Annotated in this window: 80 protein-coding genes, 3 tRNA genes and 1 pseudogene; 36 read left to right on the top strand and 48 right to left on the bottom strand. The window is 70.2% G+C overall.

Annotated elements, in window-relative coordinates; all coding sequences use genetic code 11:
• Nucleotides 1–139: 139 nt before the first annotated feature.
• Entirely contained in the window at nucleotides 140–937 is a 798-nt protein-coding gene (locus ABZ172_RS21240) for a carbon-nitrogen family hydrolase (protein WP_356885301.1), read from the bottom strand.
• Between the two features lie 199 nt (nucleotides 938–1,136).
• Between ABZ172_RS21240 and ABZ172_RS21235 the strand changes: the two genes are divergently transcribed.
• Nucleotides 1,137–1,961: a maleylpyruvate isomerase family mycothiol-dependent enzyme gene (locus tag ABZ172_RS21235; RefSeq protein ID WP_356885300.1), complete on the top strand. Its 825-nt coding sequence runs from the start codon at nucleotides 1,137–1,139 to the stop codon at nucleotides 1,959–1,961.
• Between the two features lie 112 nt (nucleotides 1,962–2,073).
• Here the strand turns inward: ABZ172_RS21235 and ABZ172_RS21230 are convergent, their stop codons facing one another.
• Together ABZ172_RS21230 and ABZ172_RS21225 are read right to left on the bottom strand one after the other, a co-directional pair.
• Nucleotides 2,074–3,381, bottom strand: coding sequence for an MFS transporter (locus tag ABZ172_RS21230; RefSeq protein ID WP_356885299.1), 1,308 nt, complete (start codon nucleotides 3,379–3,381; stop codon nucleotides 2,074–2,076).
• Nucleotides 3,378–4,061: a GntR family transcriptional regulator gene (locus tag ABZ172_RS21225; RefSeq protein WP_356885298.1), complete on the bottom strand. Its 684-nt coding sequence runs from the start codon at nucleotides 4,059–4,061 to the stop codon at nucleotides 3,378–3,380. Before ABZ172_RS21225 ends, ABZ172_RS21230 begins: the two co-directional genes overlap by 4 nt.
• A gap of 201 nt (nucleotides 4,062–4,262) precedes the next feature.
• Here ABZ172_RS21225 and ABZ172_RS21220 point away from each other — a divergent pair, with 201 nt between their 5' ends.
• A complete protein-coding gene (locus ABZ172_RS21220) occupies nucleotides 4,263–5,162 on the top strand; it encodes a D-alanyl-D-alanine carboxypeptidase (RefSeq protein WP_356885297.1) in 900 nt (299 codons plus the stop codon).
• A gap of 83 nt (nucleotides 5,163–5,245) precedes the next feature.
• On the opposite strand, the gene ABZ172_RS21215 is transcribed toward ABZ172_RS21220, so the two are convergent.
• Genes ABZ172_RS21215 through pdhA (ABZ172_RS21205) form a run of 3 tightly spaced genes read right to left on the bottom strand, consistent with a single transcriptional unit; the run spans nucleotide 5,246 to nucleotide 8,791 of the window.
• On the bottom strand, nucleotides 5,246–6,649 hold the full coding sequence (locus ABZ172_RS21215) for a dihydrolipoamide acetyltransferase family protein (protein WP_356885296.1): 1,404 nt from the start codon (nucleotides 6,647–6,649) through the stop codon (nucleotides 5,246–5,248).
• A 10-nt stretch (nucleotides 6,650–6,659) separates the two neighbouring features.
• Nucleotides 6,660–7,640, bottom strand: coding sequence for an alpha-ketoacid dehydrogenase subunit beta (locus tag ABZ172_RS21210; protein ID WP_356885295.1), 981 nt, complete (start codon nucleotides 7,638–7,640; stop codon nucleotides 6,660–6,662).
• A gap of 2 nt (nucleotides 7,641–7,642) precedes the next feature.
• The gene (gene pdhA / locus ABZ172_RS21205; RefSeq protein ID WP_356885294.1) at nucleotides 7,643–8,791 is read right to left on the bottom strand and encodes a pyruvate dehydrogenase (acetyl-transferring) E1 component subunit alpha; all 1,149 of its coding nucleotides are present in this window, start codon (nucleotides 8,789–8,791) and stop codon (nucleotides 7,643–7,645) included.
• 347 nt (nucleotides 8,792–9,138) lie between these two features.
• Between pdhA (ABZ172_RS21205) and ABZ172_RS21200 the strand changes: the two genes are divergently transcribed.
• The 3 genes and pseudogenes from ABZ172_RS21200 to ABZ172_RS21190 all read left to right on the top strand — a co-directional run bounded on the left by ABZ172_RS21200 (nucleotide 9,139) and on the right by ABZ172_RS21190 (nucleotide 11,685).
• The gene (locus tag ABZ172_RS21200) at nucleotides 9,139–9,798 is read left to right on the top strand and encodes a response regulator transcription factor (RefSeq protein ID WP_356885293.1); all 660 of its coding nucleotides are present in this window, start codon (nucleotides 9,139–9,141) and stop codon (nucleotides 9,796–9,798) included.
• A 404-nt stretch (nucleotides 9,799–10,202) separates the two neighbouring features.
• Nucleotides 10,203–10,628: pseudogene (locus ABZ172_RS21195) on the top strand (pyridoxamine 5'-phosphate oxidase family protein); the annotation flags it as partial.
• A 58-nt stretch (nucleotides 10,629–10,686) separates the two neighbouring features.
• The gene (locus ABZ172_RS21190; RefSeq protein ID WP_356885305.1) at nucleotides 10,687–11,685 is read left to right on the top strand and encodes a phosphotransferase; all 999 of its coding nucleotides are present in this window, start codon (nucleotides 10,687–10,689) and stop codon (nucleotides 11,683–11,685) included.
• Nucleotides 11,686–11,813: 128 nt separating this feature from the next.
• On the opposite strand, the gene ABZ172_RS21185 is transcribed toward ABZ172_RS21190, so the two are convergent.
• Nucleotides 11,814–13,421, bottom strand: coding sequence for a protein kinase (locus ABZ172_RS21185; protein WP_356885292.1), 1,608 nt, complete (start codon nucleotides 13,419–13,421; stop codon nucleotides 11,814–11,816).
• Nucleotides 13,422–13,715: 294 nt separating this feature from the next.
• Between ABZ172_RS21185 and ABZ172_RS21180 the strand changes: the two genes are divergently transcribed.
• The 3 genes from ABZ172_RS21180 (at nucleotide 13,716) to ABZ172_RS21170 (ending at nucleotide 17,284) form a co-directional block, all read left to right on the top strand.
• Nucleotides 13,716–15,335 (top strand): protein kinase, encoded by a 1,620-nt coding sequence (locus ABZ172_RS21180; RefSeq protein WP_356885291.1) that lies wholly within the window; start codon nucleotides 13,716–13,718, stop codon nucleotides 15,333–15,335.
• A gap of 1,082 nt (nucleotides 15,336–16,417) precedes the next feature.
• Nucleotides 16,418–16,597 carry a hypothetical protein gene (locus ABZ172_RS21175; protein WP_356885290.1) on the top strand — a complete coding sequence of 60 codons (180 nt, stop codon included), beginning with the start codon at nucleotides 16,418–16,420 and terminating at the stop codon, nucleotides 16,595–16,597.
• 138 nt (nucleotides 16,598–16,735) lie between these two features.
• Nucleotides 16,736–17,284, top strand: coding sequence for a bacterial proteasome activator family protein (locus tag ABZ172_RS21170; RefSeq protein ID WP_356885289.1), 549 nt, complete (start codon nucleotides 16,736–16,738; stop codon nucleotides 17,282–17,284).
• Between the two features lie 910 nt (nucleotides 17,285–18,194).
• On the opposite strand, the gene ABZ172_RS21165 is transcribed toward ABZ172_RS21170, so the two are convergent.
• The 7 genes from ABZ172_RS21165 to pdhA (ABZ172_RS21135) all read right to left on the bottom strand — a co-directional run bounded on the left by ABZ172_RS21165 (nucleotide 18,195) and on the right by pdhA (ABZ172_RS21135) (nucleotide 27,023).
• The gene (locus ABZ172_RS21165; RefSeq protein ID WP_356885288.1) at nucleotides 18,195–19,181 is read right to left on the bottom strand and encodes an NAD(P)H-quinone oxidoreductase; all 987 of its coding nucleotides are present in this window, start codon (nucleotides 19,179–19,181) and stop codon (nucleotides 18,195–18,197) included.
• 72 nt (nucleotides 19,182–19,253) lie between these two features.
• Complete coding sequence (locus tag ABZ172_RS21160; protein ID WP_356885287.1) at nucleotides 19,254–20,396, bottom strand: potassium channel family protein; 1,143 nt, start codon at nucleotides 20,394–20,396, stop codon at nucleotides 19,254–19,256.
• Nucleotides 20,354–21,880, bottom strand: coding sequence for a molybdopterin-binding protein (locus ABZ172_RS21155; RefSeq protein ID WP_356885286.1), 1,527 nt, complete (start codon nucleotides 21,878–21,880; stop codon nucleotides 20,354–20,356). Before ABZ172_RS21155 ends, ABZ172_RS21160 begins: the two co-directional genes overlap by 43 nt.
• Before the next feature lie 449 nt (nucleotides 21,881–22,329).
• Nucleotides 22,330–23,205: an NTP transferase domain-containing protein gene (locus ABZ172_RS21150; protein WP_356885285.1), complete on the bottom strand. Its 876-nt coding sequence runs from the start codon at nucleotides 23,203–23,205 to the stop codon at nucleotides 22,330–22,332.
• 103 nt (nucleotides 23,206–23,308) lie between these two features.
• Nucleotides 23,309–24,832 (bottom strand): dihydrolipoamide acetyltransferase family protein, encoded by a 1,524-nt coding sequence (locus ABZ172_RS21145; protein WP_356885284.1) that lies wholly within the window; start codon nucleotides 24,830–24,832, stop codon nucleotides 23,309–23,311.
• Nucleotides 24,832–25,863: an alpha-ketoacid dehydrogenase subunit beta gene (locus ABZ172_RS21140; RefSeq protein WP_356885283.1), complete on the bottom strand. Its 1,032-nt coding sequence runs from the start codon at nucleotides 25,861–25,863 to the stop codon at nucleotides 24,832–24,834. Before ABZ172_RS21140 ends, ABZ172_RS21145 begins: the two co-directional genes overlap by 1 nt.
• Nucleotides 25,860–27,023, bottom strand: a complete 1,164-nt coding sequence (pdhA, locus tag ABZ172_RS21135) for a pyruvate dehydrogenase (acetyl-transferring) E1 component subunit alpha (protein ID WP_356885282.1) — start codon at nucleotides 27,021–27,023, stop codon at nucleotides 25,860–25,862. The genes ABZ172_RS21140 and pdhA (ABZ172_RS21135) overlap by 4 nt, the downstream gene beginning before the upstream one ends.
• A gap of 225 nt (nucleotides 27,024–27,248) precedes the next feature.
• Here pdhA (ABZ172_RS21135) and ABZ172_RS21130 point away from each other — a divergent pair, with 225 nt between their 5' ends.
• A complete protein-coding gene (locus ABZ172_RS21130; RefSeq protein WP_356885304.1) occupies nucleotides 27,249–27,755 on the top strand; it encodes an Lrp/AsnC family transcriptional regulator in 507 nt (168 codons plus the stop codon).
• 213 nt (nucleotides 27,756–27,968) lie between these two features.
• Here the strand turns inward: ABZ172_RS21130 and ABZ172_RS21125 are convergent, their stop codons facing one another.
• Nucleotides 27,969–28,559: a TetR/AcrR family transcriptional regulator gene (locus tag ABZ172_RS21125; protein WP_356885281.1), complete on the bottom strand. Its 591-nt coding sequence runs from the start codon at nucleotides 28,557–28,559 to the stop codon at nucleotides 27,969–27,971.
• A 123-nt stretch (nucleotides 28,560–28,682) separates the two neighbouring features.
• Here ABZ172_RS21125 and paaN point away from each other — a divergent pair, with 123 nt between their 5' ends.
• Nucleotides 28,683–30,383: a phenylacetic acid degradation protein PaaN gene (paaN, locus tag ABZ172_RS21120; RefSeq protein WP_356885280.1), complete on the top strand. Its 1,701-nt coding sequence runs from the start codon at nucleotides 28,683–28,685 to the stop codon at nucleotides 30,381–30,383.
• 55 nt (nucleotides 30,384–30,438) lie between these two features.
• Here paaN and ABZ172_RS21115 read toward each other — a convergent pair whose 3' ends face one another.
• Genes ABZ172_RS21115 through ABZ172_RS21105 form a run of 3 tightly spaced genes read right to left on the bottom strand, consistent with a single transcriptional unit; the run spans nucleotide 30,439 to nucleotide 33,313 of the window.
• Complete coding sequence (locus tag ABZ172_RS21115; protein WP_356885279.1) at nucleotides 30,439–31,149, bottom strand: TrmH family RNA methyltransferase; 711 nt, start codon at nucleotides 31,147–31,149, stop codon at nucleotides 30,439–30,441.
• The gene (locus ABZ172_RS21110) at nucleotides 31,146–32,417 is read right to left on the bottom strand and encodes an HTTM domain-containing protein (protein WP_356885278.1); all 1,272 of its coding nucleotides are present in this window, start codon (nucleotides 32,415–32,417) and stop codon (nucleotides 31,146–31,148) included. The genes ABZ172_RS21115 and ABZ172_RS21110 overlap by 4 nt, the downstream gene beginning before the upstream one ends.
• The gene (locus ABZ172_RS21105) at nucleotides 32,414–33,313 is read right to left on the bottom strand and encodes a DUF5819 family protein (RefSeq protein WP_356885277.1); all 900 of its coding nucleotides are present in this window, start codon (nucleotides 33,311–33,313) and stop codon (nucleotides 32,414–32,416) included. The genes ABZ172_RS21110 and ABZ172_RS21105 overlap by 4 nt, the downstream gene beginning before the upstream one ends.
• Nucleotides 33,314–33,428: 115 nt before the next feature.
• On the opposite strand from ABZ172_RS21105, the gene paaA reads away from it, so the two are divergent.
• From paaA to ABZ172_RS21080, 5 genes are read left to right on the top strand one after another with little or no spacing between them, the layout of a single operon-like run.
• A complete protein-coding gene (paaA, locus tag ABZ172_RS21100) occupies nucleotides 33,429–34,457 on the top strand; it encodes a 1,2-phenylacetyl-CoA epoxidase subunit PaaA (RefSeq protein WP_356885276.1) in 1,029 nt (342 codons plus the stop codon).
• Nucleotides 34,454–34,744, top strand: a complete 291-nt coding sequence (gene paaB / locus ABZ172_RS21095) for a 1,2-phenylacetyl-CoA epoxidase subunit PaaB (RefSeq protein ID WP_356885275.1) — start codon at nucleotides 34,454–34,456, stop codon at nucleotides 34,742–34,744. Before paaA ends, paaB begins: the two co-directional genes overlap by 4 nt.
• Complete coding sequence (paaC, locus tag ABZ172_RS21090; RefSeq protein ID WP_356885274.1) at nucleotides 34,741–35,442, top strand: 1,2-phenylacetyl-CoA epoxidase subunit PaaC; 702 nt, start codon at nucleotides 34,741–34,743, stop codon at nucleotides 35,440–35,442. The genes paaB and paaC overlap by 4 nt, the downstream gene beginning before the upstream one ends.
• Nucleotides 35,439–35,936: a 1,2-phenylacetyl-CoA epoxidase subunit PaaD gene (paaD, locus tag ABZ172_RS21085; protein ID WP_356885303.1), complete on the top strand. Its 498-nt coding sequence runs from the start codon at nucleotides 35,439–35,441 to the stop codon at nucleotides 35,934–35,936. The genes paaC and paaD overlap by 4 nt, the downstream gene beginning before the upstream one ends.
• Nucleotides 35,937–36,998: a 2Fe-2S iron-sulfur cluster-binding protein gene (locus ABZ172_RS21080; protein ID WP_356885273.1), complete on the top strand. Its 1,062-nt coding sequence runs from the start codon at nucleotides 35,937–35,939 to the stop codon at nucleotides 36,996–36,998.
• Nucleotides 36,999–37,419: 421 nt separating this feature from the next.
• On the opposite strand, the gene ABZ172_RS21075 is transcribed toward ABZ172_RS21080, so the two are convergent.
• From ABZ172_RS21075 to ABZ172_RS21060, 4 genes are all read right to left on the bottom strand, one after another.
• Complete coding sequence (locus tag ABZ172_RS21075; RefSeq protein WP_356885272.1) at nucleotides 37,420–37,764, bottom strand: rhodanese-like domain-containing protein; 345 nt, start codon at nucleotides 37,762–37,764, stop codon at nucleotides 37,420–37,422.
• 56 nt (nucleotides 37,765–37,820) lie between these two features.
• Nucleotides 37,821–38,846 carry a J domain-containing protein gene (locus tag ABZ172_RS21070; protein ID WP_356885271.1) on the bottom strand — a complete coding sequence of 342 codons (1,026 nt, stop codon included), beginning with the start codon at nucleotides 38,844–38,846 and terminating at the stop codon, nucleotides 37,821–37,823.
• A 59-nt stretch (nucleotides 38,847–38,905) separates the two neighbouring features.
• Entirely contained in the window at nucleotides 38,906–40,363 is a 1,458-nt protein-coding gene (locus ABZ172_RS21065; protein WP_356885270.1) for a DUF2252 domain-containing protein, read from the bottom strand.
• Between the two features lie 911 nt (nucleotides 40,364–41,274).
• Nucleotides 41,275–41,357: transfer RNA gene (locus ABZ172_RS21060), tRNA-Leu, on the bottom strand.
• Nucleotides 41,358–41,672: 315 nt separating this feature from the next.
• On the opposite strand from ABZ172_RS21060, the gene ABZ172_RS21055 reads away from it, so the two are divergent.
• The 6 genes from ABZ172_RS21055 (at nucleotide 41,673) to pknB (ending at nucleotide 49,731) form a co-directional block, all read left to right on the top strand.
• Nucleotides 41,673–42,527, top strand: coding sequence for a DUF3662 and FHA domain-containing protein (locus ABZ172_RS21055; protein WP_356885269.1), 855 nt, complete (start codon nucleotides 41,673–41,675; stop codon nucleotides 42,525–42,527).
• 10 nt (nucleotides 42,528–42,537) lie between these two features.
• The gene (locus tag ABZ172_RS21050; RefSeq protein WP_356885268.1) at nucleotides 42,538–43,053 is read left to right on the top strand and encodes an FHA domain-containing protein; all 516 of its coding nucleotides are present in this window, start codon (nucleotides 42,538–42,540) and stop codon (nucleotides 43,051–43,053) included.
• A gap of 129 nt (nucleotides 43,054–43,182) precedes the next feature.
• Nucleotides 43,183–44,670, top strand: a complete 1,488-nt coding sequence (locus ABZ172_RS21045) for a Stp1/IreP family PP2C-type Ser/Thr phosphatase (RefSeq protein WP_356885267.1) — start codon at nucleotides 43,183–43,185, stop codon at nucleotides 44,668–44,670.
• Between the two features lie 21 nt (nucleotides 44,671–44,691).
• Nucleotides 44,692–46,092, top strand: coding sequence for an FtsW/RodA/SpoVE family cell cycle protein (locus tag ABZ172_RS21040; protein ID WP_356885266.1), 1,401 nt, complete (start codon nucleotides 44,692–44,694; stop codon nucleotides 46,090–46,092).
• Nucleotides 46,089–47,546: a penicillin-binding transpeptidase domain-containing protein gene (locus ABZ172_RS21035; RefSeq protein WP_356885265.1), complete on the top strand. Its 1,458-nt coding sequence runs from the start codon at nucleotides 46,089–46,091 to the stop codon at nucleotides 47,544–47,546. The genes ABZ172_RS21040 and ABZ172_RS21035 overlap by 4 nt, the downstream gene beginning before the upstream one ends.
• Before the next feature lie 169 nt (nucleotides 47,547–47,715).
• Nucleotides 47,716–49,731, top strand: a complete 2,016-nt coding sequence (gene pknB / locus ABZ172_RS21030; protein WP_356885264.1) for a Stk1 family PASTA domain-containing Ser/Thr kinase — start codon at nucleotides 47,716–47,718, stop codon at nucleotides 49,729–49,731.
• A gap of 79 nt (nucleotides 49,732–49,810) precedes the next feature.
• Here pknB and ABZ172_RS21025 read toward each other — a convergent pair whose 3' ends face one another.
• From ABZ172_RS21025 to ABZ172_RS21005, 5 genes are all read right to left on the bottom strand, one after another.
• The gene (locus ABZ172_RS21025; protein ID WP_356885263.1) at nucleotides 49,811–50,539 is read right to left on the bottom strand and encodes a class E sortase; all 729 of its coding nucleotides are present in this window, start codon (nucleotides 50,537–50,539) and stop codon (nucleotides 49,811–49,813) included.
• 36 nt (nucleotides 50,540–50,575) lie between these two features.
• Entirely contained in the window at nucleotides 50,576–52,000 is a 1,425-nt protein-coding gene (locus ABZ172_RS21020; protein WP_356885262.1) for a class E sortase, read from the bottom strand.
• Nucleotides 51,997–52,635: an aminodeoxychorismate/anthranilate synthase component II gene (locus ABZ172_RS21015; RefSeq protein WP_356885261.1), complete on the bottom strand. Its 639-nt coding sequence runs from the start codon at nucleotides 52,633–52,635 to the stop codon at nucleotides 51,997–51,999. The genes ABZ172_RS21020 and ABZ172_RS21015 overlap by 4 nt, the downstream gene beginning before the upstream one ends.
• Nucleotides 52,632–52,820, bottom strand: a complete 189-nt coding sequence (locus ABZ172_RS21010) for a hypothetical protein (protein WP_356885260.1) — start codon at nucleotides 52,818–52,820, stop codon at nucleotides 52,632–52,634. The genes ABZ172_RS21015 and ABZ172_RS21010 overlap by 4 nt, the downstream gene beginning before the upstream one ends.
• 141 nt (nucleotides 52,821–52,961) lie before the next feature.
• Nucleotides 52,962–53,687, bottom strand: a complete 726-nt coding sequence (locus ABZ172_RS21005) for a DUF881 domain-containing protein (protein ID WP_356885259.1) — start codon at nucleotides 53,685–53,687, stop codon at nucleotides 52,962–52,964.
• A gap of 178 nt (nucleotides 53,688–53,865) precedes the next feature.
• Here ABZ172_RS21005 and crgA point away from each other — a divergent pair, with 178 nt between their 5' ends.
• The gene (gene crgA, locus ABZ172_RS21000) at nucleotides 53,866–54,120 is read left to right on the top strand and encodes a cell division protein CrgA (RefSeq protein WP_031090433.1); all 255 of its coding nucleotides are present in this window, start codon (nucleotides 53,866–53,868) and stop codon (nucleotides 54,118–54,120) included.
• 243 nt (nucleotides 54,121–54,363) lie between these two features.
• On the opposite strand, the gene ABZ172_RS20995 is transcribed toward crgA, so the two are convergent.
• On the bottom strand, nucleotides 54,364–55,266 hold the full coding sequence (locus ABZ172_RS20995) for a rhomboid family intramembrane serine protease (protein ID WP_356885258.1): 903 nt from the start codon (nucleotides 55,264–55,266) through the stop codon (nucleotides 54,364–54,366).
• Between the two features lie 157 nt (nucleotides 55,267–55,423).
• Complete coding sequence (locus tag ABZ172_RS20990; protein ID WP_356885257.1) at nucleotides 55,424–55,951, bottom strand: peptidylprolyl isomerase; 528 nt, start codon at nucleotides 55,949–55,951, stop codon at nucleotides 55,424–55,426.
• A gap of 355 nt (nucleotides 55,952–56,306) precedes the next feature.
• Here ABZ172_RS20990 and ABZ172_RS20985 point away from each other — a divergent pair, with 355 nt between their 5' ends.
• A complete protein-coding gene (locus ABZ172_RS20985; protein WP_356885256.1) occupies nucleotides 56,307–57,023 on the top strand; it encodes a DUF5324 family protein in 717 nt (238 codons plus the stop codon).
• A gap of 295 nt (nucleotides 57,024–57,318) precedes the next feature.
• On the opposite strand, the gene ABZ172_RS20980 is transcribed toward ABZ172_RS20985, so the two are convergent.
• Nucleotides 57,319–57,391, bottom strand: a tRNA-Ala gene (locus ABZ172_RS20980).
• 172 nt (nucleotides 57,392–57,563) lie between these two features.
• Between ABZ172_RS20980 and ABZ172_RS20975 the strand changes: the two genes are divergently transcribed.
• Both ABZ172_RS20975 and ABZ172_RS20970 read left to right on the top strand, forming a co-directional pair.
• The gene (locus ABZ172_RS20975) at nucleotides 57,564–58,112 is read left to right on the top strand and encodes a DNA-binding protein (RefSeq protein WP_356885255.1); all 549 of its coding nucleotides are present in this window, start codon (nucleotides 57,564–57,566) and stop codon (nucleotides 58,110–58,112) included.
• A 207-nt stretch (nucleotides 58,113–58,319) separates the two neighbouring features.
• Nucleotides 58,320–59,723, top strand: coding sequence for a protein kinase (locus tag ABZ172_RS20970; protein WP_356885254.1), 1,404 nt, complete (start codon nucleotides 58,320–58,322; stop codon nucleotides 59,721–59,723).
• 203 nt (nucleotides 59,724–59,926) lie between these two features.
• On the opposite strand, the gene ABZ172_RS20965 is transcribed toward ABZ172_RS20970, so the two are convergent.
• Both ABZ172_RS20965 and ABZ172_RS20960 read right to left on the bottom strand, forming a co-directional pair.
• On the bottom strand, nucleotides 59,927–61,264 hold the full coding sequence (locus ABZ172_RS20965) for a hypothetical protein (RefSeq protein WP_356885253.1): 1,338 nt from the start codon (nucleotides 61,262–61,264) through the stop codon (nucleotides 59,927–59,929).
• 409 nt (nucleotides 61,265–61,673) lie between these two features.
• Nucleotides 61,674–61,808, bottom strand: coding sequence for a DLW-39 family protein (locus tag ABZ172_RS20960; protein WP_003958712.1), 135 nt, complete (start codon nucleotides 61,806–61,808; stop codon nucleotides 61,674–61,676).
• Between the two features lie 281 nt (nucleotides 61,809–62,089).
• Here ABZ172_RS20960 and ABZ172_RS20955 point away from each other — a divergent pair, with 281 nt between their 5' ends.
• A complete protein-coding gene (locus tag ABZ172_RS20955) occupies nucleotides 62,090–62,449 on the top strand; it encodes a DUF6344 domain-containing protein (RefSeq protein WP_356885252.1) in 360 nt (119 codons plus the stop codon).
• A 328-nt stretch (nucleotides 62,450–62,777) separates the two neighbouring features.
• Here the strand turns inward: ABZ172_RS20955 and ABZ172_RS20950 are convergent.
• The 9 genes from ABZ172_RS20950 to dnaA all read right to left on the bottom strand — a co-directional run bounded on the left by ABZ172_RS20950 (nucleotide 62,778) and on the right by dnaA (nucleotide 75,616).
• Nucleotides 62,778–62,854: transfer RNA gene (locus ABZ172_RS20950), tRNA-Ile, on the bottom strand.
• 76 nt (nucleotides 62,855–62,930) lie between these two features.
• Nucleotides 62,931–63,506, bottom strand: a complete 576-nt coding sequence (locus ABZ172_RS20945; RefSeq protein WP_356885251.1) for a DUF3566 domain-containing protein — start codon at nucleotides 63,504–63,506, stop codon at nucleotides 62,931–62,933.
• 93 nt (nucleotides 63,507–63,599) lie between these two features.
• Nucleotides 63,600–66,227 carry a DNA gyrase subunit A gene (gene gyrA / locus ABZ172_RS20940; protein WP_356885250.1) on the bottom strand — a complete coding sequence of 876 codons (2,628 nt, stop codon included), beginning with the start codon at nucleotides 66,225–66,227 and terminating at the stop codon, nucleotides 63,600–63,602.
• A gap of 46 nt (nucleotides 66,228–66,273) precedes the next feature.
• Nucleotides 66,274–68,343 carry a DNA topoisomerase (ATP-hydrolyzing) subunit B gene (gene gyrB / locus ABZ172_RS20935; RefSeq protein ID WP_356885249.1) on the bottom strand — a complete coding sequence of 690 codons (2,070 nt, stop codon included), beginning with the start codon at nucleotides 68,341–68,343 and terminating at the stop codon, nucleotides 66,274–66,276.
• Nucleotides 68,344–68,746: 403 nt separating this feature from the next.
• Nucleotides 68,747–69,307: a DciA family protein gene (locus ABZ172_RS20930; protein ID WP_356885248.1), complete on the bottom strand. Its 561-nt coding sequence runs from the start codon at nucleotides 69,305–69,307 to the stop codon at nucleotides 68,747–68,749.
• A complete protein-coding gene (gene recF / locus ABZ172_RS20925) occupies nucleotides 69,304–70,434 on the bottom strand; it encodes a DNA replication/repair protein RecF (RefSeq protein ID WP_356885247.1) in 1,131 nt (376 codons plus the stop codon). The genes ABZ172_RS20930 and recF overlap by 4 nt, the downstream gene beginning before the upstream one ends.
• Nucleotides 70,435–70,519: 85 nt before the next feature.
• Entirely contained in the window at nucleotides 70,520–71,398 is an 879-nt protein-coding gene (gnd, locus tag ABZ172_RS20920; protein WP_356885246.1) for a phosphogluconate dehydrogenase (NAD(+)-dependent, decarboxylating), read from the bottom strand.
• Between the two features lie 144 nt (nucleotides 71,399–71,542).
• On the bottom strand, nucleotides 71,543–72,673 hold the full coding sequence (gene dnaN, locus ABZ172_RS20915; RefSeq protein WP_014155224.1) for a DNA polymerase III subunit beta: 1,131 nt from the start codon (nucleotides 72,671–72,673) through the stop codon (nucleotides 71,543–71,545).
• A 1,158-nt stretch (nucleotides 72,674–73,831) separates the two neighbouring features.
• Nucleotides 73,832–75,616: a chromosomal replication initiator protein DnaA gene (dnaA, locus tag ABZ172_RS20910; protein WP_356885245.1), complete on the bottom strand. Its 1,785-nt coding sequence runs from the start codon at nucleotides 75,614–75,616 to the stop codon at nucleotides 73,832–73,834.
• A 381-nt stretch (nucleotides 75,617–75,997) separates the two neighbouring features.
• On the opposite strand from dnaA, the gene rpmH reads away from it, so the two are divergent.
• The 9 genes from rpmH to ABZ172_RS20865 all read left to right on the top strand — a co-directional run bounded on the left by rpmH (nucleotide 75,998) and on the right by ABZ172_RS20865 (nucleotide 82,908).
• The gene (gene rpmH / locus ABZ172_RS20905) at nucleotides 75,998–76,135 is read left to right on the top strand and encodes a 50S ribosomal protein L34 (RefSeq protein ID WP_014047156.1); all 138 of its coding nucleotides are present in this window, start codon (nucleotides 75,998–76,000) and stop codon (nucleotides 76,133–76,135) included.
• Between the two features lie 18 nt (nucleotides 76,136–76,153).
• Nucleotides 76,154–76,525, top strand: coding sequence for a ribonuclease P protein component (rnpA, locus tag ABZ172_RS20900; RefSeq protein ID WP_356885244.1), 372 nt, complete (start codon nucleotides 76,154–76,156; stop codon nucleotides 76,523–76,525).
• Nucleotides 76,522–76,881: a membrane protein insertion efficiency factor YidD gene (gene yidD, locus ABZ172_RS20895; RefSeq protein ID WP_356885243.1), complete on the top strand. Its 360-nt coding sequence runs from the start codon at nucleotides 76,522–76,524 to the stop codon at nucleotides 76,879–76,881. The genes rnpA and yidD overlap by 4 nt, the downstream gene beginning before the upstream one ends.
• A 3-nt stretch (nucleotides 76,882–76,884) precedes the next feature.
• On the top strand, nucleotides 76,885–78,153 hold the full coding sequence (yidC, locus tag ABZ172_RS20890) for a membrane protein insertase YidC (RefSeq protein WP_356885242.1): 1,269 nt from the start codon (nucleotides 76,885–76,887) through the stop codon (nucleotides 78,151–78,153).
• Between the two features lie 14 nt (nucleotides 78,154–78,167).
• Nucleotides 78,168–78,677 carry a R3H domain-containing nucleic acid-binding protein gene (locus ABZ172_RS20885; protein WP_356885241.1) on the top strand — a complete coding sequence of 170 codons (510 nt, stop codon included), beginning with the start codon at nucleotides 78,168–78,170 and terminating at the stop codon, nucleotides 78,675–78,677.
• Between the two features lie 99 nt (nucleotides 78,678–78,776).
• On the top strand, nucleotides 78,777–79,493 hold the full coding sequence (rsmG, locus tag ABZ172_RS20880) for a 16S rRNA (guanine(527)-N(7))-methyltransferase RsmG (protein WP_356885240.1): 717 nt from the start codon (nucleotides 78,777–78,779) through the stop codon (nucleotides 79,491–79,493).
• 303 nt (nucleotides 79,494–79,796) lie between these two features.
• Nucleotides 79,797–80,891, top strand: coding sequence for a ParA family protein (locus ABZ172_RS20875; protein WP_356885302.1), 1,095 nt, complete (start codon nucleotides 79,797–79,799; stop codon nucleotides 80,889–80,891).
• Nucleotides 80,888–81,988 carry a ParB/RepB/Spo0J family partition protein gene (locus ABZ172_RS20870; RefSeq protein WP_356885239.1) on the top strand — a complete coding sequence of 367 codons (1,101 nt, stop codon included), beginning with the start codon at nucleotides 80,888–80,890 and terminating at the stop codon, nucleotides 81,986–81,988. Before ABZ172_RS20875 ends, ABZ172_RS20870 begins: the two co-directional genes overlap by 4 nt.
• 302 nt (nucleotides 81,989–82,290) lie before the next feature.
• A complete protein-coding gene (locus ABZ172_RS20865; protein ID WP_356885238.1) occupies nucleotides 82,291–82,908 on the top strand; it encodes a GNAT family N-acetyltransferase in 618 nt (205 codons plus the stop codon).
• An 88-nt stretch (nucleotides 82,909–82,996) separates the two neighbouring features.
• Here ABZ172_RS20865 and trxA read toward each other — a convergent pair whose 3' ends face one another.
• The 7 genes from trxA to ABZ172_RS20830 all read right to left on the bottom strand — a co-directional run bounded on the left by trxA (nucleotide 82,997) and on the right by ABZ172_RS20830 (nucleotide 92,461).
• Nucleotides 82,997–83,332: a thioredoxin gene (trxA, locus tag ABZ172_RS20860; RefSeq protein ID WP_356885237.1), complete on the bottom strand. Its 336-nt coding sequence runs from the start codon at nucleotides 83,330–83,332 to the stop codon at nucleotides 82,997–82,999.
• A gap of 45 nt (nucleotides 83,333–83,377) precedes the next feature.
• Nucleotides 83,378–84,349 (bottom strand): thioredoxin-disulfide reductase, encoded by a 972-nt coding sequence (gene trxB, locus ABZ172_RS20855; protein ID WP_356885236.1) that lies wholly within the window; start codon nucleotides 84,347–84,349, stop codon nucleotides 83,378–83,380.
• A 125-nt stretch (nucleotides 84,350–84,474) separates the two neighbouring features.
• Nucleotides 84,475–85,401: a zf-HC2 domain-containing protein gene (locus ABZ172_RS20850; RefSeq protein ID WP_356885235.1), complete on the bottom strand. Its 927-nt coding sequence runs from the start codon at nucleotides 85,399–85,401 to the stop codon at nucleotides 84,475–84,477.
• A complete protein-coding gene (gene sigM / locus ABZ172_RS20845; RefSeq protein ID WP_356885234.1) occupies nucleotides 85,398–86,102 on the bottom strand; it encodes an RNA polymerase sigma factor SigM in 705 nt (234 codons plus the stop codon). The genes ABZ172_RS20850 and sigM overlap by 4 nt, the downstream gene beginning before the upstream one ends.
• Nucleotides 86,103–86,129: 27 nt before the next feature.
• Nucleotides 86,130–87,824 (bottom strand): serine/threonine protein kinase, encoded by a 1,695-nt coding sequence (locus ABZ172_RS20840; RefSeq protein WP_356885233.1) that lies wholly within the window; start codon nucleotides 87,822–87,824, stop codon nucleotides 86,130–86,132.
• A 130-nt stretch (nucleotides 87,825–87,954) separates the two neighbouring features.
• A complete protein-coding gene (murJ, locus tag ABZ172_RS20835; protein WP_356885232.1) occupies nucleotides 87,955–90,114 on the bottom strand; it encodes a murein biosynthesis integral membrane protein MurJ in 2,160 nt (719 codons plus the stop codon).
• 49 nt (nucleotides 90,115–90,163) lie between these two features.
• A complete protein-coding gene (locus tag ABZ172_RS20830) occupies nucleotides 90,164–92,461 on the bottom strand; it encodes a DUF6049 family protein (RefSeq protein ID WP_356885231.1) in 2,298 nt (765 codons plus the stop codon).
• Between the two features lie 180 nt (nucleotides 92,462–92,641).
• Between ABZ172_RS20830 and ABZ172_RS20825 the strand changes: the two genes are divergently transcribed.
• Complete coding sequence (locus ABZ172_RS20825; protein WP_356885230.1) at nucleotides 92,642–94,087, top strand: CCA tRNA nucleotidyltransferase; 1,446 nt, start codon at nucleotides 92,642–92,644, stop codon at nucleotides 94,085–94,087.
• Nucleotides 94,088–94,226 lie beyond the last annotated feature (139 nt).

The following is a 94,226-nucleotide window of genomic DNA, read 5'->3' as shown; positions in this document are numbered from 1 at the left end:
ACGCGCTGCGCCCCCGCCGAGCCCCCCCCCACAACCCAACCGTCGGCCCCCCCCCCCGGGGCCGGGCCCCCCCCCCCCCCGGGGGCCCCCCCCCCCCCCCCGCCCCCCCCCCCCCCCCCCCCCACCGCCGGCACACGGCTCAGACGTGGCGTCGCGGGGCGAGGCCCAGACGGCGGTCCTTGAGGGCCGGGAACTGCTCCCGGGTGGTGACGGTCCTGGCCGGGTCGAACTCCACGGTCAGCACCTCCTCGGCCGGCCCGGCCTCGGCGAGCACCTCGCCCCAGGGGTCGACGACGATGCTGTGCCCCGCCTGCTCGACCCCGGCGTGGGTGCCCGACGAGCCGACCGCGAGGACGTACGCCTGGTTCTCGACGGCACGGGCCTGCGCCAGCAGGGTCCAGTGCGCACGCCGGCGCTCGGGCCAGCCCGCGGCGACGACCAGGGTTTCGGCCCCCGCGTCGACGAGCCCCCGGAACTGCTCGGGGAAGCGCAGGTCGTAGCAGGTGGCCAGGCCGAGGATGGTCTCCGGCAGGGCGACGGTGACGAGTTCCTCACCGGCCCCCATCAGCACCGCCTCGCCCTTGTCGAAGCCGAAGCGATGGATCTTCCGGTAGGCGGCGGCCCGCCGGCCCTCGGGGGAGAACACCAGCGAGGTGTTGTAGAGGGTGCCGTCCTCGGCGCGCTCGACGAAGGACCCGGCGTGCAGCCAGACCCCCGCCTCGGCGGCCGCCTTCGCCATGGCCTCGTGCGTGGGCCCCTGCAGGGGTTCGGCCTCGTCGGCGAAGTCGGTGTAGGAGAAGGCCCCGACCGGCCAGAGCTCGGGAAGGACCACCAGATCCGCTCCCCGCTGGGCCACGACCAGCGAAGCCGCGCGCTCTCTACGGGAATTGACCGATTCGTCCGGGTCTATCGCCATCTGGATGAGGGAGGCGTGCACACTACCACCGTCCTGGCATGGGAGCCGTCAACACGGGCCTACGATCGTCACACGAAAGCACTGCCGGGGTGCCTGCTCGCAGCGTAACTTAGCGAGCGAACCTCCCACGCAGCCCGCAGACAGCACCGTCGGTGCCGGCCCTCGCGTCGGCACTCCCTGCTCTCCAGCCCATGCACCGCAGAACCGCACGAGGGGTCCCGTGACCGTCCATCCCAGCCTCCAGACCTACGCCGACGCCTGGACCCACTCCATCGAGTCGATAGCCGAGCTGGTCAAGCCACTCGTCGAGGGGGAGTGGAACCGCCGGACGCCCTGCCCGGGCTGGTCGGTACGGGACATCGTCTCGCACGTCATAGGCGTGGAGTGCGAGCAGCTCGGCGACCCCCGCCCGATCCACACACTTCCGCGCGATCTCTACCACGTGCAGAACGACCACCAGCGCTACATGGAGATGCAGGTCGACGTACGGCGCCACCACACCGCGCCGGAGATGACCTCGGAGCTGGAGTACACCCTCATCCGGCGCATGCGCCAGCTGCGCAACGAGTCGCGTGCGCCCGAGACCATGGTGCGGGCGCCCCTCGGCGCCGAGCAGACGCTCGAACTGGCACTGCGCATGCGGGCCTTCGACGTCTGGGTGCACGAGCAGGACCTGCGGACGACGCTGGGGCAGCCCGGCAACCTGGATTCGCCCGGTGCCCTGATCGTCCGGGACACGCTGCTGACCGGGCTGGCGAAGGTGGTCGCCAAGGACGCGGGGGCGCCGCACCACTCGGCCGTGGTCCTCGACGTGCACGGCCCGCTGGAGTTCCTGCGCACGGTCAGGGTCGACGGCGAGGGCCGCGGTTCGGTCGACGGAGCGCCGTCGCTGGGCCCGGTGGCGACCCTGTCGATGGACTGGGAGACGTACTACCGCCTGGCCTGCGGGCGGGTCAGGGCGCAGGCCGTGGAGGACCGCATCAAGATCGACGGCGACCAGGAGCTGGCTGCCGAGATCCTGCGCCACTTCGCCGTGACCCCGTAGCACCACGCCCGGCGGCGCCCGCTCGACCGACCGGGACGGCGGACCGGGACGGGCGTGCCGGACGGGGCACGGGCCGGTGGCTCCGCGTCCGGCCGGCGCCCGCCGTCCGGCCTCAGGCGGGCACGTGCACGGCTTCCACCCGGCTGACGACGTGGTGGTCGCGTTCCCGGTGGGTGGCCCTGCCGTGCAGCCTCAGGATCTGCACGACGCCGAGCGCCTCCAGGACGAAGACCGAGGCGAACGCGACACGGTAGTTGTCGCCGGTGGCGTCCAGCAGGACACCGACCGCGAACAGGGTCGTCATCGAGGCGATGAACCCGCCCATGTTGACGATGCCGGACGCGGTGCCCTGGCGTTCCGGCGGATTCGCCGGCCGTCCGAAGTCGAATCCGATCATCGAGGCCGGGCCGCAGGTGCCGAGCACCAGGCACAGGGTGATCAGCAGCCACATCGGCGCACGGTCCCCGGGGTAGAAGATGGTGGCGGCCCAGAGGAGCGCGGTCAGTGCGACCGTGCCCAGCGCCAGCGGGGCGCGTGCCGCGTGGTGGCGGGCGATGACCTGGCCGTAGACCAGCCCCACCACCATGTTGGAGAGCACCACCAGGGTGAGCAGCTCCCCCGCGGTGCTCCTGCTCAGGCCCTGCGCCTCGACCAGGAACGGCATGCCCCACAGCAGCAGGAAGACCATGGCGGGGAACTGCGTGGTGAAGTGCACCCACATCCCCAGGCGGGTGCCCGGCTCCCGCCAGGCGGCGGCGATCTGCTTCCGCACGTACGCGGCACCGGCGTGCTCGGCGGGCGGCGGCTCGTGTCCCTCGGGGTGGTCCTTGAGGAAGAGCAGCAGCAGGACCAGCACCACCACACCGGCGAGCGAGCTGCCGACGAAGGTCGCGGTCCAGCCGAACCCGTGCAGCGCGCGGGCGATGAACAGGGTGGAGACCAGGTTGCCCGCCATCCCGAAGAGCGCGGCCACCTGCGCGATCATCGGCCCGCGGCGGGCCGGGAACCACCGGGTGCCGAGCCGCAGCACGCTGATGAACGTCATGGCGTCGCCGCAGCCGAGCAGCGCGCGGGAGGCGAGTGCCGTGCCGTACGAGGGGGAGAGGGCGAAGCCCAGCTGTCCCACCGTGAAGAGCACCACCCCGAGGGTGAGGACCTTCTTGGTGCCGAGCCGGTCGACCATCAGGCCGACGGGTATCTGCATGCCGGCGTAGACGAGGAGCTGGAGGATGGAGAAGGTCGACAGGGCCGAGGCGTTGACGTCGAACCGGTCGGCGGCGTCCAGGCCGGCGACACCGAGGCTGGTGCGGAAGATGATCGCGACGAAGTAGACGGCGACGCCGATGCCCCAGATCCATGCGGCGCGCCGGCCGCCGGGCGGGTCTCCGGGCAGGGCGAGGGTGGGTGCGGCGGAGCTCATCGGTCATCACCCCGGACCAGCACCCTGACCCGGCCGACGTGGCGGCGCACGACCTGTGCGGCGCCCTCGGCGTCGCCGGCCCTGATGGCCTCCAGCAGCTCACCGTGTTCGGTGATGTTGGCGGCGATCCGGCCGGGGTGCGCCTCCATCACCGCGACGCCCATCCGCAACTGCCGGTCGCGGAGCTGGTCGTAGAGACGCGACAGGATCTCGTTGCCCGCGTTCTTCACGATCTCGGCGTGGAAGCACCGGTCCTTGACGGACACCGCGGCCAGGTCGCCCGCTTCGGCGAGCTCCCGCTGTTCCTCCAGGAGCTGTTCGAGCCGGGCGATCAGCCGGGCCGGCGCGGGCACGGCCTTGCGTGCGGCGAACTCCTCGACGAGCAGCCGGGTCTCCACCACGTCGGAGATCTCCTGCGCCGAGACCGCGAGCACCAGGGCGCCCTTCTTCGGGTAGAGCTTGATCAGCCCTTCGACCTCCAGGCGCAGGAGCGCTTCGCGCACCGGGGTCCGGGACACCCCGACCGCCTCGGCCAAGTCGCCTTCGGTGAGGAGGGTGCCGCCCTCGTAACGGCGGTCGAGGACCGCCTCCTTGATGTGGGTGTACACCCGCTCGGCTGCGGGCGGCGGCTTGGGGTCCGCGGTGCGGACAGCGGTCGAGGCAGGGGGTGCGACAGGCATGCGCACAGCATAGATACAAGATGCGTGCGTCCGCTGCCCCGTCCGCGATCCGGACCCGTGACGTCGGCCGGTCCTGCCCGGTCCGGAATCATCACGTGACTCACCCATTCGGGTGTACAGCCATTCGGTACGCTCACGAGTCTCATGTCTGGGCGGCACTCCCGTGCGATCGCCCTTTCAGGACCTTTGGGAGCGTCTCCTTTGACACACGGTATTTCGGGCACCCGCCGCGCCTCCGTCGCGGCTGTCGTGACCTTGACAGCGGGCGCCGTACTCGCGACCGGGGCGTTCGCCTCCACGGCCCAGGCGGCAACGCCGCCGACGCCCACGATCACCGCCAAGGGCGGCTTCGTGATGAACGACGGCACCGCGAAGACCCTCTACACCAAGACCGCGGACACCCGTCGCTCCACCGGCTCGACGACGAAGATCATGACCGCCAAGGTGGTGCTGGCCCAGAAGAACCTGAACCTCGACGCCAAGGTCACCGTCCAGAAGGCGTACAGCGACTACATCGTCGCGAACACCGCCTCCTCGGCCCGGCTGATCGTCGGCGACAAGGTCACGGTCCGCCAGCTCCTGTACGGCCTGATGCTGCCGTCCGGCTGTGACGCCGCCTACGCCCTGGCCGACAAGTTCGGCACCGGTTCCACCCGGGCCGCGCGGGTGAAGTCCTTCATCGGCAAGATGAACGCCTCCGCGAAGAGCCTCGGTCTGAAGAACACGCACTTCGACTCGTTCGACGGCATCGGCGGCGGCGCGAACTACTCCACCCCGCGCGATCTGACCAAGATCGCCAGCAGTGCGATGAAGAGCTCCACGTTCCGCGCGATCGTGAAGACCAAGTCCACGAAGCAGAAGGTCACCACCAAGTCCGGTGGCTACCGCTACATGTCCTGGTCCAACACCAACGCCATGCTGGGCAGCTACTCCGGCATGATCGGCGTGAAGACCGGCTCCGGCCCGTCGGCCAAGTACTGCCTGGTCTTCGCCGCGACCCGGAACGGCAAGACGGTCATCGGGACCGTGCTCACGTCGACGTCCGCGACGACCCGGACGGCCGACGCGAAGAAGCTCCTGGACTACGGCTTCAAGAAGTGACCCGTACGCGGGGAAGGTGACCCGCACACGGGAAGGGGGCCCGCCGCACGATGCGGCGGGCCCCCTCGCGTACGACCGGCCCGTCAGGACCAGGTGATCAGCCGCTTGGGCTGCTCCAGGACCGCCGCGACGTCCGCCAGCACCTTGGAGCCGAGCTCGCCGTCGACCAGCCGGTGGTCGAAGGAGAGGGCGAGCGTGGTGACCTGGCGGGGCTTGACCTTGCCCTTGTGGACCCACGGCTGGAGCTTGATCGCACCGACCGCGAGGATCGCGGACTCACCGGGGTTCAGGATCGGCGTCCCGGTGTCGACGCCGAAGACACCGACGTTGGTGATGGTCACCGTGCCGCCGGCCATGGCCGCCGGGGACGTCCTGCCCTCGCGCGCCGTGGACACCAGCTCGCTCAGTGCCTCGCCCAGCTGGGGCAGCGTCTTGGCGTGCGCGTCCTTGATGTTCGGCACGATCAGCCCGCGCGGGGTGGCGGCCGCGATGCCCAGGTTGACGTAGTGCTTCTGCACGATCTCCTGTGCGGCCTCGTCCCAGGCCGCGTTGACCCCCGGGTTGCGCCGGATCGCGACCAGGAGGGCCTTGGCGATGATCAGGAGCGGGTTGACCCGGACCCCCGCCATGTCCTTGTCCTCCTTGAGCTCCGACACGAGCTTCATCGTGCGCGTCACGTCGACGGTCACGAACTCGGTCACGTGCGGCGCGGTGAACGCGCTGCCGACCATGGCCTGGGCGATGGCCTTGCGGACTCCCTTGACCGGGATGCGGGTCTCCCGGCCCGCCGGGTCGGCGACCACGGCGACCGGTTCGGCCACGGCCACGGCCTCCTCGGCCCGTGCGGGGGCCGCGGCGGGGGCCGGCGCGGCGGCCGCGTGGACGTCCTCCCGCGTGATGACACCGCCGTCGCCGGTCGGGACGACCGTGGCGAGGTCGATGCCCAGGTCCTTCGCCAGCTTGCGCACCGGCGGCTTGGCGAGCGGGCGGTTCTCCGGGAGCTTCGCCCCGTGGCCGTTGAGCTCGGCCTGGAGCGCGGCGGCCGCCGGCCCCGGGACCTGCGCGCCCTTGCGGGCGCGGCGCTTGGTGGAGGTCTCGGCCACGCCGTACCCCACGAGCACCGGCTGACGGCCCTTGGGCGCCTCCGGCTGCGCCTCGGGAGCGGCCTGCGCGGCGGGCGCCGCGGCGGGCTGTGCGGCGGCGGGCACGTCACCGCTGCCCGGTGCCACGTCGACCGCGATGATCACCTCGCCGACGTCGACGGTCGTGCCCTCGGGGAAGCGCAGCTCGTGCACCACCCCGTCGAACGGGATCGGCAGCTCCACGGCGGCCTTGGCCGTCTCGACCTCGCACACGACCTGTCCGTCGGTGACGGTGTCGCCCGGCTGGACGAACCACTTGAGGATCTCCGCCTCGGTCAGTCCCTCGCCCACGTCGGGCATCTTGAACTCACGGAAACGAGCGGACGTCTCGGTCATCGTCGTCACGACCCTCTCCTCAGTACGCCAGCGAGCGGTCGACGGCGTCGAGCACCCGGTCGAGACCCGGCAGATATTCGTCCTCGAGCCGGGCCGGCGGGTAGGGGGCGTGGTAGCCGCCGACCCTCAGCACCGGCGCTTCGAGGTGGTAGAAGCAGCGCTCGGTGATCCGGGCCGCGATCTCGGCCCCGGAGCCGTAGAACACCGGCGCCTCGTGGACCACCACGAGCCGGCCGGTCTTCTCGGCCGAGGTCTGCACGGCGTCGAAGTCGATCGGGGACATCGACCGCAGGTCGAGGACCTCGACGGACTTGCCCTCCTCCTGCGCCGCGGCGGCCGCCTCCAGGCAGACCTTCACCATGGGGCCGTACGCGACCAGCGTGAGGTCGGACCCCTCACGGGCCACGGCGGCCTTGTGGAGCGGGCCGGGGATGGACTCGGTGTCGAGCTCCCCCTTGTCCCAGTAGCGCCGCTTGGGCTCGAAGAAGATGACCGGGTCGTCGCTCTGGACGGCCTGCTGCATCATCCAGTAGGCGTCGCTCGCGTTGGACGGCGAGACGACCTTCAGGCCCGCCACGTGCGCGAACAGCGCCTCGGGCGACTCGCTGTGGTGCTCGACCGCGCCGATGCCGCCGCCGTAGGGGATGCGGATGACGACCGGCATCTTGATCTTGCCGAGGGCACGGGCGTGCATCTTGGCGAGCTGCGTGACGATCTGGTCGTACGCGGGGAAGACGAAGCCGTCGAACTGGATCTCGACGACCGGGCGGTAGCCGCGCAGCGCCAGGCCGATCGCCGTACCGACGATGCCGGACTCCGCGAGCGGGGTGTCGATGACCCGGCCCTCGCCGAAGTCCTTCTGGAGTCCGTCGGTGATGCGGAAGACCCCGCCGAGCTTGCCGACGTCCTCCCCCATGATCAGGACCTTGGGGTCGGTTTCGAGCGCCTTGCGCAGCGACTCGTTGAGCGCCTTCGCGAGGGACATCTTCTCAACGGCCATGGCTAGTTGCCCTCCTCGGCGAACGATGCCTGGTAGGCGGCGAACTGGGCGCGCTCCTCGTCGACGAGCGGACTGCCGTCGGCGTAGACGTGCTCGAAGATCGCCAGCCGGTCCGGGTCGGGCATGCCTCGCACCACGTCACGCACCCGCTTGCCGAGGGACTCGCTCTCCTCCTCCAGCGCGGTGAAGAACGCCGCGTCGGCGAACTCCTGCTTCTCCAGGTAGGTGCGCAGCCGCAGGATCGGGTCCTTCGCCTCCCAGGCCGCCCGCTCCTCGTCCGCCCGGTACTTGGTCGGGTCGTCGGAGGTGGTGTGGGCACCCATCCGGTAGGTGAACGCCTCGACCAGGGTGGGGCCCTCGCCCCTGCGGGCACGTTCCAGCGCCGACCTGGTGACGGCGAGGCAGGCGAGGACGTCGTTGCCGTCCACCCGGATGCCGGGGAACCCGAAGCCCTGCGCACGCTGGTAGAGCGGCACCCGCGTCTGCTTCTCGGTGGGCTCGGAGATCGCCCACTGGTTGTTCTGGCAGAAGAACACGACGGGGGCGTTGTAGACGGCGGAGAAGGTGAACGCCTCCGCCACGTCGCCCTGGCTGGAGGCGCCGTCACCGAAGTACGCGATCACGGCCGAGTCCGCGCCGTCCTTGGCGACGCCCATGGCGTAGCCGGTGGCGTGCAGGGTCTGCGAGCCGATGACGATCGTGTACAGGTGGAAGTTGTTGGTGCTCGGGTCCCAGCCGCCGTGGTTCACGCCGCGGAACATGCCGAGCAGATTGGTCGGGTCGACGCCCCGGCACCAGGCGACGCCGTGCTCCCGGTAGGTCGGGAAGACGTAGTCGTCGTCGCGCAGCGCGCGGCCGGAGCCGATCTGTGCGGCCTCCTGGCCGAGCAGCGACGCCCACAGACCCAGCTCGCCCTGGCGCTGCAGCGCGGTGGCCTCGGCGTCGAAACGACGGGTCAGGACCATGTCCCGGTAGAGCCCGCGGAGCTCCTCCGCGCCGAGGTCGATCTGGAAGTCCGGGTGCTCGACGCGCTCGCCCTCGGGCGTCAGCAGCTGAACCAGCTGGGGGCCGGAGGCCTCCGGCGTCTTCGCGGCGCTGGTCCGCTTGCTGCTGCGTCGCGGCTTGCGCGCGGCAGTGCTCTCCACGGTCACGTGCGTGCTCCTCCGTCGGTCCGGCCCCCGGGATGGCCGGGAAGCCAGTGCGGCTCGCCTGTGTCCGGACCCGTGCACGGGGTGGGTGCCGCTCGGCCGGGAACAGGCGTGACAGGTGCCCCGGCGAGCGTCCTGTCATAAGCACGTTACCCAGTGCGTCGCACAACTGCGAAACACCTTGTGACCTGCGATTTTGCTTGGATTTCCAAGTAAATCGCGAAAATCGCGAACTCCCGCTGGTCACAGCGTCGGTAACAGCCTGGCAGGAGGCCGGAACAACGGCACGTTATCCCGGCCGGCAGGCGCAGGGAAGGGCATGGGACAGGGGAGTGTGTGAGACTGCGAATGTGCGCGAAGAAGGAAAAATCACGGTATTCCTGCTCGATGATCACGAAGTCGTGCGGCGCGGGGTCCACGAGCTGCTGACCGCCGAGTCCGACATCGAGGTGGTCGGCGAGGCGGGCACGGCCGCCGACGCCCTCGCCCGGATTCCGGCCACCCGGCCCGACGTCGCCGTGCTGGACGTCCGGCTGCCGGACGGCAGCGGGGTGGAGGTCTGCCGCGAGATCCGCTCGAAGGACGAGGACATCAAGTGCCTGATGCTCACCTCGTACGCCGATGACGAGGCCCTGTTCGACGCGATCATGGCGGGTGCCTCGGGATACGCGCTGAAGGCCATCCGCGGCAGCGAGCTGCTCAGCGCCGTGCGCGACGTGGCGGCCGGCAGGTCCCTGCTGGACCCGGCGGCCACCGCCCGCGTGCTGGAGCGGCTGCGCGAGGGCAAGGACGGCAAGGGCGACGACCGGCTCGCGGGGCTGACCGACCAGGAGCGCAAGATCCTCGACCTGATCGGCGAGGGGCTGACGAACCGGGTGATCGGCGAGCGGCTGCACCTCGCCGAGAAGACCATCAAGAACTACGTCTCCAGCCTGCTGTCCAAGCTGGGCATGGAGCGGCGGTCGCAGGCGGCGGCGTACGTCGCGAGGCTCCAGGCCGAGAAGCGCTGAGCGGGGCGGGACAGCGGCCGGGCGGGCCCGGCCCCGGTCTCCGGCGGCGGCCGGCCGGCGCGGGACTTTGGTCCCGGGCCGCCGGGGGCCGGGGACTCTTACCCCGCCCCTACGCGTGCCGGAGAGTGGGAGCCATGCTTTCTTCCCGCCCCTCCGACGGGACCGCGAAGGGTTCCGGTTCCTCCGACGCCACAGGTGCCACCGGCCTCCCGGGCTCATCGGGTGCCCCGGGTGCCCACGGGTCCTCCGGGCGCCCTGACGCACCGGCCGGCCCGGGTGCCGCCGGATCCGCGGGCGCCCCCGGGCCTGTCGGGACCGCGGCCACCCCTGGGCCTGTCGCGACCGCGTCCGCCCCCGGGTCCGTCGGGACCGCGTCCGCGTCCGCCTCCGCCTCCTCCGGCGCGGACAAGCGCCGCGCCATGGAGCTGCTCGGCAGCGTGCGCTACGGCCGGCTGGCCATGAGCATGCGGGCCCTGCCCTTCCTCGCGGTCGCCCGACACCTGGTGATCGAGGGCCGGGTGGTGCTGCGGATGCACAGGGGACTCGGATTCCACGACTCCTGCGACGGAAGCGTCGTCGCCTACGGGGCGGACAACTTCAACTCCCCGGCACCCGCCGGCACGGAGGACCTCTGGTCCGTGCAGTTCACCGGACCCGTCGAGATCATGGAGCCGGGCCCCGCCCAGCGCGACCGCTTCGGGACCGGCCCGGCCGAGGTGAACGGCGAGGACTTCGATCCGGTGTACCTGCGGCTCGATCCCCGCCTGGCACACATGCACACTCTGGCCTTCGGCGCAAGTCCGTCAGGGCGGACACGTAGCGTCACCTAACATGTGTCGGGTGCTGCGCTCATCTGTGACCCTTCCGCCTGTCCCTCCGGTCGGCGAGGTGCTGCGCCGCTACCCGGACGCAGGTGAACCCCTCGCCTGCGAACCGCTCAGCAAGGGCCTGCTCAACCACGGTTATCGGGTCTCCACCACCCACGGTTCGTACTTCCTCAAGCACCATCTCGACAAGCACCACCTGGACGACGCCAGCGGCGATCACGCGACGATCGTCCGGCAGCACCGGGCGACCCAGCAGCTGCACTCCCTCGGTGTGCCGGTGGTCCCACCCCTCGCGGACACAGAGGGTGACACGGTCACGGTGATTGACGGAGAACGCTATGCCCTGCACCGATGGGTGGACGGCCTGCACCGGGACGGCACCCAGCTGACGACCGCCCAGTCGCGCCGGCTCGGCGCCCTCCTCGGAGCCGTGCACATGGGGCTGGAGCAGGTCATGGAGGCCGACCCGCCGCCCCCGGTCCGCGGGCAGAGCCCTGATCCCGCCGACACGTTCACCCTGATCGACGAGCTGCTGACGGCGGCACGGAGCCTCGGCCCGCGCGACGCGTTCGACGAGCTGGCCGTGCACCGCCTCGTGGAGCGCCGCGCGCTGCTGGAGCAGCACGCGCACCGCCGGCCGCCCACCCCCGAGGGCTCCGCGCGGGGATGGGTGCACGGGGACTTCCACCCGCTGAACCTGCTCTACCAGGGGGCCGACCCGGTCGCGATCGTCGACTGGGACCGGCTCGGCGTCCAGCCGCGCGCGGAGGAGGCCGTGCGGGCGGCGGCGATCTTCTTCGTACGGCCCGACGGGAAGCTGGCACTGGAGAAGGTGCGGGCGTACGCCCGCGCCTACCGGCGATCGGCCGGCGCCGGGGCGGCCGAGCTGGCGGCGGCGGTGCACCGGGTGTGGTGGGAGCGTCTCAACGACTTCTGGATACTGCGCTGGCGCTACCGCCTGAACGACCGCAGGGCCGACCCGCAGTTCCCTGCGGTGTCGGCCCTGGCGGTGTGGTGGACGCGGGAGTACGAGGCGGTCGGCGAGGCCTTCACGGCCTGAGGCGCGCGGCGGCGGGGGAGGTCCTCCGCGGCGTGGGCCCCGGGGGCGGCCGGAGGCCGTCGGCTCCGCGGCGTGGTCCGGAGCAGCGGCCTCCGTGCCGAAGGCCGCTCCTCACCCGGCGTCCGCCCTCATTGTCCGGTGGTGCCGGTCGCGCCGGCGGCGGTGCCAGCCGCGGCTCCGGCCGAGGTACCGGCGGTGGTCCCCTCCGTCGTCGTCCCCGCCGTACCGCCGTCGGTGGTTGCGCCGTCGGTGGACCCGCCGTCGGCCGTGCCACCGTCGTCGCCGGTCCCGCCGTCGGTCGTCGTACCGCCGTCGCTCGTGCCCGGATCGGGCGTCGTGGGGGTCTCCTCGGGCTCCTCCGTCGGCTTGGGCTGCTCCTTCGTCGGTGTCCACGTGGGGTCGTCGGTGGGCCACGTCTGACCGCCCGTGGAGGTGCCCGGGTCCTCGGTCTTCTCGGTCTCCTCGTCCGTCGGCTCCGGCGAGGACGGGGTCGGCGAGGGGGAGTGGGAGGTGGTGGGCGAGGTCGGGGACTTCTTGTTGCCCTCGTCACCGCTCGACGCCTGGAGCGCGAACGCGACGCCCGCTCCGATCGCGATCAGGGCGAGGAGCGCGAAGAGCCACATCTTGCCGCGACCGCCGCCGTTGCCGTGGTGACCGCCCGCGTACGCCCCGTCGTCGGGGTTCCGGGGAGGCAGGATCGGGCCCTGCGAGGTGTCCCCGTGCGCGGGGTAGCCCATGGCCGCCGTGGCGCCGCCGACGTTCATGGCCGCGGTGTGGCCGCCGTCGTGGGCGTTGACCGGCCCCGTGTTCCAGCTGCCGGTGTGCCCGCCCTGCACCTGCAGCATCTGCAGGCTGTACTGGACGAGTCCGCGCATCTCCTCGGCGCTCTGGAACCGGTCGTCCGGCTCCTTGGCGAGGGACCGCATGACGAGCCCGTCCAGCTCCGGCGGGACCTCCCCGGTGACCTGGGAGGGCGGCACCGGGATGTCCTGGACGTGCTGGTAGACGACGGAGAGCGGGGTCTCTCCCGTGAACGGGGGTCTGAGCGCCAGCAGTTCGTAGAGCAGGCAGCCGGTGGCGTACAGGTCGGAGCGGTGGTCGACGGCCTTGCCGAGCGCCTGCTCGGGGGAGAGGTACTGGGGCGTCCCCATGACCATGCCGGTCTGGGTCATCGTCGACTGGGCGCCGTGCAGCGCACGGGCGATGCCGAAGTCCATCACCTTGACGGCACCGGAGTGCGTGATGATCACGTTCGCCGGCTTGATGTCGCGGTGCACGATGCCGTGCTGGTGGGAGTAGGCCAGGGCCTCCAGGACACCCGAGACGATGATCAGCGCCTGCTCGGGCGGCGGGGCCTCGGCCTCCAGCAGCAGATCGCGGATGGTGTTGCCCTCGACGAGCTCCATCACGATGTAGGGGACGGTCGCACCGCCCACGACGTCCTCACCGGAGTCGTACACGGCGACGATCGCGTGGTGGTTGAGCCCCGCGACCGACTGCGCCTCACGCGTGAAGCGGGCCTTCGAGACCGGGTCCTCGGCGAGATCGGAACGGAGCAGTTTCACCGCCACCGTCCGTCCCAGACGGACGTCCTCCGCGGCGTAGACCTCGGCCATGCCGCCGCGGCCGAGCCGGTGGGTCATGCGGTAACGGCCGTCTCCGACCACACCGCCGACACCCCAGGAGTCGGTGCCATCCGAAACTCCGCCGCCGTTTGCTTCGGATTCGGGTGCCATCAGTCCTCGCCGTCGTATCTGTCCGCGCGTCCGCGGGTTCTCACGGTGCCTTGCTGCATTGCCACGTCACGCTACAGGCTCTGCCCGACGCACCGGTTTCCAGAGTGACGGGCCATCCAATCGGCTCGCGCGCCGTACACGCAAATTCGATGCGTTTCCTGTAACGCTTCCGAGACGCTTCTTGTGCGTAGGGTCACGGAACGGGCACCTGGCTTGACGTGTCGGACCCCTCGGGCAGACTTGGCCCGTACTAGGGATGATCGCGTCCGTCGGGCGCCGAGGGGGATGCACGTCATGAGCCACGACGGGGGACAGGGGCGGTACGCGGGCGGTTCCGTGGCCGGCGGCCGCTACCAGCTGCGCGATCTGCTCGGCGAGGGCGGCATGGCGTCCGTCTACCTCGCGTACGACTCGGCCCTGGACCGACAGGTCGCGATCAAGACGCTGCACACGGAGCTCGGGCGCGAGCAGTCCTTCCGCGAGCGGTTCCGGCGCGAGGCCCAGGCCGTCGCCAAGCTGCAGCACACCAACATCGTCTCGGTGTTCGACACCGGCGAGGACGAGCTCGGCGGCGCCCTGATGCCGTACATCGTCATGGAGTACGTCGAGGGGCAGCCGCTCGGCTCCGTGCTCCAGTCGGACATCCAGCAGTACGGCGCCATGCCGGGCGAGAAGGCCCTCAAGGTGACGGCCGACGTGCTCGCCGCCCTGGAGACCAGCCACGAGATGGGTCTGGTCCACCGGGACATCAAGCCCGGCAACGTGATGATGACCAAGCGCGGCGTCGTCAAGGTGATGGACTTCGGCATCGCCCGGGCGATGCAGTCGGGCGTCACCTCGATGACCCAGACCGGGATGGTCGTCGGCACCCCCCAGTACCTCTCCCCCGAGCAGGCGCTCGGCCGCGGCGTCGACGCGCGCTCCGACCTGTACTCGGTCGGCATCATGCTCTTCCAGCTCCTCACGGGCCGTATCCCCTTCGACGCGGACTCCCCGCTCGCCATCGCGTACGCGCACGTGCAGGAGGAGCCGGTCGCCCCGTCGAGCATCAACCGGTCGGTCACGCCCGCGATGGACGCCCTCGTCGCCCGCGCGCTGAAGAAGAACCCGAACGAGCGTTTCCCGAGCGCCGCGGCGATGCAGGACGAGATCACGCGGGTGCTCAACGCCGGCGGCCCCGCGGGGGCTCCGGTGATCATCGGCGGCGGCGCTCCGGCGAACAGCGGCTCGGGCGTCGGCTCGGCGGTCTTCCCGCCCGTCGACCAGGCCACACCGGCACCGCACAGCGTGCAGACCCCCTACCAGCCGCAGCAACACCAGCCGGGCCCCTACGGCCCGCCGACCCCGGCCCCGACGCAGGGGTACGGCTATCCGCAGACGGCCCAGACGTACGGCCCGGCCCACCTGGGGCAGCAGACGCACGCCCCGTACGCCATGTCCCCGCAGACGACGGCGGGCTCCGGCGGAGGCGGCGCGTCCAAGGGCAACATGCCGGTCGTCGTGGGATCCATCGTCGTCGCCCTGGTCGCGATCGGCGGGCTGATCGCGTTCCTGAACATGGGCGACGACTCGGGGAACGGCAAGGGCGGCGAGCCGAGTGCGAGCGGCTCCGCCGTGGGCGGCGAGCACAAGCCGCCGGAGCGCAACCGGACGATGGACAAGGAGAAGTGCACCGACGCCATCGAGGACACCAACGACCCGTCGAAGGTCCAGGCTCCGAGCTTCGTCTACAAGGACATCCGGTCGGCCAAGGACTGCGCCAACGCCGCCGGCTGGACGATCAGGGTGGTCAAGGTGGAGGGCAACACCTACGCCGAGGACCAGGTCATCGACCAGTTCCCCTCCTCGGGCACCGCGGTCTCCGAAGAGGGCGCCGACTTCGAGCTGCGCGTCTCCTCGGGCGACCCGGCCTGACCGGCCGCTCTCCGCTCGCTACGGGACCGGGGGATCTCCTCCTCCTGCTGTCCGCTCGATCGGACGGCTGCGCTGCGACTCGGCCGCACGGTCGTTCGTCTGTGACGGCTTGACCGGCGGATCTCTCCCCGCCGGGTCGCCGCCTCCGGACCTTCCGGGCCTGGGCCTTTTGGAGCCTGGGGCCTCTTCGGGGGGCTGGTTCCCTTGTGGGGGCGGGCTCTTGAGGGGCGGGCTCTTGAGGGGGCGGGCCTGGGCTCTTTACGGGCCTGGGTCTTTTTTGGGCCTGGGCCCTTCCGGGCGGCCTCGGCTCCTGCTCCTTGCTCGTCACGCCGCTCTCCGAAGCTGATCCGGACGCTGCAAGGGCGCGTTCCGGGCGTTCGGAGTGGCGTCTTCGGGCACTCGGGGAGGCTTCCGGAGGACCCTGCCATGGAGGCCGGGCCCTCCATGGCAGGGTCCTCACGGGCCGGGGGCCCTCCTGAGCGTTCGTGCGTGCGGCTGGGGGCCGGTCTCCGGATGCCCGCCGCGGTGCGGCGACTCCTCCGAGCGTTCCCCGATGCCCTCGCGCGCCCGGGGCCGTCCGGACACTCGGCAGTGCCTCTTCGGGCGTCCCGAGGCGTCCTCCGGACGTCTGAGGGCGGCTCCGGGCGCCCGGGAGGTGGCCTCGAAAGCCGGAGGATGCTTTCAGGCGTCTCCAGGATGCCGCCCCTCACAGGGCGTGTGACGCTGGTCTCATGCCTCCAGGACTCCCGGTCTCACGGTCGTCACGGTGCGTCGTCGTTCTGATGGCGGCGATCGGGGTGGTACTCGGACCGATCGGGACGGCAGCAGGAACCACGGCCTGGGCACGCGAAGGCGACGCATCCGCCTCCTCCGCACCTCCGGCGCTCTCGGCTCCGACGAGGCCCCCGGGCTCCCCCGCACCGAGCACTCCCGAGGAGAGCTCCGCGGCCGAGGAGTCACCACTCGCCGGGCGGCTGGCCGGGGAGGGCAGGGCACGGCCGGGAAGGCCTCTTTCCGCCGCGGAAGGGGCGGACTCCGACGCGGCGGCGGACGAGATGCCGCCCGACCCGGATCCCGCTCTCGTGCCCGCGTTCACTCCGCCGCCCGAGGCGTTCCCGGACCCCAAGGAGACCGTGCGGCAGCGGCAAGCCATGAACGAGATCGCCGCACGGCAGATACGGAACATCTCGCTGGGCAGCGGAATCATCCTGGTGGGGCTGGGTCTCGCCTTTCTGGCCCTCCGCATGCGGCGCGCGGACTGATCCGGCACCCACTCGGGCACCCGCTCCGGTGCCCGCCGTGCTCCGAGACGGACGGCCACCCGTGCTCCGGGACGGAGTGATCACTTCTATCCGGGGGCACCGCCATGTGGTGAAGCGCGTGTGCGAGAGAATGGCGTCATGGAGATGCCGAGCAATGAACGGTCGCAGGAGCACCCTCAGGTCCTCGTGGTGGGACAGGACGGCATGGCCATCGGCGGCGGTGGCGATGGCGACGAGTCGCGCGAGATCCCGGTGACGGAGATGGTCGAACAGCCCGCGAAGGTCATGCGCATCGGCAGCATGATCAAGCAGCTGCTGGAGGAGGTCAGGGCGGCTCCTCTCGACGAGGCGAGCCGGGTCAGGCTGAAGGAGATCCACGCGAGCTCGGTGAAGGAGCTGGAGGACGGTCTCGCTCCTGAGCTGGTGGAGGAGCTGGAGCGGCTCTCACTGCCGTTCACCGAGGAATCCGTCCCGTCCGAGGCAGAACTGCGGATCGCGCAGGCCCAGCTGGTGGGCTGGCTCGAAGGCCTTTTCCACGGCATTCAGACGGCGCTGTTCGCCCAGCAGATGGCGGCCCGCGCGCAGCTGGAACAGATGCGCCGCGCCCTGCCTCCGGGCGTCGGCCAGGAGGACGAGGAGATCACCGTCGATCCTCACGGTCCGGCACGGTCCGGCCCGTACCTGTAGGCCCGGTCTCACCGGACGGCCCAGGCAACCGGGGCCCGGCACACACACTGTGTGCCGGGCCCCGCCGTCGTCCCGCCCGCTGCCACTGCCGAACGGCCGACGGGTCGGCCGGTGGGTCGGCGGGTCGGCCGGTGGGTCGGCGGGTCGGCCGGTGGGTCGGCGGGTCGGCCGGTGGTCCGGTGAGTCGGCCGGTGGTCCGGTGAGTCGGCGGCCCGAGGGCCAGGGGCGACGAACGGGGGCCGGGGACACGGTGACCCGGCAGTCGGGGTGCGGTGCCCCTGGGCCGGGGGCCGATGGCTAGGGGGCCGGGCGCAACGACCGGGGGGCCGGGCGACACGGTGGTCAGATGACCGCGTGGCCGAGTGGCCCGGGGCCGATGCCGGTGACCGCGTGGCCCGGGGATCGATGCCGGTGGCCCAGGGCCAATGCCGGTGGCCCGAGCATGGTGGCCCGGTGGCCGAACGCCGGAGCGCAATGACCCGGCGGTCGAAAGCCTGGGCGCGGTGCCCCTGGGCCGGGGGCCGGCGGTCCCGGACATGGTGGCCAGGCGACCCGGGGCCGGTGCCCCGGAGCCAATGGCGCTGGTCCGAGGGCCGATGGCGACGGCCGGGGGCCTGGATCGCGACGAAACGCCCGCCGGTTCCGTGGCCTGCCGTCCTCACCGTCCTGGTACCCGACATGAAGCGCCCGCAGGTCCGGCGACCTGTCGATCGTGCCTGCCTGAGTACCTCCCGCCGGCCGAGGCCGACGGGCCCGACCTCACGCCCGGGATCTCGCGTACCGGAACCCATGCCCCGGAACCCACACCCCGGACCGCACGCTCCGGACCTTCCGCGCCGGCCCCTCCGCCACAGGTCTCGCAACCTCGGCTCTCGGCTCCCTCGTGCCTCAGGTCGTGCGGTCTCGTGCCTCAGGCGTTCGGCGCGGCGAGAAGGATCTTGCCGACATGGCTGCTGGACTCCATCAGCCGGTGGGCTTCGGCCGCCTCCGGCATGGGCATCGTGCGGTCCACGATCGGCTTGACGACGCCGTCGGCGAGCAGCGGCCACACATGCTCGCGTACCGCGGCGATGATCGCGGTCTTCTCGGCGAGCGGCCGTGCACGCAGCGACGTTGCCGTGACGGCGGCCCGCTTGCTCAGCAGGGCGCTCAGATTCAGCTCGCCCTTGGCACCGCCCTGAAGGCCGATGACGGCGAGACGGCCGTTCACCGCCAGTGCCCGCACGTTCCGGTCGAGATACTTCGCGCCGATGATGTCGAGGATCACGTCCGCTCCCGCACCGTCCGTGGCCTGGCGCAGTTCTTCGACGAAATCCTGTTCGCGGTAGTCGATGAGGATGTCGGCACCGAGTTCCTGACAGCGCGCCAGCTTCTCGGGTCCGCCCGCGGTCACCGCGACGCGCGCGCCGACGGCCTTCGCCAGCTGGATCGCCATCGTGCCGATACCGCTGGATCCTCCGTGCACCAGAAGGGTCTCGGCCGGACGGAGGTGGGCCACCATGAAGACGTTGGACCAGACCGTCGCCGCCACCTCGGGCAGCGCTGCCGCCTCGGCGAGATCCACACCGGCGGGCACCGGCAGCATCTGGCCGACGGGCACCACCACCTTCTCCGCGTAGCCGCCGCCCGCGAGCAGTGCGCACACCTCGTCGCCCACGGCCCACCCCGTCACACCGGGGCCCAGCTCCGTGATGCGGCCCGCGCATTCGAGTCCGGGATAGGGGGAGGCACCGGCCGGAGGGTTGTAGAAGCCCTGCCGCTGGAGGACGTCGGCCCGGTTGACCGCGCTGGACACGACCTCGACGAGGACTTCGCCCTCGCCTGGTACGGGATCGGGGACCTCGGCCCATACGAGCGCTTCGGGGCCGCCGGGTTCGGGGATCGTGATCGCATACATGGCGGCGAGGCTACTCCGTGCAGGACCGGGACGGGTCCGACCTGGCTGCGCCGCCCGGGACCTTCTCCCCTGCTAGGACGACTGGCCGGGTGCCTGAGGATGGTGCGCCGCCGAGACATGGAGCGGTGATGCCCGCACGATGGTGATCACCCGGTCCGTCAGCTGCAGCGGGCTGGCCGCGGGATCGTCGTACCCCAGCAGCCGGTGCCCACGCAGCACGCTCACCACCAGGTCGTCGGTCTCCCGGACGCTCTTGCCGACCTCGGCCTTTATCACCGGCCGTTCGACGAGATCGAGCCCGCTGCCCTGCTGGATGAGGTCCTCCATCACCGTGCCCGCACTGGGGCTGAGGACGGAGAGACCGAGCAGACGGCCCGCCGCGCTCGCGCTGGTGATCACGGCATCGGCGCCGGACTGGCGCAGCAACGGCGCGTTCTCCTCCTCGCGCACCGCAGCCACGATCTTCGCGCCGCGATTGAGCTGTCGCGCGGTCAGTGCGACCAGGACGGCGGTGTCGTCACGCTGGGTGGCGATGATGATCTGACGGGCCTTCTGGACCTCGGCCCGCAACAGCACATCGCTGCGTGTCGCATCGCCCAGCACGCCAACGAAGCCCTCCGCGTTGGCCGCTTCGATGACCTTGCCGGCCGGGTCGACGATGACGATCTGGTCCTTCTTCAGACCGGTCGCGCAGAGCGTCTGGATCGCCGAGCGGCCTTTCGTGCCGAAGCCGACGACCACGGTGTGTTCACGCAAGTTGCTTCTCCAACGGTTCAGCCGGAAATCCTCCCGGGTCCGCTCCGTCAGGACCTCGAGGGTGGTGCCGACCAGGATGATCAGGAAGAGCACGCGCAACGGCGTCACCAGCACCACGTTGACCAGGCGAGCCGGATCGCTGTACGGGACGATGTCGCCGTAGCCGGTCGTCGACAGCGTCACCGTCGCGTAGTAGACGGCGTCGAGGAAGTCGACCTTGTTGTCGGCGTTGTCGTGGTAGCCGCCCCGGTCCGCCCAGACGATGAAGACCGTGGCGGCCAGCACCGTGAGAGCCATGGCCAAGCGCTTGGCCACCTGCCGCAGCGGCCGGTCGACCACCCGCCGGGGAAGGAGCACCCGGGTCGGGACGACATGTTCGTCTGCGCGCCTGGCCATCGCATCGTGGCCGGGAAGTTTCACGTGAAACACCCTTCCGTCCACGGCGACGCCGAGGCCCACGGTAGATCGAGGATCTCCACCTCGGTGCCGGACCGTACCCCGCCGGGCGGCACCACGGCCAGCCCGTCCGCGGCGGCGATCCCACGCAGCATGGCGGGACCGTCGTAATGAAGGGGAACGACGCTGTCGTCGCGGTGGACCACGGGGATCAGCCGGGTGTCGTGCGGGTGTCCGTGCACCTCTTCATGGACCGAGGCGTGGTACCGGTCCTGCGGAGACCGGCCGGCGATCCCCCGGAGCAGGGGCTCGGCCAGCGTGAGCAGTCCGGACACTGCGGCAAGAGGGTTGCCGGGCAGCCCCACCAGGCAGGGTCCCCGCTCGGCAAGGCGCGCCAGAAGCATCGGATGACCAGGCCGTACGGCCACCCCGTCGACGAGGAGTTCGGCCCCGATCCGCTCCAGCACCGGGTGCACGTGATCCACCGGGCCGGCGGCTGTCCCACCCGTGGTGACGATCAGGTCGGCATCGGAGGAGACGAGCGCCTGCCGGAGCGCCTCGGCATCGTCCCCGAGCCGCCGGGGCTCGGTCACCTCGGCACCCAGAGCCCGGAGCCAGGGGGCCAGCATGGGGCCGAGCGCGTCCCGGATCAGACCGTCACGCGGGGGCCCCTTCGTGAGGAGCTCGTCACCGAGCACGAAGACATCGACACGGGGCCGGGGTACGGCCACGAGTGCGTCGTAGCCGGCGGCGGCCGCCAGTCCGAGTACGGGCGGAGTCACCACCGTTCCCACGGGCAGCAGCTCATCGCCGGACCGGCACTCCTGCCCCCGGGGCCGGATGTCCTGGCCAGGAACTACGTCGCGTTCCGCGTGAAGGAGCCTCTTGGCCTCGTCGCAGTGGGCGTGCTCGCTGCGGATCACGGCGGTGGCGTCCGCCGGAAGACGCGCGCCGGTGGCGATCCTCAGCGCCTGTCCGTCGGGGAGCGCTGCGGAGGGCTCGCGGCCCGCGAGCAGCCCCTCCCCCTCCCGTACGGTCCAGGGACCCGGCCCCGCGACTGCCCAGCCGTCCATGGCCGAGGTGTCGAACGACGGCAGGTCGGTGAGCGCCACGACGGCCTCGGCCAGTACGTGCCCGAGAGCGCGGTCCAGCGGAAGCCGGTGAGCGGCGAGGGGAGTGGTACGGCCCAGACGCTCGGCCAGGGCACGGGCCGCGGACCAGGCGGTGGCTCTGGCCCGGTGTCCACGCGAGGAGGCCGAAGAACGGCCGGCCGCGCCGACGGATGCGGGCGGTGCGGCCGGATCGGCGGGCACGGGTGGGAGAGGCGAGCCGACGGACTCGGGCGGTGTGGGCGAATCGGCGGACTCGGGCGGTGTGGGTGAGCCGGCTTTCTGAGAGCGCGGAGAACCTACGGCAGGACCGCTCGGATCCGGAGCACCCGGATAGGGAGCACCCGGATACGGAGCACCTGAAGCAGGAGTGCCCGGTGTCGATGCGTCCGGGCTCCTTCCGCCCGCGGCGGGTGAGCCGAGGGCCGGCGGAGACACAGCCGGTGAGCCGGGCTCCTGTGGGCCGGAGCTCCGCGCGCCGTCGCCGCGTGACCCAGCATCCGGTGAACCGGAAGTCCGCGAGCCGGAACACCCCGGTGAACCGGACGCCGAATCACCGCAGGCCCCCGGGTCCACCGGCAAGGACGAGGATGCTGCCGGTGCCGTCAGTACGTCCGGAGCCACCGGCGATGATGGAACCGCAGGTGCTGTCGGAGCCGTCGATGATGACGGAGCCGTCGGTGCGGCCGTCGACGAGGGGACCGGCGCCGGGGGTGTCGTGCCCGGGCCTTCCGATGAGCGGCGCCCGGCCCGCGGAGGACGTCCGACGAGAGCGAGGGCCTGCTCGACCGCCCGCTCCTCCTCGGCAGCCCGTGCCTCCTCGGCCGCGCGCTCCTCCTCACCGGACCCGCCGGCGCCGCCCGCCCGTGCCTCGCCTCCGTGCGCGGTCACGGTGTGCCGGGCCCGCCGCCCGCCTCCGTTTCCTCCGCCCACCGGAGCGCGAGGGCGGTGGCCTTGCGAGAAGCCTCGGCAACGGCCTCGGCCGCTTCCTCCGGGCTCCGGCCGCTGCCGGCCATCGCCGCCGCGTACCCCACCAGGAAGGTGGTCAACGGCGCGGCGGGCCGGGCGACACCGTGGGCGGCGTCACGGGCGAGATCGAGCAGGACGTCGGTGTCGACGTCGAATTCGATGCCCAGTTCGTTCTTGACTGCGGTGATCCATTCGTCCAGCACGGTCCCATGCTCCCTGATCCGTGCCCTTGCGGCAGCAACGTCCTCCCAGGTGTCGCAGTCGAAGGAGGCCAGAGCGCCGGCCCGGACCCGGGCCAGATCCAGTTCGGCGGTCAGCATCCGCAGGGGAAGGCCTGTCAGACTGCCGTGTTCGGTCGCGAGAAGTGCGAGCTCGCGGCGCAACGGCTCGGCCCGGTAGACCGCGACCAACGGCTGGTCCCGCCCGCCCTGATCGGTGCACAGCGCGCCCTCGCGGTCTCCGGATGCCGCTGCGGCCAGCAACGAACGGACGGTCGCCGCGCTCAGGAAGGGCAGATCCGCGGAGAGCACCAGAACGCTCTGTGCCTCCGTGTGCCGCACACCGGCGCCGAGCGCGGCCAGGGGGCCGCCTCCCTCGGGCACCTCGCGGGTCCAGGTGACCGGACGACGGGTGGGGCGACGACCGCCCACGACCACGGTGGACCCGGCGCCGTCGCAGACGGCCAGCACCCGGTCGAGCAGCGAGCGGCCACCCACGTGGAGCCCTGGCTTGTCGGCTCCCCCGAGGCGCTTGGCGGCCCCTCCGGCAAGGACGATGGCATCAAAGGCGGTCATGCCCCGAGTATGCGGGCGGCACCTTCAGGGCAGTCCCTCGGGGGACCGCCCTGAGGGGACCGAACTCGCGAGCATCCCGGGCCGGGACCGTTCCTTCGCTCCGCTACAGCGTGCGCAGCAGCACCACCGGCTGTTCCACGCAGTCGGCCACGTATCTCAGGAACCCACCGGCCGTACCGCCGTCGCAGACCCGGTGGTCGAAGGTGAGGGAGAGCTGGACGACCTGGCGGATCGCCAGCTCACCTTCGTGGACCCAGGGTTTGGGCACGATCCGGCCGACGCCGAGCATGGCGGCCTCCGGGTGGTTGATGATGGGCGTCGAACCGTCGACTCCGAACACCCCGTAGTTGTTCAGCGTGAACGTCCCGCCGGTGAGCTGTGCCGGGGTCAGTTTCCCGTCCCGGGCCGCACCGGTCAGCCGCGCAATCTCCGCACCGATGGACTCCGCGTTTCGCGCATGAGCGTCACGGACGACCGGAACGACCAGTCCTCGCTCGGTCTGGGCGGCGAACCCGAGATGGACCCCGGGAAGCCGCACGATCTCCCGCGCGTCGGCGTCCACCGTCGAGTTGAGCTCGGGGAACCGTGCCAGGGCCGCCGTGCAGATGCGGGCCAGCAGGGCGAGCACCGAAACCTTCGGCCCAGCAGCGGAACCGGCGGCGTTCATGGCGGCCCGTGCCGCCATCAACTCGGTGGCATCGGCGTCGACCCAGCAGGTGGCGTCCGGAATCTCCCGGCGGCTGCGGGACAGCTTGTCGGCGACAGCGCCCCGGACCCCGCGCAGCGCGATCCGCTCGCCCGAGTCCTCCGGCGCCGACACCCTCGCGGGTTCCGCCACGGTGCCGGGTGTCTCGTCCGCGCACCTGATGGCGGACTCCACGTCGGTACGCAGGATCAGCCCGTCCCGGCCCGTGCCGACGACCTGCCGCAGATCGAGACCGTGCTGGCGCGCCAGCTTCCGGACCAGAGGGGAGATGACCGCGACCGGGCCGTGCGAGTCCGGCACCCCGTGCACCGGGGCCGAGTCCGCCACCGCGGCGGTGGCCGTCGCCGCCCCGGACTTCACCGTGCCCAGGGGTCCTGCCGTGTCCCTCGACGTCACCGCGGTCGAGGCAGCCGGGGCACCGGGTGTGGCCGAGGCGGTCGGGGCGGTCGGCGGAGTGAGGGCCCTGGGTGCCGGTCCCGTCGTGGCCTCGGCCCCCGGCGGGGTCGCCGGTCCACGGTCCGAGGACAGCGAGGAGACCGGGGCGGGCCTGATCCGGCGCCTGCGGGCGGCAGGCGCCGCGGTGCCGTAGCCGACCAGGACGTTTCCGGACGCGTCACTCCCGGCACCGCTGTCGGAGGACTCACCGGAACCCCCGTGGGCGGCGGCCGGCTCCGGAGATCCGACCGCCACGGTCAGGAGCGGTGCTCCGACCGGCAGCTCCGCACCCTCCTCGCCGTATCGCGCGGTCACCACACCCCCGTACGGGCAGGGCACCTCCACCATGGCCTTGGCCGTCTCGACCTCGACCACCGGCTGATCGACCGCGACCACGTCGCCGACCTCCACCAGCCAGCGCACGATCTCCGCCTCGGTCAGCCCTTCGCCGAGGTCGGGAAGCTTGAATTCGAGCACGCGCGCCATCAGCTCTCCGCCTCCCACTGGAGCCGGGCGACCGCGTCGAGCACCCGGTCCACACCCGGCAGATGGTGCCGCTCCTGCATCGGCGGCGGATAGGGGATGTCGAACCCGGCGACGCGCAGAACCGGTGCCTCCAGATGGTGGAAGCACTGCTCGGTGACCCGTGCCGCGATCTCTCCGCCCGGACCGCCGAACCCGGAGGACTCGTGGACGACCACGGCACGTCCGGTGCGGCGGACCGATGCCGTGACGGTCTCGTCGTCGAACGGCACCAGCGAGCGCAGATCGACCACCTCGAGATCCCAGCCCTCGGCCGTGGCCGCCTCCGCGGCCTCCAGGCACACGGGGAGGGACGGTCCGTACGTGATCAGGGTCGCGCTGCGGCCCGGACGCCGGACCACCGCCCGTCCTATCGGCTGGACCGGGGCCGGCGCCTCCGGTGACCAGTCGGCCTTGGACCAGTAGAGCCGCTTCGGTTCGAGGAAGACCACCGGATCGTCCGAGGCGATCGACTCCCTGAGCAGGCCGTACGCGTCGTCGACCGTGGCCGGCATGACGACGTGCAGGCCGGGGGTCGCCATGTAGTAGGCCTCCGAGGAGTCGCTGTGGTGCTCGACCCCACCGATCCCGCCGCCGTACGGCACCCGCACCGTGATCGGCAGGGGCATGGCACCGGCCGTACGGTTCCGCATCTTGGCGACATGGCTGATCAGCTGCTCGAACGCCGGATAGGCGAAGGCGTCGAACTGCATCTCCACCACGGGCCGCAGCCCGTACATCGCCATCCCCACGGCCGCGCCGAGGATGCCCGCCTCGGCCAGCGGTGTGTCCGTGCAGCGCTCGTCGCCGAACTCTTTCGCCAGGCCGTCGGTGACGCGGAAGACACCGCCGAGTGTCCCGACGTCCTCCCCGAGCACATGCACCGCCGGGTCCTCCGCCATCGCGTCACGCAGGGCCCGTCCCAGGGCCTGCGCCATGGTGGCCGGTTTGGCCCTGCCGGTCCGTTCGCCGGCCGGCGCGGCAGCGGTGCTCATCGGTTCTCCCCCGTGCTGCTGTCCTCGTCCGGGCCCTGCTCGGCATCCAGCTCGGCCTTCAGGCGTGCCGCCTGCTCCCGGAGCTGGTCGGTCGGCTCCTCGTAGACATGGAGGAACAGATCCATGGGGTCGAGCGCCGGATCGGCGTTCATCTGCTCCCGCAGGGCCTCCGCCATCCGCTCCGCGCTCTCCCGCACCGTCCGCATTCCGTCCTCGTCCAGCAGCCCACGCCCGGTCAGCTCCCGCTCCAGGAGGCTGATCGGATCATGCGCACGCCAGGTCTCGACCTCGCTGTCGACGCGATAGCGGGTGGCGTCGTCGGCGTTCGTGTGGGCCTCCATGCGGTACGTGACCGCCTCGACCAGCGTCGGTCCCTCACCGCGCCTGGCCCGCGCCACCGCTTCGCCCAGCACCTGATGCATCGCGACCGCGTCGTTGCCGTCGACCAGGCGCCCCGGCATGCCGTACCCCACGGCCTTGTGGGCGAGGGACGGCGCCGCGGTCTGCTTGGCCAGCGGCACGGAGATCGCGAAACCGTTGTTCTGCACGAGGAAGACGACCGGCGCGCGCCAGACGGCGGCGAAGTTCAGCGCCTCGTGGAAATCGCCCTCGCTCGTCCCGCCGTCGCCGACCATCGCGAGGGCCACCACGTCGTCGCCCTTGAGACGCGCCGCGTGAGCCAGCCCCACCGCGTGCGGCAACTGGGTGGCCAGTGGGGTGCACAGCGGGGCGATGCGGTGTTCACGCGGGTCGTACCCGGTGTGCCGGTCGCCGCGCAGCAAGGTCAGTGCCTCGACCGGGTCCAGACCGCGTGCCACCGCGGCCAGGGTGTCGCGATAGCTGGGGAAGAGCCAGTCCCGGTCCTCCAGCACGAGGGCCGCCGCGATCTCGCAGGCCTCCTGACCGGTGCTCGACGGATACACCGCGAGCCTGCCCTGCTTGGTGAGTGCGGTGGCCTGGGCGTTGTACCGCCTGCCGCGGACCAGCTCGGCGTAGAGCCGCAGCAGCAGCTGGGGGTCGGAGCCCGCCGCGGCATCGGTGCCGAGCACACGGAACGGCTCGGGGTCCGGGAGCAGCGGCGCGGGATCGGTGAGCGGCTTCCAGGCCGGGGGCGGCGTGGGCCGGTAGGCGGCTGCGCCGGGCAGCTCCTGGACCGTCATGACAAGCACCTCCTGGCATCGAGATATATCGAGGGATGTCGAAATCTGCAGGAATGTCGGCGGGTGAGCAGGCGCTGGTGTGGCCCGCCTCACCTACCGATTGTTCGGTCGCGAGCGCAATTTGGCTACAGGCACCTTCAGCCTGTGGACAAACGGTTATCCACAGCCTGGGATAGGGGCAGGTCGTCCACAACAGGGAGGCGCGGGCCGATGGCAGCTGAACAAATGGCCGACGGAGGCGGGGATCCGGGCCGCATCCCACCCGCGCGCCCGCTGGACTCCACCGACCACGCCATCCTGCGCATCCTCCGGACGGACGGCCGTGCCTCGATACGGGCCGTCGCCGAACGCGTCCACGTGTCGCGGGCCAACGCCTACGCCCGCATCAACAGGCTGGTGGAGGACGGCGTGATCCGCGGCTTCAGCGCCCGCGTGAATCACGAACGCGCAGGCCAGGCCGCCTCGGCCTACATCACACTCAAGATCGTTCAGAATTCCTGGCGCACCGTGCGCGAACAGCTCCAGGCGCTGCCGGGTGCCACCCACATCGCACTGGTCAGCGGCGATTTCGATGTTCTGCTCCTGGTGCACACCCCGGACAACCAGGCGCTTCGCGAGCTGGTCCTGACCAGGATCCAAGCTATTCCGGAGGTGCTGTCGACCCGCACCCTGCTGGTGTTCGAGGAGACCGACCTGGGACCGCGCCCGGACCACCCGGCCGAGCTCTCCTAGGTACGGCCGGCGCCCGCCGCGGACCGGAAGGCGTACCGGAGTGCGACAGTCCGTATCGAAGGCGGCGCAGCCCGTACCGGAGGCGGGCCGGCCGGCACCGGAGCCGAGCCGAGTCGCACAGGCGGGGTGATGAGCCCGGAGGGCGGTGCGGGCGCGCGCGTCGGAGCGGCGGCCCGCACCGAGATCAGGCGGGCCGGCGTCGGAGCCACGGGGTCAGGGAGCCCGCATGCCCTCGAAGGCGAGCCGGACGACGGTGTCGGCGAGCTGCTCCGTCTCCGGAGCGCCGCCGGGCTGCGGTCGGTACCACTCGACCAGCGAGTTCACCATGCCGAAGAGCAGCCGTGTCGCCAGGCGTATGTCCACGTCCGCGCGCAGGTCGCCTTCCGCCACCGCGGCGCTGAGGAGCTCGGACACCCGCTGGTCGAACTCGCGCCTGCGCTCCAGAGCCCAGCGTTCCGTCTTCGTGTTGCCGCGCACGCGCAGCAGCAGAGTGACGTAGGGCAGCTCCGCCGTGAGCACCTCGACCGTGCGGCGCGTGACGTACTCGACCCGGGCGATCGCCCGCCCCTGCACCGCCCCCGCCTCGTCGAGGATGCCGAAGAGCCCGTCGAGGGCCCGGCTCACCGCACGCCTCAGCAGCTCTTCCTTGCCCGCCACATGGTGGTAGATGGACGACTTGGAGATGCCCGCCGCCTTGGAGAGGTGCTCCATGGACGTGCCGTCGTAGCCGCGCTCGTTGAAGACGCGGACGGCGACGGTCAGGAGCGTCTCCGGGGTGTACGTGTCCCGCTTGGCCGTGGTCATGACCGCGATCCTCCCCCATGAGTTGTCCACAGGTTTCCTGGGGCCCCTTGTCCCGACCGATCGTTCGGTTACTCTAACTCCGTCCGCACGTCCCTGCCCGGCTCGACGAGGAGTTGGTCCGTCATGGCCGCCGAGCTTTCCCCCGAGAAGCTGTCCGAGATCCACCGCCCGACGCTCGACCGGGCCCTCGACGCGATCCGTACGCGCGCCTACTGGTCGCCGCATCCCGAGCACCCGAAGGCCTACGGCGCGGAGGGTCTCCCCGGCAGCCTCGGGGCCGCCGAGGGCAAGGCCGCGTTCGACGCCGTGCTGAACACCCGGCTGGACCTCGGCCAGCCCGGCACCGACGGCTGGACCGGCGGCGAGGTCTCGCCGTACGGACCGGAGCTCGGCGTCGAGTATCCGCACGCCGACCTCGACGTGCTGCTGCCCGCCATGAAGGCCGCCATGGGCTCCTGGCGCGCCGCGGGGCCGGAGACGAGGGCCCTGGTCTGCCTGGAGATCCTGGCGCGGATCAGCGCGCGCACCCACGAGTTGGCCCACGCCGTGATGCACACGAGCGGGCAGGCGTTCGTGATGGCCTTCCAGGCCGGCGGCCCGCACGCCCAGGACCGCGGGCTGGAGGCGGTGGCCTACGCCTACGAGGAACAGACGCGTACCCCGCACAGCGCCGACTGGTCGAAGCCCCAGGGGAAGCGCGATCCGCTGCGGCTGCACAAGACGTACACCACGGCAGGGCGCGGTGTCTCGCTGCTGATCGGCTGCAACACTTTCCCCACGTGGAACGGCTACCCAGGCCTCTTCGCCTCGCTCGCGACCGGCAATCCCGTTCTGGTCAAGCCGCACCCGCGAGCAGTCCTGCCGCTGGCACTCACCGTGCAGCTGGCGCGTGAGGTGCTGGCCCAGGCCGGCTTCGACCCGAACCTCGTCGCCCTGGCGGCGGAGCGGCCCGGCGAGGGCATCGCCAAGACCCTCGCGGTGCGGCCCGAGGTGAAGATCATCGACTACACCGGTTCCTCCGCCTTCGGCGACTGGCTGGAGACCCACGCCCGGCAGGCCCAGGTGTACACGGAGAAGGCGGGGGTCAACACGATCGTCCTCGACTCCACCGACGACTACCGCGGCATGCTCTCCAACCTGGCCTTCTCGCTCTCCCTCTACAGCGGCCAGATGTGCACCACCCCGCAGAACCTGCTCATCCCGCGGGACGGCATCACCACCGACGCGGGCGCCAAGACCTACGACGACGTGGTGGCGGACATCGCCGGGGCGGTGGACGGGCTCCTCGGCGACGACGCCCGGGCCAACGGCCTGCTCGGTGCCCTGGTGAATCCGGATGTGAAGGCCCGGCTGGACGGCGCCTCGGCCCTGGGGGACGTCGCGCTCGCCTCGCGCACGGTCACCCACCCCGACTTCCCCGACGCGGTGGTCCGTACGCCGGTTCTCGTGAAGCTCGACGGAAGCGAGCCGGACGACGGGGCGGCCTACCTCTCGGAGTGCTTCGGGCCGGTCTCGTTCGCGGTCGCCGTCGGCTCGACCGGCGACGCACTGGACCTGCTGCGTCGCACGATCCGTGAGAAGGGCGCGATGACCGTCGGGGCGTACACCACCTCCGCCGAGGTGGAACGCGCGGTGGAGGAGGTCTGCTTCGACGAGTCGGCTCAGCTCTCGCTGAACCTCACCGGTGGCGTCTTCGTCAACCAGACTGCGGCCTTCTCGGACTTCCACGGTTCGGGAGGCAACCCGGCGGCCAACGCGGCTCTCTGCGACGGGGCGTTCGTGTCCAACCGCTTCCGGGTGGTGGAGGTCCGCCGGCAGGCCTGAACGACCTGCCGGCAGCCCGTGCGGCAACCGGTGGAGCGGACCGCCGCTCCACCGGTCACCCGCCCTGCGGGTCCCTGATGTCCGCGTACCGCTGCACCCAGGCATGCATCGCGATGGCCGCGGCGGCACCGGCGTTGATGGAGCGCGTCGAACCGAACTGCGCGATCGAGCACACCATCGAGGCGTGCTCGCGCGCTTCCTCCGTCAGTCCGGGCCCCTCCTGTCCGAACAGCAGCACGCACCGTCGCGGCAGCTCCGTGCGCTCCAGGGGCACGGCACCGGGCAGGTTGTCGATGCCGATGATCGGGATCCCCTCGGCCCCCGCCCAGGCGGTCAGGTCCGCCGTGTCCGGATGATGCCGGACGTGCTGGTAGCGGTCGGTGACCATGGCCCCCCGCCGGTTCCAGCGCCTCCTGCCGACAATGTGGATCTCCTTCGCGAGGAAGGCGTTGGCGGTGCGCACCACCGAGCCGATGTTGAAGTCGTGGCCCCAGTTCTCCACCGCCACATGGAAGTCGTGCCGCCGGGTGTCGAGATCGGCGACGATCGCTTCCCGTGTCCAGTAGCGGTAGGCGTCGCCCACATTGCGCCGGTCCCCCTCGGCGAGGAGCTCGGGGTCGTAGCGCTCCCCTTCGGGCCAGGGCAACGGGTGCGGTCCGACGCCGACCACGGCGCCGTACCCGTCGTCGTACTGGATCGGTTCCGTGGACGGGTCGGGCGCCGCCGCCACCCGGGGCTCTTCTGTACTGCCGGTCTCGCTGGTCACCCGACGAGCGTATGGCCACGGCCGTCGCCGCTGCGCTCGGCCTCCTCGTCGCCCGGCGCCGTCCGGCGCTGCCCGGGGAGCCGCAGCCGGTCCGGCGTCCGGGAGAACACGCGCTGCCGGCCGAGCGACACCGTGCGTCCCAGCCAGAGGAGGAAGACCGTCGGCAGGAAGACCGCGTCCGCAGCGATCATGGCCATCGAGAAGAAGGGCAGCCCCAGCAGGACGGCGATCCCGGCGTGCTCACCGATCATGAACACCAGCAGGACGTTCTTGACCCGCCGGTTGAAGAGCGTGAAGGGGAACGCGACCTGCACCATGACCGTGGCGTAGGTCAGCACCATCACCGCCAGTGCGCTGGAGGCGAGGAGGCCGGAGAGCCAGGGCCACGGGGCGAAGTAGTCCAGCTTGAGCGGGTAGTAGAGCGCGGTGCCGTCCTGCCAGCGGGAGCCCTGGATCTTGTACCAGCCGGCGGTCGCGTAGATCAGGCACACCTCGGCCATGATCACGAGAAGAGCGGCGTGGTGGGCGAGGTTGGCGACGACGTCGCACAGGGTGCGCAGTTCGTGGCCCGGCGCGTACCGGCCGAGGGCCCACCAGGCGCCGTTCCCCAGCCACAGCACCCACAGCAGGGACGGCAGCCACCAGGTGCCGCCGAATCCGCCCAGGAAGGTGGCCGGCAGGAGGACGCATCCGAGCACCACCCACAGGACGACGCCCATGACGTCACGGGGCGGACGACCGCTCCCGGTGGCGCGGGCGGCGTTCCTCGCCTCCCTGCGCGCGTCCAGGGACCAGACCCGCGCGCAGCGGGTCAGCACCAGGTAGAGCGCCATCAGGTGAACGACGTTGTCGCCGCCGTCGCCCATGAAGATGCTGCGGTTCTGCAGGGAGAGGATCCCGGCCATGAACAGCACGGACGTCGCCCGGGTCCGCCAGCCGACGACCAGCAGCGCCGCGGACACGAGTGTGAGGGCGTAGACGGTCTCGAACCAGGCCGTGCCGTCCGACCACATCAAGGTGGTGAAGGCACCGTTGTTGCTGATGAGCCGATGGGCCATGTCCCAGCTCCACGGCCCGTCGGGACCGTACAGCTCACGACGGTGCGGCCACTCGCGCAGCAGGAACAGCAGACCGGTGGCGGAGATGCCGATCCGGACGACGGCGCTCTGGTAAACGCCGAGGGGCGAGGCCGTGATGCGCTGGAGAGCTCGGGCGAACGAGCGGCCTGCGGTGACGGTGTTTTCACGGACCGGAGCGGAGGAGCTCATTTCCCTGCCTTTCCGGCCTGCGGAGACGTACCGGCCTGCGGTGCCGGGTCCGTCGCGCCGGCCCGGGGGAGATCCGACGGGTCGACGTCCCACCACGGCAGTACCCGGTACTGCGTCTTCGTGCTGATCTTCTCGTCGCTCCACGCCGGGGCTCCGACGGACCGCACGGCGGACCGCACCTGGATGCGTTCGACCGTGCCGCCGTAGCCGTATTCGGCGAGCCGGAGCATCGCGATGCGGCGGATGTAGCGCTCGGACAGCTCACCGCGCAGGCCGGTCGACCGGTTCTCGCTGTCGTGGGACCCGGTGAAGAAATCCCAGGCCCGACGCAGTTCGTTCTGGTCGACGTGACTGGGGAGGGGGTTGCCGCGTATGGCCTCGCCGTCGTCACGCGAGAGGTTGATCCAGCGGGTGACGCCGCTGCCGTCGGCACCGTCGTCGGCCAGCTCGGCCCGTACGTGCACGGAGATGTTCTGCTGGAGCGGGTTGGGAGCGAAGAGCTTCCAGTTCTGCTCGAACTCGGGATAGACCCAGTCGTCGACGACCTCACCGTGCTTCTTCGTGAGCGTGTTGGACGGGGCGACGTGCAGAAAGACCATGGCTATGTGCCCGCAGGCCAGCAGGGCTATGACGGACAGCGCGAGCGCGGCCACGACCTGGTACGGCAGCGGGAGCCCCGCCATACCGGCCCCCTGACGACCGCCGGCGGGGCCGGGGACGTCGGCCGCGGGCGCCGGCGCTGCCGCCTCGTCCGTGGCCGGAGGGTGCGCCTCTCCGGTACCCGGTTCCCCGACGGGCGCGGCCTCGGCGTAATGGTCTGTTTCCGAGCGGTTCGCCCCATCGGACGGAGCGAGCTTCTTCTCGTCTCCGGTGCGCTCACCGTGGTCCGCGTCCATCCCGCCCCGATCCCCGTCGATCACCACTCAGTTATCCACAGGGTTGACACCCTACGGGCCGCCGACTCACCATTGAAGCCAAGGAACCGAACGATCGGTCGGTAGGGAGCCCGGGATGGCGGCAGTGACTGCGGACCAGAAGACGCAGGGGACGGCAGATGCGGCGGACACGGCGGACGCGCAGCGTCTGGCGGCGTTCGACGCGGCAGTGGCGGCCGACGACCGGATCGAGCCGCGGGACTGGATGCCCGAGGCGTACCGGGCCTCCCTGGTCCGCCAGATGGCCCAGCACGCCCACTCCGAGATCATCGGGATGCAGCCCGAGGCCAACTGGATCTCGCGAGCCCCCTCACTGCGCCGCAAGGCCATCCTGATGGCGAAGGTGCAGGACGAGGCCGGACACGGCCTCTATCTGTACAGCGCGGCCGAGACGCTGGGGACCAGCCGCGAGGAGCTGCTCGACAAGCTGCACGCCGGCCGTCAGCGTTATTCGTCGATCTTCAATTATCCGACGCTGACATGGGCGGACGTCGGTGCCGTCGGATGGCTCGTCGACGGCGCCGCGATCACCAACCAGGTCCCGCTCTGCCGCTGCTCCTACGGCCCGTACGCACGCGCGATGGTCCGGATCTGCAAGGAGGAGTCCTTCCACCAGCGCCAGGGATACGAGTTGCTGCTCGCCCTCAGCAAGGGGACCCCCGCTCAGCACAAGATGGCGCAGGACGCGGTGAACCGCTGGTGGTGGCCCTCGCTGATGATGTTCGGTCCGCCCGACGACTCCTCGGCCCACTCGGCGCAGTCGATGGCCTGGAAGATCAAGCGGCACTCCAACGACGAGCTGCGCCGGCGCTTCGTGGATATCTGCGTCCCGCAGGCGGAGGCGCTCGGGCTCACCCTCCCCGACCCGGACATCCGCTGGAACGAGGACCTCGGCCGGCACGACTACGGAGCGGTCGACTGGACGGAGTTCCAGGAGGTCCTGAAGGGCAACGGCCCCTGCAACGAACAACGGCTCAACCAGCGGCGCACGGCCCACGAAGAGGGTGCCTGGGTCCGCGACGCGGCGGCGGCCTACGCAGACAAGCACGCGGCACGGCCCGGTACAGCCGGAGCGGCCGCCCAGCCCGTGGAGGCGACCGCATGAGCAGCTCGACCGACTGGCCCCTGTGGGAGGTGTTCGTGCGCTCCCGGCGCGGGCTGTCCCACACCCACGTGGGCAGTCTGCACGCACCCGACGCGGAGATGGCCCTGCGTAACGCCCGCGACCTGTACACGCGCCGTTCGGAGGGGGTCTCCCTCTGGGTGGTTCCCTCGACGGCGGTCACCGCCTCCTCGCCGGACGAGAAGGACTCGTTCTTCGAACCCGCGGGGGACAAGCCCTACCGTCACCCCACGTTCTACGAGATCCCGGAAGGGGTGAAGCACCTGTGAGCGCGGCCCTCGCCCTGGGCGACGACGCGCTGGTGCTCTCGCACCGGCTGGGGGAGTGGGCGGGCCACGCCCCCGTGCTGGAAGAGGAGGTGGCCCTCGCCAACATCGCACTGGATCTGCTGGGGCAGGCCAGGACGCTGCTCTCGTTCGTCGGGGACGAGGACGAGCTGGCCTACCTCCGTGAGGAGCGGGCCTTCCGCAACGTCCAGCTGGTGGAGCAGCCGAACGGCGACTTCGCCCACACCATCGCCCGGCAGTTCTACTTCTCCGTCCACCAGCACCTGCTGTACGCGAGGCTGGCCGTCGGCGAGGGCGAGTTCGCGGATCTCGCGGCCAAGGCCGTCAAGGAGGTCGCCTACCACCGGGACCACGCGGAGCAGTGGGTGCTGCGGCTGGGCGACGGCACCGACGAGAGTCACGAGCGCATGCAGCGCGCGCTGGACGCCCTGTGGCGGTTCACCGGTGAGCTCTTCGAACCCGTCGAGGGCCTCGACGTCGACCAGGACGCTCTGCGCGAGGACTGGCAGGCCGCCGTCTCCTCCGTCGTGGAGCGGGCCACCCTGGCCCTCCCCTCAGGACCTCGCTCCGGGGCCTGGACGGCCGGTGCCGGCCGGCAGGGCCTGCACACCGAGCCGTTCGGGCGGATGCTCGCCGAGATGCAGCATCTGCACCGCAGCCACCCGGGGGCGTCATGGTGACCACGGAGACCCCACTGGAAGCGGAACTCCACCGGCTGGCGGGCTCCGTTCCCGATCCCGAGCTGCCGGTCCTCACCCTGGAGGAGCTCGGCGTTCTGCGCGGAGTGCGGGTGGACGAGGCGGACACGGTCACGGTGCGGATCACCCCGACGTACACCGGCTGCCCCGCCATAGAGGCCATGTCCGCCGACATCGAGCGGGTGCTGCGCGAGCACGGGGTCGCGGAGGTGGCCGTGGTCACCGTCCTCGCACCGGCCTGGTCGACCGACGACATCAGTGACGAGGGGCGGCGCAAGCTCGCCGAGTTCGGCATAGCCCCGCCCCGGCCGGGCGGGGGACCCGGCGGGCCGGTGCCGCTCACCCTCTCGGTGCGCTGCCCGCACTGCGGTTCCACGGACACGGAGCTGCTGAGCCGGTTCTCCTCCACCGCGTGCAAGGCGCTGCGCCGCTGCGTGGCCTGCCGCGAGCCGTTCGACCACTTCAAGGAGTTGTAGATGTTCCATCCGCTCCGGGTCAGCGCGATCGAACGGATCACGGACGACGCGGTTGCCGTCACCCTGTCGGTGCCGGCCGAGCTGCGCGAGACCTTTCGCCACGCGCCGGGCCAGCACCTGAATGTGCGCCATCGCGTGGACGGCGAGGAGATACGCCGCTCGTACTCGATCTGCGCACCCGCCACGGAGCAGCCGGATGCTTCTGTGCTGCGGGTGGGCATCCGCAGGGTCGACGGAGGTGCGTTCTCGACGTACGCCCTGAAGGAACTGGCCGTGGGGGACACGGTGGAGGCGATGGCTCCGACGGGCCGTTTCGTTCTCGACCCGCGTCCGGGCCTCTACGCCGCGATCGTCGGTGGCAGTGGCATCACCCCCGTGCTGTCCATGGTGTCGACGCTGCTGACACGCGAACCTCTGGCTCGCTTCTGTCTGATCCGCAGTGACCGGACGGCTGATTCGACGATGTTCCTCGACGAGGTGGCCGACCTCAAGGACCGCTACCCGGATCGCTTCCAGCTGGTCACCGCACTCTCCCGGGAGGAGCAGGCAGCGGGTCTTCCCTCGGGCCGGCTGGACCGTGAGCGGCTCACCGGGCTGCTTCCGGCCCTGCTGCCGGTGCCCGACGTGGACGGCTGGTTCCTGTGCGGGCCGCTCGGGCTGGTCCGGGGCGCGGAAGCCGCGCTGCGCGCTCTCGGAGCGGACCGGTCACGCATCCACCAGGAGATCTTCCATGTCGCCGACGTGGAGACGTCTCTGCCCGCGGCCGCGAGGGCTGCTTCTCCGTCGGAGAGCAGACTGACGGCGACGCTCGACGGCCGCTCGGGAAGCTGGCCGGTGGAAGACGGCGAATCCCTGCTGGACACGATGCTGCGAAGCCGATCGGACGCCCCGTATGCCTGTAAGGGGGGTGTGTGCGGGACCTGCAGGGCCTTCCTGGTCTCCGGCGAAGTCCGCATGGACCGCAACTTCGCCCTGGAGCCCGAGGAGACCGGTGCCGGCTTCGTGCTGGCCTGCCAGTCGCACCCCGTCACCCCGGAGGTCGAGCTCGATTTCGACCGCTGACGGTCCGGAGAGAGCGCGCCGGGCCGGGCGCGCCTGCCCGACGTGCGGGGATCGACCGGCCGGTCCCCGCACGGGGCGGGCGTTCCGTCTTCGGCATACGGCGACGGCGTCATCGGCCGTCCGAGAGACAGCGCGGGGCGCCCACCGTCCCGGACAGCACGGGGAGGACTCGTCAGCCGGGCGGGTCCGGTGACATCGCCGGCCTCCGGAGCGGGCCTGGAGGCAATCGGACTCCTGAACCGCCGCAGTGGCCTCTCGTCGGCTCAACCGGGGTACGGCTGAGACACAAGCTGGGGCTTGCCCTGTCCGGCCGTGCCCCGGCGCTCAAGCTCCACGAGCCGGGCGCTCAGCCGCCAGGACTCAGCAACCAGCAACCAGCAACCAGCAACCAGCAACCAGCAAGACCGTATGCCGAGGGTCTTCAGAGGACGAAGGCCGAGTTCCCGGTGTCGGTGACCATCGGGCGTCCAGCGCCGTCCCAGGCCAGCATGCCGCCCTCGATGTTCACCGCGTCGATGCCCTGCTGCACCAGGTACTGGGTGACCTGCGCCGATCGCCCTCCGACGCGGCACATCACATGCACGCGCCGACCGTCGTCGGCCGCCTCGGTCAGCTCGCCGAAACGGCCCACGAAGTCACTCATGGGGATGTGCAGCGCACCCTCGACGTGCCCCGCCGCCCACTCGTCGTCCTCCCGGACGTCCAGCACGAAACCGTCCGACGGAACCGCCGCGATGTCCACCGACGGCAGCGGAGCGAAATTCATGGGTATGCCCTCTCTCGTACGTGTGCGCAAGATTCATCGGAGAAGCTTCGAAGAAGCTACTGCACCAGCGCGGTCAGCTCGTTCTCGCGCTGGGCGACCTCCGCGAGAAGCTTTTCCCCGATGTCGTCCAGCAATGCGTCGGGGTCGTCCGGCGCCATCCGCAGCATCGAACCGATGGCGCTCTCCTCCAGTTCCTGGGCCAGAACGGTGAGCAGTTCCTTGCGCCGGCTCAGCCACTCCAGCCGCGCGTAGAGCTCCTCGCTCTCGCTCAGCCGCAGCTCAGGCGCAGCAGGTCCCGCCGCCCACTCGGCCGCGAGCTCCTTCAGGAGCGCCACGTCACCGCGCCCGTAGGCCGCGTTCACACGGGCGATGAATTCGTCCCGCCGCGTCCGCTCCTTCTCGTCCGGTGCCAGGTCGGGGTGGGCCTGACGGGCCAGCTCGCGGTAGAGCTTCCGTGCCTCCTCGCTCGGCCTGACCCGCTTCGGCGGACGGACCGGCTGCTCGGTGAGCATCGCCGAGGCCTCGGGCGAGAGACCGTCCGAGTCCATCCAGTCGTGGAAGAGCTCGTCGACGCCGGGCATCGGCATGACGATCGCCCTCGCCTCCTGCGCCTTGCGCAGATCCTCGGGATCGCCGGACTTCGCGGCCCGGGCCTCCGCGATCTGGGCGTCCAGTTCGTCCAGGCGCGCATACATCGGGCCGAGCTTCTGGTGATGCAGCCGCGAGAAGTTCTCCACCTCGACCCGGAAGGTCTCCACCGCGATCTCGAACTCGATCAGCGCCTGCTCGGCCACCCGGACGGCCTTCGCGAGCCGCTCCTCGGGCCGGGGCGCACCCGCCGCAGCCGCGTCGCCGCCGGCTGCGTCACCGTCCCCACGGGGGCCTGCGGCGGGATCTTCGGCAGCGCCCTCGGCGGCGGAGCCCGCCGGCTGCGCGCCGCCCGGATCCGTTTGCGGCTCGTCGGTCCGCAGGGCGGTCCGGGCGTCCTGCGCGTCGTCCGGCCGGCCCTGGTCCTGCTGGTCCTGGTGCTGCCGGTCTTCGTCGTTCCGGGAGGTCGGCACCCCGGCGGCTTCGTGGGTCACCCGTCCAGCGTATGGCCACGGCGGGCGCCACAAACACACGCAGCGGTGGCGAGGTCCGCTCAGACGCCGAGCTCGGCCCCTATCCGCCCGGCTCGCACGGCCCGGACGAGCTCGGCGTGGTCGGCTTCCGTCCGGTCCGCGTACGTCACGGCGAAAGCCGCCACCGCTTCGTCCAGCTCGGTGTTCTTCCCGCAGTAGCCCGCGAGCAGCCGCGGATCGGCGCTGTGGGCGTGGGCCCGCGCCAGCAGCGCCCCGGTCATCCGCCCGTAGTCGTCCACCTGGTCCGCCGCGAGCGCGGCCGGATCCACACTGCCCTTGCGATTCCTGAACTGGCGCACCTGATAGGGCCGGCCGTCGACATCGGCCCAGCCCAGAAGTATGTCGCTGACGACCTGCATCCGCTTCTGCCCGAGCACCACCCGACGCCCCTCGTGCACCACCTCGGGAACCTCGAAGCCGACCTGCGGGAGGCAGGCGGAGAGAGCGGAGGGTCGGGCCTCCTTCACCTGCAGCACCAGCGGCTCACCGCGGTGGTCGAGTAGCAGCACCACGTACGACCGGGTGCCCACACTGCCCGTACCGACCACTCTGAAGGCCACGTCGTGGATCGCGTAGCGGGCAAGCAGCGGAAGCCTGTCCTCCGAGACGGTCCTGAGGTACCCCTCCAGTCCCGCGGCGACGGCGGCCGCCTCCGCGTCGGGCACGCGGCGCAGCACGGGCGGTGCGTCGACGAACCGGCGGCCGCCGTCCTCGCACTCCTCCGTGGCCTTCGCGGCGAAACGGGCACTCGTGTTGTTGCGCGCTTTGGCGGACACCCGCTCCAGCGTCCCCAAGAGGTCCCGCGCGTCGGTGTGGGAGACGAGTTCCTCGTCCGCGATGGCGTTCCAGGCGTCAAGCGCGGGGAGCCGGGACAGCAGACGCATCGTGCGCCGGTAGGCGCCCACCGTGTCGTACGCGCCCTGCCGGCAGGTGTCCTCGTCCGCCCCCGCCTCCCGGCCCGCGAGCACCAGTGAGGTGGCGAGCCGCTTGAGGTCCCACTCCCACGGACCGAACACGGTCTCGTCGAAGTCGTTGAGGTCCATGACCAGATTGCCGCGCGCATCGCCGTACAGACCGAAGTTGGCGGCGTGTGCGTCGCCGCAGAGCTGCGCTCCGACGCCGGTCACGGGCGTGCCCACCAGATCGTGCGCCATCAGTCCGGCCGAACCGCGCAGGAAGGCGAAGGGCGTCGCCACCATGCGCCCTACCCGTATGGGCGTCAGAGCGGGCACTCTGCCACGGTTCGACTGCTCCACCGCCCGCACCGCGTCCGGCCTTCCGGCGGGCAGCACGAACGCGCTGTGATCGGACCGGGGCACCGTGCGCCTGAGGGCCTTGCCCGCCGCCTTCGGGGACACCGCCTCTGATCGGGACGCCCCCGCGCCGCCGGCCACACCTCGTGCGAAGCCCCGGACGACGGGGATGCGCTCGCCCGCTGCCGCTCGCTGCCCCGGCACCGTCGTCTCGACCTCACCCATGGAACGCCGCCTCCCCCGCCCTCGTCTGACCGGCCCGCCCGACCGGCCGGTCCGACCGGCCGGTCCGACCAACATCAACTGCGCACGACGGTACAGCCGTGCCGTGAGAACCGTCTGCCCCTGTGGACAGACCCTGATCCTGCCTGTGGACAACCTCGGCACACCGGCGTGACCCCACGTGCCGCCCACCCACGGCGGCCGCCGGCCCGCCACAGCAACAGGTGCCCCAGCGGGCCTCAAGGAGCCCCGCAAGCAGGCATTCAAGTGATCGCCCACCCCGCTCCGGACCGAAGTGAACCTGAAGCCGGCGGAGTTGACCCCGGCAGGGCACCTTCCCTCGAAAAAGGCGGTCTCACGCAGGCAGCTTCACGCCGGCGCCTTCGGACGGCCTCCTCCACACGCACACCGCTCCTCGCGGACTTCCCCCTCCCCTACCGAACCCCGCGCCGGTCAGCGGACGCCGGGCTTCAACCGACGTCCGGCACGTCCTGGCCGCGAGATCTTTCCGTCACCCCAAGGCCAAGCAGCCCTTTGGTGCGGATCCGACGTTTCACGTGAAACAGCAGCTACCGCCACCCACTCCCGCCCGCCCGGTGCGGGCTTCGTCACAACATCGGTACAGCCACTCCCGCACGCCAGGGACCCCAGAGGTCCACCCACCCCTCGGGGCACCGTCAGACGCACCCCGAGGACACCACCGGGGCGGAGCCGTACCGCCGCCTGCACACAGCCCGGACGACCCACCTCGCACGCCGGACAACCGGGCGGGACGACCGCCAGGAAGAACCACCGACCAGACCCGCCGGCGGGACCCGCACACCGACCCCCACAACGCAGAACCCCCGCACCGGATCTCTCCGGTGCGGGGGTTCTGTCGAACCAACCTGACAGTCTCGGGAGACTGCCCGTTGTGCGCGAGGGGGGATTTGAACCCCCACGTCCCTAAGGACACTGGCACCTGAAGCCAGCGCGTCTGCCGTTCCGCCACTCGCGCATGAGTGGTGTTTTCAGACTCTCTCACCGAGTGGTGCGAGCGCCTGGCGACAAACGGAAGATTAGCACGCTGGACAGGGTGGATTCACATCCGCTGTTTCGCCGGACCCCCCGGGGGAAGCGGGAACCCGGGAAGCCCAGCCCCACTCCTCCTGCGTGCACCCGGAGTGCGGGACACTGTCGGGAGGGCACCTCTACGATCCGTGTGAGAGGTGACACTCATCCACTGTGCAGACAAGGGGAACCAGCCGATTTCCCGACGCGTGGATACGATCAGTAAGCAGCACAGGGACGACGACACCGGAGGAGGTGCCCCATGGGAGTCATGAAGCGTTTCGAGCAGCGTCTCGAGGGTCTGGTCAACGGCACCTTCGCCAAGGTGTTCAAGTCCGAGGTGCAGCCGGTCGAGATCGCGGGAGCCCTTCAGCGCGAGTGCGACAACAACGCGACGATCTGGAACCGCGAGCGGACCGTCGTGCCCAACGACTTCATCGTCGAGCTGAGCACTCCGGACTTCGAGCGGCTCAGCCCGTACTCCGGCCAGCTCGGCGACGAGCTGTCGGGTCTCGTACGCGACTACGCCAAGCAGCAGCGGTACACCTTCATGGGGCCGATCAAGGTTCACCTGGAGAAGGCGGACGACCTCGACACGGGGCTCTACCGCGTCCGCAGCAGGACCCTGGCGTCGAGTTCGTCACAGGGCCAGCAGGGCGGCCCCGCTCCCCAGGGCCAGCCGAACCGGCCCGCACCACAGGGACAGGGCGGTTACGGCTATCCGCCGGCCTCCGCCCCGCCCATGCCTCCCTCCCCGCCGCAGGGCGCCGGGGGTTCGGGCGGCTCCTCCAGCGACTGGCGCCCGCCGGCCGCGTCCGGCTCGGCGTCGGACGCGCAGGTCAGACGCTGGATCGAGATCAACGGCACCCGCCATCAGATCTCCCGCCCGACGTTGGTGATGGGACGCAGCACCGACGCCGACGTGCGGATCGACGACCCCGGCGTATCGCGTCGGCACTGTGAGATCCGGACCGGAACGCCCTCGACGATCCAGGATCTCGGGTCCACCAACGGCATCGTGGTGGACGGGCAGCACACCACCCGCGCTACGCTCCGCGACGGCTCGCGGATCGTCGTGGGCAGCACCACCATCGTTTACCGGCAAGCCGAAGGGTGAAGCGGGGGCAATGTCAGAGCTGACCCTGACGGTCATGCGGCTAGGTTTCCTGGCTGTTCTGTGGCTATTCGTAATCGTGGCCGTCCAGGTCATTCGCAGCGACCTGTTCGGTACGCGCGTCACGCAGCGCGGCTCACGCCGCACTGCCACTGACACGCGCCCTCAGCAGGGGCGCCAACAACAAGCGGCGCCGCCTCAGCAGCGCCAGCAGTCCGGGCGCCAGCGCCGCGGGGCACCCACCAAGCTGGTCGTCTCCGAGGGCACGCTCACCGGTACCACCGTGGCCCTCCAGGGCCAGACGATCACCCTGGGCCGTGCGCACGACTCAACGATCGTGCTGGATGACGACTACGCGTCCAGCAGGCATGCCAGGATCTACCCGGACCGTGACGGCCAGTGGATCGTCGAGGATCTCGGGTCCACCAACGGCACCTATCTCGACCGGACCCGGCTCACCACCCCGACACCTGTTCCGCTGGGCGCGCCGATCCGCATCGGCAAGACCGTCATCGAGCTGCGGAAGTAGTACGACAATGAGCGAGCGGAGCGAGCGAGCCGCGGCGGTCCGGGCAACGGACCCGGCGCGGCTCCCGACCGGAGGGTGGGCAGTGTGGCTCGAGACCGTCTGTACCCCGAACCGACGGGCGAGGTGCGCATGAGCTTGTCCCTGCGCTTCGCCGCCGGATCGCACAAGGGCATGATCCGGGAAGGCAACGAGGACTCCGGCTACGCCGGCCCCCGCCTCCTCGCCATCGCCGACGGCATGGGCGGCCAGGCGGCCGGCGAGGTCGCCAGCTCCGAGGTGATCTCCACCCTCGTCCAGCTCGACGACGACGTCCCCGGCTCCGACATCCTCACCTCACTGGGTACGGCGGTCCAGCGGGCCAACGACCAGCTGCGCGTCATGGTCGAGGAGGACCCCCAGCTGGAGGGCATGGGCACCACGCTCACCGCCCTGCTCTGGACCGGTCAGCGCCTCGGTCTCGTGCACGTCGGCGACTCCCGCGCGTACCTCCTGAGGGACGGCGTCCTGACGCAGATCACCCAGGACCACACCTGGGTGCAGCGCCTCGTCGACGAGGGCAGGATCACCGAGGAAGAGGCCACCACCCACCCGCAGCGGTCGCTGCTGATGCGCGCACTGGGCAGCGGCGACCACGTGGAGCCCGATCTGTCGGTCCGCGAGGTCCGCGCCGGTGACCGCTACCTGATCTGCTCCGACGGGCTCTCCGGTGTCGTCTCCCACCAGACGATGGAAGAGACCCTGGCCAGCTACCAGGGCCCGCAGGAGACCATCCAGGACCTCATCCAGCTCGCCCTGCGGGGCGGCGGCCCCGACAACATCACCTGCATCGTCGCCGACGTCCTGGACGTCGACAGCAACGACACCCTGGCCGGCCGGCTCAGCGACACCCCGGTCGTCGTCGGCGCGGTCGCGGAGAACCAGGCGGCCGCCCAGGCGAACGACGGGCGGGCCATGGAGACCCCGGCAGGACGCGCGGCCGGCCTCGGCCGCACCGTGCCACCGCCGTCCGGGGGCTTCGGCCCTCCCGGCAGCGGCGACGACATGGGCTACGACTCCGGTCCGGACAACGCCTTCGACACGTACACCGACGAGGACTTCGTGAAGCCGCGCGGCGGCCGCCGGTGGCTGAAGCGGTCGTTCTACACGGTGCTCGCCCTGGCCGTCATCGGCGGCGGTGTCTACGGCGGGTACCGGTGGACCCAGACCCAGTTCTACGTGGGCACGAAGGACGACAACGTCGCCCTGTACCGCGGAATCAGCCAGGACCTCGCTTGGGTGTCCCTCTCCAAGGTCGAGGAGAACACCGAGATCGAGCTGAAGTACCTGCCGCCCTACTGGCGCAAGCAGGTCCAGGCGACCATCTCGCAGGGCAACCTCGCCGACGCCCGCAAGAAGATCAGCGAGCTCGACGCCCAGGCCTCCGCCTGCCGGAAGGACGCGCAGCGCCGTGCGGCCGAGGCGGACGCCAACGCCGCCAAGGAGCAGGCCGAGGCCGAGGCCGCCGACAGCACTTCCGCCACGTCTCCCGTCAAGGGGACCCAGACCGCGACTCCCACTCCCGGCCCCAGCCTCTCGGAGGAAGAGAAGAAGCTGGCCCTGCAGTGCGGTAAGCAGTAAGCCGTAGGGGGCCTTCAGCACATGAGCGTTGTCACCAACACCACGACCATCGGCGCGATCGACGCGCCGAGCCGCCGCAACACCGAGCTGGCCCTGGTCGCCTTCGCCGTCCTGATCTCGGTGTTCGCGTACGCCAACGTGGGCCTCGCCCTCAACGGCGAGCTGCCCGCGGGCATGCTCGGATACGGCCTGGGCCTCGCACTGCTCGGCGGTGTGGCGCACCTCGCGGTCCGCAGGTTCGCTCCGTACGCGGACCCGCTGCTGCTTCCGCTGGCGACCCTGCTGAACGGACTGGGGCTGGCCATCATCTGGCGGTTGGACCAGTCGGAACGGTTCCAGGCAACCCGGGACTTCGTAGCCGCGGCGTCCAAACAGCTGCTCTTCTCGGCTGTGGGTGTGGCCTTCCTGGTCATCGTCCTGATCATCCTCAAGGACCACCGCATCCTGCAGCGCTACACCTACATCTCGATGCTGGTCGCGCTGGTCCTCCTGATCCTGCCGATGTTCTTCCCCGCGGTGAACGGCGCCAAGATCTGGATCAAGATCCCCGGCGTCGGAACGATCCAGCCGGGAGAGTTCGCGAAGATCATCATCGCGGTGTTCTTCGCCGGCTACCTCATGGTCAAACGGGACGCTCTGGCTCTCGCCAGCCGCCGCTTCATGGGCCTCTACCTGCCCCGCGGCCGTGACCTGGGCCCGATTCTCATGGTCTGGGCGTTCTCGATCCTCATCCTGGTCTTCGAGACCGACCTGGGGTCCTCGCTGCTGTTCTTCGGCATGTTCGTCGTGATGCTCTACGTCGCCACCGAGCGCACCAGCTGGATCGTCTTCGGCCTGCTGATGTCCGCCGCCGGCGCCGTCGGCGTCGCGACGTTCGAGCCGCACGTGCAGGACCGCGTGAGCGCCTGGCTCGACCCCTTCGCCGGCTGGGGCAAGGTGGCGGCCAGCGAGCAGATGGCCAAGTCCCTGATGGCCTTCGGCTCCGGTGGCACCCTCGGTACCGGACTCGGCCAGGGCAACTCCGACCTGATCGGCTTCGCGGCCAACTCCGACTTCATCCTCGCCACCGTCGGCGAGGAGCTCGGGCTGGCCGGGATGATGGCGGTCCTGCTCGTCTACGGTCTGATCGTCGAGCGCGGCGTCCGTACCGCGCTGGCCGCCCGTGACCCCTTCGGCAAGCTCCTCGCGATCGGCCTCTCCGGTTCCTTCGCCATCCAGGTCTTCGTCGTCGCCGGCGGTGTCATGGGGCTCATCCCGCTGACGGGTATGACCATGCCGTTCATGGCGGCCGGTGGTTCGTCCGTCATCGCCAACTGGGCACTCATCGGCATTCTGATCAGGATCAGCGACACGGCCCGGCGTCCCGCCCCGGCTCCCGCGCCGTCCACCGACGCCGAGATGACCCAGGTGGTCCGGCCGTGAACAAGCCGCTGCGCAGGATCGCGCTGTTCTGCGGGATCCTCGTCCTGGCCCTGCTCGTCCGCACCAACTACATCCAGTACGTGCGCGCCGACGAGCTCAACGCGAACGAGCACAACCGCCGCGTCCAGATCGAGCGCTACGCCCACGAGCGCGGGAACATCATCGTCGACGGCGAGCCCGTCACCGGATCCGTCGAGACGAAGGACAGCGACTTCAGGTACAAGCGGGTCTGGAAGGACGGCCCCATGTGGGCGCCGGTCACCGGATACTCCTCGCAGGCCTTCGACTCCTCGCAGCTGGAGAGCCTCGAGGACGGCGTCCTCACCGGCAACAGCGACCAGCTGTTCTTCGACCGGACCCTGTCGATGTTCACCGGCGAGAAGAAGACCGGCGGGAACGTCGTCACCACTCTCGACAGCGCCGCCCAGAAGGCCGCCTTCACGGGGCTGGGGAACAAGAAGGGCGCCGTCGCCGCCCTCGACCCCCGGACCGGCGCCGTCCTGGCGCTGGCCAGCACCCCCTCGTACGACCCCTCGGTCTTCGCCGGCAACTCCATGAAGGACTCCGCGGCACGGCAGAAGCTCCTGGACGACAAGGACAAGCCGATGCTGAACCGGGCCCTGCGGGAGACCTACCCGCCCGGCTCGACGTTCAAGGTCGTCACGGCCGCCGCGGCGCTGGAGAACGGTCTCTACACCGACATCGACAAGGCGACGGACTCCCCGCTGCCCTGGCGTCTCCCGCTGTCGACGAACCTGCTCCAGAACGAGGGGAACATCCCCTGCGAGAACGCCTCGCTCCGGGAAGCCCTGCGCTGGTCCTGCAACACCGTCTTCGGCAAGGTCAGCAACGATCTCGGCAACGCGAAGATGATCGAGGAAGCCGGAAAGTTCGGCTTCAACAAAGAGGTCTTCACCCCGGTCCGGGCGGACGCCAGCGTCTACCCGAAGGACAACCAGCCGCAGAACGCCATGGCGGGCATCGGCCAGGCCTCGAACCGGGCCACGCCGCTCCAGATGGCCATGGTCGCGTCCGCGATCGCCAACGACGGCAAGCTCATGCAGCCGTACATGGTCGCCCAGCGCCAGGCGCCCAACCTCGACGTCATCTACACGCACGAGAAGGAGCAGCTCAGCCGGCCGCTCTCGGCGGAGAACGCCCAGAAGGTGCAGCAGATGATGGAGACCGTGGTCGCGGACGGCACGGGAACCAACGCGCAGATCGACGGCGTCACCGTGGGTGGCAAGACCGGTACCGCGCAGCACGGTCTCAACAACAGCGAGAAACCCTACGCCTGGTTCATCTCGTACGCCAGGACGGACAGCGGCTCACCGGTCGCCGTCGCCGTGGTGGTGGAGGACGGCAACGCCAACCGGGACGACATCTCCGGCGGCGGCCTGGCCGCACCGATCGCGAAGAACGTGATGAAGGCGGTACTCGACGGAAAGCAGTGACACCTGTCACAACTTCTGTCCACACCAGCACATTGGGATACCGGTCGGATATCGGCTGACGGGTGCGGGCCGATCAAGCAGGGCGTGCCCGGTAGCGTAGGCCGCGAACAGCGCACCGCCGGACCACACACGGGTGCGGTCGGGACTGACGGAGAGGGCTGGATCAGTTATGGAAGAGCCGCGTCGCCTCGGCGGCCGGTACGAGCTGGGCTCGGTGCTCGGCCGTGGTGGCATGGCCGAGGTCTACCTCGCGCACGACACCCGGCTCGGCCGCACCGTCGCTGTGAAGACGCTGCGGGCCGACCTCGCCCGCGACCCGTCCTTCCAGGCACGGTTCCGCCGTGAGGCCCAGTCGGCCGCCTCGCTCAACCACCCCGCGATCGTCGCCGTCTACGACACCGGCGAGGACTACGTCGACGGCGTCTCCATCCCGTACATCGTGATGGAGTACGTCGACGGATCGACGCTCAGAGAGCTCCTGCACTCCGGCCGCAAGCTGCTGCCGGAGCGGACCCTGGAGATGACGGTCGGGATCCTCCAGGCACTGGAGTACTCGCACCGCGCCCAGATCGTGCACCGCGACATCAAGCCGGCGAACGTCATGCTGACGCGCACCGGTCAGGTCAAGGTCATGGACTTCGGCATCGCCCGCGCCATGGGCGACTCCGGGATGACGATGACCCAGACCGCCGCGGTCATCGGGACCGCCCAGTACCTCTCCCCGGAGCAGGCCAAGGGTGAGCAGGTCGACGCCCGTTCCGACCTGTACTCCACCGGCTGCCTGCTCTACGAGCTGCTCGCGGTCCGGCCGCCCTTCGTCGGTGACTCCCCCGTCGCGGTCGCGTACCAGCACGTGCGTGAGGAACCGCAGCCGCCGAGCAACTTCGATCCCGAGATCACGCCCGAGATGGACGCCATCGTCCTGAAGGCGCTGACGAAGGACCCGGACTACCGCTACCAGTCCGCCGACGAGATGCGCGCGGACATCGAGGCCTGCCTCGACGGCCAGCCGGTCGCCGCGACCGCGGCCATGGGAGCGGCGGGCTACGGCGGGTACGACGGCTACGGCAACGACCAGCCCACCCAGGCGATGCGGTCGGCGGACCAGAACGGCGCCCAGACGTCGATGCTGCCGCCGGTCAACCCGGACGACGGCGGCTACGGCTACGACGAGCGCCCGGGCCGCCGGCGCCAGAAGAAGAACAACACCTCGACGATCTTCCTGGTCGCCGCCGGAGTCCTGGTGCTGATCGGAGCGATCCTGATCGGCAGGACGCTCTTCAGCTCCACCGACGGCGGCAGCGGGAAGTTCGACGTGCCGAACATGGTCGGCTCCACGGTCGAGCAGGCGCAGAAGCTCGCCGACAACTCCGAAGTCGTCCTGAAGGTCGGCTCCAAGGAAGCCTGCGAGGCCCAGCAGAAGGGCCAGATCTGCAGTCAGAGCCCCGGCTCGGACGAGCAGATGGAGAAGGGCGAGACCGTGACGGTCGTCGTCTCCACCGGCGCCCCCAAGGTCGAGGTCCCGGACGTCCTGGAGAAGTCCGAGGACAGCGCCCGCAAGGCCCTGGAGGACAAGGGCTTCACGGTGAACGTCGAGACGTCGGAGTCCGACAAGACGCCGGACACGGTCATCTCGCAGAAGCCCGACGGCGGCTCGAAGGTCGAGAAGGAGTCCGAGGTCACGATCACGGTGGCCAAGAAGACGACCGAGCCGATGCCGGACGTGCGCTCCCGCCCCTACGACGCCGCGGTGGCGCAGCTGAACGGCCTCGGGTTCTCGAACGTGTCGCGGCAGGACGTCGACTCCGACGAAGCCGCGGGCACGGTCGTCGAGCAGACACCGTCGGGACCCAGCAAGCAGTCCAAGGACGTCCAGATCGTCCTGAAGGTCTCCAAGGGCCCCACCCAGCCGCCCGAGCCCGAGCAGGTCACCATCCCGGGTGACATCGTCGGCAAGCGGTTCCAGGACGCCAAGTCCGCGCTGGAAGGCCTCGGACTCACGGTCGCGCTCGCGCCCAACTCGTCCGACAAGCCCAACGCGCTGGTGATGAAGGCGGATCCGGGAGCCAACAGCCAGGTCCCCAGGGGCCAGACCGTCACCCTGACCACCATCGGTGGCGGTGGCGGTGGCGGGGACGGCGGCGGTGGCGGCGGCTTCTTCGGGGGTCAGTCCGGCCAGGGCTGACCCGCGCGGTAGCACGACGACGTACAGAGGGCCCCGGTCACCAACGGTGACCGGGGCCCTGTCGTTCGGCCTGGGCGGCCTACCGCAGCTCCGCCGGCTTCGTGCGGTCCCTGTCCACCTTCTCGGTCCGCACGAGCTCGCCCCACACGATGTAGCGGTACTTCGACGTGTAGACGGGGGTGCACGTGGTCAGCGTGATGTAGCGGCCGGCCTTCTTCACACCCGAGTCCCCGGGCACCGGGGCGATCACGTCGATGTTGAACTTGGACGTCTCCGGAAGCTCCGCGAAGACCTTGTAGACGTACCAGGTGTCCTTGGTCTCGAAGACGATCGCGTCGCCCTTGCCGACCTTGTCGATGTTGTGGAACTTGGCGCCGTGGCCGTCCCGGTGCGCGGCGAGCGCGAAATTGCCCTGCGCGTCCTCGGGGAGGGCCGACTCGACCGGGTCGGTGTAGTAGCCGGCGAGGCCGTTGTTGAGCGTCTTGGCGTCGGTGCCCTTCTTGACCAGGACCTCGCCGTTCTTCATGGCGGGGACGTGGAGGAAGCCGATGCCGTCCCCGGTGTCCAGTGCCCCCGGGCCTCCCGCCCAGCGGTCGCGGACGCTGTCGCCCTGCTTGCCGGCCTCGCGGTCGGCCAGGACGTTGGTCCACCACAGCGAGTAGACGACGAACAGGCCCAGCACCAGCCCTGCGGTGATCAGCAGTTCACCGAAGAGGCTCACCGCGGTCGCGACGGGATGGCGGCTCCTGCGCCGTACCGGGGCGGGCGGCTCGTCGACGCGCTCTTCGTGATCGGTCCTCGCTGCCACCGCACCCGCCCCTGTCGTGATGTCGTCCAGCTCGCGTCAGCCGACCAGTGCGTCGGGCTTCCCCTTGCTGCGCGGCCGCTCGTCGACCATTTTGCCCCACACGATCATTCGGTACGTACTCGTGAATTCCGGGGTGCACGTCGTCAGCGTGAGGTACCTGCCCGGTCCGGTGAAGCCGGAGCCCGGAGGCACCTCGTCGATCACGGCCACGTTGGACGGCGACGTCTGCGGGAGGATGCTGGCCATCTCGTACGTGTAGTAGGCGTCCTGCGTCTCGACCACGATCGGGTCGCCCGGCTTCAGCTTGTTGATGTAGCGGAAGGGCTCGCCGTGGGTGTTGCGGTGGCCCGCCACCGCGAAGTTGCCCTGCTGCGCCGACGGCATCGCGGTCTTCAGCTTGCCCTCGCCGTAGTGCCCGATCATGCCCCGGTCGAGGACCTTCTCCTTGCTGATGCCCTCGGCGATGGGGGCGACCACGTCCAGCTTGGGGATGTGCATGATGGCGAACCCCTTGCCGGGCTCGAAGACGCCCGGGCTGCGCTCGCCGCTCGCCCAGTCGTCCTGGATCTTGCTGGTCTCCCGGCCGGCGATCTGGTCGGCGCGGATGTTGGTCCACCACAGCTGGTAGGTGACGAACAGCAGCATCAGCACACCGAAGGTGATGAACACTTCGCCGACGACCCTGCTGGCGACGACGGCGGGGCTGTCCTTGGCGGCGCGTGCCGCACGGCGGGCCTCCATCCGCGTCATCGGGACCGCGGGCTTCGCCGGCCCCGTGCCGGCGCCCGCTGCCGTGCCCGTCTCCGGGACGCGCCGGGGCTCCACCCGACGTCTTCCGCGTCCCTTGGCCGCCCGTCTGCGCTCGGCCCTGCCCCCCGTCGGGAGCGGTTCGGGACCGGGGGTGGCGGTCGGGTCGGTGTCTGCGGCAGGACCGGGGTCTGCGGCGGGACCGGGGGCCGAGGCTCCGGCCGGCCGCGACGCCCGCCGTGTGTCGGCTGTCCGCAGCGCGACGGTCTCCGCGTGCGAGACCTGACGCTCCTCTCCCCGGGGCCGCGCGGGGGCCGGGACGGGCGGAGCCGGCGACGGGCCGGGACCGGGGGCCGGCGGAGCGGGCGTCTCCGCGAGGGGGTCGGGTATCACCGCCGTCCCGTGGACCGTGGCGGACGCGGGCGCGGCGTCCGGGCCCTGCTGCCCGTACCAGTCCCTCCGGTACCCCTCCGGGTCGTACCACTCACCCGCGGGCTCGGCGGGCCCCTGAGCAGCCGTCAGGGGCGTCTGCTGCACCTCCCCCGCGGGCCGGTTCCCCTCCGCCCCGAACCGGGGTGCGGCGTGCCGGGCCGGCAGCGGATCGTTCAGCGGGTCCGCCAACTGCTCCACCGCCGCCTCGAACAGGCCGTCGGGCTCGTGCTCTCCCTGCGCGTACGGGCCCTCCCGGCCGGCGTGGGGGCGGGGTGAGGTCACGCGGCGGCCTTGCCCACCACCGGGGCCAGCCCCGCCGATCTCAGGACCGCGCCCTCGTCACCGCACTGCTCCAGCCAGTTGGCGAGCATGAGGTGTCCGTGCTCCGTGAGCACCGACTCGGGATGGAACTGCACTCCCTCCACCGCGTGTTCGCGGTGGCGCAGCCCCATGATGATGCCGTCCTCGGTCAGCGCGGTGACCTCGAGCACCGGCGGGACCGTCGACGGCTCCGCGGCGAGCGAGTGGTAGCGCGTCGCGGTGAAGGGGGACGGCAGACCGGCGAACACACCTGCGCCCTCGTGCAGCACGGGGGACGTCTTGCCGTGCAGCAGCTCCGGGGCCCGGTCCACCACACCGCCGTACGCGACGGCCATCGACTGCATCCCCAGGCACACCCCGAAGACCGGCACCCCGCTGCGCGCGCAGTGGTGCACCATCTCGATGCAGACGCCCGCCTGCTCGGGTGTGCCCGGTCCGGGGGACAGCAGCACCCCGTCGAAGCCGTCGTCGGCGTGCGCCGTCGTCACCGCGTCGTTCCGGACCACTTCGCACGTGGCGCCGAGCTGGTAGAGGTACTGGACGATGTTGAAGACGAAGCTGTCGTAGTTGTCGACGACGAGAATGCGTGCGCTCACCGGCCGGCTCCCGCTCCGCCGGTGTCCTGGCCGTCCACCGTCACATCACCGAACGGGAGCAGCGGCTCCGCCCAGGGGAAGACGTACTGGAAGAGCGAGTAGACAACGGCCAGGGCCAGCACGAGCGAGATGAAGCCCCGCACCCATGCGTTGCCCGGCAGATGCCGCCAGATCCAGCCGTACATGCTGTCGCCTCCATTCGGTACGGCACCAGACTAAACGGCCGGGGCACGGACGTGGGTCAGCTGTGGAAAGCCGTCCCCGGGGCGTCCGTCACAGGGACACACGTCCGTCACGGAACCCGGTGGACCGGACCCCGCGAGGGCCTACTCCACAGGCTGTGCGTCATGGAGGTCGACGGTGCCGGAGTAACCGGGGAGCGTCAGCCCGTCGTCCTCCTCGACCTTCCATCCCAGCCCGTACGCCTTCACGTAGAGCTGGTAGTTCTGGATCGCCGTGGAGTCGTCGAGCGCCTGCCTGAGCTTCCCCCGGTCACCGACGGCGGTGACCTTGTACGGAGGGGAGTAGACCCGGCCCTGCAGGATCAGGGTGTTCCCGACGCAGCGCACCGCGCTCGTGGAGATCAGCCGCTGGTCCATCACCCGGATCCCGCGGGCACCGCCCTCCCACAGGGTGTTGACGACGGCCTGCAGGTCCTGCTGGTGGATGACCAGGTCGTTGGGCTGCGGCTCGGGGTATCCGGGATTGGCGGTGGCGTTCGGCGGGGCGTCGTTCAGCGTGACGGAGAGCGCCTCGCCGCTGATCTCCGTGGTGCCGGCGGCCTTCTCCAGCGCGTCGAGCTTCGCGTCCTCGGCTCGGGTGCTCCCGTCGTCGCGCCGGGCGAGGGTGTCGATGTCCGCACGCACGGAGGCGGTCGACTCGTCCAGCTCGGCGTTCTTCTCGCTGCGCTGCTGGATGAGATCGGAGAGCTTCAGCAGGGAGGAGTCCGTCCGGATATCGGTGCCCTTGGCCGTGTTCGCACTGGTCACGAAGATCAGACCGGCCAGCGCGAAGACGGCAGCGGTGAGGACCTGGACCGGTCGGCGGGACATGCGCCGGACCGGACCTCGAGGGGAGTCGGCAGAATTGCTCAACGTACCCTTATCTCCTTAGGCGCCACGGAAGCACTACGCTAACGGACGCCCCGGGGAGGCAGCATTCCCCCTCGCGCCCCGGCGCCAGCCACAGATCCCTGCGCGGTCACGCAGCGCATCGACAGGAGAGTCCCTCGTGCCGAAGTCACGTATCCGCAAGAAGGCAGACTTCACGCCCCCGCCGGCGAAGCAGTCGACGAGCATAAAGCTGACCAACCGCAGTTGGGTGGCGCCGGTGATGCTGGCGCTCTTCCTGATCGGCCTGGCCTGGATCGTGGTCTTCTACGTCACCGAGGGCGATCTGCCGATCGACGCCCTGGGCAACTGGAACATCGTCGTGGGCTTCGGCTTCATCGCAGGCGGCTTCGGCGTCTCCACACAGTGGAAGTAGCTCTGCCCTGAAGTTACCCACAGAGTTATCCACAGGCGGGGGAAAAGGTCAGAAGATCTGTGGATAACCCCCCTCGATGTTGACGCCGGTGTGACTACACACTTACGCATCGCAGGACGGTACGCCCCTTGCCCGGACTGGAAAAACCCGGTCCAGCGACAAGGGGCACACCTGTTCCCCACGTCATGCACAAGATCCGGCACTCTCTGTGGACAACCGTCCGCCAGGAGCAACGGATTCCGCTCAGGTGAGCGCAGCGGTCCTGGCCAGGACGGTCACCACGATCGCGACGAGCACGAGCGCACAGGCGCCGTACTGCACGAGATTCCGGTGCGCGCGCGGGGCGTGCACCATCGCGATCGCGATCAGTGCTCCGGCGACGAGCCCGCCGACGTGCGCCTGCCAGGCGATCCCGCCCCAGGGGTTGAAGGTGAAGATCAGGTTCACCACGAGCAGCACGATGACCGGACGCATGTCGTAGTTCATCCTGCGCACCAGCACGGCCGTGGCACCCAGCAGACCGAAGACGGCACCGGACGCCCCGAGCGTGCCCTGCCCCGGGGCGGCGATCAGGTAGGTGAGCGCACTGCCGGCGAGCCCCGAGATCAGATAGAGCGCGAGGTAGCGTGCGCGGCCGAGCGCGGCCTCCAGCGGCCCCCCGAGCCACCACAGCCCCAGCATGTTGAAGGCGATGTGCCAGACCTCCTGATGCAGGAACATCGAGGTCAGAAGGCGGTACCACTGCCCTTCGGCGACGCCCTCGTACCCGGTCGCGCGTGCGTCCACGTAGGCGCGGCCGAACAGCAGGAGTTCGTCGCGCAGGACGGGGTGGACCAGGACGGCGACGAAGACCGCGAGGTTGATGCCGATGAGGATCTTGGTGATCAGCCTGGGATCGGCCGCGACGCTGCCGCCGGCCAGGGTCCGCGGCCGGCTCGCCGCCGGGTGGTGGCCCGTCCCGGTCCCCTCACGGACACAGCCCGGGCACTGGAACCCCACCGAGGCGGGGATCATGCAGTCCGTGCAGATCGGCCGCTCGCACCGTGTGCAGCGGATCCCCGTCTCCCTGCCCGGATGCCGGTAACAGGTCCGCGGTCCGCCTGCGGCTGCGGATCCGTCCTCGCCCTGCGGCGACTGCTGGTCCATCGGTCACGGCCCCTTCGGTCCTCGTCCGCGGAGGGAGGCACCCCTGCGATCGCCCCACTCGCCCGTTATGGAGCAGTACGGACGAGCGGGGCGGTTGGTTCCCCGGAGGGACGGCGTCCGTCAGGGCCGCCGTCCCTCCGGGGACGCGTGCGTCCGGTCAGCGCGTCTCGATGACGACCGACTCGATCACCACGTCGCTGAGCGGCCGGTCGGTGCGGGGATTGGTCGGAGCCGCCGCGATCGCGTCCACGACCTTCTGCCCCGCCTCGTCGGCGACCTCGCCGAAGATCGTGTGCTTGCCGGTCAGCCAGGCGGTGGGGGACACGGTCAGGAAGAACTGCGAACCGTTGGTTCCGGGACCGGCGTTGGCCATGGCCAGCAGATAGGGCTTGGTGAACGCGAGGTCGGGGTGGAACTCGTCGCCGAACTCGTACCCGGGGCCCCCCGTGCCGTTGCCCAGCGGATCGCCGCCCTGGATCATGAAGCCGCTGATGACGCGGTGGAAGACAGTGCCGTCGTACAGCTTGCCGGTGGACCTGGAGCCGGTCGCCGGGTCGGTCCACTCACGCTCGCCCCTGGCGAGCTCCACGAAGTTCTTGACCGTCTTGGGAGCGTGGTTCGGCAGGAGCCGGATCGCGATGTCACCCTGGTTGGTCTTCAAAGTGGCGTACAGCTGCTCGGCCACGTTCTGCCTTCCCTCAGTCTTCTCCGATGACCCCAGATCCTCGCACGGAGTCCCCGCTCAGCAGGCCGGTCACGGCCCGGAGCGGACAGCGCACACCGTGTTGCCCTTCTTCCTGCACCTTTCCCACACTTCCTGCGGGATTGATGCCCCCACCCGCCCGGTGACGGCACACCTTCCGACACGAAACATGGCATCGTCAGCAGCACACCCCCTTGCACCATTTTGTCCGAGAATAAAACCCGCGACACTCATGACCCGGATGCCTGCCCCGCATGGCGTCCCAGGCACCAGCGGGCATGATTTCGAAATGGGTGGATAGGCGGAGTACCTACCCGCCACCAAGGAGGAGGATCCCGTGACCCGCATCGACAGCGTGCGCGCCGCAACCTACTCGGCGAAGGACAGCGCGCAGCACGCCGCGGAAGTGGTGGCGCCCTACGCCGACACGGCCAAGGAACAGGCCGCGCACTACGCGCACGAGGCTCGCGCGCTACTCGCGCCCAAGATGTCGAAGGCAGCCGCGCAGGCCCGCGTGCAGTACGGCGCGCACCTCGCACCACGTATCGAACAGGCACTGACCCATGTGCCGCCCAAGGTCGACGAGGCCGCACACAAGGCCGCGGTCCGGACGCGCAGCGCCGCCCGGACCGCCGCGGACTACACCGTGCCGCGGGTCGAGCACGCGGTGGCGGCGAGCCGGCCTGTCGCCGAGGAGGCCACCGCCCGGAGCACGGCCGCGCTGGCCGCTCTCCGCGGGCAGGTGACGACCAAGGAGATCCAGAAGATCGTCAGGAAGCACGAGCGCCGGGCCAAGGCAGGCCGGGCGGCCAAGGGCTTCCTGGTGCTGGGCCTCCTGGCAGGCGGTGCTTTCGCCGCCTGGAAGTGGTGGGACAAGCAGGCCAACCCGGACTGGCTGGTCGAGCCGCCCGCGCCCACCGAGGTGGCTGACGGCCGCGCTCCGCTGACGTCGGTCGACGGCAGCGGGCAGACCGTGCTGGACCCCGAGGTCCGCGCCAAGCAGGACGAGGCGGAGTCCGGCTCCGACCCGTCGGACGGGACCGACCAGCGCTGAACCCGGTACGCGCGGTGACGACGCCTGCGAGGGGCGCCGGAGGACCTTCCTGGTCTCCGGCGCCCCTCGCGTTTTCCCCCAACCGCTCGAAGCGCCGTCCGGGAGCACCGCGCCGGAACACCGCACTGCACCGAGGGTGCCCTGCCCAGCACATTGCGCCGGTGCGTCACCACGCGCGGCGCCCTCGTTTCACGTGAAACCGAGGCGCCCCGGCCGGGCGGACGGGGTCGCCTGCACCAGGGCAACGAAAAAAGTCCTCCGACGCTGCGATCCGCAGGTCAGAGGACTTTCTCTGTGGAGCCTAGGAGATTCGAACTCCTGACATCTGCCTTGCAAAGGCAGCGCTCTACCAACTGAGCTAAGGCCCCGAAAACCGGACAACGACGGACACAACCATGCCGCGACGTCCGACCCAGAACAGAGTACCGGGTGACCCCCCGAATCCTGCAAAAGGATTGGGACTCCCGGCCCGCAACGGCTCTCCGTAAGATGCACGACGAGGTTCGCAGCAGCGAAGCCGCAGCGCGATGGGGAGACGCAATGGACGCAGCGCAGCAAGAGGCCACCGCAAGAGCCAGAGAGCTCCAGCGCAGCTGGTACGGAGAGCCCCTGGGGGCGCTCTTCCGCAGGCTGATCGACGACCTCGGCCTCAACCAGGCACGGCTCGCCGCCGTTCTCGGGCTGTCCGCCCCCATGCTCTCCCAGCTGATGAGCGGGCAGCGGGCCAAGATCGGCAATCCCGCGGTCGTCCAGCGGGTCCAGGCCCTCCAGGAACTCGCCGGCCAGGTGGCGGACGGCAGCGTCAGCGCGGGTGAGGCCACCGATCGCATGGAGGAGATCAAGAAGTCCCAGGGCGGCTCGGTCCTGACCAACACCGGCCAGACCTCCCCCGCCGGTGGGGCCCCCACCGTGCGGCGCGTGGTCCGCGAGATCCAGTCGCTGCTGCGCTCGGTCGCGGCGGCCGGCGACATCATCGTCGCGGCCGACTCCCTCGCCCCGGACCACCCGGAACTGGCAGAGTTCCTCCGGGTGTACGGAGCGGGGCGGACCGCCGACGCGGTCGCGCACTACGAAGGACACCAGGGCTAGGCGTATCGATCACGGGCGTTGCCGGCACGGGGGTCTCGATCGATCCGCCCGGGTCCCCCGTACGGACCGGGCGCGGGCCCGGCACGGTCCGGACGGGAGCCCCGGGCAGGAGTCCACGGCCCGGAACACCCCGGGGCGGCGGGGCCGTGGCGGTATCCCGGCAGCCGGGGCACGAACCTCAACGGGAACGGGAGCGGGCGCAGCGCAATGGGTGAGGTCTTCGCCGGTCGGTACGAGCTGGTCGATCCGATCGGACGCGGTGGAGTCGGTGCGGTCTGGCGCGCGTGGGACCACCGGCGCCGCCGGTACGTGGCGGCCAAGGTGCTGCAGCAGAGGGACGCGCACACCCTGCTGCGCTTCGTCCGGGAACAGGCGCTGCGGATCGAGCATCCGCATGTCCTCGCGCCGGCCAGCTGGGCCGCGGACGACGACCAGGTCCTCTTCACCATGGACCTGGTCGGCGGCGGCTCGCTGGCCCATGTGATCGGCGACTACGGCCCGTTGCCCCCGCGCTTCGTCTGTCTCCTGCTCGATCAGCTGTTGTCCGGGCTGTCGACGGTGCACGCCGAAGGGGTCGTGCACCGCGACATCAAACCGGCCAACATCCTGATGGAGGCCACCGGTACGGGCCGTCCGCACCTGCGGCTCTCCGACTTCGGCATCTCGATGCGCAAGGGCGAGCCGCGGCTGACGGAGACCAACTACGTGGTCGGTACGCCCGGTTACTTCGCACCCGAGCAGATGATGGGCGCCGAGCCCGACTTCCCGGCGGACCTGTTCGCCGTGGGCCTCGTCGCGCTCTACCTGCTCCAGGGCCGCAAGCCGGACGCCAAGGCCTTGATCGAGTACTTCGTCGCGCACGGCACCCCCGGGGCGCCCAGGGGCGTACCGGAGCCCTTGTGGCAGGTCCTCGCCGGTCTGCTGCAGCCCGATCCGCACGCCCGTTTCCGTACGGCCACCGGTGCGCGCAAGGCGCTGACCGCGGCGGTCGAGATGCTGCCGGACGCCGGTCCGGACGACGAGCAGGTGGAGGTGTTCGACCAGATCGGCCCCCTGCCCGCGGGGTTCGGCCCCGACGGCCCGGAAACGCCCGCCGGAGGGCTCCGCACGCCCGCGCAGGACGCCGTCGGCGCACCGCCGCCCTCACCCCGGCCGCACGCCCCGCAGGGAGCCGGAGAGCAGCCGTACGCGCCCCAGGGCGCCGGAGCACAGCCGCACGCCCCGCAGGGGGCGCCGGAGCAACAGCCGTACGCACCCGCCCCGTCGATGTCGGAGACGGGCAGTTTCCACCTCGCACCGCCACCGCAGCGCCCCGCGCCCCTCCCGCACCCGGCACAGTCGCAGCCCCCCGGTCCGCTTGCGGCGCACGCCGCGTCCCCCCACGCCGCCGACGCCTCGCAGGATGCCGCCCGTGCCGCCACGGCCGCGGTGGCGTACGGGACGCCGCCCACCCGCGCCTACACCGCCGAAGGTCCCCAGGACCCCCGGAACACGGCAGCGCGGACCTCGCCCGTCAGGCGGCCCGGACCGTCCCCGAAGGTGGCGGTCCCGGTACTCCTCGTCGCGCTGATCTGCTTCGCCGTGGGCATCTGGGCCCTCACCCAGACCTGAGCGCGACACCCACGGCCTGAGCGCGCCCCCTTGGGCCTGAGCGCGACACCCCGGGCGCGGACGCGCACCACCGCCCCGTCCCCCGGGCCCGGACGCGAACCACCGCCCCGTCCCCCGGGCCTGAGGCGCGACCCCACCACCCCACCCCGGCTCCGCGGGAGCCCGGCCGGCCCCCGAGTGGCGGTCCCCCGGCGGGTGCGGCTCTACCGGGCCTGCGGGGGGCCGCCGAGCGGCGGGCGGCCGTCCGCACCGGGCGACCCCGCGACCGGTGCGGCCCGGCGCCTGGCCAGCAGCGTCCACGCTCCGAGTCCCAGCACCAGCGCGGAGCCCGCGCCGATGCCCGCCACGGCCACCAGTTTCATCGTGCGGCTCTCCGCGGCCTCGGGCGCGCTCCGGCCGCTCCTGGCCATGTCCCGGTCCTGGTCGGTGACACCGAAGATCCCGGTGTCCCCCTGATAGGGCGACGGCTCGGGGTCGTTGACCACCTTGACCCGGAGCGTCAGCCCGATGGGGTCGTCCCCGTAGTGCTCGGCCACCTCGGGCGCGAGCGACACCGAGAGGTAGTACCAGCCGGCGAACCGCATGGCGTTGACGGCCGCTCCCGCGCCGTGACGGTTCTCGTAGGCCACGGGTGGCAGCGGGTCCAGGGCCACCGAGCCGGGCGCACCGGAGTACGAGAGCGTCGCGTCGTCCACATGACCGCGGGCCGGATTGTCCAGGGCCAGGGCCAGCGCGTTGCCGAGGAACTCCGTCGACGCGGAGCTGTTGCTCAGCGCGGCCGAGGCGAAGATCTGCTGGCCCCAGTCCACGGGCACCCGGTAGAAGCGGGTCTGCCCGGGCGCGATGGAGTCGACCCACTCGCCGGACTCCAGGCCGGTGGCGTCGTAGTATCCGCTGCCGCCGGTCCGCTTCTGCTTGCCGACGGGCGGGACCGGCGAGGCGGAGGGCCAGTCCTCCGGAGCCTCGGTCGGCAGCGACCCGGCGTCCCGGAGCGCCGGCTCCGTCTCGTGGCGCAGCTCCAGCTCCCACGCCTCGGAGGACGAAGTCTCCTTGCTCTTCCGCTCGATGAGGACGTTGTAGGTGCCGCTCGCCGCACAGGTGGTGCTGTCCTTCTCCACCGTCCGGTACGCGTAGGCGGCGATCGGGCGGGGGAACTCCGCCGACTCGAACGCCGCGTCCCCGGAGCCGCACCGGGTGTCGTCGAGGTCTCTGATGCTGACCGTGATCCCGTCCCCGTAGGCGACCCGGGCACCCGCCTTCGGGACGGCCACGGCGGAGACGTACGCACCGGCCGTGTCGTCGAGTTCGAGGCGGTAGTAGAGCTTCTGTCCCTGCTCGATGGAGCTCCGGTAGACCGCTCCGGCCTTCAGCTCCTCCGCGTCGGCGTTCGTCTCCGCACCCTGGACGGTCACCGCCGAGGGATCGAAGGCGTACGCCGCAGGGCCGTCCGCCGCGTGCGTCTGCCCCGGCACCGCCGCCACCGCGCACACGGCCGCGATGATCGCGAGCACCACCCGGCCCCTGTTGCGCTGCCTGTTCACGCGCTTCCCCCCGTCGTCTGCGTTCCTGCGCCGCGCCGGCCGCCCACCAGCAGGAAGCCGGCTACGCGGCGATCGCGGCGCCCGCTCCGGCCGGGGCCGCGATGCCGGTCCATCCTGCACCGCCCGCACCACCGCTGTCTGCGGCCCCCGCACCACGGCCGCCGGTCCGCGCCACGGCCGCCGGTCCGCGCCCCGGTCCGCGCCCCGGTCGGCAGGCCGTACGGCCCGTCCTCGGCGGTGCACCCGCCGATCCCTCCTCGACGCCCACCCGGCACCCCTTTGCTTGTGCGAGCAAAGAATTCACTTCAGTGAACACCAGGAAGGGGTCCGCGGTCGGACGGCAGCGGACCCCGGGCAGCAGAAAGCCCCGGCCGCTCGGCGACCGGGGCTTCTAGCAGACTGTTCCGTCTCACACACCCGAACCTGCGGGCACGGAGTCGGTCGCCTCCGTCCACAGATCCTGCTCGGCGCGATCCGCCTGGATCTGGCGGTACACGAGGAGCCCGCCGATGGCAGCCAGTGCGACCAGGAGAAGCTTCTTCACCGCGCGACCTCGTCTTTCCTTGACGTAAGGGACTTCTGCCGCCCGACTATACACACCGGCCGATACCGATCGGTGACCTCCCCGGAACCCGGCCGCCGCCCGTTCCGGACCCCCGTCGGAGCCCCTCTCCACCCCCTCGGACGACTCCGCGAACCGGTTGAACCATACGAGTGGTGTTCATCAGAAGATCTGCGAACCGGGGGCGTCGGTCCCGGTTTCCGGGGCCCGCATCCACATCATCGGAAAGGTAAGCAAACCGGACCACCTGAAAGCGAGGGGCCATGAGCACCTTCAAGGCCAAGAGCATCTGGACCGCCTTCATCACCGCCTTCTTCGCGATCCTCGCGTCGCTGGGCCTCGCCACCGCCCAGGCCACGGCCGCGGAGGCGACGGTCACGAGCCACGAGCACACGGCCGCGCACCCGGCAACCGCGACCACGCCGTCGGTGCGATGGACCCTTCCGCGTGACCGGGCGCTGCCGCCCACGATGAAGCAGCGCATCCGCGCCGAGGCGCACGGTTCCTCGCCCGCCACCCGCCAGTTGGCCGCCGACTCCGCGGACGCCGTGAACGCGACGGACGGCACCCGCTCCGGGCACAGCGCCTCGCCTGCCGGGGACTCGGCCCCGCTGCCACCCTGAGGGCGCCGAGAACGCCACCCAGGCCCCTGGTCCGGTCCACACCGGCGGGGGCCTTTTCCATGTGTCCGGGGCCTCCCGGGCCGCCGAAGCGCACCCCGACGGCCACCGGCACCCCGGGCGGCCCGCAACACACACGGACACACCCGCCCCGGACGCCGCCCGCCGAGGACGGCACGACGGGCTCGACGGCCGGCACGGCGCGACCGGTACGGCGACCGACGGGAAGCCGCAGGACGGCGCCCATGCCGGCCGCACCGTCGGCCCCCGGTCCACTCGCAGCCGCACACGCAGAAGGCCCCCCACCGTCTCCGGTGAGGGGCCTTCTCGCTGGTGGGGCTAACAGGATTTGAACCTGTGGCCTCATCCTTATCAGGGATGCGCTCTAACCAACTGAGCTATAGCCCCGCCGCGCTGCCGTGCTGCGCTGACTTCTGAAGATTAGCGCACGTCGGGGCCAGTCCCAAAATCGATACCCGGCGCCCTACTCGTCCTCGGCGAGAGTGAGCTCCACGCCGCCCACGAAGCCGGCCGACAGGTTGTAGATGAACGCGCCCAGCGTCGCCAGCGCGGTGGCCAGCACCACGTCGATCACCGCGATGACCGAGGTGAAGATGAGCACCCGCGGCAGCGACAGGAACGACTGCAGATCGAAGCCGTTGCTCTCGTTCGAGCCGGTGGCCTCGCTGATCGTGCCGCCCACGGTGGAGAAGACGCCCATCGCGTCCATCACCATCCACAGGACCGCGGCCGCGACCACCGTGCAGATGCCGAGGGCGATGGAGAGCAGGAAGCTGACCTTCATCACCGACCACGGATCGGCCTTCGCGACCCGCAGACGCGCCTTGCGGGTACGCGGAGTGGTCCGCGCTCCCGTCCGGGGCAGCCGGGTCGCCTGCCCGCCGACGCCCTGGGTGCCGCCGCCCTGCGTACCGCCCGCAGGGGACGGGTACGCACGGGGCGGGTGGTAGGGCCCCGCCTGGCCCGTTGCGGGCTCACGCTCGCCGGGCAGCGGCCCGGTCGCGTAGCCCTCGTACTGAGGTCCCCGAGTGTCCGTCACAGTGCCCCCTTGGGAGTCCGTGGCAGGGCCACGGGCGCCGGTCGCGCCTGCTCCGGAAGCGGCCGAACCTGCGCCCGTGGCTCCACTCACGCTCTACTCCTCGTGCTCCCCGGCCGAAGGCACCGTGCCCTCGACTGTGCCCTCGACCACGGTTGCGGCAGGAGCCTCGCCCGTGGCGCCTTCGGCCTCATCGGTCCCGTCGACCTCTTCGGCCTCGCGACCGGCCTCGGCGTTGCGCGCGATGCCGACGACGGCATCCCGCTTGCCCAGATTGATCAGTTGGACGCCCATGGTGTCACGGCCCGTCTCCCTGACTTCATTGACTCGCGTACGAATCACACCGCCGCCGAGTGTGATGGCGAGGATCTCGTCCGTTTCCTCCACCACCAGCGCACCGACGAGGGATCCGCGGTCCTCGACGATCTTGGCGGCCTTGATGCCCAGACCACCGCGACCCTGGACGCGGTACTCGTCGACGAGGGTCCGCTTCGCGTAACCGCCGTCGGTGGCAGTGAACACGAACGTACCGGGCCGGACAACATTCATCGAGAGCAGTTCGTCGCCCTCGCGGAAACTCATCCCCTTCACGCCCGAGGTGGCACGTCCCATCGGGCGCAGCGCGTCGTCGGTCGCGGTGAACCTGATCGACTGGGCCTTCCTGCTGATGAGCAGCAGATCGTCCTCGGCCGACACCAGTTCCGCACCGATCAGCTCGTCGTCCGCGCCGCTCTCCGTCTCCCGGAGGTTGATCGCGATGACGCCGCCGGAGCGCGGGGAGTCGTAGTCCTTGAGCGAGGTCTTCTTGACCAGGCCGCCCTTGGTCGCCAGGACCAGGTAGGGCGCGGCCTCGTAGTCGCGGATCGCCAGGATCTGCGCGATCTGCTCGTCCGGCTGGAACGCCAGGAGATTCGCGACGTGCTGGCCGCGCGCGTCCCGGCCGGCGTCCGGCAGCTCGTACGCCTTGGCCCGGTAGACCCTGCCCTTGTTCGTGAAGAACAGCAGCCAGTGGTGCGTCGTGGACACGAAGAAGTGGTCGACGATGTCGTCTTCCCTGAGCTTCGTGCCGCGCACGCCCTTCCCGCCGCGCTTCTGCGAGCGGTAGTCGTCCGTCTTGGTCCGCTTGACGTAGCCGCCGCGGGAGATCGTGACGACGATGTCCTCCTCGGCGATGAGGTCCTCGATGGACATGTCACCGTCGAAGGGCACCAGCTTGGAGCGCCGGTCGTCGCCGAACTTGTCGACGATCGCGGCCAGTTCCTCGCTGACGATCTGCCGCTGCCGGGCGGGGGAGGCCAGGATCTCGTTGTACTCGTTGATCTTCGCCTGGAGCTCGTCGTGCTCGGCGGTGATCTTCTGGTGCTCCAGCGCGGCCAGGCGGCGCAGCTGCATCTCCAGGATCGCGTTGGCCTGGATCTCGTCGATCTCCAGCAGGCCCATGAGGCCCTCGCGCGCGATCTCCACGGTGTTGCTGCGGCGGATGAGCGCGATGACCTCTTCGATCGCGTTCAGGGCCTTGAGGAGGCCGCGCAGGATGTGCGCCCGCTCCTCCGCCTTGCGCAGCCGGAACTTCGTGCGCCGGACGATGACCTCGATCTGGTGCGTCACCCAGTGCCGGATGAACGCGTCGATCGACAGCGTGCGCGGCACCCCGTCGACGAGCGCCAGCATGTTCGCGCCGAAGTTCGACTGCAGATCGGTGTGCTTGTACAGGTTGTTCAGCACGACCTTGGCGACCGCGTCGCGCTTCAGCACGACGACCAGGCGCTGGCCCGTGCGGGAGGACGTCTCGTCCCGGACGTCCGCGATGCCGCCGACCTTGCCGTCCTTCACCAGGTCGGCGATCTTCTGCGCGAGGTTGTCGGGGTTGGTCTGGTAGGGGAGCTCCGTGACGACCAGGCACTGCCTGTTCTGGATCTCCTCGACCGCGACGACCGCCCGCATCGTGATCGAGCCACGGCCCGTGCGGTACGCCTCCTCGATGCCCTTGCGGCCCACCACCAGCGCGCCGGTCGGGAAGTCCGGGCCCTTGATCCGCTCGATCAGCGCGTCCAGGAGCTCCTCGTGCGTGGCCTCCGGGTGCTCCAGGTACCACTGGGCGCCGGCGGCGACCTCACGCAGGTTGTGCGGCGGGATGTTGGTCGCCATACCGACCGCGATGCCCGCGGAGCCGTTGACCAGGAGGTTGGGGATGCGGGCCGGCAGGACCGTCGGCTCCTGGTTGCGCCCGTCGTAGTTGTCCTGGAAGTCGACGGTCTCCTCGTCGATGTCCCGGACCATCTCCATGGACAGCGGCATCATCTTGCACTCGGTGTACCGCATGGCCGCGGCCGGGTCGTTGCCCGGGGAACCGAAGTTGCCGTTGGAGTCCACCAGCGGCATGCGCATCGACCAGTGCTGCGCCAGGCGCACCAGCGCGTCGTAGATCGAGGAGTCGCCGTGCGGGTGGTACGTACCCATGACGTCACCGACGACACGGGCGCACTTGTAGAAGCCCTTCTCGGGCCGGTAGCCACCGTCGTACATCGCGTACAGCACCCGGCGGTGGACGGGCTTCAGACCGTCCCGCACGTCGGGCAGCGCACGCGACACGATGACGGACATCGCGTAGTCGAGGTAGGAGCGCTGCATCTCCGTCTCGAGCCCCACGGGCTCGACACGCATGCCCACGCCCGGGACGGCAGGCTCCTCTTCGGGCATCACAGGGGTGTTCTCGTCGGCCATTGCTGGTCAAAGTCCTTTCGCACTGCGGCTTGCTTGTACGGCCGACTCAGATGTCGAGGAAGCGGACGTCCTTGGCGTTGCGCTGGATGAAGGAACGCCGCGCCTCGACGTCCTCACCCATCAGCACCGAGAACAGGTCGTCGGCCTGCGCCGCGTCGTCGAGCGTGACCTGGCCCAGCACGCGGTGGTCGACGTCCATCGTGGTGACGCGCAGTTCCTCGGCGTTCATCTCGCCGAGGCCCTTGAAGCGCTGGATGGAGTCTTCCTTGATCCGCTTGCCGTTCTGCTTGCCGAGCTCCACCAGGGCGTCGCGCTCACGGTCGGAGTAGGCGTACTCGAAGTCGTCGCGGCCCCACTTGATCTTGTAGAGCGGCGGACGCGAGAGGTAGACGTGTCCGGACTCGACCAGGGGCCGCATGAAGCGGAACAGGAAGGTCAGCAGCAGGGTGTTGATGTGCTGGCCGTCGACGTCGGCGTCCGCCATCAGAATGATCTTGTGATAGCGGAGCTTCTCGATGTCGAAGTCCTCGTGGACCCCGGTGCCGAAGGCCGAGATCAGCGCCTGGACCTCGGTGTTCTGCAGGATCTTGTCGATCCGGGCCTTCTCGACGTTCAGGATCTTGCCGCGGATCGGCAGGATGGCCTGGTACATCGGGTTGCGGCCGGACTTCGCCGAACCGCCGGCGGAGTCACCCTCGACGATGAAGATCTCGCACTTCGTCGGGTCGTTGGACTGGCAGTCGCTCAGCTTGCCGGGCAGCGAGGCGCTCTCCAGGAGCCCCTTGCGCCGGGTGAGGTCCCGCGCCTTGCGGGCCGCGACACGGGCCGTGGAGGCCGCGATGCCCTTGCGGATGATGTCGGCGGCCTCGTTGGGGTTCCGGTCGAACCAGTCCGTCAGCTGCTCGTGGACGACCTTCTGGACGAAGGTCTTGGCCTCGGTGTTGCCCAGCTTCGTCTTGGTCTGGCCCTCGAACTGCGGCTCGCCCAGCTTCACCGAGATGATCGCCGTCAGGCCCTCGCGGACGTCCTCACCGGTGAGGTTGTCGTCCTTCTCGCGCAGCAGCTTCTTGTCGCGCGCGTAGCGGTTGACCAGCGAGGTCAGCGCCGCACGGAAGCCCTCCTCGTGCGTACCGCCCTCGTGCGTGTGGATCGCGTTGGCGAAGGAGTAGACGCCCTCGGTGTACTGCGTGTTCCACTGCATGGCGATCTCGGCCGAGAGGAGGCGGTCCTTGTCCTCGGCCTCGATGTCGATCACCGACTGGTGGATCAGCTCGCCCTTGCGGGAGTTGAGGTACTTGACGAAGTCGACGATGCCGTTCTCGTAGTGGTACGTGACCGTGCGGGTCGACTCCTCGTCGGGGACGTCGACCACCTCGGCGCTGTCCGCGCCCGCCGTGGCCTTCGCCGACTCGCGCTCGTCGGTGAGCTTGAGGGTGAGCCCCTTGTTGAGGAACGCCATCTCCTGGAAGCGGCGCGAGAGGGTCTCGAAGGAGTAGTCGGTGGTCTCGAAGACGTCCCCGTCGGCCCAGAAGGTGACGGACGTCCCCGTCTCCTCGGTGGCCTCGTGACGGGCCAGCGGGGCGGTCGGGACACCGAGCTTGTAGTCCTGGGTCCAGCGGTACCCGTCGGTCCTGACCTCGACGGCCACCCGCGTGGACAGGGCGTTGACGACGGACACACCGACGCCGTGCAGACCGCCGGACACGGCGTAGCCGCCGCCGCCGAACTTGCCGCCGGCGTGCAGCACGGTGAGGACGACCTCGACGGCCGGCTTGCCCTCGGACGGCACGATGCCGACCGGGATGCCGCGGCCGTTGTCCACCACGCGCACCCCGCCGTCCGCGAGGATCGTGACGTCGATGGTGTCCGCGTGCCCGGCCATCGCCTCGTCGACCGAGTTGTCGACAACCTCTTGCACGAGGTGGTGGAGACCGCGCTCACCGGTGGACCCGATGTACATGCCGGGTCGCTTGCGGACCGCGTCCAGGCCTTCGAGCACGGTGATCGCGCTGGCGTCGTACGAGGCGGATACCTCGCCGGGCCCACCGGCCGTGGACGGGATGTTCTCGTTGGGGTTGCCGGAATCGGCCACGAAGCGCCCTTTCTGGCACAGCACAGGCCGTTCTCCGGCAGTTCGGGAGCGGCTGCGTCGTTCGGCTTGTATCGACGACTCCCGCAAGGAAGCGGGATTGTCCACCAGTCTACCGGTAGCGCCGACATGAATGGGGGTTTGCCGGTGCCTGAGTACGCATGTGCCGCCCTGGACGAGCGGCTGACGACTCCCCATATTCAGGAAGGGGCCCCGGGGGGCTCACGACGGCTTTGTGCGCTTCGGGCTGTCAACCTCCCGCTACGGTGAGGGACGCTTCACTTCTTGCACACACGCCACATGAGGACATAGGCATACAGAACGGAAAGCACAGAGGGTGGATGAATTGGCACAGAAGGGGATGATCCGCCTTCCGGCCGTCCTCGTCCCCGGCCGGGCCGCAGTCGCCGTGGAGCAGGAAAAGCCCTGCTCAGCCGTAGGTGTCGCCCGGTCCTCTGCTCCCCGGTGCGCGGAGCGGACCGAATCTGCGCTGCGGACCGCCCGGGCCGAGCACTCTGATCATCCGCACGGTGCCGTGCCCCAGGTCCGTGTTGAGCCGGGCCACCAGCTGCGGCGCGAGCAGCCGGAGCTGGGTCGCCCACGCCGTCGAATCGCACTGCACGGTGAGGACCCGCTCGGCGGGATCCTCGTCGTACCGCACCGGAACGCAGTGGTTGGCCAGATCGTCACCGACGATCTGCGGCCAGCGGCCCATCACACCGCCGACGGCCGCCGGGGTCTCCCAGCCCCGCTCGGTGATCAGACGGTTGATGGCCGAGCCCAGGGCCAGCGGATCACGGCCGTCGGACCGCGCCCCCGACCGCAGACCGCCCCCGCGCCTCGCCTGGTTCTTCTGCTGCGCGGCCGCGCCCCGGGCACGCGCCTGCTCCTTGGCGGCGCGCAGCGCCACCCGGGCCAGGTCCACGCCGGAGACCTCGGGCTGCTTCGCGGGTCCCCGCGCTGCCGCGCCCTGCTCGTCCCGGCCGCTCACAGCCGTTCCACCTCGCCGGCGGAGACCGCGTACCGCGCTCCGGCGAGCGCGCCGGGGACGTCCTCGGCCACGGCCGCCGTCACCAGCACCTGCTCCCCGGGGGCCACCAGCTCGGCCAGCCGCTCGCGCCGGCGCGCGTCCAGCTCGGCGAACACGTCGTCGAGTACCAGCACCGGCTCGTTGCCCTCGGTGCGGAGCAGTTCGTACGAGGCCAGCCGCAGGGCCAGGGCGTACGACCAGGACTCGCCGTGGCTGGCGTACCCCTTCGCCGGCATGCCGCGCAGGCTCAGCACCAGGTCGTCGCGGTGCGGGCCGACCAGGGTCACCCCCCGCTCGATCTCCTGCTTGCGTGCCTGGGCCAGGGCCGCGATCACCTGCTCGTACAGCTCCTCGCGGGTGTGCGCGGGCTCCACGTCCGAGCCGGCCGAGCTGCGGTACTCCAGGGTCACCGGGCCGCCGCCGGGGGCGACGTCCGCGTACGCCTTGTCCGCCAGCGGCTGGAGGGTCGCGATCAGGTCGAGCCGCTGTGCCAGCAGCTCCGCCGCGACCCGGCCCAGGTGCTGGTCCCACACGTCGAGCGTGGACAGGTCCATCGACCGGCCGCCGTGCCTGCGGGCCATGGCGGCGGACTTCAGCAGGGTGTTCCGCTGCTTCAGCACCCGCTCGTAGTCGGAGCGGACCCCGGCCATACGGGGGGACCGTGCCGTGATCAGCTCGTCCAGGAAGCGCCGGCGCTCGCCAGGGTCCCCCTTCACCAGGGCCAGGTCCTCCGGCGCGAAGAGCACCGTCCGCACCATCCCCAGCACATCGCGCGGCCTGACCTGCGACGACCTGTTGATACGGGCGCGGTTCGCGCGGCCCGGGTTGAGCTCGAGCTCGATCAGCTGCGACCGCTCGCCCTGGGTGACCGCGGCGCGCACGACGGCCCGCTCGGCGCCCATCCGGACCAGGGGCGCGTCGGACGACACCCGGTGGCTGCCGAGCGTCGCGAGATACCCGACCGCCTCCACGAGGTTGGTCTTGCCCTGGCCGTTGGCTCCCACGAACGCGGTGACGCCCGGGTCGAGAGGGACCTCGACCCGGGCGTACGAGCGGAAGTCGGCCAGCGAGAGATGCGTGACGTGCATGGTCGCCGACCCTTCCGACTGCGTGCTCTGCTGTGTTCAGCCGTGCCGCGGGCCGACTGCGCCCGCGGCACGCTCTCCTGCGGTCCTACTTCTTGTTCTCGACCGCGTGGCCGCCGAACTGGTTGCGCAGCGCGGCGATCATCTTCATCTGCGGCGAGTCGTCCTGCCTCGACGCGAACCGGGCGAACAGCGACGCGGTGATCGCGGGCAGCGGCACGGCGTTGTCGATGGCGGCCTCGACCGTCCACCGGCCCTCGCCGGAGTCCGCGGCGAAGCCACGGAGCTGGTCGAGGTGCTCGTCGTCGTCCAAGGCGTTGACCGCGAGGTCGAGCAGCCAGGAGCGGATGACCGTACCCTCCTGCCAGGAGCGGAAGACCTCGCGCACATCGGTGACGGAGTCGACCTTCTCCAGGAGCTCCCAGCCCTCGGCGTAGGCCTGCATCATGGCGTACTCGATGCCGTTGTGGACCATCTTGGCGAAGTGCCCGGCCCCGACCTTGCCCGCGTGGACCGAACCGAAGTCCCCCTCGGGCTTGAGGGCGTCGAGGACCGGCTGGACCTTCTCGACGTTCGCGGAGTCGCCGCCGTACATCAGGGCGTAGCCGTTCTCCAGGCCCCAGACACCACCGGAGACACCGCAGTCCACGAATCCGATGCCCTTGAGGCCCAGCTCGACGGCGTGCTTCTCGTCGTCGGTCCAGCGGGAGTTCCCGCCGTCCACGACGACGTCGCCCGGGGAGAGCAGCTCGGCCAGCTCGTCGATGGTGGACTGCGTCGCGGCACCCGCCGGGACCATCACCCACACGACGCGGGGGCCCTTGAGCTTGCCCACAAGCTCTTCGAGGCTGTGGACATCGGCGACGTCCGCGTTGCGGTCGTAACCGATGACCGTGTGGCCTGCGCGGCGGATGCGCTCGCGCATGTTGCCGCCCATCTTGCCGAGGCCGACGAGACCGAGCTCCATCAGAGATTCCTTAAGCGTTGTGCCGATTCGTACCCGGGACCGAGCCTACGCCCGGCCGGGACGGCGCGACGGGGTGCAGCACGGTGAGCCCGCTCGGCGCTGAGCCTGCCCGCCGGAAACTGCCGGTCCGGGAACGACGCCGGATCAGCCGGAGAGGCGCACCGGCATGATCAGGTACTTGTACGCGTCGTCCGCCTCGGCGTCGACGGCCGGCCGGCCGCTGAGCAGCGCGGGCTTGGTCGACGTCGTGAAGGAGAGCTGGGCGACCGGGGAGTCGATCGCGCTGAGCCCGTCCAGCAGGAAGGTCGGGTTGAAGGCGATGGAGATGTCGTCGCCGTCGAGCACCGCGTCGACCCGCTCCACAGCCTGTGCGTCGTCGCTGGAACCGGCTTCGAGGATCAGCACGCCCTGCTCGAAGCTGAGCCGCACCGGGGTGTTGCGCTCGGCGACGAGGGCCACGCGCTTGACGGCCTCGACGAAGGGGGCGGTCTCGATGACCGCGACCGAGTTGAACTCGGTCGGGAAGAGCGTGCGGTACTTCGGGAGATCGCCTTCGAGGAGCCGGGTGGTCGTCCGGCGGCCGGCGCCCTCGAAACCGATCAGGCCCTCACCGGCGCCGGAGCCCGACAGCGCAAGGGTCACGGTGTCGCCGCTGGTCAGCGCCTTGGCCGTGTCCAGGAGCGTCTTCGCGGGCACCAGGGCGACGGCCGAGGCCTCGGGGTTCTCCGGCTTCCACAGGAACTCGCGGACGGCGAAGCGGTACCGGTCGGTGGAGGCGAGGGTGACGGTGTCGCCCTCGATCTCGATCCGGACGCCGGTCAGGACGGGCAGGGTGTCGTCGCGGCCGGCCGCGATGGCGACCTGGGCCGCCGCGGAGGCGAAGACCTCACCGGGCACGGTGCCCGTGGCCGTCGGCATCTGCGGCAGGGCCGGGTACTCCTCCACGGGCAGGGTGTGGAGGGTGAACCGCGAGGAGCCGCAGACGACGGTGGCGCGCACGCCGTCGGTGGAGATCTCCACCGGGCGGTTCGGCAGGGCGCGGCAGATGTCGGCGAGCAGGCGGCCGGAGACGAGGACCGTCCCGTCCTCCTCGATCTCGGCGTCCACCGAGACCTTGGCCGAGACCTCGTAGTCGAAGCTCGAGAAGCTGAGGGCGCCGTCCTCGGCCTTCAGGAGCAGACCCGCAAGAACGGGCGCCGGCGGACGGGCAGGGAGGCTGCGGGCCACCCAGGCCACCGCCTCCGCGAGTACATCGCGCTCCACCCGGATCTTCACCGGAACCGCCTCCTGCTGTTGCTCGCTCGCCCTGCTGGCCTTCGTCGTCTGACAGGGGGCTCCCCGCCGAGAGGCTGGGGGAGTCCGCCGGGGTCCAGTCTGACGTACGGCACCGACACTCGTCGCTGCTCGGGGTCAAGTCGTGCCACGAGGCGTGCCGAGGTCGCCGCTCGAGTTGTGCACAGGCCCCGCTTCGAAGCTGATTCCTGGCTAACTCTGAGTGGTAGTAGTAGTAGGCCCTGTGGAAACCGTGGATAACGTCGTTTACGCAGGTCAACAGCGGTTTTTTGTCCACCGACCCTGTGGGTGGCACCGGTGGACAACCTTGCGTTTCTGTGGACACGCGAAAGTTCTGCACACCCGATGCACAGGGCGGGGTGACTTCTCCCCAGGCCTGTCCCCAGCTTTACCCCCGTTCCCCACAGCTCAATCCAGGCTCCTCGTGTGACGCCTTTCACTCGCGGCGGTGAAAGCGGGTGTCGGGTTGCCGAACAGTGGACAGGGGTGTGGAGAAGCTGGGGACAACGACGCCGTGCCTGTGGGCCGCCGGTGGACAACCTCGGCGGGCTCCTGTGGAGGAAAAATCTGTCCACAGGCTGTGGATCATCGTTGACCACAAATCCCCAGGCGCGTGACCTGGTCTGATGGAGTATCGGCAGCAGGCCCTGTGGACGCAATCTGGACAACTTCACAGTCCCCAGGCTGTGGACGCGGGATTCCGGCTTCTTCTGTGGAGAAGCCCATGTCAGAGGCCCGTAATCGAACACCCGCCATGGATTCCGACGCTCCGAGGGCGGTCGGACGGAGGGAAAACGGCTGCGCGGAGGGGTCCGGAGGCCGTCGGGGAGCATCGGGCGAGGACGTCCCGGCGGCTCCTGAGCCCTTCAGGACACGTCTCCGGGGTCGTCGTGGGGGACGCGGGCCGGGCGGGTCCGGCCTCGTCGGGACCCGGGTCCCGGGACCGGCCCTGCGCATCGCGTACCGCCCCCGCTCGGCCCCGCCCCGACGCCGTACGCGCCGGCCCGTCGACACCCGCCGGCCCGTTCCCGGACGCCGCACCGCGTTCCGGTCCGCCGCGGACGACGGAGGGCGCCCCGGGAGGACGTCGTGCGGTCCTCCCGGGGCGCCCGGGGTGCTGTGCCGTGGTGCTCCGGCGCGTCAGCCGTTCTTGATGCGGTTGGTGAGTTCGGTGACCTGGTTGTAGATGGAGCGCCGCTCCGCCATCAGCGCGCGGATCTTCCGGTCGGCGTGCATCACCGTGGTGTGGTCGCGCCCCCCGAACTGGGCGCCGATCTTGGGCAGGGAGAGGTCCGTCAGCTCGCGGCACAGGTACATGGCGATCTGCCGGGCCGTCACCAGGACGCGGCTGCGCGAGGATCCGCAGAGATCCTCCACCGTGAGCCCGAAGTAGTCCGCGGTGGCCGCCATGATGGCCGGCGCGGTGATCTCGGGAGCCGAGTCCTCGCCGCCCGGGATCAGGTCCTTCAGCACGATCTCGGTGAGGCCGAGATCCACGGGCTGCCGGTTCAGGCTGGCGAAGGCGGTCACACGGATGAGCGCGCCCTCCAGCTCACGGATGTTGCGCGAGATGCGCGACGCGATGAACTCGAGCACCTCCGGCGGGGCGTTGAGCTGCTCCTGCACCGCCTTCTTGCGAAGGATCGCGATACGGGTCTCCAGCTCCGGCGGCTGTACGTCGGTGGTGAGGCCCCACTCGAACCGGTTGCGCAGCCGGTCCTCCAGGGTCACCAGCTGCTTGGGCGGCCGGTCCGAGGACAGCACGATCTGCTTGTTGGCGTTGTGGAGCGTGTTGAAGGTGTGGAAGAACTCCTCCTGCGTCGACTCCTTGCTCGCCAGGAACTGGATGTCGTCGACCAGGAGGATGTCCACGTCCCGGTACCGCTTGCGGAAGGTGTCGCCCTTGCCGTCGCGGATCGAGTTGATGAACTCGTTGGTGAACTCCTCGGAGCTCACGTACCGCACCCGGGTGCCGGGGTAGAGGCTCCGTGCGTAGTGCCCGATGGCGTGCAGGAGGTGGGTCTTGCCGAGTCCGGACTCCCCGTAGATGAAGAGCGGGTTGTACGCCTTCGCCGGCGCCTCGGCGACGGCCACGGCCGCCGCGTGCGCGAAACGGTTGGACGCGCCGATCACGAAGGTGTCGAAGAGGTACTTCGGATTCAGCCGGGCGTGCGGTTCACCGGTCCCGGGCGGCGGCGCGGACTGGGAGCCCAGGGGGCCGCCGCCGGCCCTGCCGGTGCCAGGACCTCCCTGGCGGTGCTGGGGCTGCTGGTCCTGCAGCTCGTGGCGGTCACGGCTGTCCCGCTGCTGCTCGTATCCCTGGTGCTCGGGCGGCTGCGGACGGTAGTCGTGCTGCGGCTGCGGGGGACGCGGGTTCGCGTAGGGGTCACGGTCCTGGTACCCGCCGTGCCGGGGCTGCCAGGAGAGGTCCTCCTGGGTGCGCGGCCAGGCGCCGGGCTCCGGACGGTGCTGCTGGTAGTCCGGGTAGGCGGGGCGGGCCGTCGGCATGCCGTCGTCGGACTGCCGGGGTCCGTACCCGTCGTACCCGTCGTTGCGCGAGGGCTCGTCGTGCTGTGGTCCCTGGTAGCGGTGCGACTGCTGTCCCGGGTGGGGCTGGTGCATCGGAGGCGCGGGCGGGGCCGGCGGCTCGCCCGCCGAATCGTCGACGGTGATCGCGATCCTGATCGGGCGCCCGCACTCCCGTGTGAGCGCCTCGCTGATCAGTGGGGCGAGCCGGCCCTCGAGGACACGCTTGCCCCATTCGTTGGGCACGGCCAGCAGTGCGGTGTCGGCGACGAGTGCCAGGGGCTGGCAGCGCTCGATCCACTGCTTGTCCTTCGGCTCGATGCCCTGCTGGCCCTCTCCGAGGAGTTGTTCCAGCACTCGCGGCCACACTGCGGCAAGATCGGCAGGTACGTCAGCCACAAGGCACGCTCTCTCGCATGTCCCATGAATGTGTGCTTCTCGGGACGGGATGGGTCGGGTGGGGTGAGGCCCGGCAGGCAGGAAGGAAAAGAACCGGAGTTCGGCCACGGTAGTCAGCCCGACCCGCACGGTTCAAGTTGTTGTCCACAGGCTGTGTACAGCAGGGGGTGCCGCGCAGCCGGTTTGACCGGATGGCGTAGCCGCGCGTACCGTGACCAGGTCGAGTTGTCGATGGCTGCTGCCGCCTGCCTCCGATGGGCAAAGATCACGATCTGTGATTGTGAAGCGGTGCACTAAGGCGTTTACGCGAGTTCCTCGTGGGCGCACGGTGACAGCCAGGCGATGTCCCGCCAACACACGAATCATTTCTGGAGCCCCCGAGTGAGCAAGCGCACCTTCCAGCCGAACAATCGTCGTCGCGCCAAGACCCATGGCTTCCGGCTGCGTATGCGTACCCGTGCCGGCCGCGCGATTCTCGCGAACCGCCGTGGCAAGGGTCGCGCCAACCTGTCCGCCTGATCGCGGCCAGGTCATGACGTGCTGCCTACCGAGAATCGGCTGAGGCGGCGCGAGGACTTCGCAGTCGCTGTACGCCGGGGACGCCGGGCCGGTCGCCCGCTTCTCGTCGTGCATCTACGCAGCGGTGTTACGGACCCGCACGTGACAGGGGAGAGTGCTCCCCCGCCGCGTGCGGGTTTCGTTGTCAGCAAAGCAGTGGGCGGAGCGGTCGTGCGCACGGCGGTGAAGCGCAAGCTTCGTCACCTGGTCCGCGACCGGCTCGCTGAGCTGCCCCCCGGTAGCCTTGTTGTCGTACGAGCGCTGCCCGGATCGGGTGACGCCGACCATGCACAGCTGGCCCGAGACCTGGACGCCGCCCTTCAGCGGCTGCTGGGAGGGGGCGCGCGATGAAGTACCCGCTGCTGGCTCTCATCAAGCTGTACCAGTGGACGATCAGCCCGCTTCTCGGGCCTGTCTGCCGCTACTACCCGTCGTGTTCCCACTATGGATATACGGCGATCGACCGGCACGGTGCGATCAAGGGAACGGCGCTGACCGCATGGCGCATCCTGCGTTGCAATCCGTGGTCACCCGGTGGCGTGGACTACGTACCGCCACGCAAACGTCCGCGTTGGCACGAACTGCTGCGCACCTGGGTGCGGGGCGGCAAGGGCGGGGACTCCGCCGCCGATGTGCCTTCCGGGGGGTCGGTCTCCGAACCCCCGGGCCCGGCCACAGAGACCTCGTCCAAAGCTCAAGGAGCCTGATTAGTGGACACGATTGCCAGTCTGTTCAGCTTTATCACCACACCTGTTTCGTGGGTCATCGTCCAGTTCCACAAGCTGTACGGAGCGCTCTTCGGCGATGACACGGGGTGGGCCTGGGGCCTGTCCATCGTGTCCCTGGTGGTGCTGATCCGGATCTGCCTGATCCCGCTGTTCGTCAAGCAGATCAAGTCGACCCGCAACATGCAGGTGCTCCAGCCGAAGATGAAGGCGATCCAGGAGCGCTACAAGAACGACAAGCAGCGTCAGTCCGAAGAGATGATGAAGCTGTACAAGGAGACGGGTACCAACCCGCTCTCCTCGTGCCTTCCCATCCTGGCGCAGTCCCCGTTCTTCTTCGCCCTGTACCACGTGCTCTCGGCCATCGCCTCGGGCAAGACGATCGGTGTCATCGACCAGCCGCTGCTCGACAGCGCCCGGCAGGCACACATCTTCGGCGCGCCGCTGGCCGCGAAGTTCATGGACAGCGAGGAGAAGGTCTCGGCCCTCGGCGCCTCGCTGACCGACGTCCGCGTCGTCACCGCGATCATGATCGTGATGATGTCCGCGTCGCAGTTCTTCACACAGCGCCAGCTGATGACGAAGAACGTCGACCTGACGGTGAAGACCCCGTACATGCAGCAGCAGAAGATGCTGATGTACATCTTCCCGGTGATCTTCGCCGTCATGGGCATCAACTTCCCGGTCGGCGTCCTCGTCTACTGGCTGACCACCAACGTCTGGACCATGGGTCAGCAGATGTACGTGATCAACCAGAACCCGACCCCGGGCAGCAAGGCGCAGGACCAGTACCTGACCCGTGTGCTGAAGAGTGTGACCGCGCACGGCGAGGTTCGGGGCCGGACGCGACGCAACACGGTCAAGCGGATCGTCGCCAAGGGAACCGACCGCAACGACATCGAGCGCAAGTTCATCACCGGTCTGAGCAAGCTCGGCCTCGCCGCGCAGGAGGACGGGACGGTGGCGAAGAGCGAAGCAGCCGTCCTGGAGGCCGAGGGCGGTGCCGCGCCCAAGCGCCAGCAGCCCAAGCGCCAGACCAAGGCGAAGCGTCACACCGCTGCCACGCACCCCGGTACGGCGAAGAGCTCCGGTGCCGCCGACTCGGACGCCAAGACGTCGCTGGAGAAGCAGGACGCCTCGCAGGACGACAAGCCGAAGCCGGCGGACACGTCCGCCGCGTCCGGTTCCTCACGCCAAGCCAAGTCCGGACAGCGCAAGGGCCCGCAGCGGCCCAAGCACCCGTCCAAGAAGTAAGAAGGAGTCCATCCGTGACGGAAGGCACCACCACCACGGCCGCTGAGGGCAGCGACACTCTGTCCCGCCTGGAGCAGGAGGGTGAGATCGCGGCTGATTATCTCGAAGGCCTCCTCGACATCGCCGACCTCGACGGCGACATCGACATGGATGTGGAGGCGGACCGGGCCGCGGTCTCGATCATCAGTGAATCGCCGCGTGACCTGCAGAAGCTCGTGGGTCGTGACGGTGAGGTGCTGGAGGCGCTCCAGGAGCTGACGCGCCTGGCCGTCCACCGCGAGACCGGGGACCGCAGCCGCCTGATGCTGGACATCGGCGGTTTCCGTGCCAAGAAGCGTGAAGTCCTCGCCGCGCTGGGTGCCAAGGCAGCGGATGAGGTCAAGAGCGCGGGTGAGCCCGTGAAGCTCGAACCGATGACACCGTTCGAGCGCAAGGTCGTCCACGACGCCGTCGCGGCGGCGGGTCTGCGCAGCGAGTCCGAGGGCGAGGAGCCGCAGCGCTTCGTCGTCGTTCTCCCGGCCTGACCGGATCTTTGTACTGTCGGCCCCGTCTGTTCGCAGGCGGGGCCGATCTTTGTCAGCCTGATAGTCAGCGTGCGAGTGCGGTACGGAAGGACGGTCCCCGTGACGGAGGAAGCAGAGCTCCCTCAGGCACCCCAAGAGGCGCAGGCGGTATTCGGTGAGTTCCTCCCAGAGGCTGTCAGGTACGCGGAGCTGCTCGCCGACGCGGGCGTCACGCGCGGGCTGATCGGTCCGCGCGAGGTGCCCCGGCTCTGGGAACGGCACCTGCTGAACTGCGCGGTGCTCTCCGAGGTGGTTCCTGAGGGCGTCACGGTGTGCGACGTGGGTTCAGGCGCCGGTCTTCCCGGTATCCCGCTGGCACTGGTCCGCCCGGACCTCAAGATCACACTGCTTGAGCCACTGCTGCGCCGTACGAACTTCCTCCAGGAGGTCGTCGAACTGCTGGGGCTGGACCATGTGACGGTCGTCCGTGGCCGGGCCGAGGAGGTGCTCGGGACGCTGCAGCCGGTGCATGTGGTGACGGCTCGGGCCGTCGCCCCTCTCGACCGGCTCGCCGGCTGGGGGGTTCCCCTTCTCCGTCCGTACGGCGAGATGCTGGCGCTCAAGGGGGGCACGGCCGAGGAGGAGATCCAGGGCGCTCGTGCCGCACTGAGCAAGCTCGGAGTGGTGGACACCGAGGTGCTGCACGTCGGTGAGGGCCTCGTCGATCCCACGTCCACGGTGGTGCGTGTGGTGGTCGGTGAGAGCCCGGGCGGTGTGAGGTTCGCCGCAAAGCGAGCCAAGGCCGCGCGGGTGGGCCGCACGCGCAGGCGCCGCTGAGCGCGAGGTCCCAGAGGGTGGACCGGCTTTTTCCCGCGCATCCCTGAGGCGCCTGAATTATTTGTATGGATGCTCCATGAATGCGGTGATATGCACCGCCTGCGGAGTGTCGGGAGCTCGCTGCTGAGCGACAGAGGCATCGTGTTTCACGTGAAACGTCGCTCTCTGCTGCAGGGAATCATCGGCCGCGGTCGTGCGGCTGCCGCGCCGCGCGACCGCAAGCCCGTACGGGCTACCAAGTTGTCCACAGAACGGCATTCATCCACAGAACAGTCGGCCTCGCTGGTTCGCGACCCCCAAAGCATGGCAGGCTCTGCTCATTGCGAGCCTGAAGTCGAGGAGAGTGAATCCTTGCGGTCCGACGCCAACATCGCGGGACCGATGACCGATCCGGTCCCCGGTCCCCGTACCGAGTCCCTGGGGGACGGTGTTTCACGTGAAACACCGCCACCGATGGACGACACACCCATTGGTCGTGCGGCTCAGCTGGCGGTGGATGCCCTTGGCCGTGCCGGCGAGGGGCTGCCGCGGCCGGACCGGACGCGCGTCATGGTGGTCGCCAACCAGAAGGGTGGTGTGGGCAAGACGACCTCGACGGTCAATCTTGCTGCCTCCCTCGCGCTGCACGGCGCTCGTGTCCTGGTGGTGGACCTCGACCCGCAGGGCAACGCGTCCACGGCCCTGGGGATCGACCACCACGCGGAAGTGCCCTCCATCTACGACGTTCTGGTGGAGAGCATGCCGCTCTCCGAGGTGGTTCAGCCCGTCCCGGACGTCGAGGGTCTCTTCTGTGCGCCGGCGACCATCGATCTCGCCGGTGCGGAGATCGAGCTGGTGTCGCTGGTCGCCCGGGAGAGCCGACTTCAGCGGGCGATCCAGGCCTATGAGCAGCCGCTGGACTACATCCTCATCGACTGCCCGCCCTCGCTCGGCCTGCTGACGGTCAACGCGCTTGTCGCCGGAGCAGAGGTCCTCATCCCGATCCAGTGCGAGTACTACGCACTGGAGGGTCTTGGGCAGCTGCTTCGTAACGTCGATCTGGTCCGGGGCCACCTGAACCCCGACCTTCACGTCTCGACGATCCTGCTCACCATGTATGACGGCCGGACCCGGCTCGCGTCGCAGGTGGCGGAGGAGGTACGCACCCACTTCGGTAAGGAAGTGCTGCGGACCAGCATTCCGCGTTCCGTGCGGATCTCCGAGGCGCCGAGCTACGGGCAGACCGTCCTGACGTACGATCCCGGCTCCAGCGGGTCGCTGTCCTACCTTGAGGCGGCCCGTGAGATCGCGCTGAGAGGCGTCGGAGTCCACTACGAGGCCCAGCACGCTCCGGCGGTCGAGCCTGCCCACACGGGCGTCCAGAACAGTCAGCAGAGTCATTCGGAGGGCATGCAGTGAGCGAGCGTCGTAGAGGACTGGGGCGTGGACTCGGTGCGCTGATCCCGCCGGCTCCCCAGGAGAAGCAGGTCTCCAGTCCCCCGTCCGGTGCGCATACGGCGGCTGCGTCACCCACGATGACGGCCGAGCGCGGGGTGGCTGCCGCGAAACTGACGGCGCTCCCGTCAGGCCCCCGGGTGCCGGAGCCGAGCTCGCCTCTCGGAGAGAGGGAGCCCGCGGTCGAGGAGAGCGACTCCGCCGGCGCGTATTTCGCTGAGATCCCGCACACCTCGATCACGCCGAACCCGAGGCAGCCCCGTGAGGTTTTCGACGAGGATGCTCTGGCGGAGCTGGTCACCTCCATCAAGGAGGTCGGCCTCCTCCAGCCCGTGGTCGTGCGCAAGGTCGACGAGGACCGTTACGAGCTCATCATGGGTGAGCGTCGTTGGCGGGCCTGCGGCGAAGCCGGTCTGGAGCGCGTCCCGGCCATCGTGCGGGCCACGGACGACGAGAAGCTGCTTCTCGACGCCCTGCTCGAGAACCTGCACCGGGCGCAGCTGAACCCTCTGGAAGAGGCGGCGGCCTACGACCAGCTGCTCAAGGACTTCAAGTGCACGCATGACCAGCTGGCCGACCGGATCGGAAGGTCCCGTCCTCAGGTGTCGAACACCTTGCGCCTGCTGAGGCTCTCACCGCCGGTGCAGCGCCGGGTCGCGGCGGGCGTTCTCTCGGCCGGCCATGCACGAGCCCTGCTCTCCGTGGACGACTCCGAGGAACAGGACCGGCTCGCTCACCGCATCGTGGCCGAGGGGCTGTCGGTGCGCGCGGTCGAGGAGATCGTGAATCTTCTCGGATCTGAGCCGACGAGTTCCGCGAAGCCCCGGGGGCCCAGGGCCGGCGGCAGGGTCTCTCCGGCTCTGAGCGATCTTGCCTCGCGTCTCTCCGACCGGTTCGAGACACGGGTGAAGGTCGACCTCGGGCAGAAGAAGGGAAAGATCGTCGTCGAGTTCGCTTCGATGGAGGATCTGGACCGCATTCTCGGGAGCCTTGCTCCGGGTGAGGGACGCGTGCTGGAACGGAGTGCGGAGGAAGCGCAGGCTGAGGCTGAAGAGGCCTGAATCAGTCGGATCGTGGAGAGCGGGCCGAGTTCCGGGAAGTTTCCGGAACTCGGCCCGCCCTTTGCCGTCTCTCGGTGTGCCCCTCACCTCTGGGTGGATACGATGCGATCTGGTAGGGCGTTTCCACCGTGATCCACCTCAGAGGAGGCGGGGGCCGTGCGATCACTGCATCGCAGCCACCTGGTGACAGTCGGGTTGGGACTAGGCGTTGTCGGGGGGTTCGTCGGCAGCCTGTTCCGAGAGCGAAGCGCGCTGGCCGCCGCACGCGATGCGGCGGGTGAGGGAAGTGAGGAACCGCCTACATGGGGCGTCGGCTCGTACCGCTCACGCTGGACAACCTTCCGGATCTCCCCAGGCGATGTCGCTCCTGCGTCTTCTGGGAACTTGATCCGGTCAGCGGCGAAGCCGCGGTAAAGGCCGGCAGGCCCGAATCCGAGAAGGAAGCCTGGATCTCCGCCGTACTGCTGGAGTGGGGCTCCTGCGGGCGGGTCGTCTACGTCGATGAGGCCGCGGTCGGCTACGTCCTCTACGCACCGCCCGCGTACGTTCCCCGCTCCACGGCATTTCCCACCAGCCCGGTCTCCCCCGACGCCGTACAGCTGATGACTGCGTTGATCGTGCCGGGATTCCAGGGGCAGGGGCTGGGCCGCGTGATGGTTCAGACGGTCGCCAAGGACCTGCTGCGACGCGGTTTCAAGGCGATCGAGGCCTTCGGCGACGCTCGCTGGAAGGAGCCTGCCTGTGTGCTGCCCGCGGATCATCTGCTCGCTGTCGGCTTCAAGACGGTACGCCCGCACCCCGCCTATCCGCGTCTGAGACTTGAGCTGCGGTCGACGCTCTCCTGGAAGGAAGACGTGGAGCTGGCCCTGGACCGGTTGCTGGGTGCCGTGCAGAAGGAACCGGCACTGCGGCCCCTGTGACCACGGCCGCCCACAGTCTCGTTTCACGTGAAACATGAAACGGGCCCTCCCCAGAGGGAGAGCCCGTTTCACGTGAAACAGTCAGCGGCTACTTCTGGCTGATGAAGTTCTCGAGGTCGCGGAGGATCGCGGCCTTCGGCTTGGCACCGACGATGGTCTTGGCGACCTCGCCACCCTGGTACACGTTCAGCGTCGGGATCGACATCACGCCGTACTTCGCCGCAGTAGCCGGGTTCTCGTCGATGTTGAGCTTGACGATCTCGATCTCGTCGCCGTGCTCAGCCGCGATGGCCTCCAGCGACGGGGCGATCTGCCGGCAGGGGCCGCACCAGGCGGCCCAGAAGTCCACCAGCACAGGCTTGTCGTTCTTCAGGACGTCCTCATCGAAGGAGTCGTCGGTCACGTTCTTCAGGGCGCCGGCCACGGCGTCCTCCTTAACTACAGGGGGATGGGGTTCGGGGGGGAGCGGTCAGACTGCCGGGGTCTTCTCCGGCTCGGCGGGCTGCTCGTCAGAGAGGGCGGCCAGGAAGCGCTCGGCGTCCAGGGCTGCCGAGCAACCGGTTCCGGCGGCGGTGATGGCCTGTCGGTAGGTGTGGTCGACGACGTCGCCGGCGCCGAACACGCCCTTCAGGTTGGTGCGGGTCGAGGGGGCTTCGACCTTGAGGTAGCCCTCGTCGTCGAGGTCCAGCTGCCCCTTGAAGAGCTCCGTGCGGGGGTCGTGTCCGACGGCGATGAACAGCCCCGTCACCGCGAGTTCGGACGTCTCGCCGGTCTTGGTGTTGCGCAGGGTGAGGCTGGAGAGCTTCTGGTCCCCGTGGACCGTCGCCACCTCGCTGTCCCAGGCGAACGTGATCTTCGGGTCGGCGAAGGCCCGGTCCTGCATGGCCTTGGAGGCACGCAGGGAGTCACGGCGGTGGACAATCGTGACGGACTTGGCGAACCGGGAGAGGAAGGTCGCTTCCTCCATCGCGGTGTCACCGCCGCCGATCACAGCGATGTCCTGGTCCTTGAAGAAGAAGCCGTCGCAGGTGGCACACCAGGACACTCCGCGTCCGGAGAGCGCGTCCTCGTTGGGCAGTCCGAGCTTGCGGTGCTGAGATCCCGTGGTGACGATCACTGCCTTGGCGCGATGCACCGTGCCCGCGGTGTCCGTGACGGTCTTGATCTCACCGGAGAGGTCGACCGAGACGACATCGTCGGGGATGAGCTCGGCACCGAAGCGCTCAGCCTGGGCGCGCATGTTGTCCATGAGCTCGGGGCCCATGATTCCGTCCTGGAAGCCCGGGAAGTTCTCCACGTCGGTGGTGTTCATCAGCGCACCGCCTGCGGTGACCGCTCCCTCGAACACCAGCGGCTTCAGCGACGCGCGAGCGGTGTACAGGGCGGCGGTGTAACCAGCCGGCCCGGAGCCGATGATGATCACATTACGGACGTCGCTCACGGGTTCTTCCTCGTTTCTGCGGACTGCCTGCTGCCTACGGGGTCGGTTCCACGACTCTCACCCCACCCAACGGATCCTACGGGGCATGCATTCCCGAAAGAGCGGTCCGGCTCCCGGTACGGCCCTCAGTGGCGGGAGTAGGAGTGCGTGAGCAGCAGTCGCCCCTTTGCCGCGGGTGCGGAGTCCACACAGGCCGCATCGACGACATACGCCTGGACGCGGCTCGAGTCACTCGCATGAGGCAGCACGACCAGGAACGCGGCCGTCCCCTCGTAGCTTCCCTCTTCCACCGCCAGGACGGGCGCCTCGCGGCCTGTGCCCTGCTGCACGCAGCGTGGAACCTCCACGATCGGTGCGAGCATGCGCGTCCCCGGGGTGGCGTCTTCCGGGGGCACCCCCTCAGGAGACACCTTGGTGCCGGGAGGTTCGGTCATGGAGCTACCCGGAGCCTCGGACGTCCGGGTGCCCTGCAGGAGGGTGTGGACGCGGCCTTCCAGCGTCCCTTCCGAAAAGCCCTCCTGGCTCTTCTCCGTGGCGCTGACACCGTGGTCCGCCATCGAGCCCGCTCCGTCCTGGGACGACGGAAGGATCTGGAACAGGAAGACGCTCATGCCGACGGCCGCCGCCCCGAAGGCGGTACCGAGAATGACTCTGCGGCGCCTCCGGCGGGCCGTGCCCCGGCCGGGGCCGGTGGCACCACGAGGGCGGCCGGCCGGCCGCGGCCCGGCGCTGCTCTCCGTCTGCAGATCGTATGTTTCACGTGAAACGGGGTCGGGCGCGGCCTGTGTCGTCGCGGCGGACGCGGCCTCCTGGGCCAGAGCCGCGTCGATGCGCCGGGAGACGTCCTCGGGCATGTGCTCGGGGAGGGGCAGCGCCGCAGTACCCAGCAGCGAGCGGATCTCTTCGAGCGAGGCGCGGACATCGTCGCAGTCCGCGCAGGACGCGAGGTGGTGCCGGACCGCCGCTTCGCGGGCCGGTGGAAGGAGACCCTCGGTGAGATCGGCGATCTCCGAGGCATCCGGGTGCTGAGCCGTATCGGCTGCTGATGTCATGCGAGGCCACCTCCACCCTTCACGCCGGCAGGATTCCCGTCACCTGCTTCTCTTGGTCCCGACACCGGTGGGACGGATGGCTCCGGGGTCCGGTTCCTCTCCGTCCGGCCGTCCCGGGAGTCGGTTCTGCTGCTGCGCAGATGGGTCAGTAAGGGAAGCAGCCTGGCCCGGCCCCGCGCACAACGACTCTTCACGGTGCCGGTCGGTACCTCGAGGATGCGGGCTGCCTCGGCGACGGGGTACGCCTGCATGTCCACGAGCACGAGGGCGGCCCGCTGCTCGGCCGGCAGCGTTGCGAGCGCGGCCACGAGCTCGCGGTGCAGGTCCTGCCGCTCCGCGGGCGCCTCGGCGGACTCGTGGGGTTCCATGAGCTGATCGAGTCGCTCGGCGTCGTCGACCGGGGAGGTTCGCCGGGAGGCCGTCTTGCGCGCACGGTCGAGGCAGGCGTTGACCGTGATCCTGTGCAGCCAGGTGGTGACGGCGGACTGGCCCCGGAAGGTGTGAGCGGCGCGGAAGGCGGAGACGAGGGCGTCCTGTACCGCGTCCGCAGCCTCCTCGCGGTCGCCGAGCGTACGCAGGGCTACGGCCCAGAGACGGTCACGGTGGCGTCGCACGAGCTCACCGAAGGCATCCGGTTCACCTGAGACGTGCCGAGCCAGAAGATCCTGGTCGCTGATGTCGGCGAATCTGGAGTCGTCCAACGGTGTGAGCCCCCTCCCCTGGTGCCGTCAGCTGGTGACCTTGATGTCCGAGATCTTGCCCCGGTAGTTCCCGTCATCGCTCCGAGGCAGTTCGGTCAGCCAGACCAGAAGGTATCGCGCCTGCACCGGCTTGTCGGGCTTCAGGGCCACCTTCGTCCCCGAACCGCTCGCGGCCTTGGTGAAGCCGCCCGGCAGCTGGGGGACCGAGGACGCCTCGGTTGTCCTCAGCTCGGCGGAGGTGGTCCCGCCGAGGAAGGACACGTCGACGCTCCCCACCCGCTGGACCTTGCCGAGGTCCAGGACGATGCCGACGCCTTCCTTCAGCCGTCCGAAGTCGGCGGTGTAGTAGCCGTCCGTGTTCCAGTAGGTGCTCGTGTCACCGTCGTAGACGTTCTTGGTCGAGCCGGGCTTCTCGGAGCCGTCGCCGAGCGGATCGTAGTCCTGGGCTCCCACGACGGTGACCGGCCTGCTCGGGTCGTCGGCGTTGCTGTCGTCGCCCCCGTCGTCGGTGGTCTGGGTCGGGGTGGTGTCCCCCGAGTCCTTGTTCCGGTCCAGGACGGTTTCCGCGAGCTGCCAGCTGCCCAGGCCCAGAGCGGCGATGAGCAGCGCGGACACAGCCCACTTGAGGGCTTTCCCGGTGCGGCTCTGGAGAGGCGGCGGCGGGACGATGACGGGCTGCGCGGCGGATGTGGGCCGTGCGGACGGACGCCCGTAGGTGCCCTGCTGGTAGGTCGTGCGCTGGTACTCGGGCGGTGCCGTGAACGTGGGCTCCGGCGGGACGATGCGCGGCATGGCCGCGATGGCCTTCGCCAGCTCGTCCGGTGTGGTGCACGGCTGTTCCTGCCGTGACGCGGTGGCACCGTCGTTGACGAGCGCGCGCATCGCGAGCTCGGACAGGCCCCGGTGGACGCCTGCCCGTACCTGGTCCGGGGGGATGAGGCCCAGGTCCTTGGGAAGGCCCGTCAACCCGTACGCGTCGCTCTCGTAGGGCCACCGCCGGGTCAGGGCCGCGTACAGCAGTGCGCCGATGGCTTCGGTGTCCGTGCGGAGCGGCTTGTCGGCGGTGATACCGCGCAGAGCGGCGTTCACGGCCAGACCGCGGATCCGGTACTGGCCCGTCGAGCTGCGCAGCACGGCGCCCGGGGTGAGGCGCAGATGTGCGAGCCCCTCACGGTGGGCGGCTGCCATGGCCTGGGAGATCTGGCTCACGAGCTGATAGGCGTCGTGGGCGTCGAAGGGCCCGGCGGCGAGCAGCGCCGTGAGCTCGGTGGCGTCGGGCAGCCATTCGTGGACGACGTAGACGAGGTCGCCCTCCTCCACGGCGTCCAGTACCTGGACGAAGCGGGGGTCCCCGAGCAGCGCGGAGGACCGGGCCGCGGCCAGCACCGACCGGGCGCGAGGATGGTCGGCGGTCAGCAGGTGGACACCCACGGCACGCCGGAGCTTCTCGTCGACGGCACGCCAGCTGCTGAATCCGTCCAGCCGGGTGACACACTCCTCGAGGCGGTAGCGTCCGGCCAGCTTGTGGCCGCTGTGCAGGTCGGGCGATGCCGGCACCGCGGCAGAGCCGCCGTGCCCGCTGCGCGCGCCCTTCGCGCGGGCGCTCCCCGCGTCTCCGGCGTGTGCCGTCCCGTCGGTCGTGGCCGCGTCCGCCTCGGCGGTCAGCGGCTCGTCGCCGCTGCTGTCGGCCACGTCGACAGCGGCCGTGCTACGTTCCGCCACCGTCGTTCCTGCCTCCCCATCCGTTGCGCGATGCCTTCCAGCGCTGCACAGTCACGCCAATTGTGCCCACACTCCGGCGCTCTGCACGACACGCGGTGTCCAGCGATGGTTGTGCGGCCCGGAGCGCGTGTCAGCGTCCGAGCCGTCCCCGGACCATGCCGACCATGCCGTTGAGCTCTTCGATGCGCATCTTCTTCGCCGCGGCGAAGAAGATGCCCAGCAGGACGACGCTGCCACAGACCAATGCCACCACGGATCCGCCGGCTCCCTGACCGAGGGTCTCCAGGAGGCCGAAGCCCACGGCGCCGCCGACCACGGCCGCGGGGACCGCGGCCAGGCAGAGACGGGCGTAGGTGCGCACGACACGGGCGCCGTCGAGGTCACCGCCGAGCCTGCTGCTCAGCCGCCGCCAGGCGATGCCGACACCGACCGCGTACGCCAGCCCGTAGGCGGCCGCCATTCCCACGACCGCCCATTGGGCCGGAAGAACCACGTAGCACAGGGCGGAGGCCGCCGCATTGACCGCCGCGACGATGACCGTGTTGTAGAAGGGGGTGCGGGTGTCCTCGTAGGCGTAGAAGCCGCGCAGGACGACGTACTGCACGGAGTACGGGATGAGGCCGAGGCCGAACGCCATCAGGATGAAGCCCATCGACCGCGCCGCTTCGGTGCCGCTGGAGGCGTAGAGCAGGGTGCACATGGGCAGCCCGAGCGCGAGGAAGGTGAAGGCGACCGGGACGATGGCCACCGCCGAGTTGCGCAGTCCCTGGGAGATGTCGTCCCGGACGGCCCCGGGGTCGTTGTCATGGGCGGCACGGGAGATCCGGGGGAGCAGGGCGGCCATCACCGAGACGGTGATGATCGCCTGAGGCATGCCCCAGATCAGCTGGGCGTTGGAGTAGCCGAGGATGCCCGTACCGTCCTTGCCGGACAGCTTGCCGGCCGAGGTCGCCAGCTGTGTGACGACGATGACGCCGGCCTGGTTCGCCAGAACGAAGAGCACGGTCCACTTGGCGAGCCTCATGGTCTTGCCGAGCCCGTGCCCCTTCCAGTCGAAGCGGGGGCGGAACCGGAACCCGGCCTCCCGGAGGTACGGGATCATGGACAGGGCCTGGACCACGAGACCGAGCAGCGTACCGATGCCGAGCAGCCGGACGCCCTCGGCCGGGATGGTCTCCACACGCATCCGGGAATCGGCCGAGGAGCCGTAGACCCAGATGAAGAGGCCGAACGTGACGATCATGACGATGTTGTTGAGGACCGGGGTCCACATCATCGCGCCGAACTTCCCACGGGCGTTGAGGATCTGCCCCATGACCACGTGCACGCCCATGAAGAAGATGGTCGGCAGGCAGTAGCGGGCGAAGGTGACGGCCACGCTGTTCGCCGCGACATCGTTCGCGATGGTGGGCGACATCATGTGGATGAGCCACGGAGCGGCGAAGACGGCGATGCCGACGATCACGCCGAGCGTGACCATGACCACCGTCAGCAGCCGGTTGGCGTACGCCTCGCCGCCGTCCTCGTCGTCCTTCATGGACCGGACGAGCTGCGGGACGAAGACGGAGTTGAGCCCGCCGCCCACCGTCAGGATGTAGATCATCGTCGGCAGGGTGTACGCGATGGTGAAGCTGTCACCGAGCATCGCCGCACCCAGCGCCGCGGTGATCACGAGGCTGCGGATGAAGCCGGTGAGCCGCGAGACCAGGGTGCCCGCCGCCATCAGCGCGCTGGACTTCAGTATCCCGGCGGCCCGTCCGCCGGACTTGGGGGGTTCGGGCGCCGGGGCGGCCTCGGGCTCGGCAGGAGTACCCGGGGGGCGGCCGGACCCCTCCTGGTCGCGGAAGAGGTGGGCGAAGGCGTCCTGCTCCTCGCGGTCGTCGGAGGCCTGCGTGACCAGGTCGTCCACCCCCACGTACTGGGTGGTCGTCGCCTTGTCGCCGTAGGGGAGGTGCCTGGAGGGGCCTGCGGGCTCCGGAGGCGGCGTCTGGGCCCAGATACGGGGATCAGGGGCGTGCTGGGCCGCCGGAGGCTGCTGGTAGAGGGGCTGAGGCTCCTGGTACGTGCCCGGAGGCGGCGGGGGGTGGGCGGCGCGGTCGTAGAGCGCCTCCGCCACCGGGTCCTGCGCGGCGAGGTCCTGGGAGCGGTAGGGATCGTGGTCGTAGGCGTGCTGCAGGTAGGGATCGGGTGCCTCGTCGTCCCGTCCTGCGCCCGGAGGCACCGGCGGACCGCTGGAAGACCCACCTCCGCCCGCGCCCTGGCCGCGGTCACCGTCGTACGGCGCGTTCATCGAAACCCCACCTCATTGTCCCCGGCCGACAGGCCCCGACAGACATCGCTCAACGGTCCACTTTCTCACTCGGGCCCGACGGGGCGCCGCTTTCCGGACCGGTGTCCGACTCCGGGTCACTCGGCTGCTCGGGTTCACCGCCGCCGCCCTCCGACGCGCCGCCCGCCACGGTGCGTTTGCGGTGCGTGTACATCCTGATGCCCGCCAGGACCAGCAGCAGCAGACCGCCGGCGATCACCAGGAGCACGGTCGGGGTGACTTCGGAGACCTTCACCGTGAAGGTCATCGGCTCGCCGTACGGCGCACCGTCCGCGGTGAACAGACGCGCTGTGACCTGTGCCTGTCCGTTGGCGTTGGCCGCGGCGTCGAACTTCACGGACTGGCTGTGCCCGCCCGCGATCTCGATCGGCTGCTCGGCGACCGCACCGCCGTCGTTGAGCTGGAGGCGGGTGGCGTTGCCCGACGTCAGACGGAGCATGAGGTGATCGACACCCTGGACCAGCTTGTTCTGCACGGTCACCGGGATCGTGGCGCTCCGCCCGGACAGGGTGACGTCCGACTTGGTGATCAGCTGGACCTCGTTGGTGAGCCCCTGCAGATAGGTGCGGACCGAGTCGCGGTAGCGCTGCGCCTCCAGCGGATAGCCGCGCCACGACGTCGACACGGCGCGGTTGACCGCGTTCCCGAAGGGGGTGACCACCCGGTCCGGCTGCGTGAGGATGACCTGGAAGCTGTCGAGCGAGTCCTGCGTCGTCCGGATGTCCTGGAACGCCTGCGTGGGCAGTTCCTGGCTCCGCAGCTTCTTCGGGTACTGCGAGGCCCTGGGCACCCTCGTCGTCGCCCGGGAGTCGGGCTTCTGCTCCGCCGCCTTCGTCAGGTCGAGAGGCTCCGTCCAGCGCTCGGCCGTGAGGGACTGCAGAGCGCGCGCCATGGTCTGTGCCTGGGCCGCGGTGGGCGTCCGCTGCGGGGCGACGACGATGCTCCGCTGTGTGTCGGGAGCCTGCTCCGTCAGCGTGAGGGTCTGCGCCAGGAACTGCTGGACCGCGAGCGTCGAGTCGCCGGCCTTGGACATGTCGCCGGTGAACGCGGTGGAGAGCCGGTGGTCCGCGACGACGGCCGTGGTGCCACCACCGATCGGCCGGGCCGACGTCGGGGTGTAGGGCAGTCCGCCGGTCTCCTCCATGCTGTCGCTCCGGGCGATCACCTTGTGAGCGCCCGCCGACGTGGCGACGTCGACGACCGAGGGGTCGATCGCCCCGTCCACCGGCCAGGCGAAGTCGGTGGACGGCTTCACGTGCAGCACGGTCTCGACCGTCGTGCCCGCGACCTCGGTCGCCGTCTGCAGATGGCCGAGGGCCCCGGAGACGTTCTTGCCGCGGTGCGCGATGGACGCCAGGTCGGGATCGGCGAACGGCAGAGCGACCACCGTGCCGTCCTTCACGGCCGCCTGCAGGTCGGTGAGCCACTTCTTGGCGATGGTCTGGTTCGTCCCGGCGACGGTGGTGTCACCGGACTTCACGCGGTAGTTCTTCGTCATCGCGTCGACCGAGGCGAGGAGGTCCGGATCGATGACCCAGGTCACGGGCAGCTGACGGCCCAGCGACACCAGCTGTTCCAGACGCCCGCCGGGAGCGAGTTCGAGAGCCAGGTCGTCATTGGCGAACACCGGCGTCTGCTGCTCGTCGGAGCCCGTTTCGGCGGTGATGTGGGCCGAGGCGATCAGCGGCCAGAGGAACGTCAGGGCGGTCTTGCCGTCGGCGTCCTCGGGCTGCCACGGGAGGAAGGTGCGCTGAATGCCGAGGACCTGGGCGTAGGCGTAGTCGGTGGTCCGGCCGGTGAGGGACACCCCGAGCTGGTACACGCCCTCGGCACCCAGATCCAGCTTGTCCACCGGAACGGCGAGTGTGAAGTCCCGGCTGACCCCGGAGGCCAGCTCGGGGACCTTCAGGGTGTACGTGCCGCCCACCTTGGCCGGATCGCTGCCGGGCAGGTACCCGGTCCGCTCGGCGGCCTGGTCGATCTCGCCCCTGCCGGACAGCCTCGGCCCGACGCGCAGGTCGACCTCGGCCTCCGTGACCGTCTTCTTCCCCCGGTTGGTCAAGGTTCCGGAGATGGTGAGCGTGTCGCCCTCGACCGGTGCGTCGGGGGCGAGTGTGTCCAGGGACACGTCGACGGTGCGTGAACCGGTCGGTGTCTTCGTCAGGCTCTCGGCACCGGCCGAGGGCGCCGCGGGACCGGCCAGGAGGCCGGCGATCAGCGGTGCCCCGACGATCAAGGAGGCTGTGCGCCGGAGCCACCGGCGGGCAGGGGAGGAATTCATCCCCTGAGAGTCTGCCGCCTCGGCCACGCGTATCCGTCCCTCGTCGTCGTCAGCTGGTACTGGTTCTGCCGGTCTCTGCGTCCACGCATGGTAACGAGGTGCCCGACGGCTGAGTGCCGGGGACCGTGTCCCATGATCGGGAGAGTCTCGCAGGGCCGCCGGAAACGATGACGCCCGGGCCGGTCGGGGCACGTACCCTTTTCTGTTGTGCCGAACGCCAACGAAGACAGCCCCCGTGCCCTGAGTCAGGTGCAGCACCGCGCAGTGAGCGAACTGCTGCGGGTGTCCCCCGTCGCCGACGACCTCGCCCTGCGATTCCAGGAGGCCGGGTTCAGCCTGGCCCTGGTGGGCGGGTCGGTCCGCGACGCGTTGCTCGGCCGGCTCGGGAACGACCTGGACTTCACGACCGACGCCCGTCCCGAGGACGTCCTCAAGATCGTCCGTCCGTGGGCCGACTCGGTCTGGGAGGTCGGCATCGCGTTCGGCACCGTCGGCGCACAGAAGGACGGCTACCAGATCGAGGTCACGACCTACCGGTCGGAGGCGTATGACAGGACCTCGCGCAAGCCCGAGGTGTCCTACGGCGACTCGATCGAGGACGACCTCGTGCGCCGCGACTTCACGGTCAACGCCATGGCCGTCGCGCTGCCGCAGAAGGAGTTCGTCGATCCGCACGGCGGCCTCGAGGACCTGGCACAGCGGGTGCTGCGCACCCCCGGCACCCCCGAGGCGTCCTTCTCCGACGATCCCCTGCGCATGCTGCGTGCCGCACGCTTCGCCGCCCAGCTGGACTTCGAGGTCGCGTCCGACGTGATCAAGGCCATGACGGACATGTCGGGGCGCATCGAGATCGTCTCCGCCGAGAGGGTCCGGGAGGAACTGAACAAGCTCCTGCTCTCCGGACACCCCCGCAAGGGACTGGGACTCCTCGTGGACACGGGTCTGGCCGACCGGGTGCTGCCGGAGCTCCCCGCTCTGCGCCTGGAAAGTGACGAGCATCACCGCCACAAGGACGTCTACGAGCACTCCTTGACGGTCCTGGAGCAGGCCATCGCTCTGGAGCAGGACGGCCCTGACCTCGTTCTGCGTCTGGCCGCGCTGCTCCACGACGTCGGTAAGCCGAGGACGCGGCGCTTCGAGAAGGACGGGCGCGTCTCGTTCCACCACCACGAAGTGGTGGGGGCCAAGATGGCCAGGAAGCGGATGACCGAGCTGAAGTACTCCAACGACATGGTCAAGGACGTGTCGAAGCTGGTGGAGCTGCATCTGCGTTTCCACGGATACGGCGACGGGGAGTGGACCGACTCCGCCGTGCGCCGCTACGTGCGCGACGCGGGGCCCCTCCTGGACCGGCTGCACAAGCTGACGCGCTCGGACTGCACGACGCGCAACAAGCGCAAGGCCAACGCCCTGTCCCGCACGTACGACGGGCTGGAGGAGCGCATCGCGCAGCTCCAGGAGCAGGAGCAGCTGGACGCCATCCGGCCCGACCTGGACGGCAACGAGATCATGCGGATCCTCGATGTGGGGCCGGGGCCTGTGATCGGTAAGGCCTACGCGTTCCTGCTGGAGCTCCGTCTGGAGAACGGCCCGGTCGAACACGACGCTGCGGTCGCCGCACTCAAGGAATGGTGGGCCGCCCAGGAGGGCTGATGCCTGCTGCGGCGAAGCGAGCGGTGGAGAGCGGGGTGAGGGGCCGGTCGTGTTTCACGTGAAACACGACCGGCCCCCGGAAGCCCGGCCGGTGTGGGGGTGTGTTTGTGGTGGGACAGCACCCCACAAAGCGCGGTGC

Source organism: Streptomyces sp. NPDC006296 (assembly GCF_040613235.1).
Taxonomy (GTDB): domain Bacteria; phylum Actinomycetota; class Actinomycetes; order Streptomycetales; family Streptomycetaceae; genus Streptomyces.
The sequence above is the reverse complement of the archived record's forward strand: the minus strand, read 5'-3'. Positions and strand labels throughout refer to the sequence as shown.

Bases quoted from the DNA above. Each gene is read 5' to 3' on its own strand.
- ABZ172_RS20875 (WP_356885302.1), top strand. From the start codon at position 79,797: ATGGCAGGCTCTGCTCATTGCGAGCCTGAAGTCGAGGAGAGTGAATCC.
- ABZ172_RS21040 (WP_356885266.1), top strand. From the start codon at position 44,692: ATGAGCGTTGTCACCAACACCACGACCATCGGCGCGATCGACGCGCCG.
- ABZ172_RS21065 (WP_356885270.1), bottom strand. From the start codon at position 40,363: ATGGGTGAGGTCGAGACGACGGTGCCGGGGCAGCGAGCGGCAGCGGGC.
- ABZ172_RS21225 (WP_356885298.1), bottom strand. From the start codon at position 4,061: ATGCCTGTCGCACCCCCTGCCTCGACCGCTGTCCGCACCGCGGACCCC.
- ABZ172_RS21180 (WP_356885291.1), top strand. From the start codon at position 13,716: ATGAGCCACGACGGGGGACAGGGGCGGTACGCGGGCGGTTCCGTGGCC.
- ABZ172_RS21150 (WP_356885285.1), bottom strand. From the start codon at position 23,205: ATGACCGCCTTTGATGCCATCGTCCTTGCCGGAGGGGCCGCCAAGCGC.
- ABZ172_RS21145 (WP_356885284.1), bottom strand. From the start codon at position 24,832: ATGGCGCGCGTGCTCGAATTCAAGCTTCCCGACCTCGGCGAAGGGCTG.
- ABZ172_RS21105 (WP_356885277.1), bottom strand. From the start codon at position 33,313: ATGGACGCGGACCACGGTGAGCGCACCGGAGACGAGAAGAAGCTCGCT.
- yidD (WP_356885243.1), top strand. From the start codon at position 76,522: ATGAAGTACCCGCTGCTGGCTCTCATCAAGCTGTACCAGTGGACGATC.
- ABZ172_RS21210 (WP_356885295.1), bottom strand. From the start codon at position 7,640: ATGGCCGTTGAGAAGATGTCCCTCGCGAAGGCGCTCAACGAGTCGCTG.
- ABZ172_RS21010 (WP_356885260.1), bottom strand. From the start codon at position 52,820: ATGTACGGCTGGATCTGGCGGCATCTGCCGGGCAACGCATGGGTGCGG.
- ABZ172_RS20975 (WP_356885255.1), top strand. From the start codon at position 57,564: ATGGACGCAGCGCAGCAAGAGGCCACCGCAAGAGCCAGAGAGCTCCAG.
- ABZ172_RS20865 (WP_356885238.1), top strand. From the start codon at position 82,291: ATGGGGCGTCGGCTCGTACCGCTCACGCTGGACAACCTTCCGGATCTC.
- ABZ172_RS21045 (WP_356885267.1), top strand. From the start codon at position 43,183: ATGAGCTTGTCCCTGCGCTTCGCCGCCGGATCGCACAAGGGCATGATC.
- gnd (WP_356885246.1), bottom strand. From the start codon at position 71,398: ATGGAGCTCGGTCTCGTCGGCCTCGGCAAGATGGGCGGCAACATGCGC.
- ABZ172_RS21050 (WP_356885268.1), top strand. From the start codon at position 42,538: ATGTCAGAGCTGACCCTGACGGTCATGCGGCTAGGTTTCCTGGCTGTT.
- ABZ172_RS21055 (WP_356885269.1), top strand. From the start codon at position 41,673: ATGGGAGTCATGAAGCGTTTCGAGCAGCGTCTCGAGGGTCTGGTCAAC.
- ABZ172_RS20970 (WP_356885254.1), top strand. From the start codon at position 58,320: ATGGGTGAGGTCTTCGCCGGTCGGTACGAGCTGGTCGATCCGATCGGA.
- recF (WP_356885247.1), bottom strand. From the start codon at position 70,434: ATGCACGTCACGCATCTCTCGCTGGCCGACTTCCGCTCGTACGCCCGG.
- pdhA (WP_356885282.1), bottom strand. From the start codon at position 27,023: ATGACGGTCCAGGAGCTGCCCGGCGCAGCCGCCTACCGGCCCACGCCG.
- ABZ172_RS21075 (WP_356885272.1), bottom strand. From the start codon at position 37,764: ATGAATTTCGCTCCGCTGCCGTCGGTGGACATCGCGGCGGTTCCGTCG.
- ABZ172_RS21125 (WP_356885281.1), bottom strand. From the start codon at position 28,559: ATGACCACGGCCAAGCGGGACACGTACACCCCGGAGACGCTCCTGACC.
- ABZ172_RS21165 (WP_356885288.1), bottom strand. From the start codon at position 19,181: ATGTATGCGATCACGATCCCCGAACCCGGCGGCCCCGAAGCGCTCGTA.
- ABZ172_RS21080 (WP_356885273.1), top strand. From the start codon at position 35,937: ATGTTCCATCCGCTCCGGGTCAGCGCGATCGAACGGATCACGGACGAC.
- gyrA (WP_356885250.1), bottom strand. From the start codon at position 66,227: ATGGCCGACGAGAACACCCCTGTGATGCCCGAAGAGGAGCCTGCCGTC.
- ABZ172_RS21110 (WP_356885278.1), bottom strand. From the start codon at position 32,417: ATGAGCTCCTCCGCTCCGGTCCGTGAAAACACCGTCACCGCAGGCCGC.
- paaN (WP_356885280.1), top strand. From the start codon at position 28,683: ATGGCCGCCGAGCTTTCCCCCGAGAAGCTGTCCGAGATCCACCGCCCG.
- paaA (WP_356885276.1), top strand. From the start codon at position 33,429: ATGGCGGCAGTGACTGCGGACCAGAAGACGCAGGGGACGGCAGATGCG.
- ABZ172_RS21140 (WP_356885283.1), bottom strand. From the start codon at position 25,863: ATGAGCACCGCTGCCGCGCCGGCCGGCGAACGGACCGGCAGGGCCAAA.
- ABZ172_RS21185 (WP_356885292.1), bottom strand. From the start codon at position 13,421: ATGGCACCCGAATCCGAAGCAAACGGCGGCGGAGTTTCGGATGGCACC.
- paaB (WP_356885275.1), top strand. From the start codon at position 34,454: ATGAGCAGCTCGACCGACTGGCCCCTGTGGGAGGTGTTCGTGCGCTCC.
- ABZ172_RS20995 (WP_356885258.1), bottom strand. From the start codon at position 55,266: ATGGACCAGCAGTCGCCGCAGGGCGAGGACGGATCCGCAGCCGCAGGC.
- ABZ172_RS21130 (WP_356885304.1), top strand. From the start codon at position 27,249: ATGGCCGACGGAGGCGGGGATCCGGGCCGCATCCCACCCGCGCGCCCG.
- ABZ172_RS21170 (WP_356885289.1), top strand. From the start codon at position 16,736: ATGGAGATGCCGAGCAATGAACGGTCGCAGGAGCACCCTCAGGTCCTC.
- murJ (WP_356885232.1), bottom strand. From the start codon at position 90,114: ATGAACGCGCCGTACGACGGTGACCGCGGCCAGGGCGCGGGCGGAGGT.
- ABZ172_RS20955 (WP_356885252.1), top strand. From the start codon at position 62,090: ATGAGCACCTTCAAGGCCAAGAGCATCTGGACCGCCTTCATCACCGCC.
- ABZ172_RS21005 (WP_356885259.1), bottom strand. From the start codon at position 53,687: ATGTCCCGCCGACCGGTCCAGGTCCTCACCGCTGCCGTCTTCGCGCTG.
- ABZ172_RS21230 (WP_356885299.1), bottom strand. From the start codon at position 3,381: ATGAGCTCCGCCGCACCCACCCTCGCCCTGCCCGGAGACCCGCCCGGC.
- pknB (WP_356885264.1), top strand. From the start codon at position 47,716: ATGGAAGAGCCGCGTCGCCTCGGCGGCCGGTACGAGCTGGGCTCGGTG.
- ABZ172_RS20850 (WP_356885235.1), bottom strand. From the start codon at position 85,401: ATGACATCAGCAGCCGATACGGCTCAGCACCCGGATGCCTCGGAGATC.